The organism is Oikeobacillus pervagus (genome assembly GCF_030813365.1).
Lineage (GTDB): Bacteria > Bacillota > Bacilli > Bacillales > DSM-23947 > Oikeobacillus > Oikeobacillus pervagus.
Map to the genome: position 1 here is coordinate 1 of NZ_JAUSUC010000008.1, position 100,058 is coordinate 100,058.

The 100,058-nt window shown below is 37.6% G+C and carries 91 protein-coding genes, 1 other RNA gene, 8 pseudogenes and 2 other annotated features; of the genes and pseudogenes, 88 read left to right on the forward strand and 12 right to left on the reverse strand.

Going from position 1 to position 100,058, the window contains the following annotated elements; all coding sequences use genetic code 11:
* The first annotated feature begins 260 nt into the window (after positions 1-260).
* On the forward strand, positions 261-1,397 hold the full coding sequence (locus tag J2S13_RS04515; RefSeq protein WP_307256521.1) for a 3D domain-containing protein: 1,137 nt from the start codon (positions 261-263) through the stop codon (positions 1,395-1,397).
* A 108-nt stretch (positions 1,398-1,505) separates the two neighbouring features.
* Here the strand turns inward: J2S13_RS04515 and J2S13_RS04520 are convergent, their stop codons facing one another.
* From J2S13_RS04520 to J2S13_RS04530, 3 genes are read right to left on the reverse strand one after another with little or no spacing between them, the layout of a single operon-like run.
* Positions 1,506-3,617: a hypothetical protein gene (locus J2S13_RS04520; RefSeq protein WP_307256522.1), complete on the reverse strand. Its 2,112-nt coding sequence runs from the start codon at positions 3,615-3,617 to the stop codon at positions 1,506-1,508.
* Entirely contained in the window at positions 3,617-4,219 is a 603-nt protein-coding gene (locus J2S13_RS04525) for a PulJ/GspJ family protein (RefSeq protein ID WP_307256523.1), read from the reverse strand. The genes J2S13_RS04520 and J2S13_RS04525 overlap by 1 nt, the downstream gene beginning before the upstream one ends.
* The gene (locus J2S13_RS04530) at positions 4,161-4,676 is read right to left on the reverse strand and encodes a PilW family protein (protein ID WP_307256524.1); all 516 of its coding nucleotides are present in this window, start codon (positions 4,674-4,676) and stop codon (positions 4,161-4,163) included. The genes J2S13_RS04525 and J2S13_RS04530 overlap by 59 nt, the downstream gene beginning before the upstream one ends.
* A gap of 116 nt (positions 4,677-4,792) precedes the next feature.
* On the opposite strand from J2S13_RS04530, the gene J2S13_RS04535 reads away from it, so the two are divergent.
* The 34 genes and pseudogenes from J2S13_RS04535 (at position 4,793) to pheA (ending at position 35,654) form a co-directional block, all read left to right on the forward strand.
* Positions 4,793-6,388 carry a hypothetical protein gene (locus J2S13_RS04535; protein ID WP_307256525.1) on the forward strand — a complete coding sequence of 532 codons (1,596 nt, stop codon included), beginning with the start codon at positions 4,793-4,795 and terminating at the stop codon, positions 6,386-6,388.
* A gap of 92 nt (positions 6,389-6,480) precedes the next feature.
* The gene (locus J2S13_RS04540) at positions 6,481-7,185 is read left to right on the forward strand and encodes a PRC-barrel domain-containing protein (protein WP_307256526.1); all 705 of its coding nucleotides are present in this window, start codon (positions 6,481-6,483) and stop codon (positions 7,183-7,185) included.
* A 20-nt stretch (positions 7,186-7,205) separates the two neighbouring features.
* Positions 7,206-8,492, forward strand: a complete 1,287-nt coding sequence (locus J2S13_RS04545; RefSeq protein WP_307256527.1) for a G5 domain-containing protein — start codon at positions 7,206-7,208, stop codon at positions 8,490-8,492.
* Positions 8,493-8,620: 128 nt separating this feature from the next.
* Positions 8,621-10,279: a GspE/PulE family protein gene (locus J2S13_RS04550; RefSeq protein ID WP_307256528.1), complete on the forward strand. Its 1,659-nt coding sequence runs from the start codon at positions 8,621-8,623 to the stop codon at positions 10,277-10,279.
* 6 nt (positions 10,280-10,285) lie between these two features.
* Positions 10,286-11,341 carry a type IV pilus twitching motility protein PilT gene (locus J2S13_RS04555; RefSeq protein WP_307256529.1) on the forward strand — a complete coding sequence of 352 codons (1,056 nt, stop codon included), beginning with the start codon at positions 10,286-10,288 and terminating at the stop codon, positions 11,339-11,341.
* Positions 11,328-12,539, forward strand: coding sequence for a type II secretion system F family protein (locus J2S13_RS04560; RefSeq protein WP_307256530.1), 1,212 nt, complete (start codon positions 11,328-11,330; stop codon positions 12,537-12,539). The genes J2S13_RS04555 and J2S13_RS04560 overlap by 14 nt, the downstream gene beginning before the upstream one ends.
* 104 nt (positions 12,540-12,643) lie before the next feature.
* Complete coding sequence (locus J2S13_RS04565) at positions 12,644-13,090, forward strand: prepilin-type N-terminal cleavage/methylation domain-containing protein (protein ID WP_307256531.1); 447 nt, start codon at positions 12,644-12,646, stop codon at positions 13,088-13,090.
* Between the two features lie 8 nt (positions 13,091-13,098).
* Positions 13,099-13,845 carry a prepilin peptidase gene (locus J2S13_RS04570; protein ID WP_307256532.1) on the forward strand — a complete coding sequence of 249 codons (747 nt, stop codon included), beginning with the start codon at positions 13,099-13,101 and terminating at the stop codon, positions 13,843-13,845.
* 39 nt (positions 13,846-13,884) lie between these two features.
* Entirely contained in the window at positions 13,885-14,829 is a 945-nt protein-coding gene (gene pilM, locus J2S13_RS04575; RefSeq protein WP_307256533.1) for a type IV pilus biogenesis protein PilM, read from the forward strand.
* Between the two features lie 4 nt (positions 14,830-14,833).
* Positions 14,834-15,475 carry a PilN family protein gene (locus J2S13_RS04580; RefSeq protein ID WP_307256534.1) on the forward strand — a complete coding sequence of 214 codons (642 nt, stop codon included), beginning with the start codon at positions 14,834-14,836 and terminating at the stop codon, positions 15,473-15,475.
* Positions 15,472-16,155 carry a hypothetical protein gene (locus tag J2S13_RS04585; protein WP_307256535.1) on the forward strand — a complete coding sequence of 228 codons (684 nt, stop codon included), beginning with the start codon at positions 15,472-15,474 and terminating at the stop codon, positions 16,153-16,155. The genes J2S13_RS04580 and J2S13_RS04585 overlap by 4 nt, the downstream gene beginning before the upstream one ends.
* A gap of 26 nt (positions 16,156-16,181) precedes the next feature.
* Positions 16,182-16,370 (forward strand): hypothetical protein, encoded by a 189-nt coding sequence (locus tag J2S13_RS04590; RefSeq protein ID WP_307256536.1) that lies wholly within the window; start codon positions 16,182-16,184, stop codon positions 16,368-16,370.
* 171 nt (positions 16,371-16,541) lie between these two features.
* Complete coding sequence (locus J2S13_RS04595) at positions 16,542-17,540, forward strand: hypothetical protein (protein ID WP_307256537.1); 999 nt, start codon at positions 16,542-16,544, stop codon at positions 17,538-17,540.
* A 295-nt stretch (positions 17,541-17,835) separates the two neighbouring features.
* A complete protein-coding gene (locus J2S13_RS04600) occupies positions 17,836-18,423 on the forward strand; it encodes a Maf family protein (protein ID WP_307256538.1) in 588 nt (195 codons plus the stop codon).
* Between the two features lie 19 nt (positions 18,424-18,442).
* Positions 18,443-18,934 (forward strand): annotated as a pseudogene (radC, locus tag J2S13_RS04605) (RadC family protein); the annotation flags it as partial.
* Positions 18,935-19,597: 663 nt separating this feature from the next.
* Positions 19,598-20,118, forward strand: a pseudogene (locus J2S13_RS16870) (HNH endonuclease); the annotation flags it as partial.
* A 103-nt stretch (positions 20,119-20,221) separates the two neighbouring features.
* Positions 20,222-20,305 (forward strand): annotated as a pseudogene (locus tag J2S13_RS04615) (JAB domain-containing protein); the annotation flags it as partial.
* Between the two features lie 547 nt (positions 20,306-20,852).
* Positions 20,853-22,734, forward strand: a pseudogene (locus J2S13_RS04620) (reverse transcriptase/maturase family protein).
* A 79-nt stretch (positions 22,735-22,813) separates the two neighbouring features.
* Positions 22,814-22,954 (forward strand): annotated as a pseudogene (locus J2S13_RS04625) (JAB domain-containing protein); the annotation flags it as partial.
* A gap of 157 nt (positions 22,955-23,111) precedes the next feature.
* Positions 23,112-24,125 carry a rod shape-determining protein gene (locus tag J2S13_RS04630; RefSeq protein WP_307256539.1) on the forward strand — a complete coding sequence of 338 codons (1,014 nt, stop codon included), beginning with the start codon at positions 23,112-23,114 and terminating at the stop codon, positions 24,123-24,125.
* Between the two features lie 114 nt (positions 24,126-24,239).
* Entirely contained in the window at positions 24,240-25,139 is a 900-nt protein-coding gene (gene mreC / locus J2S13_RS04635) for a rod shape-determining protein MreC (RefSeq protein WP_307256540.1), read from the forward strand.
* Positions 25,136-25,654: a rod shape-determining protein MreD gene (gene mreD, locus J2S13_RS04640; RefSeq protein ID WP_307256541.1), complete on the forward strand. Its 519-nt coding sequence runs from the start codon at positions 25,136-25,138 to the stop codon at positions 25,652-25,654. The genes mreC and mreD overlap by 4 nt, the downstream gene beginning before the upstream one ends.
* A 90-nt stretch (positions 25,655-25,744) precedes the next feature.
* Entirely contained in the window at positions 25,745-26,431 is a 687-nt protein-coding gene (gene minC / locus J2S13_RS04645; RefSeq protein ID WP_307256542.1) for a septum site-determining protein MinC, read from the forward strand.
* Entirely contained in the window at positions 26,424-27,233 is an 810-nt protein-coding gene (gene minD, locus J2S13_RS04650; RefSeq protein ID WP_307256543.1) for a septum site-determining protein MinD, read from the forward strand. Before minC ends, minD begins: the two co-directional genes overlap by 8 nt.
* 167 nt (positions 27,234-27,400) lie before the next feature.
* Positions 27,401-28,174 carry a M23 family metallopeptidase gene (locus tag J2S13_RS04655; protein ID WP_307256544.1) on the forward strand — a complete coding sequence of 258 codons (774 nt, stop codon included), beginning with the start codon at positions 27,401-27,403 and terminating at the stop codon, positions 28,172-28,174.
* Positions 28,167-29,033, forward strand: a complete 867-nt coding sequence (locus J2S13_RS04660; RefSeq protein WP_307256545.1) for a M50 family metallopeptidase — start codon at positions 28,167-28,169, stop codon at positions 29,031-29,033. Before J2S13_RS04655 ends, J2S13_RS04660 begins: the two co-directional genes overlap by 8 nt.
* 172 nt (positions 29,034-29,205) lie before the next feature.
* Positions 29,206-30,663: an Rne/Rng family ribonuclease gene (locus J2S13_RS04665; protein ID WP_307256546.1), complete on the forward strand. Its 1,458-nt coding sequence runs from the start codon at positions 29,206-29,208 to the stop codon at positions 30,661-30,663.
* Positions 30,664-30,721: 58 nt separating this feature from the next.
* Positions 30,722-30,803 (forward strand) — a sequence feature (ribosomal protein L21 leader region).
* Positions 30,804-30,818: 15 nt separating this feature from the next.
* Positions 30,819-31,127 carry a 50S ribosomal protein L21 gene (rplU, locus tag J2S13_RS04670; protein WP_307256547.1) on the forward strand — a complete coding sequence of 103 codons (309 nt, stop codon included), beginning with the start codon at positions 30,819-30,821 and terminating at the stop codon, positions 31,125-31,127.
* A gap of 12 nt (positions 31,128-31,139) precedes the next feature.
* Complete coding sequence (locus tag J2S13_RS04675) at positions 31,140-31,472, forward strand: ribosomal-processing cysteine protease Prp (protein ID WP_307256548.1); 333 nt, start codon at positions 31,140-31,142, stop codon at positions 31,470-31,472.
* A gap of 12 nt (positions 31,473-31,484) precedes the next feature.
* Complete coding sequence (gene rpmA, locus J2S13_RS04680) at positions 31,485-31,775, forward strand: 50S ribosomal protein L27 (protein WP_307256549.1); 291 nt, start codon at positions 31,485-31,487, stop codon at positions 31,773-31,775.
* 510 nt (positions 31,776-32,285) lie between these two features.
* A complete protein-coding gene (locus tag J2S13_RS04685; protein WP_307256550.1) occupies positions 32,286-32,840 on the forward strand; it encodes a Spo0B C-terminal domain-containing protein in 555 nt (184 codons plus the stop codon).
* Between the two features lie 90 nt (positions 32,841-32,930).
* The gene (gene obgE, locus J2S13_RS04690; RefSeq protein ID WP_307256551.1) at positions 32,931-34,220 is read left to right on the forward strand and encodes a GTPase ObgE; all 1,290 of its coding nucleotides are present in this window, start codon (positions 32,931-32,933) and stop codon (positions 34,218-34,220) included.
* A gap of 53 nt (positions 34,221-34,273) precedes the next feature.
* Positions 34,274-34,744: a transcriptional regulator ThrR gene (gene thrR, locus J2S13_RS04695; protein WP_370873954.1), complete on the forward strand. Its 471-nt coding sequence runs from the start codon at positions 34,274-34,276 to the stop codon at positions 34,742-34,744.
* 61 nt (positions 34,745-34,805) lie between these two features.
* Positions 34,806-35,654, forward strand: coding sequence for a prephenate dehydratase (gene pheA / locus J2S13_RS04700; protein WP_307256553.1), 849 nt, complete (start codon positions 34,806-34,808; stop codon positions 35,652-35,654).
* A gap of 69 nt (positions 35,655-35,723) precedes the next feature.
* Here the strand turns inward: pheA and J2S13_RS04705 are convergent, their stop codons facing one another.
* A complete protein-coding gene (locus J2S13_RS04705; protein WP_307256554.1) occupies positions 35,724-36,269 on the reverse strand; it encodes a transcription repressor NadR in 546 nt (181 codons plus the stop codon).
* 57 nt (positions 36,270-36,326) lie between these two features.
* A complete protein-coding gene (locus tag J2S13_RS04710) occupies positions 36,327-37,442 on the reverse strand; it encodes an IscS subfamily cysteine desulfurase (RefSeq protein ID WP_307256555.1) in 1,116 nt (371 codons plus the stop codon).
* Positions 37,443-37,640: 198 nt separating this feature from the next.
* On the opposite strand from J2S13_RS04710, the gene nadB reads away from it, so the two are divergent.
* From nadB to yajC, 14 genes and pseudogenes are all read left to right on the forward strand, one after another.
* The gene (nadB, locus tag J2S13_RS04715) at positions 37,641-39,239 is read left to right on the forward strand and encodes an L-aspartate oxidase (protein ID WP_307256556.1); all 1,599 of its coding nucleotides are present in this window, start codon (positions 37,641-37,643) and stop codon (positions 39,237-39,239) included.
* Positions 39,208-40,059, forward strand: coding sequence for a carboxylating nicotinate-nucleotide diphosphorylase (gene nadC / locus J2S13_RS04720; RefSeq protein WP_307256557.1), 852 nt, complete (start codon positions 39,208-39,210; stop codon positions 40,057-40,059). The genes nadB and nadC overlap by 32 nt, the downstream gene beginning before the upstream one ends.
* Positions 40,060-40,061: 2 nt before the next feature.
* Positions 40,062-41,168 carry a quinolinate synthase NadA gene (gene nadA / locus J2S13_RS04725; protein ID WP_307256559.1) on the forward strand — a complete coding sequence of 369 codons (1,107 nt, stop codon included), beginning with the start codon at positions 40,062-40,064 and terminating at the stop codon, positions 41,166-41,168.
* Positions 41,169-41,820: 652 nt separating this feature from the next.
* Positions 41,821-41,968, forward strand: a pseudogene (gene safA / locus J2S13_RS16875) (SafA/ExsA family spore coat assembly protein); the annotation flags it as partial.
* A gap of 1,404 nt (positions 41,969-43,372) precedes the next feature.
* Positions 43,373-44,311: a phosphotransferase gene (locus J2S13_RS04735; protein ID WP_307256561.1), complete on the forward strand. Its 939-nt coding sequence runs from the start codon at positions 43,373-43,375 to the stop codon at positions 44,309-44,311.
* Between the two features lie 125 nt (positions 44,312-44,436).
* The gene (locus J2S13_RS04740; RefSeq protein ID WP_307256562.1) at positions 44,437-44,985 is read left to right on the forward strand and encodes a YhcN/YlaJ family sporulation lipoprotein; all 549 of its coding nucleotides are present in this window, start codon (positions 44,437-44,439) and stop codon (positions 44,983-44,985) included.
* 241 nt (positions 44,986-45,226) lie between these two features.
* Entirely contained in the window at positions 45,227-45,784 is a 558-nt protein-coding gene (locus J2S13_RS04745) for a BofC C-terminal domain-containing protein (protein ID WP_307256563.1), read from the forward strand.
* Between the two features lie 192 nt (positions 45,785-45,976).
* A complete protein-coding gene (locus tag J2S13_RS04750; protein WP_307256564.1) occupies positions 45,977-47,896 on the forward strand; it encodes a PTS fructose transporter subunit IIABC in 1,920 nt (639 codons plus the stop codon).
* 128 nt (positions 47,897-48,024) lie between these two features.
* Complete coding sequence (ruvA, locus tag J2S13_RS04755; RefSeq protein WP_307256565.1) at positions 48,025-48,636, forward strand: Holliday junction branch migration protein RuvA; 612 nt, start codon at positions 48,025-48,027, stop codon at positions 48,634-48,636.
* A gap of 58 nt (positions 48,637-48,694) precedes the next feature.
* Positions 48,695-49,696: a Holliday junction branch migration DNA helicase RuvB gene (gene ruvB / locus J2S13_RS04760; protein ID WP_307256566.1), complete on the forward strand. Its 1,002-nt coding sequence runs from the start codon at positions 48,695-48,697 to the stop codon at positions 49,694-49,696.
* Complete coding sequence (locus J2S13_RS04765; RefSeq protein ID WP_307256567.1) at positions 49,693-49,899, forward strand: DUF2905 domain-containing protein; 207 nt, start codon at positions 49,693-49,695, stop codon at positions 49,897-49,899. Before ruvB ends, J2S13_RS04765 begins: the two co-directional genes overlap by 4 nt.
* A gap of 16 nt (positions 49,900-49,915) precedes the next feature.
* On the forward strand, positions 49,916-50,944 hold the full coding sequence (gene queA, locus J2S13_RS04770) for a tRNA preQ1(34) S-adenosylmethionine ribosyltransferase-isomerase QueA (protein ID WP_307256568.1): 1,029 nt from the start codon (positions 49,916-49,918) through the stop codon (positions 50,942-50,944).
* Positions 50,945-50,995: 51 nt separating this feature from the next.
* On the forward strand, positions 50,996-52,135 hold the full coding sequence (tgt, locus tag J2S13_RS04775) for a tRNA guanosine(34) transglycosylase Tgt (protein WP_307256569.1): 1,140 nt from the start codon (positions 50,996-50,998) through the stop codon (positions 52,133-52,135).
* A 116-nt stretch (positions 52,136-52,251) separates the two neighbouring features.
* The gene (gene yajC / locus J2S13_RS04780) at positions 52,252-52,515 is read left to right on the forward strand and encodes a preprotein translocase subunit YajC (RefSeq protein WP_307256571.1); all 264 of its coding nucleotides are present in this window, start codon (positions 52,252-52,254) and stop codon (positions 52,513-52,515) included.
* 102 nt (positions 52,516-52,617) lie between these two features.
* Here yajC and J2S13_RS04785 read toward each other — a convergent pair whose 3' ends face one another.
* Positions 52,618-53,001, reverse strand: a complete 384-nt coding sequence (locus J2S13_RS04785; RefSeq protein ID WP_307256572.1) for a TIGR04086 family membrane protein — start codon at positions 52,999-53,001, stop codon at positions 52,618-52,620.
* 193 nt (positions 53,002-53,194) lie between these two features.
* Between J2S13_RS04785 and J2S13_RS04790 the strand changes: the two genes are divergently transcribed.
* Entirely contained in the window at positions 53,195-53,851 is a 657-nt protein-coding gene (locus J2S13_RS04790; RefSeq protein ID WP_307256613.1) for a DUF421 domain-containing protein, read from the forward strand.
* A gap of 44 nt (positions 53,852-53,895) precedes the next feature.
* On the opposite strand, the gene spoVB is transcribed toward J2S13_RS04790, so the two are convergent.
* On the reverse strand, positions 53,896-55,440 hold the full coding sequence (gene spoVB / locus J2S13_RS04795) for a stage V sporulation protein B (RefSeq protein ID WP_307256573.1): 1,545 nt from the start codon (positions 55,438-55,440) through the stop codon (positions 53,896-53,898).
* 104 nt (positions 55,441-55,544) lie between these two features.
* On the opposite strand from spoVB, the gene J2S13_RS04800 reads away from it, so the two are divergent.
* The 4 genes from J2S13_RS04800 to J2S13_RS04815 all read left to right on the forward strand — a co-directional run bounded on the left by J2S13_RS04800 (position 55,545) and on the right by J2S13_RS04815 (position 61,501).
* The gene (locus J2S13_RS04800) at positions 55,545-55,862 is read left to right on the forward strand and encodes a post-transcriptional regulator (protein WP_307256574.1); all 318 of its coding nucleotides are present in this window, start codon (positions 55,545-55,547) and stop codon (positions 55,860-55,862) included.
* A 193-nt stretch (positions 55,863-56,055) separates the two neighbouring features.
* Positions 56,056-58,320 carry a protein translocase subunit SecDF gene (secDF, locus tag J2S13_RS04805; RefSeq protein WP_307256575.1) on the forward strand — a complete coding sequence of 755 codons (2,265 nt, stop codon included), beginning with the start codon at positions 56,056-56,058 and terminating at the stop codon, positions 58,318-58,320.
* Between the two features lie 309 nt (positions 58,321-58,629).
* The gene (gene recJ, locus J2S13_RS04810; RefSeq protein ID WP_307256576.1) at positions 58,630-60,966 is read left to right on the forward strand and encodes a single-stranded-DNA-specific exonuclease RecJ; all 2,337 of its coding nucleotides are present in this window, start codon (positions 58,630-58,632) and stop codon (positions 60,964-60,966) included.
* A gap of 22 nt (positions 60,967-60,988) precedes the next feature.
* Complete coding sequence (locus J2S13_RS04815; protein ID WP_307256577.1) at positions 60,989-61,501, forward strand: adenine phosphoribosyltransferase; 513 nt, start codon at positions 60,989-60,991, stop codon at positions 61,499-61,501.
* Positions 61,502-61,942: 441 nt separating this feature from the next.
* On the opposite strand, the pseudogene J2S13_RS04820 reads toward J2S13_RS04815, so the two are convergent.
* Together J2S13_RS04820 and J2S13_RS04830 are read right to left on the reverse strand one after the other, a co-directional pair.
* A pseudogene (locus tag J2S13_RS04820) lies at positions 61,943-62,163 on the reverse strand (helix-turn-helix domain-containing protein).
* Between the two features lie 139 nt (positions 62,164-62,302).
* Positions 62,303-62,785 (reverse strand): DUF2975 domain-containing protein, encoded by a 483-nt coding sequence (locus J2S13_RS04830; protein WP_307256578.1) that lies wholly within the window; start codon positions 62,783-62,785, stop codon positions 62,303-62,305.
* A gap of 722 nt (positions 62,786-63,507) precedes the next feature.
* On the opposite strand from J2S13_RS04830, the gene J2S13_RS04835 reads away from it, so the two are divergent.
* Entirely contained in the window at positions 63,508-65,700 is a 2,193-nt protein-coding gene (locus J2S13_RS04835; RefSeq protein WP_307256579.1) for a RelA/SpoT family protein, read from the forward strand.
* A gap of 11 nt (positions 65,701-65,711) precedes the next feature.
* Positions 65,712-66,152, forward strand: a complete 441-nt coding sequence (gene dtd / locus J2S13_RS04840; RefSeq protein ID WP_307256580.1) for a D-aminoacyl-tRNA deacylase — start codon at positions 65,712-65,714, stop codon at positions 66,150-66,152.
* Positions 66,153-66,278: 126 nt separating this feature from the next.
* On the opposite strand, the gene J2S13_RS04845 is transcribed toward dtd, so the two are convergent.
* The gene (locus J2S13_RS04845; protein ID WP_307256581.1) at positions 66,279-67,673 is read right to left on the reverse strand and encodes an N-acetylmuramoyl-L-alanine amidase family protein; all 1,395 of its coding nucleotides are present in this window, start codon (positions 67,671-67,673) and stop codon (positions 66,279-66,281) included.
* A gap of 210 nt (positions 67,674-67,883) precedes the next feature.
* Between J2S13_RS04845 and J2S13_RS04850 the strand changes: the two genes are divergently transcribed.
* The 10 genes from J2S13_RS04850 (at position 67,884) to J2S13_RS04895 (ending at position 76,655) form a co-directional block, all read left to right on the forward strand.
* On the forward strand, positions 67,884-68,069 hold the full coding sequence (locus J2S13_RS04850; RefSeq protein WP_370873955.1) for an RNA polymerase subunit sigma-70: 186 nt from the start codon (positions 67,884-67,886) through the stop codon (positions 68,067-68,069).
* A 36-nt stretch (positions 68,070-68,105) separates the two neighbouring features.
* Positions 68,106-68,333, forward strand: a binding site (T-box leader).
* Positions 68,334-68,420: 87 nt separating this feature from the next.
* Positions 68,421-69,698, forward strand: coding sequence for a histidine--tRNA ligase (gene hisS / locus J2S13_RS04855; protein ID WP_307256582.1), 1,278 nt, complete (start codon positions 68,421-68,423; stop codon positions 69,696-69,698).
* Positions 69,698-71,473, forward strand: coding sequence for an aspartate--tRNA ligase (gene aspS, locus J2S13_RS04860; protein ID WP_307256583.1), 1,776 nt, complete (start codon positions 69,698-69,700; stop codon positions 71,471-71,473). Before hisS ends, aspS begins: the two co-directional genes overlap by 1 nt.
* Before the next feature lie 63 nt (positions 71,474-71,536).
* Positions 71,537-71,722, forward strand: a non-coding RNA gene (gene ssrS, locus J2S13_RS04865) — 6S RNA.
* Between the two features lie 205 nt (positions 71,723-71,927).
* The gene (locus J2S13_RS04870; protein ID WP_307256584.1) at positions 71,928-72,689 is read left to right on the forward strand and encodes a tRNA threonylcarbamoyladenosine dehydratase; all 762 of its coding nucleotides are present in this window, start codon (positions 71,928-71,930) and stop codon (positions 72,687-72,689) included.
* A gap of 237 nt (positions 72,690-72,926) precedes the next feature.
* Entirely contained in the window at positions 72,927-73,703 is a 777-nt protein-coding gene (locus J2S13_RS04875; protein WP_307256585.1) for a hypothetical protein, read from the forward strand.
* A 3-nt stretch (positions 73,704-73,706) separates the two neighbouring features.
* Positions 73,707-74,084 (forward strand): GntR family transcriptional regulator, encoded by a 378-nt coding sequence (locus tag J2S13_RS04880; protein ID WP_307256586.1) that lies wholly within the window; start codon positions 73,707-73,709, stop codon positions 74,082-74,084.
* Positions 74,081-74,773, forward strand: a complete 693-nt coding sequence (locus J2S13_RS04885; RefSeq protein WP_307256587.1) for an ABC transporter ATP-binding protein — start codon at positions 74,081-74,083, stop codon at positions 74,771-74,773. Before J2S13_RS04880 ends, J2S13_RS04885 begins: the two co-directional genes overlap by 4 nt.
* A gap of 12 nt (positions 74,774-74,785) precedes the next feature.
* A complete protein-coding gene (locus J2S13_RS04890; RefSeq protein WP_307256588.1) occupies positions 74,786-75,712 on the forward strand; it encodes an ABC transporter ATP-binding protein in 927 nt (308 codons plus the stop codon).
* Positions 75,705-76,655 carry an ABC transporter permease gene (locus J2S13_RS04895; RefSeq protein ID WP_307256589.1) on the forward strand — a complete coding sequence of 317 codons (951 nt, stop codon included), beginning with the start codon at positions 75,705-75,707 and terminating at the stop codon, positions 76,653-76,655. The genes J2S13_RS04890 and J2S13_RS04895 overlap by 8 nt, the downstream gene beginning before the upstream one ends.
* A 261-nt stretch (positions 76,656-76,916) precedes the next feature.
* Here the strand turns inward: J2S13_RS04895 and J2S13_RS04900 are convergent, their stop codons facing one another.
* The gene (locus J2S13_RS04900; protein ID WP_307256615.1) at positions 76,917-78,197 is read right to left on the reverse strand and encodes a replication-associated recombination protein A; all 1,281 of its coding nucleotides are present in this window, start codon (positions 78,195-78,197) and stop codon (positions 76,917-76,919) included.
* A 277-nt stretch (positions 78,198-78,474) separates the two neighbouring features.
* On the opposite strand from J2S13_RS04900, the gene J2S13_RS04905 reads away from it, so the two are divergent.
* The 22 genes and pseudogenes from J2S13_RS04905 to J2S13_RS05010 all read left to right on the forward strand — a co-directional run bounded on the left by J2S13_RS04905 (position 78,475) and on the right by J2S13_RS05010 (position 99,555).
* Complete coding sequence (locus J2S13_RS04905) at positions 78,475-79,143, forward strand: YczE/YyaS/YitT family protein (RefSeq protein WP_307256590.1); 669 nt, start codon at positions 78,475-78,477, stop codon at positions 79,141-79,143.
* The gene (gene cymR / locus J2S13_RS04910) at positions 79,140-79,559 is read left to right on the forward strand and encodes a cysteine metabolism transcriptional regulator CymR (protein WP_307256591.1); all 420 of its coding nucleotides are present in this window, start codon (positions 79,140-79,142) and stop codon (positions 79,557-79,559) included. The genes J2S13_RS04905 and cymR overlap by 4 nt, the downstream gene beginning before the upstream one ends.
* 98 nt (positions 79,560-79,657) lie before the next feature.
* Complete coding sequence (locus J2S13_RS04915) at positions 79,658-80,800, forward strand: cysteine desulfurase family protein (RefSeq protein ID WP_307256592.1); 1,143 nt, start codon at positions 79,658-79,660, stop codon at positions 80,798-80,800.
* 15 nt (positions 80,801-80,815) lie between these two features.
* On the forward strand, positions 80,816-81,934 hold the full coding sequence (gene mnmA, locus J2S13_RS04920) for a tRNA 2-thiouridine(34) synthase MnmA (RefSeq protein ID WP_307256593.1): 1,119 nt from the start codon (positions 80,816-80,818) through the stop codon (positions 81,932-81,934).
* 303 nt (positions 81,935-82,237) lie between these two features.
* On the forward strand, positions 82,238-82,909 hold the full coding sequence (locus J2S13_RS04925; RefSeq protein ID WP_307256594.1) for a tetratricopeptide repeat protein: 672 nt from the start codon (positions 82,238-82,240) through the stop codon (positions 82,907-82,909).
* A 25-nt stretch (positions 82,910-82,934) separates the two neighbouring features.
* The gene (recD2, locus tag J2S13_RS04930) at positions 82,935-85,328 is read left to right on the forward strand and encodes an SF1B family DNA helicase RecD2 (RefSeq protein WP_307256595.1); all 2,394 of its coding nucleotides are present in this window, start codon (positions 82,935-82,937) and stop codon (positions 85,326-85,328) included.
* Between the two features lie 39 nt (positions 85,329-85,367).
* Positions 85,368-85,880: a PRC-barrel domain-containing protein gene (locus tag J2S13_RS04935; RefSeq protein ID WP_307256596.1), complete on the forward strand. Its 513-nt coding sequence runs from the start codon at positions 85,368-85,370 to the stop codon at positions 85,878-85,880.
* A complete protein-coding gene (locus J2S13_RS04940; protein ID WP_307256597.1) occupies positions 85,855-86,043 on the forward strand; it encodes a YrzR-like zinc ribbon domain in 189 nt (62 codons plus the stop codon). The genes J2S13_RS04935 and J2S13_RS04940 overlap by 26 nt, the downstream gene beginning before the upstream one ends.
* Before the next feature lie 18 nt (positions 86,044-86,061).
* Positions 86,062-86,193 carry a YrzQ family protein gene (locus J2S13_RS04945; RefSeq protein ID WP_307256598.1) on the forward strand — a complete coding sequence of 44 codons (132 nt, stop codon included), beginning with the start codon at positions 86,062-86,064 and terminating at the stop codon, positions 86,191-86,193.
* Between the two features lie 152 nt (positions 86,194-86,345).
* Positions 86,346-87,422 (forward strand): AI-2E family transporter, encoded by a 1,077-nt coding sequence (locus tag J2S13_RS04950; RefSeq protein ID WP_307256599.1) that lies wholly within the window; start codon positions 86,346-86,348, stop codon positions 87,420-87,422.
* A 371-nt stretch (positions 87,423-87,793) separates the two neighbouring features.
* Positions 87,794-90,427 (forward strand): alanine--tRNA ligase, encoded by a 2,634-nt coding sequence (gene alaS / locus J2S13_RS04955; protein WP_307256600.1) that lies wholly within the window; start codon positions 87,794-87,796, stop codon positions 90,425-90,427.
* Positions 90,428-90,512: 85 nt separating this feature from the next.
* Entirely contained in the window at positions 90,513-90,788 is a 276-nt protein-coding gene (locus J2S13_RS04960) for an IreB family regulatory phosphoprotein (RefSeq protein ID WP_307256601.1), read from the forward strand.
* Entirely contained in the window at positions 90,785-91,201 is a 417-nt protein-coding gene (ruvX, locus tag J2S13_RS04965; protein ID WP_307256602.1) for a Holliday junction resolvase RuvX, read from the forward strand. Before J2S13_RS04960 ends, ruvX begins: the two co-directional genes overlap by 4 nt.
* Before the next feature lie 14 nt (positions 91,202-91,215).
* Positions 91,216-91,506 (forward strand): DUF1292 domain-containing protein, encoded by a 291-nt coding sequence (locus tag J2S13_RS04970; RefSeq protein WP_307256603.1) that lies wholly within the window; start codon positions 91,216-91,218, stop codon positions 91,504-91,506.
* A gap of 139 nt (positions 91,507-91,645) precedes the next feature.
* A complete protein-coding gene (gene mltG / locus J2S13_RS04975; RefSeq protein WP_307256604.1) occupies positions 91,646-92,755 on the forward strand; it encodes an endolytic transglycosylase MltG in 1,110 nt (369 codons plus the stop codon).
* A gap of 171 nt (positions 92,756-92,926) precedes the next feature.
* Positions 92,927-93,568: an O-methyltransferase gene (locus tag J2S13_RS04980; RefSeq protein ID WP_307256605.1), complete on the forward strand. Its 642-nt coding sequence runs from the start codon at positions 92,927-92,929 to the stop codon at positions 93,566-93,568.
* 1 nt (position 93,569) lies between these two features.
* On the forward strand, positions 93,570-94,499 hold the full coding sequence (locus J2S13_RS04985) for a peptidase U32 family protein (RefSeq protein WP_307256606.1): 930 nt from the start codon (positions 93,570-93,572) through the stop codon (positions 94,497-94,499).
* Positions 94,500-94,520: 21 nt separating this feature from the next.
* Complete coding sequence (locus J2S13_RS04990) at positions 94,521-95,795, forward strand: peptidase U32 family protein (protein WP_307256607.1); 1,275 nt, start codon at positions 94,521-94,523, stop codon at positions 95,793-95,795.
* Positions 95,796-95,893: 98 nt separating this feature from the next.
* Positions 95,894-96,007 (forward strand): annotated as a pseudogene (locus tag J2S13_RS16880) (uridine kinase); the annotation flags it as partial.
* A gap of 414 nt (positions 96,008-96,421) precedes the next feature.
* Positions 96,422-96,898 carry a transcription elongation factor GreA gene (gene greA, locus J2S13_RS05000; protein ID WP_307256608.1) on the forward strand — a complete coding sequence of 159 codons (477 nt, stop codon included), beginning with the start codon at positions 96,422-96,424 and terminating at the stop codon, positions 96,896-96,898.
* 175 nt (positions 96,899-97,073) lie between these two features.
* The gene (locus J2S13_RS05005) at positions 97,074-98,837 is read left to right on the forward strand and encodes a peptidoglycan D,D-transpeptidase FtsI family protein (protein ID WP_307256609.1); all 1,764 of its coding nucleotides are present in this window, start codon (positions 97,074-97,076) and stop codon (positions 98,835-98,837) included.
* A gap of 106 nt (positions 98,838-98,943) precedes the next feature.
* Positions 98,944-99,555 (forward strand): YrrS family protein, encoded by a 612-nt coding sequence (locus J2S13_RS05010; protein ID WP_307256610.1) that lies wholly within the window; start codon positions 98,944-98,946, stop codon positions 99,553-99,555.
* A 146-nt stretch (positions 99,556-99,701) separates the two neighbouring features.
* Here the strand turns inward: J2S13_RS05010 and J2S13_RS05015 are convergent, their stop codons facing one another.
* Positions 99,702-99,908, reverse strand: coding sequence for a DUF2536 family protein (locus tag J2S13_RS05015; protein ID WP_307256611.1), 207 nt, complete (start codon positions 99,906-99,908; stop codon positions 99,702-99,704).
* Positions 99,909-100,058: the final 150 nt, after the last annotated feature.

Genomic DNA, 100,058 nt, shown 5'->3' on the forward strand with positions numbered 1-100,058 from the left:
CTCAAATTATTGAACCGCCGTATACGGAACCGTACGTACGGTGGTGTGAGAGGGTCGAACGAATCAAAATTCCGATTCGTTCACTCTACTCGATTTACACCATGTTTATAAAAACAGCTAAAACTGGGCGAGTGTTTTTACAAGTGTTGCATGGAGGACACAGTTTTTCTTTATTTTGAAATAATATGTAATCGTATTGTAATCTTCGTAACTGTTTGAATATGGTATAACTGTTATTAACAGCAGAAAGGGGTTGTCCTATGCGATTCATTACACGAACCATTGCTTTTTTGATGGTCGGTATACTTCTATGTATACATGCAACAATTGAAGTTCGCGCAGAAACAAGTCAGGAAAGCTTACATAAAGTTCAAAAGGAATTATTACAAAATAAGGAAGATATTCAGCAAAAAGAGAAGGAGAAGACATCCTTAAATAAAGAAATTAAAACATTGCAACAAGAATGGAAGTCACTTCAAACTGAGATTTCAAACAATGAAAAAGAATTAAACAAAATTGAAAGTAAAATAAAGGAAACAAATAAAGAAATTGAAAAGAAAAAAGAGGAAATTGTTAAACTAGAAGATGAAGTTCTAGCTAGAGAATCGATCATTTCCAAACGGATGATTGCCTATCAGGAAAAAAGTCGTACTAATTTGATCATTGATACATTATTAAGTTCTGAGGGCATTGGAGATTTTTTTAACCGTGTAAATGCTGTCACACTTGTATTAGATGCCGATCAAGATATATTAACACAGCAACAACAAGATCTTGAGCAAATTGAAAAAGATAAACAGAAAATTGCCGAACAAGAAGCGATTTTGAAAGAAAATCAAGGAGCTTTAGCGGTCACACATGAAAAATTGGAAGGGATTTTAGAAAAACGTCAAGAAACGATCAAAAGTCTTCAATCAAAATACGCGTTGATTGAAAAAGATATTGACCAATCCAAAAAAAATGATGCCAATCTACAATCACAGATTAAACAAATGGAAAGTAAAATAAAAGAAGAACAAAAGGCGGCAAAAGAAAGAGCCGAAAGAATTGAATCTGAGACGGCAGTTGAAACAACTCCAAATGTAGTCAGTCAAAGTCAAGGTCCAGTAGAAGGAAAAGAATTATACGTGACGGCAACAGCCTATAGTCATGAAGAAAATGGTTCAGTCACAGCTTTAGGATATAATATTAAGAAAAACCCAAATATGAAATTAATCGCAGTCGACCCATCAGTCATTCCATTAGGGAAAAGAGTATGGGTGGAAGGGTATGGAGAGGCGATTGCAGGGGACACAGGTGGAGCAATCAAAGGCCATAAAATCGACGTTTTAATGCCAAACAAAAAAGCAGCAAATGCGTGGGGACGGAGAACGGTTAAAATTATAATATTAAATTAAAGGAAGGCTCCAAAGTGCTAAGCACGAATTGGAGCCTTTTTAACATTAAGAAAGAATAAACTGCAAAAATCCGTACGCCGATGGACGAGGCGCTTTCGCATTTGTTCATTATTCTATTGTTAAAACATCACTGTAGATCGTTAAATAATCTACTTTTGGTAAGGAATCGAAGTTTTGTAATAATATACTTTTGTTGTAATCGACAATAAATCTAGAATAATGATCTTCTTGGTCAATTTCCGTTGAGTTTGGTGTTGGAGATGCTTCGTCAATTTTATAGATTTCTCCTCGAATTACGTTAATTTCTAAATCTTTTTTAGCAAATAAACCACCATTAATAAAGAACAAAGAACCAACACCGTATAATTCAGCATTACTTTCTGTATAAAAGAAGGCTTTTAATGGTGTGATGGCTTCATTTTCATGTGGTATATAGTCCTGTGCGTCTTTGGTCTCTTTTGGATGATGAAAATTATTGAACTCATTTACCCGAGTAATTAAAAGCTTGTCCCTTGATAGGAGGATTAACTGTTTTTTTATTTGTCCTCTTGGTAGACCCTTAATATTTAAGTTAGAAACCGTTGCCTTTCCTTGTGTATAAATGACAGCATCGAATTCAATTGAATCATTTTCTTTTCGGTCGCCACCATCCCCTTCATCGTCTGAATCACCGCGTATGGTTAAGTCTTCTACAGATAATAAAGTTCCAGCAATTTGGGTATCATCATTATTATGGGAAATCAATTTCATTTCGCCTGTTGAATACATATCACCAGAAAAATTTAGAGATTGTGAGTTTTCTAGTATGATGGTACCCGAACTGACAAGATCAGTCTCAATCGTTAGATTCCCTTTATTATTGAACTCCAATTTCTCTCCAGAATATAGATTTGATAAAGATTGAATGTTCATCATTCCTATATTTTTAATGAATACTTTCCCTTTACTCGCAATCGATCCGTTTATTTTCATCGTTTTTTTATTCTCAATTCTAATTTCATCTTCAGAAAAAATAGCCTCCATCGATAAGGATCCTTCCTCTGTGTTGATCACCTTGATTGATTTTGCTTTTACTTTTCCTTGCACAGTAAATTGGCCGTGATTATTAATGATTTCCACTTTACCATCAACGATTAGATTGTCTACACTCATATTTTGGTTTGCCACAATGGTGAGGTCGCCACCTATTTCAACATTTTTGAAGTGTGAAGGTGAATTCGTATTTGTGATCGTTAAATCTCCCGTTTGTTTTATATGTGAACCATGTAATGAATGGACAATAGCCTTTCCTTTCTCATCGTAAGTCCAGTATTTCCCGTCCACAATTTTATCAGTAAGGAATTCTTCATGTTCTGGATATTCTATAGTCGGAAAATCTTCCATGGTAAATAAATTTACCTTGCCTTCGATTTTTTTCTTTTCCTCTTCAAACGCCTCATCGAAGTGAACTTCTTGATACTGACTGTCATTTTTTAAATATGGTATTCTTTGTTTATAAAAATGATCCGCTTTTAAAACATGATAGATTTTATCGGCTTTAAAATCGTTAGCATAAAGGTCCCCTATGACAGAGGGGTAGGGAGTTTTGATTGTGCTCGGATCATCTTCCGCATCGTTTGGTAAGAAATATTTGGCTTCTTCTTGAATATGTAGATTATTTGCGAATACGTTTCCAGCAATATTAGGTGAGCCGTTTAAAGAAAGAATCCCTTTTTCTGATCCTACTGCATACTTTAAAAAGCTTGGAAGAGGGGAGATAATCAATCGTTTTTTCGCAGTGCGGTCAATTTTACCTTTCCCTTCTTCAGTTTTGGTTGTGACGGAAATTTCAAATACACGTGTAAGTGTTTCCGATGGTTTTACTTCTTTATAATTAGTTGTTACATCTTTATATTCGATACGTTCAATTCCGTTTTCGGAGAGATATTCATTTTTGATAGAATCAAGAATCTCTCGAATTTTATTAGAAACAGTTGCTGTTCGTAAATTCTCAATTTCATAGTCTTCAACTCGAAGATGACGTGATAAGTCGGCTGTGATCTGGTCAAGTACTTTCACCGCTTCATATGTCGTATTGACTTCGGCTTCTCGAATCGAGGTACGTTTCGAGCCACCGATCGTAGCGGCAACGATAGCCATTCCGATCGTCATAAAGATTACAGAGATTAAGAGAACAAGTATTAAGGTATTCCCATTTTCAGTCATTATCCATTTTTTCATTAAAATCCGAACTCGCTTTCTAATGTTAATGATTGATCTGTTTTTCCAGGCTGGCTCATGTTGTTTGTTAACTTAATAATGCCACTTGAACATTTTTCATCCTTTTTGTTTTCATTTGGACAAAAAAATTCTAAAGTCGAACCTGTGAAATCAGACTCTGTTTCCAAAATTTGATCATTCATTTTATATGAGGTTTTTCCATTCTCTTCAATTATTTCAATTCGAGTTTCCTCAGCAGTTATTTCTTCTTTTTCTACCTCATAATATTTCAAGGAATCCTTTTCTACTGGAGCAAGTGTTGTCCTTTCGGATTGGATTATTTTTATGCAATTTTTCCCGCATTTTTCCACATAATTAAATGGTTCTGAATAAAATTCATTCATCACTAAAGTAACGACATAGTCTGCATCATCACGAAACTGAACTTCTGTTGATTGTTTTACATATATTTTTTGCCCCGTCACCAATACACCCCAAATAATCGGAGCTAGGATGGCGAATATCGTGATGGCTGCCAGTATTTCCACGAGTGTTAATCCATGTTTATCGTAGATCTTCGCTTTTAATCGTGCCATCAAGTGTAGTTGCTTTTTCATTTTCATTTTCATTTCCCTCCCATTCCACCTTCACTTGGATCGGCATATAATAATTTGGATCTTGATCCTGATTGAAATGCTTGTCGGGATGGGGGTAAATGGAAACTTTATATGAGACATTATTAATCCGAATATTTTCACATTTACCTAATGAATCTGATTCTAAAAGACTATACTTTTTATCACAAATAGCAAGTCGATAACTTTCATTATGACGATCGGCGCTGATATTTGATTGAAGGAAATAACCTCGTACTTTAATAAAATCTTGCTTTTCCATAAACATTAAGGCATTTCTCGCCACATTTATGGCCACCGTTTTATTTTCATTCATGACTTTGTATTTGCCTGAATGATAAAAGAAGTTCATGACGCTTAATAAAATCATCGATAAGATGGTGACCGAAAGCAATAATTCAATGAGTGTGAAACCTTTTTGGTTTTTTAGGACAATTTTTGACAATCGAATCCTTTTCCCTTCTTTTAAAATTCTTTGTTTTATTATACAATAGTTTATAGTTCTATTTTCATAAAAAATAGATAAAAAGGTTAAAATATCCTATTATTTGAGGCGTAGAAATGACAAAAATTATAACTTTACTATTATCAATATTCCTTATTATCCCGATATTGTATTTAATTCCTTTGAGCTTATCGGTAAAAGGGAGGATGGTTATTACAAGTGTGACGGTTTTTATCGTTTTGATGGGATTTTTTACCCAGCTGATTTTACCACTTTGGCAAGTGTTCATCATTTTAATTATTCTCCTCTGTTTGTCAGCTTATTTTCTTAATAAATATGGTGCAAAATGGTTATTTGAACAAACAAGCGATGAGGAAATAGTGGAGGAAATTGGAAATCCCGCCCACAATACAAAACCTGTTATGCCTAATGATCATAAGGAAGCCATAATTCCTCCAACAAAACATTCAAAGACTATGGATGGAATAGCAGCTGGGATACAGGAAGATGACCATGTGGAACAACAGGAAAAGCTTACTGACGAATTACATCCGATAGAAGAGTCTTCTAGAGTAGATTCAGAAAAGATAGATGAAGAGGAAGTAAATAGAGTAGAAGATTACATCGCCCCTTTGAAGGAACAAGTAGTAACAAAGGAAGAGGATCAGTTGTTAGAGGAATTTTTCGATCATGATGTTGGTGGAATAAATGAATGGGATATGCTTGAGAAATTAGATGAAAACATTCCGGTAGGATCAAGTGGTCATCAACAAAAAGCGGATGAAGATTCGTATAATATTGAAGAATTATTTTCGGAAGAGTTATTGTACATAAATGATGAGGGTGAACCATTAGATAAGTCCAAACATGAATCAAATGTAGTAGAGGAGGAAGAACCACTCATTCTTGATGGAGAAATTCATGTGCCAAGCGAATCTTCTACACTAGCGGAAATGACAGGAAATACAGAAGATTGCTACAACGAGAAGAATGAGAAAGAAACGAGTGATCCAATCGAACGAGTTGAGGATGAGGATCAGGATCAGGATGAAGTGGTTAAGTCCCTTAGTCCACTCCCACAAGATCAAGAGGGGTACGATATTGAAAGTGAAACTCAAAAAAAAGAAGTCAAAGACGAAGAAGAGGAAAATTACGAATATTTGGGACAGGATGAAACCATCCCAACGGAAATATATAAACTTGAACAGGCTCATCTAGAGAATATAGAAGACAATCTAGAGGAGAAAGATATTAGGGTTGAACCCGTTTTTTCACAAAATGAAATGAATGAACAGGGGGGAAGAGCTACGCAGCTTGAATTTATTGATGAGAAAATGGAAGAACAAATAGAGGACAAAGAAGTGGAAATAGTAGCAGACGTAGAGGAGAGAATGATAAAAGAAGAAAAGAAAGTGATCCATCATGAATTATTAACCTCGATGCTTTTGCAAATAGAAATGAAAAAACAATTACTTCCGCGATCGGATTATGAGGCGATGATCAAGTCCCACCTTCATACGAATTTACATGATCGAGATTATTTTATTTTTGCAAAAGTGTTACTCGCTTCCTATATGGAATCAGAAAATGAAGCTGAATTTCGCACTTTTACTCATGAGTTAGAAGAGAAATTTCGTACATATCCATTTATTATGAAAGAGATTGCGACCTTTAGGTTATTATTCATGAAAATAATGGATGATAAACAATAATTTTTGAATTTATCTAGTAAAGTATACTTATGATCAAAAAGGAAGAATGATATACTTTTGTCATGAATATAAAGACAGGTGAGGTATGAAAAATGAAAAAATCAGCGGAAATTAAAGGATTGCCCATTATAAGTATTATGGATGGAATTGAAATTGGGCGTGTAAAATCGTTAGTGATTAATCCGGACCAAGGAAGTGTCGACTTTTTCACAGTCGAGCATGAAGAATGGCAATATAGTGGAAAAGCGATCCCATTTCGGAAAGTAGTCGGAATTGGGGAATATGCCTTAACAGTAGAAAATGAGAATGCTGTAATTGATTTAAATGAAATTCCAATTGCAAATGATCTTTTTAATAAAAAAACAAAGATTGAAAATACAAGATTAATGACGAGAAAAGGGCAGTTAATCGGAGAGGCGAAAGAGTACTATATCGATGAGCAATCAGGGAAAATTGTTTCTATAGAAGTACAAATGAAAGAAGAGAAAGTATTATTGGAAACTGAATATGTTGTGACATACGGAAAGGATATTATCATCGTGGCGGAACAGGCGACGGAACATTTAGTAGGGACAAATATAACTGAAATGGAAAAGGATTTTAATAAGAGCCTTGAAGAAATTGAACGGAAACAAGATCAATTATTAGTGGGAAAAACGGTTGTAAAAGATATACAAGATCGTCATGGTGAAATCATTATCGCAAAAGATGCCGTTCTCACGGAAGAAAGTGTAAGAAAAGCAAGATTGGCGGGTCCGGAAATATTTATCGAATTATCCATGAATATTATTGAATAATCCATTTGGGGGCGTCTAAATTGAAGGATATACAGTTCATTAAAGTGTTTATAAGTATGGTCTTATTAACCACCTATTTCATAACCTTTTCACACTACGGCGCCTTCGCTTATGAAAAGGTATTTCTATCAAGTTCAACATTTGCAGAGGGGACGAAAATAGGTCCTGTTGATGTATCGGAAAAAACAAAACCGATGTCTTTGAAAATATTAAACAATCAAATTGATAAATGGAAGCAAGAAGCGAAGTTAAGCTTTCAATATGTTGAGAAACATGAAGAAATGGATGTGTCGATGATTGAAATAAGAAAGAAAGATTCCGTTGCAAAAGCGGTTTCAGGTGAAACCAATCCTTTAATGGCCGATGTTTCCGAAAAACAATTAAAGTCCATGATTGCTTTTTCTTTTCCACAACTAGACCTTAATACATTTGATTTACAAAGTTTGCAGAAGGATCTAGCAGATATTGGTTCTTATTTACAAAAAGGAGAAACCGTCATCGATTTAACTTTGTATTTAAAGGAGCAAAAGAAGCGGGATATTGTGGCAGAGAGATTATTTAAACATCAAGTAGGCCCAGACCTACAAGATTTTATCCATAAGCATTCGTCCATTAAAGTAACTGCAAATGCTGTTTTCTCCTTTAATGAATGGATCGAAAAAACAGGATTTCGCTCGTTGGAGGAGGATGATTTAAACCTATTATCCACTTCCTTGTTCCAGATCATTATGCAGTCAAATTTTTTAATTTTGGAAAAAAACCAGAGTGAGAGTTTACCAGGAAATATCGAGCTTGGAACAGAAGCAAAGGTCCAACCAGAGAAAAATCTGAATTTTTCCTTTATGAATCCAAATGATCAAGAATACATAATTGAAATGAAAATGGTGAATGGAAAATTATATATGGCATTAAAAGGGATCCCCTTTGCCTATCAATATAAAATGATACTGAAAAATAAAGAAACGATCGCACCAAAAGTTGTCGTAAGGTATTCACCATCCCTTCCGTTTAATGAGATGAAAGTGAAGACTTCTGGAAAAAAGGGGTTACTTATACAAGTGTATAGAGTGGCTTCTGAACTAAATGATAAATATAAGGAAGAAAAAATTTCTGAGGATTTTTATCCACCCGTTCACCGAGTAGAAATTCATAGCTCGTTAAAGCCACCTGAGCCAAAGCAAGTAGAGGAAGAGGACTCAAAAGAAAGTACACAACAACCCAAATCTGATCAGCTAAACAAGAATGAACCAAATGAAGGTCAAAAGGATAACGAAACTAAAGCAGAAAATAAACAGCAAGCATCTTAATGTGTATTAGAGTTCGTTTGAAGATGGAAAGAATTATGAACAAAGTGGAGGAAGAATGTAAAGACCAAGAACAAAAAATTCGTCTTGGCATCTTCCCCTCCTTATGTATAGAAAAAAGGTGATTTGATTTGCGAAAACCACGGAAACGACTTGGAGATTTACTCATTGAATCTGGACTTATTTCTGATGATCAGTTACAAAAGGCATTAGCGGAAAAAGGAGAAGACCAAAAGCTTGGGGATGCTCTTCTACAAAGGGGTTATATTACAGAACAACAACTGATAGAAGTATTAGAATTTCAGCTAGGGATTCCTCATATAAGTTTATACCGTTACCCATTTGATCCAACATTATTTCATCTTATCCCGAAAGAAGTGGCAAAGCGACATTTAATCATTCCTTTAAAAAAGGAAGAAAACCGCTTATTCGTGGCGATGTCCGACCCCATGGATTATTTTGCGATCGAAGATTTACGTCTATCTACTGGTTTTCAGATTGAGACAGCGATTGCGACAAAAGATGATATTGTCCGGTCTATTAATAAATATTATGAGATCGATGCGGGGTTAGAGGAGTTTTTTGTTGAGGCAAAATCTGATCAACCGAAAAATGAAGCGGTTGTAGATGATGATTCACCAATCGTGAAATTAGTGAATCAAATTTTAGCCAATGCCGTTGCTCAAAAGGCAAGTGATATTCATATCGATCCTCATGAAACAAAAGTATTGATTCGCATACGAGTAGATGGCCTCTTGCAAACGGAAAGACAGCTGCCAAAGTATATGCAAAATATGCTGATTGCTCGTGTGAAAATTTTAGCGAATTTAGATATTACTGAACATCGTGTACCTCAAGATGGGCGTTTTAAAGCAACAGTTGATTTACGCCCCATTGATTTACGTGTTTCATCATTGCCGACTGTATACGGGGAAAAGATTGTCATGCGTTTACTTGATATGAGCAGTTCTTTAAATGATCTTCAACAATTAGGTTTTAATCAAGTAAATTTAAAGCGGTTTGAAAGTATGATCAAGCGGCCAAACGGAATTGTCTTGATTACAGGGCCAACAGGATCAGGGAAATCTTCTACGTTATATGCAACACTAAACCGATTAAACCAAGAAGAAGTGAATATTATTACGGTGGAAGATCCGGTGGAATATCAAGTAGAAGGAGTCAATCAAATACAAGTTTATCCTAATGTTGGATTAACGTTCGCAGCAGGATTAAGATCAATTCTCCGTCAAGACCCGAATATTATTATGGTAGGGGAAATTCGCGATAAGGAGACGGTTGAAATTGCTGTCCGCGCATCTTTAACCGGGCATTTAGTGTTAAGTACAATCCATACGAATGATTCCTTAAGCACGATTACACGATTAATGGATATGGGAGTTGAGCCATTTTTAATCGCCTCCTCAATCAATGGAATTGTTGCCCAACGGCTCGTGCGTAAAGTTTGTCGTGATTGTGCCCATAGAGAATCAGCTTCGAAACGAGAAATTGAGATTTTTGCTAGACGAGGAATTAAGATTGATCATGTAGTTCGTGGAAAAGGCTGTTCCTCTTGCAATATGACAGGATATAAAGGGCGACTTGCCATCCATGAAGTACTAGATTTGAGCGATGAAATCAAAAACCTCATTTTAAATGATGAACCATTTTCAAGGTTAAGAGAAGAAGCCAGAAGACAAAAGACGATTTTTCTTTTAGATGACGGTTTATTAAAAGTGAAGCAAGGACTAACTACGACAGAAGAAGTACTTCGCGTAGCGTTAATGGAGTAGGTAAAAATGAGAGAAAAGATAGATCATATATTATGTACTGCCTTTGAATTAAAGGCATCTGATATTCATTTAACCGTCGGGTCACCACCTATTTTTCGTATCCATGGAGATTTAAAGCGATATGGAAAAGAAATATTATGTCCAGATGATACGGAAGCGATGGCGAAAACAATTGTTCCAAAACATTCCTGGAATACGTTTAAAGACCAGGGAGAGCTCGACTTTTCTTATGGGATTGCAGGTGTATCGCGTTTTCGTGTGAACGCTTTTCATCAGAGGTCATGTATTTCTTTGGCGATCCGCGTCATCCCAACGAAAATTCCCACTATTGAGGAGTTATCATTGCCACCCATTTTGAAGCAAATAGCTAATAAGCCACATGGACTTGTGATTGTAACAGGACCAACAGGAAGTGGGAAATCAACAACACTTGCGAGCATGATCGATTACTTAAATCAAAATATCCCGAAGCATGTGATTACACTTGAAGACCCGATTGAATATTTACATAAACATGGGACATGTATTATCGATCAGCGGGAAATTGGATATGATACGAAGAATTTTGCGAGAGGGTTGCGAAGTGCTTTAAGGCAAGACCCTGATGTCATTCTCGTTGGGGAGATGCGTGATTTAGAAACCATTCAAACGGCGATCACAGCAGCAGAAACCGGACATTTAGTGTTAGCTACATTACACACTTCAAGTGCTCCTGCAACAATTGAACGAATCATCGATGTATTTCCAGCTGAACAGCAGCCACAAATCCGTACCCAATTGGCGACTGTCCTTGCTGCGGTCATTTCTCAGCGATTATTCCCAACAACCGATAAAAAAGGGAGAAGAGCTGCGATTGAAATTTTGCTTCATTCACCCGCCGTTGCAAATTTAATTCGCTCTGATAAAGTTCATCAAATCGTGAATATTATGCAAACATCGAAGCAACAAGGAATGCAGCTTATGGCAGATCATGTACGTGATTTATATGAAAAAGGTGTAGTCGTAAAAGAAACGATCGTACCATATCTCCGAGAAAGGGAGATGCTAAATGGCTCGGTTTAAATATACTGGACGGGATCGCAAAGGAAAAAAAACAGGAATAGTCACCGCTGATTCCCGAAAAGAGGCGATCCAAAAACTACAAAAAACGGGAGTTCGTGTCATTGATGTTCAACAGCTTCCTGAAACATTGTTTACAAAAGATATTATGATCGGCAACCCTGTGAAATTAGCGCATCTCGTTATTTTTTTACGGCAATTTTCTACGCTCATTCAAGCAGGTGTAACGATTATCGATGCCACCGTGATTCTATCCGAACAAACGGAAAGTAAAGCTTTACGTAAGGCACTTGTAAATATTCAACAAGAATTAAGAGATGGGATTCACCTTTCTGATGCCTGTGAAAAGCAAAAGAAAGTATTTGAACCGCTTTTTATTAATATGTTAAGGGCAGGGGAAGCGACAGGAAATTTAGATGAAACATTAGATGAGATGGCGACCCATTATGAAAAACAGCATCGTACAAAGCAAAAAGTGAAAGCTGCGATGTCATACCCTGCGGTCGTTGGGGTGATTGCGATCGGGGTCGTCATCTTTCTCCTCGTTTCCGTCGTTCCTACTTTTGTTGATATGTTTAACGATTTCGGCGGAGAATTGCCGGCAATCACAAAATTTGTCATTGGAGCTAGTAACTGGATGCAACAATATTGGTATTTTGTCATTGGGCTCATTCTCCTCTTTTTTGGTGGAATCTGGGCGCTCAAACAACGGAAAGAAACGAAATATTATGTAGATTTGGTTGTATTAAGAACTCCAATATTTGGAAAAATAGCTCAAAAGGCTGTGCTGGCGAGAATGACGCGGACCCTTAGTTCCTTGTTTTCTAACTCTGTCCCGATTTTACAAGCGATGACCATCGTTGAGAATGTCGTAGAAAATGAAATTATCGCCCGAGTCATTCATAAGTCAAAAGATTCATTAGAAAGTGGTGGCTCCTTAACAGAGCCGATGAAAAAACATTGGGCCTTTCCACCTTTAGTTTCTCATATGATCGCTATAGGAGAGGAAACAGGCTCTCTCGATACGATGCTTTCGAAAGTGGCCGATTTTTATGAAAGTGAAGTAGAGGCCTCAACAGATCAGCTTAAATCATTAATCGAGCCATTAATGATCGTGTTACTAGCAGGACTCGTCGGGACAATCGTTACATCTATCCTTGTACCTATGTTCGAAATCTTTAATACAGTCCAAACCTCCTGAAAAAATTGTAAAAAATGTAGAAATTTTGGTTGATTTTTTGGATGTAAAATATTAACATAGCATTATAGTTATTTTATACTAATACTTTTTTAGGGGGAAAAGGCGTGCTACAAAAAATGAAAACAAGATTAAAAGAGCAGAAAGGGTTAACATTAATCGAGCTATTAGCCGTAATTGTGATTTTGGCAATTATTGCAGCGATTGCGATCCCGGCGATAGGGAAGCTAATTGATAACACTAAAAAGGACGCTATAATTTCCAATGCACAACAAATGGAAAGTGCAGCAAAAACGTATATTAGTGCTGAGAGAAACTTTAAAATTCCTGGGGATATAACGTTAGATGAATTAATTAATAAAGGTTATTTAGATGAATTTGATGACCCAGATACAAAGCAGGCTTATACAAATGAACAGAAGCAAAACTCAAAAGTCGTAGTTTCAAAGAACACAACAACTAATAACACTGAGTATAAAGTAGTTTTAAAAGGTGAGCGTGGTATCGATACAGCTACAAAAGCATCTGCAATTACCAGAGGAGAAATTAAATAAAATTATTTATGAAAACCCTAATCTTCCTATACGCTCTCCTCTTCGGCTCATTCTTTAATGTCGTGGGCCTGCGGGTTCCGTTAAAACAGTCGATTGTAAAGCCAAGGAGTGCCTGTCCCCATTGTGGGCATCAGTTGACAGGGTGGGAGTTGATCCCTGTCTTATCGTACTTAATACAAGGGGGGAAATGCCGTGTATGTCGTGCACGGGTTTCCCCAATTTATCCTTTAACAGAGCTGGGAACGGCACTGTTATTTTTATATGCGTATCAAACTTTCGGCTTCACATTTGAATTTGTCATCGCTATTACGTTCCTTTCAATGATGATCATCATTACGGTATCTGATCTTGCTTATATGATCATTCCTGATAAAGTGCTATTATTTTTTAGCCTTGTCTTTATTGCGGAACGTTTGTATGTACCTTTAAACCCATGGTGGGACTCGATTGTCGGGGCTCTTGTTGGGTTTCTGCTATTATTGGCGATTGCCATCGTCAGTCGCGGCGGAATGGGCGGAGGAGACATTAAATTATTTGCTGTCATTGGCTTTGTCATGGGATGGAAAAACGTATTGCTCACATTTTTCTTAGCTTGTGCAATTGGAGCTGTCATCGGGTTGATCTTAATGGCTTTTGGAATTGTGAAAAAAGGAAAACCAATTCCTTTTGGTCCTTTTATTACGTTGGCGGCGATCATCGTCTATTTGTATGGTGATCCTATTTTTTCTTGGTATTTTACATTTTTTGATCGATGAGAAATGGAATTGACATCTAGTTAAAAAGGGGAAGATAGAATGGCTTTTCGACTATTTTCTAAAGTAAATAAAACAGCCAATCTTATTTTTACTGATTATGCCATTCGTTTCGTTGAAATGAAGCAAACAAGTCCTATGATCGTTCAACAATATGAGGAAAGGATTCTTCCATCTGGCTTGATCGAAAAAGGGTCCATTATCGATTATGAAGGCTTACTTGAAATCGTAGAAAATTGTGTGACGGATTGGAAGATTAAAAACCGGCCTGTACGCTTTAATGTACAGGACGACTATATTACCGTCCGAACGGAAACTCTTACAGAAGATTTAGAGGATGATGAGATCGAAAGCTACTTATTTTTACAAATTGGGAAGACGATTCATCTTCCATTCGAGGATCCTGTGTTTGATTCGGTCGTTGTCGGTGAGAAAGATGGAAAAAAAGAAGTACTATTAATCGCAGCTCCAGAAGAAGAAGTTCGGCAATATCAAAATTTACTAGAAGATGCCAAACTAAAACCTATTGCAGCTGATATCGATGCCCTTTGTTTGTATCGCTTATTTACCTTAAAAAATTTAACAAATCCAAAAGAGCATGAAATGGTATTACATATAAAGAAACGGACTTTAACGGCATCGATTTACAATGATCATCAACTAGCATTTATGAAACCTATTTTTTTCGGTGAGAAAGAAACAGTAGATGGTCAAATTTCAGAAGGAGCGTTTCTAGAAGATGCCCTAAATGAATGTCAAAATGTCGTCAATTTCTATGAAAATTCATTGCACAAAGGCCAAGTGCATATTGAGAAAATCTTTATTAGTGGAGAACATGAAAGACGAACCTTTATAGAAGACTATATCGAAAAATCGTTTGAGATGAAAATCATCAAGCAGGATGAAATGGTCGTAAAGGATAAAGACGGACGGGCGGTACCGGAAATCTATCATCCAGCAGTTGGATTGGGATTGAAAGAGGTGTAACGCGGTGTTAGTTGATATTAATCTATTACCGGAAAAAGAAACGAGAAGTAAAAGCGTTCTATATATTCTTTTGGTCCTCATTTTACTCGCGATCATCCTTGTGGTTACGAACTTTATTTTAATCCAAACAAAAAAAAGTGATTTAGCACTGCTTGAGTCTAAAATCAAAACGGCGGAACAACTACGAACGGCATTGGAGTCAAGCGTCGAAAATGATGAAAGTGAAAATAGTGTGGAGAAACTGAATGAAGCAGTTGAGTGGGCTGAATCAAAAAGAATTCGAACAGTTCCTGTATTACAACATTTAATTGAATTATTACCAAAACGGGGTTTTTTTCGGTCATTTTCTTACACATCGACAGAGAATTTAAAGCTTGAGGTACAATTTGATGTCAATAGAGAAGCGGCGTTTTATTTGATTGAACTTCAATCTTCCAAATGGATTCAATCTGTTCGACTTTTGTCTGTTTCAACAGATGAACTTGTGAAAGAAGGAGAAAAGTCAAACGATGATATGAAAATAAAGAAAGATTTGCCGAGATATATTGCCGAATATGAAATTTCATTAAAGGATACCAACATTAAAAAAGACGAAATGAAGACAGTCGATACAGTCGATAAAGAGCGAGGAGAAGATCAGCCATGAGTTTTTTTCAAGAGAAACGGAATATATGGATTCTCTCCTTAGCGATTCTTTTACTAATTGGAATCATAATGATTACATATATATTTTATTATCGCCCTGTTACCGAAGATATAAATAGAAAAGAAAAGCAATTGCAGTCTGAGGAGAAATTAATTGAAGTGTTGGAAAAGAACGATCGTTCGTCCACAACTCAAAATCGAGTGGTGACAAGCAATTTACAACAAAAAATACCAGTGAAGCCGATGACCGATAAGCTGTTATTAGATTTGGAAAAAGTTGAATTGATGTCCCATTGTTTGATTGAATCGATGGATTTTAAAGATGATGAAACGTCTGATGAAACGGGAATAGACGGAGCAGAGGAAAAAGGGAAGTCCCGGCCGGCTGAGATTAAAGAACTGACAGCGGAGTTAACCGTTATTTCTCCCGGATATTTTGAAATGCAGGAATTTTTATCTGGATTGGAACAACAAATCCGTACAATAAAAATTGAGGAAATCATTTTTGATGTCCCAGATGAAGCGACGAAACTAAAAGGAGAAGGAAAAGAGTTCACTTTCAATGTGACGATTCAGACGTACTATATGCCAAACCTAGTTGATTTATTAAAAGATTTGCCGAAAATCGATACACCTGGTCCAGCTAATAAGAAATCCCCCTTCGTGATTGTTGGGGATTAAATGAATAGGGAAGGCATCGTCTATGAATGAAAAAGGCTTTACTCATCCCTCCATCAGAGGCAACTTACGCAGTCACTGATCAAAAGGGAAAAATTACCGCGATCTGTTTAAAAGGAATGACAAAAAAACTTTGCTCCTATCAGAAAGGAAATGCCACCATCGAAGGGCCTGTTCCCATTCGGAAATTAATAAAAGAAAATATTACGGACAATTAAAAAATTTGACGAAAACCTTTCAGAACGAGACGACAAAAGTCTTGTTCTTTTTTATTTTCACTATGCTAGTATTAGCGAATGGAATAGAAGGTTAATTGGAATCGGGGAATACATGGCTAAGGACTTTCTAGCTTCCTTTTAAATATGAATATGGAAGAAGGGAGATATATTATGGACAAGCAGACGAAAAAATCAACGGTCAAAATTAAAATCGATGGGAAGGAACAAAAATTTGAAGATGATCTGCTTGTACATCATTGGAGTGGACAAGAAATGGCAGCTGCCGCAGAGAAAGATCAAAAGGAAGAAGATGACTTTGATTGGGTATTGCCTGATGAAGAAGCAGTCACTAAAAAAGAGGAGTTTCAACCGATGTATTATGTTCCAAAGCCAAAGCGAAAGAAACTCATGCTTCCAGGGAATTCTGGTAAAAGTATCGCTTCGATCATGTTTTCAATTGTAAGTGCGATGGTGATTGGAATCTCATTAGGATATGGAATCATTCATTTTATGCAGAAGGAAGATACCCCTAATTCCCAACCTACAAATCAAATGCTTCAAGAAAATGAGGGGAAGGATAGTAAAGCGGCTACTTCACCTCCAGAACAAAAGAAAGGGAGAGAGATTACCTTACCAGAATTGTCTACAAATATCGTTCAAGGTGGAGTATTTGGCGAGGAGGATGCTGCTAAAAAAGTGAAACAGTCGATTGCGGCGAAAGAGGTACCAGTTGAAATCGTCAATCAGGACGGAAATCAATTATTAGTTTTAGGGACAAGCAATGAATTGGGTACGGCTAAACTTTTAGGGGAAAAATTGAAAAAGAAAGATATGGATGTCTATGCAAAAAGCCTATCCATTTCTGGAACCGCATCCGAATTTTCGAAAAAAGATGAAGCCTTATTAACAGAAATGCTCGCATTATTTGATCAATCCTCAAAAGAAAGTATGGATATTCTTTTAAACAAAGAGGTAGACGATTCTACTATCGCTTCACTGCGAAAGAAAATCGAAAAACAAAAGACTAACAATGAGAAAATGATCCAATTACAAACCGCCCTATTACAAGCAACAAAGGAAATCGAGTCATTCCAACAGACGAAAGATATCAAAAATGGCGAAAAGGCACAGGGATATTTATTAAAATTCATGAAAATCTATTCAAAATAAAAGGTGAACCTGTATCGAGTGAGATGCAGGTTTTTTGTTGGTTTTGGAGTAGCGCAAATATTTAAGGGAAATAATCAAATCCTTTCGGTAAATGGTCAAACCTGAAAAAGAGGCCCTAGACATAGGAAAGTTTCCCCAGCCAATCGGTCAGATTTTCATCCTATTCTAAAGTTCAAGAATCATTCGTTCAAAAACCAAAGCATTTTCTGTAGAACATTGTAACTTAGTAACAAATTTGGTAAGATGATGATGGTGTATCTCCCTATTCAGATGAAGGAAAGGTGAATGATTGATTTTGGCAAACATCATATTATCCTCTACCTCCCCGAGAAGAAAACAACTCCTTGAACAAATAAATCTCCCTTTTACCATTCAAACAACCCAAGTGAATGAATCTTATCCGAAACATTTATCACCTAAAGAAGTGGTGATGTATTTAGCGAATAAGAAGGCAGAAGCGATTTCAAGTAAACAAGAAGATGCTTTTGTCATCGGTGCAGATACGATTGTCGTTTTCGAGAATGAAATTTTAGGTAAGCCTGAATCAAGTGAAGAAGCAAGGCAAGTTTTAAAGAAATTATCAGGGAATACCCATTCTGTCTATACGGGTGTGTCTATCCATTACAAACGAGAAAAAGAGATCTTTTATGAAAAAACTTTAGTTACTTTTTGGGAGTTAACGAATGAGGAAATCGAAGGCTATCTACATAGCGGTGAGCCTTTTGATAAAGCTGGTTCTTATGGAATTCAAGGAATAGGGGCCGCATTTGTAAGAAAAATTGACGGTGATTATTTTTCTGTCGTTGGCTTACCAGTAGCAAAAGTATATCGACAATTAAGAAGGATGGGCTATGTAGGGCCTCCGTTTTCCTTCTCGTCCTAAAAAAGAAGGGAGAGAAGAAATGACTAAGGAATCGTTTATGATTCGGGATGTCCCTCAAAAGGACCGACCCCGTGAACGAATGACCCAACACGGACCAGAAAGTTTGTCCAATCACGAGTTATTAGCGATTATTATACAAACAGGAACGAAAAATGAATCGGTCCTCCAATTAGCCAATCGCCTCTTAAATCACTTCGATGGGCTAAGGTTGTTGCAGACCGCCTCTTTTGAAGAGATGACCTCTATTAAAGGAATTGGAAAAGCAAAGGCCGTGCAAATTATGGCGGCAGTTGAATTAGGAAGGCGCATCAGCAACTTAAAATATGATGATCGTTATGTCATCCGCTCCCCAGAAGATGGCGCGAATTATATTATGAATGATATGCGCTTCTTATCTCAGGAACACTTCGTATGTCTTTACCTCAATACCAAAAATCAAGTTATCCACAAACAAACCATTTTTATCGGCAGTCTAAACGCATCCATCGTGCATCCACGTGAGGTTGTGCGCCCATAAGGGGATTTAGAAAATCTGTTCTAGCAAAGCAGTAGGGAATATCGCAATCTTTACCCTATCATCAGCCAACTTATCCGTAAGGGAAACCGAGCGGGGAGTGTAGCATGTTGGAAAAGCCATAAGTTGTCTAGTTACCAAGGCACGACTGCATGGCGAGATGAAAATTCATAGACAAGGATGAAAGCTGAATTGCTTGAATGATAGCTCAAGGTGGATTACGGGAACCTTCAGCGGGAGGTAACGATATACGCTGTGCGAAATGTGCATGTTTCTTAAAACACTTCGAGGAACATGAAGCGATACCATTTCGACCAACTTCTATATGGAAGAAACGAGTGAAAGTCACATCCGAAACTATGAAGTGCTATGTTTCTAAATGTCTAAATGGGGATTGCCTAAGTCAGAACGCTGTCAACACAGCTATGCATAATACCAAATAAGGTGATAAATTTCAAGCTGAAAAGCAAGAAAGATGATGCTGAATATCTGATATGGCAACGGAGCTCTCGTAGTAGTCCGAGATAGGGAAAGCCTATTACATGGCGAAGGGGAGCAGTTTATCTCGTTTAATACAAAATTGGAAGGAGCGTGAGGCTCTGAGAAATCCAAAAGTAGTATTAAGCAATCTAACTACCAAAGCAAAAGTCGAAGCATAATGATGACCTAGAAATTCTTCGAGCATACAATGCGGAAATTGAAGGATTATATAATTATTATCGACTAGCAAGCAATGTACATGTTCTTCAAACATTCCGACAAACCATGATATACAGCATGATTATTATGCCAAATATAAAAGCACCGTTAGTAAAATTATTACAAAATACGGGATAAACAGGGAAATTGGTATATGATATATAACGAAGGACGTTCCTAAAATTTCCTTTTTTACGGAACAACGAATGGAAAAAACTCGGAAATCCAAAAACAGTCAGTCGATATAATTGAAAATACGTTACTTTACGGTGGCAGAACAAGTCTCATCGAGCGCCTTTTTAGCCCAAAAGTGTGAGTGGTGTGGTGCAGAAAATGTTCCATTGGAAATGCATCATGTTAATAAATTCAAGAACTTGAAAGGTAAGAAACGATGGGAGCAAATTATGATTGCGAGAAATCGCAAGTCGATTGCCATGTGTGTGAAATGCGATTATGACTTACGCAATGGAAAGTTAGATTGATAAATGGAAAGCCGTATACTCTGAGAGGGGTACGTACGGTTTGGAGGGGAGTTCTTGGAAACCTACTTAGGCAACTAAGCAAGGCGCTGAGTACTTACCCTACTTCAAAGAAGCTTTCCGCCGCTCTGCCGCCTCCATTATATGTGCACATAATCACCCATCTGGTGTGCGCCTGCAAGGTGCGTAATTTTAGTGTTTCTTTAGAAACTAGAACTCCTTACAATGTTCTATGGTCAGCATCTTACCTTGAGGGGAAACCTATAGAGGGAACAGAGCATGATGTGAAAAGGAGAAAAGACGACAAAGCTATCTAATGTCGAGTCAGTTCTTCAGACCAAGTGATGTATGGTAAAAGCTAAACTGCTTGAATCCTAGACGAATGAGCGATGGGTGCGCCATTGTCTACGGTAGCTTATAGGCAATGAGGACAAAATGGGAGACATATCGCCAGAATGTCTACGGGTATCTCCAGAGCCCATACCATAGTAAGGTTTGTCCTTCAATCCTCAACTAGAGGAAACCGTCGAAAGGGATACCTAACCATCACGTATCTAAAATTATGTCATAATGCAGGGATTACCTAAGTGCAAGTGCCTATTGGCTATTAGACATAAGTCTATGAAATTGGATATGGTAACGGAGTCTCCATAGTACCCAACGTTTGCTTGTAATGAGCTTAGCAGGGGGAAGGGAGACAGGTTGATGTTAACGTTAACTAGAGAGGAGTCATGAATATGACAACAAATCCATTTCGACAGTTAGACGTTATAAGGAATGCTTCTCAAAAAGGAAACATCATTACGGATTGTTATCGTCTCATGTATAACAAAGAGTTGTGGATTAAAGCATATGCAAAACTATATCCAAATGCAGGAGATTTAAAAAAGGGTACAACTGATGAAACAAAAGATGGTTTCAGTTTACAGAAAATAGATGACATCATCGAGCAATTAAAAGCTGGAACATTTCGCTTTGCACCTGTAAAAAGGGTTTATATCCCAAAATCTAATGGGAAAAAGAGACCTTTAGGAGTTCCTAACTTTAAAGATAAGATGGTACAGGAAGTTATGAGAATGATACTGGAGAATGTATATGAACCAGTATTCTCAGACAATTCCCATGGATTTAGGGAGGGCAGAAGTTGTCATACAGCACTTTCCCAAATCAAAAATACTTGGAAAGGTCTGACATGGTGTATTGTAGGAGATATTAGGGGTTTCTTCGATCATATTGACCATACTGTACTAATCAAACTTATCTCTATGAAAATCAATGACCGTCGTTTCCTGCTTCTTATTCATAATGCGCTTACTAGTGGTGTCATGGAAAATTGGACATATCAGAAAACATACAGCGGTACGCCACAAGGAGGTATTATCTCACCTATCTTAGCTAATATCTACCTCCATGAGTTTGACTTGTTCATGGAAAAACAAATAGAGGAATTTGATATAGGAAAGGTTAGGGCGAGCAATGTCAGCTACAAAAAAATCCGTGGGAAAATTTATACTTTATCTCGGAAAATCAAGAGACTTGATGAGAAAAACGGGCATACAAAATGGGAAAGACGAGAGGATATAGTTCTTACTATCCAAGAACTCAAAAGAAAACAAATAGAACCCCCATCAGTTGACCCAATGGATAATTATGATCAAAGAATGAAATATGTCCGTTATGCCGATGATTTTGTAATCGGAATTGCTGGTTCTAAGGAAAGCGCATTATATATAAAGGAAATGATTAAAACTTTTCTTGAAAAGGAGCTCCACCTTGACCTAAGTGAAGAAAAAACGCTCATCACTCATTTGGAACATCCTATACCCTTTCTTGGATATGAGTTTCGAAGATGGGATGAGATAAAGGTCAAAAGAGTCAGGTATCAAAACCAAAAGCATTCATTGAAAAAGCGAACACGATCAGGTGCAATAAAGTTAGAAATCCCTGAAAAGAAAATCAAAGAATTTGCAATGAAAAATGGATATGGAAATTTAGTCACCTTTAAAATAATACACAGAGCAAAATTAATTCACAATTCGGAGCTAGAAATATTGTATATCTATAACGCTGAGCTAATAGGAATTGCAAACTACTACAAGTTGGCGAATAACTATCATCATCTAGACAAGTTATTCTATCTAGCAGAAAGTAGTTTTATCAAAACCATTGCTAATAAACGAAGAAGTACTTCTATGAAGGTTGCATCTAGCATGAGAACTTACAAACAAGGTGTTCTGTGTTTAGCTAGGAAGGACAGACAAGGTAACGAAAGACTTCATCAATTTGTCAAACTAAAGGACTTACCTAAGCATAAAGGTGCAATTAAAGCAGATTCACCTGAAATAGATAGATTAACAAACACCATGAAATACTCAAGTAGAACAGAATTTGAACAGCGTTTATTAGCAAACAAATGCGAAGCGTGTGGTACAACAGAAGGTCAGATGGAGGTTCATCATGTCCGTAAGTTAAAGACTTGAAGAAAAAGAAACACTTAACATTTTGGACAAGAAAATGATAGAACGCAATAGAAAAACCATTGTCCTATGTTACAAATGCCATCATGACCACCATGAGAAGCAAATTCTGATTAGTCAACTGGCGAGCCGTATACGCTGAAAGGTGTACGTACGGTTCTGAGGGGGGAATTGTGAAACCTGATTTGGAGACAGAGTAAGGCGCATGGTTCCTACCCTACGACCCCGGTCCAAGCAGAGAGGACATTGAGGTGACAAAACGCTTAGTGGAGTGCGGCAAGATTATTGGAATTGATATTTTAGATCACTTGATCATCGGGGATAACAAATACGTAAGTTTAAAAGAAAAAGGCTACTTATAATGCTAGGATTTTCTTTTTTATTACGTTATAATATAATTTATGATTTTTACTAACTAATGTTTTTTTTGCCAATATGAAATCGACACTTAATAACGTGAAATGAGCAATACAATAATTGATGAAATTACGTAATTTGTATCAGAAAGGGAGATACACCATGTTTGGAATTGGGACTAAAGATCTTGGAATTGACTTGGGGACAGCAAACACACTTGTGTATGCAAAGGGGAAAGGTGTTGTATTGCGTGAACCTTCAGTTGTCGCATTACAAACCGATACGAAACAAATTGTCGCGGTAGGAAATGACGCCAGAAATATGATTGGTCGTACACCAGGGAATATTGTCGCGACTCGTCCGATGAAGGATGGAGTTATTGCTGATTATGAAACGACTGCAACGATGATGAAATATTATATTAAGCAAGCCACGAAGTCAAAAGGATTATTTGCGCGCAAGCCTTATGTAATGGTTTGTGTTCCTTCGGGGATCACAGCTGTTGAGGAACGTGCAGTAAAGGATGCAACTCGTCAAGCAGGTGCTAGGGATGCCTTTACAATTGAAGAACCATTTGCAGCGGCTATTGGGGCCAATCTACCAGTTTGGGAACCGACTGGAAGCATGGTCGTCGATATCGGTGGAGGAACAACAGAGGTGGCGATTATATCCCTTGGAGGAATTGTGACAAGTCAATCTTTACGTATTGCCGGGGATGAGTTGGATGATGCCATTGTTGCTTATATTCGTAAGCAATATAATCTCTTGATTGGGGACCGCACTTCAGAGGCAATCAAAATGGAAATTGGATCTGCAAGTGAGCCGGAAGAGAAAGAATCAATGGACATTCGTGGACGAGATCTTTTAACGGGACTACCTAAAACAATTGAAATTACAGCTGAGGAAATAAGTAAAGCACTGAAAGACACCGTATTTGCGATTGTGGATACAGTGAAAAGTACACTAGAAAAGACACCACCGGAACTAGCAGCTGATATTATGGATCGTGGGATCATTTTGACTGGCGGGGGCGCTCTTTTAAGAAATATTGACAAAGTGATCAGTGATGAAACGAATATGCCAGTAATTATTGCGGAAGATCCGCTTGATTGTGTTGCAATCGGAACAGGAAAAGCATTAGATCATATCCATTTATTTAAGAATAAAGTGAAATAACCATCAGTAGGAGCCTCCTCGCTGGTGGTTCCTTTCATGGGGGTTCGACAAATAGACGATTATGCAAACGGATCTTTTAAAAAAACAAAAGTTTGAATGATAGAGGTGGACGTGATGCCACAATTTTTTATGAATAAACGATTGATTATTATGCTCGTCAGCATTATTGTTGTTGTGGCATTGATTGGTTTTTCCATTCGTGATCGAGAAAACATATCTTGGCCAGAGCAATTTGTAAAAGATATCGTCGGTTTGGGGCAAGTGGCCGTTTCTACGCCTGCAAATGCTGTCTCTAACTTTTTTAAAGACTTAAAAAATTTGCAAAATACATATAAAGAGAATGAAAAATTAAAAGAACATTTAAATAGAATGACTCAAGTTGAAAGTGATGTAAACCGTTTAGAAAAAGATAATAAGGAATTGCGGGCATTATTAGACAAGAAGGAAAGCTTAGCTGATTATAACCCAGAGCAGGCCACTGTCATCAGTCGAAATCCTGATCGTTGGTTTGACGTCTTTACGATTAATAAAGGGAGATCTAATGGAATCCAACCGGACATGGCTGTAATGACGTCAAAAGGTTTAATTGGGAAAGTGAAAAATGTGTCTAAATTTACAGCAACCGTGGAAATGTTAAGTGCAAATGACCCGAAAAATAGGGTTTCTGCGATTATTCAAGATAAGAAAAAAAATCTGTACGGACTCATCGAAGGTTATGATAAAGAAAATGGTTATTTATTAATGAAAGTGAAACCTACCGAAGGGAAAATGAAAAAAGGAAAAAGCGTAACGACATCTGGTTTAGGCGGAGTGTTTCCTGATGGATTGGCTATTGGGAAAGTCGTTAAGTTAGAGCCTGATCATTTCGGCCTTACTCAAATAGCCTATATTAAACCGTCCGCTGATTTTTATGACTTTGAGCATGTAGTTGTGGCTAAAAGAGGGATGCCTGTCGTAAAAGATACGGAAGAAAAAGAAAGACAGCAAGTCGTAGTGGAGGAGGAAGGCTTGTGAAAAAAATCCTTCTTCCCTTACTGATGGCAGCTTGTTTTTTTAGTGAAACCGTCTTTATGGAATGGTTCCCGGGGAATTCCTTTGATGGCAAATGGATATTCTCACCTCGCTTTTTCCTAATTGCCCTTTTGATATTAACCATCTTTTTTAAACGATCAACTGCAATGAAGTATGGATTTATTTTTGGTTTTTTATATGATCTTTATTACACAGAAATCCTTGGTGTATATATGCTTTTCTTCCCATTCCTTGTATATATTACGTCGAAGTTAATGAAAATGTTGCATAACAATTTATGGGTGGTTGCGCTTGTTGTCTTATTTGACTTGGCTTTATTAGAAGTAGTGATTTACGAGTTAAATGTGATTGTTCAAAGAACTTCGATGTCATTTACTCATTTTTTGAGTCATCGTTTATGGCCGACTCTTGTATTAAATTGGCTTTTTTATATTCTTTTTTCATTTGCATTAAAATGGAGTTTTGAAAAATTAAGAAAACATTTGTTGGATGAATAATCATTTTTAGAAATGAATTCTTTCAGCACGTTAAGAGGAAAATGGACGATGTTTGTCGAATTAATGTGCGACAGAGGTGAACTACACGCCATGAAAAAAAGGCAAAATGTTATAATAAAAGGGACGAAAGACGGATTAACCTTGCATTTAAATGATAAATGTTCCTATGATGAGCTATTAGAGGAGTTAGAGCAAAAAATGGACGGGCAACAGGAGGAAAATGAAACACCTTTAATAACAGTAAAAATTCAAGCAGGAAATCGCTATTTGACTGCTAAGCAGAAGGAAGAAATGAAAGAAATTATTCGAAAAAAGAAGCATTTTGTTGTAAAAGAAGTTTCTACGAATGTTGTGACGATCGAAGAGGCAACACGCTGGAAAGAAGAATCCGATATGACAAAGGTTGCAGGGATGATCCGATCAGGTCAAGTTCTTGAAGTTCCTGGGGATATATTAATTATCGGGGATGTAAACCCAGGAGGAACGGTTAAGGCTGGGGGCAATATTTTTATTCTTGGTTCATTGAAAGGAATCGTACACGCTGGAGTTCAGGGAAATGAGAAAGCAGTTGTTGTAGCATCACGAATGACCCCTTCACAGCTGCGTATTAGTGAGTATTCTACAATTGCTCCGCATCATAATGAAGAGAAGGAATCACATGAGATGGAATGTGCATACATAGATGAAAAAAAGCAAATTATTGTAGACCGTTTACAAACTTTAAGACAAATTAGACCTAATATTACGAGTTTTAAAGGGGGAAGCTACAGTGGGTGAAGCGATTGTTATTACATCAGGTAAAGGTGGAGTAGGAAAAACAACGACCTCTGCTAATTTAGGTACAGCACTTGCTCTCCAAGAAAAGAAAGTGTGTTTAGTAGATACGGATATTGGACTTCGAAATTTAGATGTGATTATGGGATTAGAAAATCGCATTATTTGTAATTTAGTAGATGTTGTGGAAGAACGCTGTAAGCTCCATCAAGCATTGGTTAAGGATAAGCGATTTGAGGATCGATTATATTTACTTCCTGCGGCACAAACGAGTGATAAAAATGTGGTCTCACCAGAACAAATGAAGAAATTAATAGATGAATTGAAACAGGAATTCGATTACATATTGATCGATTGTCCAGCAGGAATTGAGCAGGGATTTAAGAATGCTGTTGCAGGTGCTGACCAAGCTGTTGTTGTCACAACTCCGGAAAAAGCTGCAGTACGCGATGCAGACCGAATCATTGGATTGTTAGAGAAGGATGGCAGAATCGCTAGACCTAAATTAGTCATTAACCGTATTCGACCTAAGATGATGGAGAATGGGGAAATGCTAGATGTAGATGAAATCACTACCCATTTATCGATTGATTTACTTGGTATAGTAATAGATGATGAGAATGTAATAAAATCCTCTAATGAAGGGGAGCCCATTGCACATGATCCGAATAATAAAGCATCAATTGCTTACCGAAATATTGCTCGAAGAATTTTAGGAGAGTCTATTCCTCTTCAACCATTAACAGAAGAAAAAGAAGGGGTATTTGCACGGATCAAGAAATTTTTTGGAGCAAGATCTAAATAATTGAACTGCCACAATTGTAGGCAGTTTTTTCTATTCCACTTTACGGGAAATCCCCCCTACTGAATGAAGTTTTACTTTATTTGTACTTCCCATCTTATAGGCTTGTCATATATTGTGAAGACAAGTCATAAGATGTTCCCAAAAGGATAAAAAGGGAATGGTGAGGTATGAGAAATCGCGCAGATGAAATTCGTAGACGGATAGCCAAGCGGAACAAGTTAAAACAAAGGAAACAGGAGCGACCATTTAGCCAGTACGATGCCCTTTGGGTAGAAGAAGAGAATCCATATGAAGACCGTACATTTTCATATGAAGAAGGATCAGATGAACACCACCCATTATTCAAAAAAGAATGGATCATGATGAAAATATTAGGGGCAGCCTTACTCGTATTATCTACAGCTATCATTATGCAAAACCCATCACCTATTTTTGATGATGGAAAAAAGCTTGTAGAGCATTCGATGAAAAAGGAATTTCAATTTGCCGCGATTGGGGATTGGTATGAACAACAATTTGGAAAGCCATTAGCCTTTTTGCCGACGAAAAATGAAGGAAAACATGTTGCCGATCAAGAAAATCAGGCATACGCATTACCGGCATCTGGACGAATTGTGGAGAAATTTGAGGCAGATGGGAAAGGGGTCATGATTGAAATCGGGAAGGACGAAAAGGTAGAGGCGATGAACTCAGGACTTGTGATTTTCGCTGGCAAAAAGAAAGACCTTGGAAATACGGTTATTATTCAGCACCCGGATAAAACAGAAACATGGTATGGGCATTTACAATCGATAGCGGTTCATCAATATGATCGTGTAGAAGCGGGGAAAACAGTTGGATCAGTGAAGGAACGCGAGGAAGGGCAAACTGGTGAATTTTATTTTGCAATGAAAAAGGGGGATGATTTCATCGATCCCATACAGGTGATTACATTTGAGTAAATTCCTGCTTCTATTATCCAAAGTGCATATTCACCCCCTTCTTTGGATTGTAATGGCAATCGCCATCTTTACTGGTTATTTCACAGAATTATGGATGGTGCTTTTCATTGTGGTCATTCACGAATTAGGCCATTCTTTTGCTGCTCAGTATTTCTCTTGGAGGGTTCGAAAAATTTCTTTTCTGCCATTTGGCGGTGTTGCAGAGATGGATGAACACGGGAATCGCCCATTGAAGGAAGAATTTATCGTCATTTTAGCTGGTCCACTTCAGCATGTCTGGATGGCGATCGCTGCCCTTCTTCTTGAACGATTTGGATTTTTTCCGGGAATTCAATATGATGTTTTTTTGCAATATAATTGGATGATATTATTGTTTAATCTTCTTCCCATCTGGCCATTAGATGGGGGGAAACTATTGATGCTTGTTCTCTGTAGAAATCATACATTTTTACATGCGTTGAAATGGTCGATTTTATCTTCATTGATTCTGTTATCTTCGATTAGTTTGCTGACGATTCTTATTTCGCCAACTCATCTTCATCTATGGTTTGTCATGCTCTATTTATATGTGTCTCTATGGAAAGAATGGAAACAGCGTCATTTTGTGTTTATGAGATTTTTATTGGAACGTTATTACGGAAAAAAATCAGCCGTGGTTCAACTGGTCCCTTTACATGTATCGGTTGACTCTACATTACCTGTCATTTTAGAGCAATTTCAAAGGGGAGTGAAGCATCCGATCATCGTATTTCAAAATGGGGAGGAAAAAGGACAGCTTGATGAAAATGAAGTATTACATGCCTTTTTTACTGAAAAACAAACAACGGCGAAAATTAATGATTTGCTGTACTTATATTAGGATCTTTTTGATAAGGATGTCGATTAAATGTCCCGTACATTTAAGACATCCTCTTTGTGTTTTCGATTGTGCCTTTTGATTCAGAATGATTAAATAGTAGTAATGCGTTTTGTAGAGTTCTAAAAATAACAAAGTATGCGAAATTGTTAAATAGAAAGAGAAGTGGCTTTAAATGAATCAGCTTGTGATTAGTACAAAGGGTCGTGAAAAGCGGCTTGCTGTTTATAAAAACCAAGAATTAGAACAGCTTCACGTATTCCAACCTGGGCAATCATCACTTGTTGGGAATATTTATTATGGAATTGTGACGAAAGTGGAGGCAGGTATGAATGCTTGCTTTGTTCAGATTGGCACAGAAAAAAATGGTTATTTACACCGAGATCAATTTCCAAATCACCAACATCAGCCGATCCAAAAGCTTGTGCATCAAGGACAAAAAATCATTGTACAAGTTAAAAAAGATGGAACGGGTTCCAAAGGTCCAAGATTAACGGCCATTATTGAATGGTCTGGAGAGTTACTCATCTATATGCCTAAAGGAAGATATGTCGCTACCTCCAAAAAAGTCTCAAACCAAGAGAAAAGAGAAAAATGGAAACGATGGGGAGAAAAGAATAAACGTGAGGAAGAAGGCGTTTTGTTGAGAACGGCTGCATTTTCCAAAACGAAAGAAATGATTTTAAATGAGTGGAATGCCTTAAGAAATAAACAAGAACAGCTAGAAAAACAGACACAGCATGTAAAGGCCCCAAAGCTTCTTTATGAAAAGAATGATTTTTTTGAGGAAATCATCTTGCAATTACATCATTTAGAATCAGGGGTGTTGGTAACCGATGATCGCACACTTGTCCAAAAATTATCTGAGGAGGAAAAAGTAGATTTTTCCCTATGGACTATAGACTACCATTATTCTTCCAGCGACCTTTCTTTCGATCATCAATTAGATATTGAAATTGAAAAAGCGCTGAAGACAATTGTATGGCTTCCGAGCGGTGGGTTTATCGTCATCGAACCGACAGAAGCGATGACGGTGATTGATGTGAATACTGGAAAGTTTACGGGGAAAACTCTTCAGGAGGAAACGATTGTTCAAACGAACTTGCAAGCAGCGAAAGAATTGACTCGACAAATGCAATTACGTGACCTGTCTGGAATGATTATCGTAGATTTTATTGATATGAAAAACGAAGAACACCGGAAAAAAGTGAAGCAAGTGGTGGAGCAACAAATAAAGAAGGATGTAAAACATGCCAAAGTACATGAAATGACTTCACTGGGACTCTTACAAATTACTCGAAAGAAAACGAAAAAGTCATTAACTGAAACGATTACATCTCCATGTCCTGCTTGTTTAGGGAAAGGACGCGTAAAAAGTGCGGAAACGATTGCTTTTCAGTTAGAACGGAAAATTTTGGAGTTTGCGCTTGATGACCATGAAGCCATTTTACTTGAAATGACCGAGGATGTTCATGATATTTTTGTGGGGGAACAATCCCGTGATCTTTCTCATTTGGAAACGCTTATAAAGAAAACATTATTTTATCGTACGAGTCAATCTGCTATTCCTTATGGCGAAATTCTTCGTTTTGGTACGAAAAATGAATTAAAGGAGATTGGAAAACGTCTGTGAAAGTAGTTGACAGTCTCAGCCTGAAAATGATAATATTTTAATGTTATTGTTTGTAGCACCCGTGCTACAACCGCTCATGAAGGGTTTACAAGATTTTGCCTTGTGCAAAACACCTGAAAATGGCGAGTCTGAGTTATTAAGGAGGTGCAGAAGGAATGTACGCAATTATTGAAACTGGCGGTAAACAAGTAAAAGTTGAAGAAGGTCAAACAATCTACATCGAAAAGGTAAATGCTGCAGAAGGTGATACTGTAACATTTGACCAAGTATTATTTGTAGGTGGCGACAATGTTCAAGTAGGAAGCCCAATCGTAGAAGGCGCTACTGTAACAGCAAAAGTTGAAAAACAAGGTCGCGCAAAAAAATTGGTTGTATTCAAATACAAACCTAAAAAGAACTATCGACGTAAACAAGGTCATCGTCAACCATATACGAAAGTTGTTATTGAAAAAATCAACGCGTAAGGCGATGAATGTATGATTAAAGTTCTGATACAAAAAGATTCTTCTGGCAAAATTCGTTCATTTACAATGGATGGACATGCCAATTTTTCAAAGCATGGAAAAGACATCGTTTGTGCAGGAGCATCTGCCGTATCATTTGGGACATTGAATGCCATCATGTCCATTACAAAGGTGGAGCCAATCATTGAGCAAGGTGATGATGGTGGTTATATCAAATGTGTATTTCCAAATGATCTTCCTGAAAGTGTAGAGGAACAAGTTCAACTGCTTCTTGAAGGAATGATTGTCTCATTGCAAACGATTGAACGTGATTACGGAAAATATATAAAAATTACCTTTCAATAGGAGGTGGAATGAATGTTAAGATTAGATCTTCAATTCTTCGCTTCTAAAAAGGGTGTTGGTTCAACAAAAAACGGACGTGACTCAATCGCGAAACGCCTTGGTGCTAAACGTGCAGATGGTCAATTCGTTACAGGCGGATCCATTCTTTACCGTCAACGTGGAACTAAGATTTATCCAGGAGAAAATGTTGGCCGCGGTGGAGATGACACTCTTTTTGCTAAAACTGACGGAATCGTTCGTTTTGAACGCATGGGTCGTGACAAAAAGAAAGTTAGCGTATATCCTGTAGCACAAGAAGCTTAATGGATTCAGAGAAAAGCCCTAACCAAATGGATGGTTAGGGCTTTTCAATATTCTTTAAGAATGGTACCGAAAGACTTTTCAGACCATCGGAGACCATAAGCGCGAAAATCACAGGGATACGAAAAATGAGCAAAATCTCTAAATGGCTTCTTGCTTATGGATGTATAAGCTGACAATCGGGGAAATCTATCATAATATGCGTGCTCATTTAGATGATTTTCTGTTATACTACATAATAAGTCATTTACATAATAGTAACGGTTCTTTTTTTCGAGAGGCTGTATTAAAGCCAATATCGATTTAATGTTGATTGGAGCTGAAGGCACGAAGACTCCTGCGGGACGATGGGGCAGGGGAGACCCAAGCAGCGCTAAAGCACTGGGGAGGCTCGCAGTACTGCCTATGGAGACGAGCCTGAAGTGAAAATGAACAGATCCTTTCAAGAAAATTCATCATATAGGAAGATTGGACGACGGGAAAATTAAAATGTAGAGATACGGGAGTGCCAAAATGAAAAATGATTGGACGATCATACAATTGATGCAGCAAACGCGCCATGACTGGATGAATAAAATCCAGCTTATTAAAGGAAATATTGACTTGAACCGGATAGACCGTGTAAAAGATATTATTGATGATATTATTCTAGAAGCACGGCAAGAGTCTAAATTAACGAATTTAAAAATGCCACGCTTTGCACAATTGTTATTAACTTATAATTGGACAAACTCTTTCCTTCGGTTAGAATATGAGATTATTGATGAAGATTTGGAATTGCATGTTGATGATGAGCAATTAACCGATTGGTGTGAAGCTTTCTTATACAAACTAGAAATTAGTTTACAGCCATATGGGGAGAATCACCTTTATATTTCACTTGAAAAATCATTAAACGATCATGTTCGTTTCTTTTTTGATTTTGGTGGAATAATAAAGGATAAGGATGCTATGATTGAATGGCTACAATTAGCAGAGAAAGAACAGATGGTTCATAAAATAAATATTTTACATCTTTCTGAGAGGGAATTTTCCTTTGAATTGCTTTTACATAATGCCAAAAAATAGTTTGGAAATAGATCTACATGACCAAGAGTAAGAATAGACCCAAAATTGTTTTTTAAAACTTTTGTGCATTTCATTATCAGGAGGTTCTATATGTTTGTTGATCAAGTGAAAATTTATATAAAGGGCGGTGACGGCGGAAATGGGATGGTGGCATTCCGTCGTGAGAAATATGTGCCAAAAGGCGGCCCAGCTGGAGGCGATGGTGGAAAAGGTGCCGATGTGATTTTTGAAGTAGACGAAGGACTAAGAACTTTAATGGATTTTCGTTATCAGCGGCACTTCAAGGCCCCTCGCGGTGAACATGGGATGAGTAAAAATCAGCATGGGAAAAATGCTGCGGATATGATTGTAAAAGTCCCACCAGGCACTGTCGTGAGAGATGAAGATACTGGTGAATTAATTGCCGACTTAACGTCTCATGGTCAAATGGCCGTTGTTGCCAAAGGAGGACGAGGTGGACGTGGAAATTCACGATTTGCCACTCCTGCCAATCCGGCCCCAGAGCTATGTGAAAACGGTGAACCAGGACAGGAACGTTATGTCATTTTAGAGTTGAAACTTTTGGCTGATGTTGGGTTAGTTGGTTTTCCAAGTGTTGGAAAATCGACGTTATTATCTGTCGTTTCCTCTGCCAAACCGAAGATTGCAGAATATCATTTTACAACGATTGTTCCAAACTTAGGAATGGTTGAAACAGAGGATGGACGAAGCTTCGTTATGGCCGATCTGCCCGGATTAATTGAGGGGGCCCATGCAGGAGTTGGATTAGGTCATCAATTTTTACGCCATATTGAAAGAACAAGAGTCATCGTTCATGTTATAGATATGTCCGGGATGGAAGGGCGCGACCCTTATGAGGATTATGTGACAATCAATAATGAATTAAAGGAATATAATTTGCGTTTAACAGAAAGACCGCAATTAATCGTGGCTAATAAAATGGACATTCCAGGGGCAGAAGAAAACTTAAAGGATTTTAAAGAAAAGCTGCCTGAAGACGTTAGAATCTTCCCGATTTCCGCTATTACGAAGAAAGGTCTAAGAGAATTGTTGTTTGCCATCGCCGATCAATTGGAAAAAACAGCAGAATTCCCTCTTAGTGAATCGGAGGAAGAACAAGTCACTGAACGAGTCCTCTATAAACATGAAGAGTCTACTCAAGAATTTATCATTACAAGAGAATCAGATGGTACATTCGTTGTAAGTGGTGAGAAGATTGAGCGATTGTTTAAGATGACAGATTTCACCCGTGATGAAACAGTAAAAAGATTTGCACGCCAGTTGCGTTCTATGGGAGTAGATGAGGCACTAAGACAGCGGGGAGCCCGTAACGGAGATACCGTGAAATTATTAGAATATGAATTTGAATTTGTGGACTAAGCAAAGAAACAGAAAAACATATTCTTTGCTGATAAAAGTTTCACTCGTGTGAAATGGAGGAACTGCAAGTGGGGAATAAAGAACTCGATCAAAAGTTTTATCTTGTGAGGGAAGATGTGTTACCCGAAGCAATGAAAAAGACTTTAGAAGCAAAGGAGCTAATCGAACGAGGGAAAGCTCAATCTGTTTTTGAAGCGGTACAAAAAGTTGATTTAAGCAGAAGTGCCTTTTATAAATATCGAGATACTGTTTTTCCTTTTCATACCATCGTGAAAGAAAAAATTATTTCATTGTTTTTTTATTTAGAGGATCGATCTGGTACATTATCAGAATTATTAGCGCTTGTTGCTCAATACCACTGTAATATTTTGACGATTCATCAAACGATTCCGCTTCAGGGACGGGCAAATGTGACTCTTTCCCTAAACGTAACCGATATGAGTATTGATTTAGAGGAATTATTGTCAAGATTAAGACGCTTAGAATTTGTAGATAAAGTCGATGTACTAGGTTCCGGTGCATAACACCGGGCCTCGCTTTTAGACTTGAATTTTCGTAATATTCCAAATGAGGAGAGGAATCAAATTGACTATAGCTTTCTTGGGACCTGCGGCTACCTTCACTGATTTAGCTGTAAGAAAAGCATTTCCAACAGAAGATAGAACACCTTGCTTAACGATTCCTAGATGTATGGATTTAGTAGTAGCTGGGGAAGTAGATTTAGCGGTCGTTCCTTTAGAAAATGCCCTAGAGGGGACCGTGAATTTAACGATTGATTATTTATATCATGAGGCAAATCTAACGATCATTGGGGAAATAATCGCTCCGATTCAGCAGCATTTAATGGTACATCCAGACCATGCCAAGCGTTGGAAAGAGGTAGAAAAGATTTTGTCACACCCTCATGCGATTGCCCAATGTCATAAATTTTTACATAATCAATTTCCACACACACGGTGTGAACAATCAACATCTACGGCAGCGGCAGCCCAATTCATAAGTGAGCATCCCGAATATCGATATGCTGCAATTGGAAATGCTCTATCTGCTGAAAGTTATCAATTGGTCATTGCGAAGGAAAACATCCATGATTATACTTTCAACCATACTCGTTTTATCATTTTATCGAAGGGAGAAAATCGCCAAATCGATTTGCCCTTGAAAAAAACTCAAGATAAAACAACGATTATGGTCACATTACCTACGGATAATCCTGGGGCTCTTCATCAAGTTTTATCTGCCTTTGCATGGAGACATATTAACTTAAGTAAAATTGAATCTAGACCATTGAAAACAGGCTTAGGAAATTATTTCTTTATTATTGATATAGGTCAAAAAATGGATGAGGTCCTTTTGCCTAGTGCCTTCAAAGAAATGGAAGCACTTGGTTGCAAAGTGACAGTGATTGGAAGCTATTCATCTTATCTAATTTAAAAATAGCAATATACAATAAAAAAGCTGATCAGAAAGAACAGCTTTTTTATTGTTAGAATTGATGTTTGATCATTCAAACTCTTCAAATAAATAACCATTTTCATGCAAGGCATGCACAGCCTCGTCTAATGTAACGCGATCTTTTGCACATAAAGTGTGTAGGTGTACGCCATTTGTCAGTTGGGATAAAAAGGACGCTTTTGTTTCGCGTACTTTTTGCATAAATTGATCTACTTCTTTTCGATTGGATACCATGATAGATGCAGTTAAGTCTCCGTAAATTGGATGTTCAACCCGGACATCCTTCACCATTACTCCTTGATCAACGAGTAGATTTAACTCATTTTCTGTTTCTTCAGGCGAGTGTATACAAGCGACTGTCCGTTCAATAATCGTTTCTTGTGGAGAAGAGGATAAATAAAAATACCCCTGACTCGTAGCGATGATCGGTTCATTTCGCGCTTTTAATAATGTGATATCGTTCACAATTACTTGTCGACTAACATTCGTTTTTTTAGAAAATTCACTTCCCGTAATGGGATGGTGACTTTTTTTTAATAGTTTTAGGATAAAGTCTCTTCTTTCTTCCCCTAATACTTTTTTCCCTGGAGCCATATGGATCCCTCCATTTTACTTATCATTATTCTAACATATCCCCAGTGAATTCAAAAGTTAAGACTGCCCAATTTCTTTAATGAGCTGCCCAAGAGTGAGGATCTCTTCCTTCGTTGTCATTTTTCCAAAAGAAATGCGGAAAAATCGTTTGGCCACTTCGATAGGGTATCCCATCGCTTGGATGGCTTTCGTCTCCCCTTCATGTTTAGCTTGGCAAGCACTTCCTGTCGAAATGGCAAATCCGTGTCGATTGCATTCTAACATCACCAATTGGCCTTCCATTTGGTTCAAAGCTACTCCCACAATAGTTGGCAATTGACTTCTGTCGTCTCCTTCAAAAAAACTCGCTTCATTCCCAATAGCAGTTTTCAATAATGTCCGAAGCTCCCACTCCATTTCTAAATGGTTATCGGTCTTTGCCATCTGTTCAGCTGCACTGATGAAAGAGGCAATTCCAGGAACATTCAACGTTCCACCACGGAAACCATCTTCATGAGTAAGAAGTGGAAAAACAGCCTCCCACTTACAAGCTGGGTCGATATAAACCGCTCCCACTCCTTTTGGTCCATATATTTTATGCGAAGAAATCGTTAAGCTGTCAACGTATGGTGTGATTGTCTTTAAATCCAATTTTCCAAAAGATTGTACACAATCAGTATGAAAAAGAATCCCTTTATTTTCGGTCATTTTCGCAATGTCTTGAATGGGCTGAATCGTCCCAATTTCGGAATTCACATGTTGAATTGTGATGAGAATGGTATCTTTGCGAATACTTGATTCTAACTGTTGAAGATCAATTTGGCCATTCTTGAGAAAAGGAATTTTCGTTATTTCAAACCCTTCTTTTTCTAAAAAGGCGAGGGCAGAGTGAACAGACGTATGTTCCGCCATAGAGCTGATAATATGCATTCCCCGTTGTTTTGCCCCTCTTGCCATAGAAATGATGGAAAGTACATTTCCTTCTGTGCCTCCAGAAGTAAAATAAATTCCTTTTGCGTCGACTCCTAATATTTCCCCTAATGTTTCTTTGCATTGTTCTACTACGAAAAGGGCATTTGTTCCACAATCATGTAAACTAGAACTATTTCCAAAAAAGTGCAAAGATGCTTCCTTATAAACACGCAATGCTTCTTCATCGATCGGTGTTGTCGCAGCATAATCGAAATACTTCATTTTGATCACTCCTATAGGTGGAAGTCTGTAATGTTATTCAAATAGTGAAGGAGATCTTCTGACTTTTTCTAGAAGGCATGAGCATAGTTTCCCATTTAGACTATTATAAAAAGCTGATTCATAAAAAAATGCTTGTATTCAGTTTAAATTTATGTAAATATATGTGTCAAGACACCTGTTAACTCAGGAGGGAGAAAAATGTGTAAAACTATAACAAATGTCATCATTATTGGCAGTGGAATTTCTGCGTTACAACTTTCTAAGTATATTAGTGAGCCATTGAATGTGATTATTATCACAAAGTTAGCTACAACGGTTAGTAATTCATATAAAGCACAAGGTGGAATTGCATCTGTTCTTTCTGAAAAAGACCAATTTACCTTTCATATTCAAGATACTTTAACTGCAGGAAGATTTCATCAATCCGAAGAGGCGGTGAATCGTTTAGTTCAGGAAGGCTCAGCGATTGTAAAAGGTTTAGTTCAGGAAGGTTTACCAGTCGATCGAGATTCAGACGGTCATATTGATTTAGGTTTAGAAGGGGCCCATAGTCAGAAGCGAATTGTTCATTGTGGTGGAGACGCAACTGGAAAGCATGTGGTGGACTATTTATTAGAGACCATCCATGATCGTGTGACCATTATGGAACATGAATTTGCTTATGAACTTTTATTAACAGAGGATCGCTCACAAGTCATTGGCGTCAAAACGAAAAACGAACAAGGGGAAATAAAAGAATATTTCGCCCAACATATTGTGCTCGCATCCGGCGGAATGGGAGGATTATATCCATATACTTCGAATCAATCGGTAATATTCGGAGACGGTATTGCAATGGCCTACCGTGCGGGGGCTGAATTGACAGATTTAGAATTTATTCAATTCCATCCAACATTGCTGTACGTCAATGGGGAGACAAAGGGCCTTGTTTCCGAAGCTGTCCGGGGTGAAGGTGGAATTCTAGTCGACGAGGATGGAAAAAGGATCATGGAGAATGTGCATCCATTGAAGGATTTAGCGCCAAGACATGTGACGGCTTTTGAAATTTATAAAACGCGAAATCAAGGAAAAAATGTATTTTTAAATATAACAGACATTGACCATTTTTCAAGTAAATTTCCGACGATCACGAAGCTGTGTGAGGAAAATGGGATTTCCATTGAAAAAGGACTGATCCCTGTAACCCCTGGAAGCCATTTTTTAATGGGGGGGATATTGATTGATGCCTTTGGTAGAACCTCTTTAAAAGGGCTTTACGCTATTGGCGAAACAGCGTGTAGTGGTGTTCACGGGGCCAATCGATTAGCGAGTAATTCTTTATTAGAAGGACTTGTATTTGGAAAAAGAACAGCCGAGTTTATCAATCATGCTCCTATTGAAACATTTCCTGAATCGACTGTTTTCTCTTATCAATCTGCCATTCATCAAGATGAGGTTGAAGATCTATCTAAAACAGAATTACAACAATCGATGATGGAACATCTTTTTGTTGTCCGTGATGAACAGTCAATACAAGAGCAGATTGATTGGCTGCGTTCACATCATGTTGAGTCATTTTTTCAAAGATCATTGGAACAGCTTTCGATAGATAAAATCCAATTAGTATTTATGTATATGAATAGTTATTTAGTTTCGACATCTGCCCTTCTTCGGAAAGAAAGTCGTGGAGCCCATATTCGGGCAGATTTTCCGAAAGAGGAGTTGTTTTGGAAAGATCAACAAATTATTCATACAGTGAATCAAGTAGAAGTTAGGAGTTGTTTTTATGAACATGATCAAGTTAGAACTTATGCTTAAAGACTTTTTTATGGAAGATATTGGTGATGGTGATCTCAGTGGTGAATCCATTTTTTCCAATGATGAACGCGGAAGCTTTTCACTCATTGCAAAAGAATCGGGGATATTCTGCGGAAAGTCCATCATTGAAACTGGCTTTAAACTTATGGATTCGACTTGTGAGACGAAAGTGTTCCTTCGAGATGGCGAGTTCGTCGACAAAAGTCAGGTGATTGCCGAAATTCACGGTACGATGGAGGGGTTATTGAAGGCTGAAAGAGTCGTCTTGAACTTGATCCAAAGAATGTCTGGGATCTCAACGCTAACGAATAAAGCGGTCCAATTAACAGAAGGAACAAAGGCAAAAGTATGTGATACAAGAAAAACGACTCCTGGCATTCGAATGCTTGAGAAATATGCTGTACGTTGTGGTGGAGGCTTTAATCACCGCATGGGACTTTACGACGCCGTCATGCTCAAAGATAATCATATTGCATTTGCGGGAGGGATTACAAATGCGGTCCAAAAAGTACGGCAATCGGTAGGACATACGGTTAAAATTGAAGTGGAAATTGAATCAAAGGAACAGATGCTTGAAGCGATTGAAGCTGGAGCCGACATTATTATGTTTGATAATCGGGAACCAAGTGAAATTCAAAGTTGGATTTCCCACGTTCCGTCTCATATCGTGACAGAAGCATCAGGTGGTATTTCATTCGAAAATTTACGAAGCTATGCTGAATCGGGTGTGGAATGGATTTCACTTGGATATTTAACACATTCCTATAAAGCTTTAGATATTAGTGCAAAAGTACTGAATAATGGAAGTAAGGGGGAGTAATCATGAGTATTTTACAAAAATTACAGCAACCAACCATGACCATTCCGGAAAAATATCGATCATTATCAAAAGAAGAGATGGAACAACGCGTAAGGAAAATTAAAGCAGATTTAGGTACTAAGTTGTTTATCCCTGGACATCATTATCAAAAAGATGAAGTAATTCAATTCGCCGATGCAGTGGGGGATTCCCTACAGCTTGCGCAAATTTCAGCTAAAAATAAAGCGGCGGAATACATTGTTTTCTGCGGTGTGCATTTTATGGCGGAAACGGCAGATATTTTAACAACAGATGAGCAAACCGTTATTTTGCCTGATATGCGTGCTGGCTGTTCGATGGCGGATATGGCAGATATTCATCAAACAGAAAGAGCTTGGGGGAAGCTTCAACAACTGTTCGGTAATACGATCATTCCGCTTACGTATGTCAATTCAACAGCCTCCATTAAAGCGTTCGTGGGCCGTCATGGGGGTGCGACTGTTACCTCTTCAAATGCTCATAAGATGGTGGAGTGGGGATTTACACAAAAGGAGCGAATTTTATTTTTACCTGATCAGCATTTAGGAAGAAATACTGCTTGTGATTTAGGAGTAGGGTTGGACGAAATGGCCGTTTGGGATCCACATAAGGATGAGCTGATTTTTGATGGTTCAATTGAAAAGATCAAAGTTATCTTATGGAAAGGACATTGTTCCGTCCATGAAAATTTCACAGTTGAGAACATTAAAGAAGTGCGCGAACAATATCCAGAGATGAAAATTATTGTTCATCCAGAATGTCGAAGAGAGGTAGTCGAGTTATCGGATGATAATGGATCAACGAAATACATTATAGAAGCAATTCAAAAGGCTGAACCAGGAACTTCTTGGGCCATCGGTACGGAAATGAATTTAGTGAAGAGAATTATTCATGATCATCCAGATAAAAAAATCATTTCATTAAATCAAAACATGTGTCCATGTTTAACAATGAATCGAATTGACCTTCCTCATTTACTTTGGTCACTTGAAAATATTGTAGAGGGGAAAGAAAACAATATCATCAAAGTCGATGCTGAAACATCTAAATATTCCATTTTGGCATTAGAACGTATGCTTGAGCGTGCCTAAATAGGGAAAAGTTTTTTTATCTCAGTCAAAGACTACGAAATTCGTACGCCGATGAACAGGCGCATCTGCATTTGGAGGCGACTAGCTCCAGCGCCTATCGGCAAGCGAATTTCTGCGTCTTTTCCCTACGATAAGTCAACATCGGCTCGTGAAGAACCTCGCCGTGTTTCCTTTATCTCAGTTAAAGACTACAAAATCCGTACGCCGATGAACAGGTGCATCTGCATTTGATGCCGTCTAGCTCCAGCGCCTATCGGCAAGCGAATTTCTGCGTCTTTTTCCTCCGATAAGTCAACATCGGCTCGTGAAGAATCTCGCCGTGTTTCCTTTATCTCAGTCAAAGACTACAAAATCCGTACGCCGATGAACAGGCGCATCTGCATTTGATGCCGTCTAGCTCCAGCGCCTATCGGCAAGCGGATTTCTGCGTCTTTTCCCTACGATAAGTCAACATCGGCTCGTGGGAGTGCCTCGCCGTGTTTCCTTTATCTCAGTCAAAGACTACAAAATCCGTACGCCGATAAACAAGGCGCTTTCGCATTTGGTGTAGGCATATTTTTTGAGTAAATATCATAAGTTTTGGTGTAGAATGTTAGCATTTTGGTCGATTTAACATACAATATATGGACTTATGCCTGAGGAGGGGTAAAAATTGAAGATCCATATCGTACAAAAAGGAGATACACTTTGGAAAATCGCAAAAAAATATGGCGTTAATTTTGAAGAGTTGAAAAAGATGAATGCTCAACTCTCCAATCCGGATCTTATCATGCCCGGTATGAAAATAAAAGTTCCAACAACCGGGGGAACGGTCAAAAAAGAGATAGGGAAAACTCAGCCAACACCGAAAAAAGAGCAGCCAAAGTATATACCGAAAAAAGAAATGCCAAAAAAGGAAATGAAGAAAGAAAAGCCAAAACAGCCTCCAAAGCAACAAATGCCGAAAAAAGAAATGCCTAAGAAAGAAATGCCTAAGAAAGAAATGCCAAAGCCACCAATCCAACCACCAATCCAACCACCAATCCAACCACCAATCCAACCACCAATCCAACCACAACCGCCAGTGCAGCCACCCGTTATGCCACAGCCCATCATACCAGATATCGATATTATCCAAAATTTCGAGCTAACGATGGACCAAATCCAGCAATTTCAACAAATCCAACCAACACCACCAGCTCAACCAACTAAACCTATCCATCCAGTTCAACCACCAGCTCCACCTGTCATGCCACATATACCAGTAAAGCCAATGCCTGAAATGGAGGAACCATGTGAATCAATTCCAGAGTTTGAATCACCAATGATGGAAGCTCCATCATTTGCATTACCACAAGGAGGGGACTGTTTACCTATGAATCATTTTATGCATTGTAATCCATGTGTACCTTGTTTGCCGTGTGGACCTGTACACCATCATCATCATCCATGGATGGCGCAAATGCCGATGCCGATGTACCACACAATGCCAATGCAACAACCAATGCAACAACCAATGCAACAACCAATGCAACAACCAATGTACCAACCAATGCCAATGCAGCAACAACCGATGATGGGGCCAACCATGTTACCAGGGGTCCCACAATATGATGATATGGGCCAATTGGATGAATCTCCTTCCTTCTTTATGCCAAATCAATCTAATGTAATGGGGGCTTATCAACAACAGCCACAAGCATATCCAATGGTAAATCCTGCTGCACAACAACAAGCCGCCTCACCGATGACATATCCTGGATACAGTCAAGGGGCTCCGTTTGCACAACCGTCTACCAATTGTGTTCCCGTATCTCCTATTATGCCAGGTTCGGGATACTTTAGAGAAGAGGATCCCTATCCAGGAATCAATGCAAATGATGAATACGGAGCATCGGCTGAATCCTTTAGAGACGAAGAAAGAGATTTAAATGATTGTGGTTGTGGAGAATCCCCTACTTATGAAACGGGAGCTCAACACCCTTATCAAGGGATGGGAACTGTAGGAGGAATGCATCCGAGTATGGTTCAACAACCAATGCAGCAAATGCCTTACTTTCCAGCTCAACCAGCACCATATTATCCATCATATGATGCACGAATGAATCCATTTGCCATGGGAGGAACCCCTTATTATCCGCCAGTCTATGGCCACCCTTATAGCAACACGGATATAGAAGAAGATGAAAGTGCCGATTTTTAAACCACATTTTTTAGGAGACGACATGATCCATCGTCTCCTTTTACTTGCACAAAAAGAGTTAGACGAACCCGTACTTGGGATCAGCAAGGTGAAAAATGGGAAATGGATTTTGACGCTTCCTTCGGGGAAATGGTTTTTAAAACAATTTATTCATAGAAAAAAATTACTAAATCAATTAAAAATTGTCTCTCTTTTAAAAGAACATGGATTTCATGAAACGATTGCATTCCACCCGTTACATGAGGAAAAATATATTGAATTAGATGGAAAAGTTTTTGGAATAATGGAATATATTCAACCATCAAGTACACCCTTTTCGTATCGCTCATGGAATGAAAGACAGTTAGCACTCCAAGTTTTAAATCGGTTTCATCTTAAGACCTCCATTTTTTTTAAACAATTGGAAAAAACGTTACCAAAATTCGACCAAATTAAAAAGTGGGATCAGCGATTACAACAATTTTTAAAAAACCTTCAATATATTGAACCACTAGTCCCATTTGATTACTTTTTTCCATTTATCAACTGCAGTAAGAAGGCTTTGGAAGAAATAAAAAAGGAACATTCATGGAATCGGCATCTTTGTATTATTCACGGTGATGTCGCCAATCATAATTTCATACTGGATCAAAATGGGAAGCTATTGATCTTTGATTTTGATTTAATAGCGATTGCGGATAAAAAATATGATGATCTACAATTTGCCAATCGGATTTTACCCTATATTGATTGGAAATTAGAAAAGCTCTGGGAACATGATCATTTTCATCCATATCGGCAGGATCGATCCTTTTATCTTCATTTACTTTTTCAGACCGATCTTTTTAGGGAATGGAACCGTTATATTCAGAGCAATACAATCGAACAAAAACAAATATGGGACGTACTCTCGTATTTAACCATCGACCAATTTAATAAAAGAAAAAAGTTTATAAATAGCATCGAAACATTTTTAACCTAATGAAGATTGTTTTTCTATCCAATGAAAGGGATTTCCTCCATTCATTCGTTGTATGTAAATATTTAGCTTACGTAAACTAAGATTGGGCAAATTGCTCAAGAAGTGAATGTTTGGAGGGAACCTTATTGAAAAAAAGATATGGATATATGCTTTTATCTCCTCTTTTGGCTATTAGTTTAACGGCTTGTGCCACTGGGGAACAGGGGGCAGATGGTGACCAAAGAACGATGTATGAACAAGTAAGATATGAAAATGATCGATTAATGGATCGGGATACAACGAATGAGAATTTACAAGTAAGGGATGAAGATGGAAACCCGCCGAATCCCACGGTCCCATTAGCAGAAGATGACCGGATTTTACTGAAGGACAATGAATTTGAGTTTGAAGATGCTGACCGAAATTACCATGGGCAGATCGAACAAGAAAGAGACCGTATAAATCGTACATCCTACCAATCTAATCGTGACCAATCATCTGCAGAACGAGTGAAAGATGTGACAGAAGCTATAAATAATGTAAAAAAGGTTCATTCTGTACAATATGGAAAAAAAGTGATTATTAAGTTTTTTGTTGAAGATGAAAGAAAAATAAACGAGACGAAGAGAAAGATTGTACAAGAGGTAAAACCATATGTCAAAAATAGACCCGTTCAGCTTCAGGTCGTAAAATAAAAAGAGGGCACCATCTGAATTTTTGGATGGTGCTTTATCTAACTTTAACGAGCAGTAAAACCTCTACCTCAAAATGATTGGGAAATAAAGAAGATAGGTGGAGGATGACTGTTCGATAAGTTCAACTAATATTCAGTGAGGGATGAAGTTTCACTTTATCATATGTAAAAAATGGGTTATTTTTTCCTAACTTTGACCAAACTATCATTAGGATTTATTTTATTTAGAGGTGGTCAAAGAGATGACTATGAAGATGCGCTTGTTTTTTATGGCAATGTTAGTTGTAGGTGCACTTTTTTTTCTTTTTCATCAAGATTCTGATCGCAAGCAAAAGGTGGATGAACAAGCAATTCAAACTGCTACCCAAAAGTATGAAAAACGATCAGCTCAAGCAGAGGTGATTACCGTAAAATTGCAAAGGGAATATATTGATGGGGAAGTGAGTGAAGAAGTAAAGAAACAGACAATTCATTCTCTTGAGGAATTTTGGACTCAATATGAACAATGGGATGTTGTAGATATTGGAAAAGATTATGTGATCTTCCGTCAAAAAATGGATGATATATCGCCACTCTTAAAATCAAATGGTTATTTTGGGGTGACAGAAGACGGAGTTTTATCGATTTTTAATGGGACGCCTGATCAATCAAAGATCATTCATACATTCTTTCAAATAGATGTTAGAAAATTAGAAAGTAAAATTCACCATGAATTAAAAAAAGGGATCCCAATCGAATCTAAGAAAAACTATGATCAAGTGTTAGAGTCGTTTAAACCATATTCCATTACAAAACAATAGAGAAACAGGGACATTTCTTGAGTTAGGAACTAAGTGTTTTAGGTCTAGCATTTCGAGATGGTCCCTGTTTTTTGTTGTGGTATTTATTCAAAAGAAACAATTCTTTAAACTAAGAGAAGATAATTGGAAAGGGGAGGGTAATTCGTTAAAATAAGGTATTAGCTACTTGAGGATATGAGGGGGAAAAGATGATTGAACACAAGAGACTTAATGAAAAGCGATTTGATCATCATCAATTTAAACGCACGTACGAAAGAAGAGGTGATAGAGGATCTCGTTCAGAGATTATTTGATTCTGGTTATATTTCCGATCGTCAGTCATTTAAGGAAGCGATATTAGCCCGGGAAAATCAGTGTTCAACAGGTATTGGGAAGGGAGTAGCTATTCCTCATGCTAAAACAAGCTCACTCCATGAACCTGTCATTGTATTTGGCCGGTCGGTTCAAGGAATAGATTACGATGCATTGGACGGTCAACCTACCCATCTATTCTTTATGATTGCGGCACCAGAAGGAGTGAAAAATCAACATTTAGAGGTCATTTCCTCATTAACTTCTTATTTAAGAGATAGCTCCTTTCGCGAATCATTAAAGAAGGCAAAAACCGTTGAAGATATTCTAGAAACAATTGAGAAAAAAGACAAGGGAAAAATGAAAGACATACAAGAGGCTCGTTCTCCTAATTCTAAAAAGATCGTCGCGGTTACGGCATGTCCAACAGGAATTGCGCATACATACATGGCAGCAGATGCTTTAGTAGAAAAGGCGAAAGAAATGGGAATCACAGTAAAAGTGGAAACACAAGGTTCTGTTGGAATCAAAAATCTCTTAACTGCTCATGAAATTAAAGAAGCAACAGCGGTGATTGTTGCGGCAGATATTCAAGTAGAAATGGAACGTTTTCAAGGGAAACATGTGATACAAGCCCCGGTTTCAGAAGGGATCCGACGCCCAGAAGCCTTGATCCAAAAAGCATTGAATCAAGAGGGGCCTATTTATCAGGAAAAGGTTTTAGATAAAGATTCAACAAACCCCATTGATAAACGTGAAAATAATCATATGAACCCGCTAAAAAGAGGAATCAAAAATGGATATCAACATATCATGAACGGGATGTCGAATATGCTTCCTTTTGTCGTTAGTGGCGGGATTTTGATGGCTATATCCACAACGATTGTCACGAATGCTGGTGGACTAGATCATCCTTTTCTTCAGTCACTCATCAAAGCGTTTATATACATTGGAGATGGTCATGCATTACTTTTTATCCTCCCAGTTTTAGCTGGATTTATTGCAGTCAGTATTGCAGATCGTCCTGGATTTGCACCGGGGATGGTAGGTGGCTTGATAGCAGCGAATGGGGAGACAGGATTTTTAGGTGGGATCATTGCTGGATTTTTAGCGGGATTTATCATACGGGCCTTAAGAAAAGTATTTCTTCATGTTCCCACAGCTTTAAATGGACTGAAACCTGTCCTGCTTTATCCACTATTTGGAGTATTAATAACGGGCATGATGATGGTGTATGTCGTCATCGATCCTCTAAGGGGCCTCCATCATCTGATCCTACAGTTTTTTAGCGAAATGGGAACAGTTAACCTTGTATTATTAGGATGTGTTCTTGGAGGAATGATGGCGATTGATATGGGCGGTCCCATTAATAAAATAGCTTTTACGTTCGGAATAGCGATGTTAGACAGCGATGCTTTTACCCCACAGGCAGCTGTGATGGCTGGAGGGATGGTGCCGCCACTAGGGATTGCATTAGCCACGACATTATTCAAAAAAAAATTTACACAACAGGAGCGGGAAGCTGGGAGAGCAAATTATATGATGGGTTTATCTTTTATAACTGAGGGAGCCATTCCATTTGCAATGAAAGACCCGAAACGAATTATTCCCTCAATTGTGATCGGATCATCTCTTGCAGGTGCACTGTCATGTGTTTTTCGTATCGGGTTACAAACGCCGCATGGGGGCATTTTTGTTTTTCCGTTCGTGTATGGAAATCCGTTTCTTTATTTATTAGCTGTATCCGTGGGAGTGTTTTCGACTGCCTTAATGGTTGGATTTTTAAAAGAAGATGTGAATTCTATACAGGAAAAAGTGTAACTAGCCCCCTAATGGAATGAAAATACCACCATTCGATTATAGAACAAACGTTTCTTTGTTTTTTGTATTAGTCGAGTAAAAAATGTTATGATACAATGGAGGATAGCGCTTAAAGGGAGAGGAAATTATTGTTTGAATATATAAAAGGAACAGTTGAATTTACTGGACCTGAGTATGTCGTTCTAGATCATCAGGGAATAGGGTATCAAATCTTAACGCCAAACCCATTTGCTTTTTCTAAAGATGATCAAAAAGAAAGAAAAATGTATATTTATCAACATGTACGTGAAGATGTATTGGCTTTATACGGATTTGCTACTATAGAAGAAAAACGATTATTTGAGAAATTATTAAGTGTATCTGGTATCGGACCAAAAGGGGCATTAGCCATTCTTGCCAGCGGAGAGCCTGAACAAGTCATCCATGCAATTGAACAAGAGGACGAATCTTTTCTAATGAAGTTTCCCGGCGTTGGAAAAAAAACGGCACGACAAATGATTCTTGATTTGAAAGGGAAGCTTCAAGATATTGTCCCCGATTATTTTCCTGATTTATTTCAGACGGGTAAAATAGAAAAAGTCGCCAATCGATCGAAAGAATTGGACGAAGCTTTACTTGCACTTGAGGCACTTGGCTATTCTACTCGTGAAATCAAAAAAATTACTCCTAAGCTAGAAAAGGAATCCTTGTCAACAGATGAGTACATTCGGAAAGGGCTACAATTCCTGCTGAAAATATAATGAACATGATCGAAATTCATGAATGAAGCTGAATCCTGGTTATGAGGAGGGGCGATTGATGGAAGAGCGTATTATTTCTAGTGAGGCAGATCTTCATGAGTTGAGCGAAGAACCATCATTACGGCCGGAATGGTTAAAACAATATATTGGTCAAGATAAGGTGAAGCGTAATTTAGAGATCTTTATCCAAGCGGCAAGGATGAGAGAAGAATCGCTTGACCATTGTTTACTATATGGTCCCCCAGGTTTAGGGAAAACGACCTTAGCAGCTGTGATCGCGAATGAAATGGATGTACAGTTGCGCACGACATCCGGTCCTGCGATTGAAAGACCAGGTGATTTGGCAGCCATTTTAACCGCACTTCAGCCCGGAGATGTCTTATTTATTGATGAAATTCACCGATTACCTCGCTCGATTGAAGAAATATTGTATCCGGCTATGGAAGATTTTTGTTTAGATATCGTCATCGGAAAAGGTCCAAGCGCTAGAAGTGTTCGCTTGGATTTGCCACCTTTTACTTTGGTTGGAGCTACAACAAGATCTGGAAGTTTGTCTGCTCCGCTGCGTGACCGATTTGGTGTTTTATGCCGATTAGAATATTATAATGAAGAGCAATTAACCGATATTGTTGTTCGTACAGCTGATATCTTTCAAGTAGAAATTGATGAGAAAGGTGCTCATGAAATTGCAAGAAGATCAAGAGGAACACCGAGAATTGCCAATCGATTACTGAGAAGAGTAAGAGATTTTGCACAAGTCCGTGGGAATGGTAAAATTACATTTGATTTGGCTACACAAGCTCTTCAATTACTTCAGGTCGACGGAAGAGGATTAGATCATATCGACCATAAATTGTTAACCACCATTATGGAGAAATTCCAAGGAGGTCCTGTTGGAGTGGACACTCTTGCAGCAAGTATTGGGGAAGAACCGGAAACAATTGAAGATGTATATGAACCATACTTATTACAAATTGGTTTTTTGCAACGAACACCAAGAGGAAGAATGATCACAAATGAAGTGTATCATCACTTTAAGATGGAGGTTCCATCGGAATGAGCGGAATTGGAAAAACACTCATGTTGGTTGGTGCCCTCATATTTATGATTGGTTTTCTCATGCAATTTATTAAAATTGGAAAATTACCTGGTGACATCCTCATTAAAAAAGGGAATGCCACCTTTTATTTCCCAGTGGTCACTTCCATTTTACTCAGCATTCTTCTATCAGCTATTTTTTATTGTTTAAGTCGATTTAAATAGATAAGGGTGAACAGCTTTGAAAGTAGAAGACTTTGATTTTTATTTACCAGAAGAACTTATTGCGCAAACTCCACTGGAACAACGCTCAGAAAGTCGTTTAATGGTGTTAGACAAAGAAACGGGTGAAATGACACATGAAGTGTTTAAGAACATCATTTCGTACCTCCAACCTGGTGATTGTCTCGTATTAAATGATACAAAAGTATTACCAGCCCGCTTGTATGGAATTAAGGAAGAGACAGGGGCAAAATTAGAAGTGTTGCTTCTAAAGCAAATGGAAGGGGACCGTTGGGAAACACTTGTTAAACCAGCCAAAAGATTAAAATTGGGCAGCGAGGTTTCATTCGGCGATGGCAAATTAATAGCAAAATGTGTAGAGGAATTAGATCATGGGGGAAGAGTGTTAGAGTTTTTCTATGAGGGAATTTTTTATGAGGTATTAGATGAATTAGGTGAAATGCCATTGCCCCCTTATATTAAAGAACAATTAGAAGATCAAGACCGATACCAAACCGTCTATGCGAAGGAGCGGGGATCAGCCGCAGCACCTACAGCAGGCTTACATTTCACTAAATCATTATTGGAAGAAATAAAGGAAATGGGTGTGCATGTTGCGTTTATTACATTACATGTTGGGTTAGGGACATTTCGCCCTGTTTCAGTTGATAACATTGAAGAACATGATATGCATTCTGAATTTTACCAAGTGTCCGATGAAACCGCTCAGTTGATTGGACGTGTAAAAGAACAAGGTGGAAGAATTATTTCAGTTGGAACCACTTCAACTAGAACACTGGAAACAGTTGCAAGAAATCATCATGGAAAGATTCAATCTGAAAGTGGTTGGACAGATATTTTCATTTATCCAGGATTTAAGTTTCAAGCGATTGATGGAATGATTACCAATTTCCATTTACCGAAATCGACCTTAATTATGCTTGTTAGTGCATTGGCAGGAAAAGAACCTATTTTGCATGCATATGAAACAGCAGTGAAGGAACATTATCGTTTCTTTAGTTTCGGTGATGCAATGTTGATTAAATAATTATTTTAAAAAGAAATAGTGGAAGTTACATAGTGGGAAGGGGCATAAGGATTGACAGCTATAAGGTATGAATTAATCAAAACATGTAAGCAGACGGGGGCACGTTTAGGACGGGTACACACTCCTCATGGCAGCTTTGAAACTCCTATGTTTATGCCAGTGGGGACATTAGCAACAGTGAAAACGATGTCACCTGAGGATTTAAAGGAAATGGGTGCGAAGATTATCTTAAGTAATACCTATCATCTCTGGTTACGCCCAGGTGAAGACATTATTAAAGAAGCAGGTGGGCTTCATCGTTTTATGAATTGGGATGGGGCGATTTTAACAGACTCTGGTGGATTTCAAGTATTTAGCTTAAGTGAATTCCGACGGATCGAAGAGGAAGGTGTACATTTCCGTAATCATTTAAATGGTGATAAGCTCTTTTTATCACCAGAGAAGGCGATGGACATCCAAAATGCACTTGGGTCTGATATTATGATGGCATTTGACGAATGCCCCCCATATCCTGCTACTTTTGAATATATGAAGAAGTCAGTAGAAAGAACATCTAGATGGGCTGAACGCTGTTTGGAAGCTCATCAACGCCCAGAGGATCAAGGATTATTCGGAATTGTACAAGGTGGGGAATTTGAGGAATTAAGACGTCAAAGTGCGGCAGATCTCACTTCATTAGATTTCCCAGGATATGCGATTGGCGGTTTATCTGTTGGTGAACCTAAAGACATTATGAATCGTATGCTTGAATATACAACGCCGTTGCTCCCGGCTAATAAACCACGCTATTTAATGGGGGTTGGTTCGCCGGACTCTTTAATTGACGGGTCCATACGCGGAGTAGACATGTTTGACTGTGTATTACCGACACGTATTGCCCGCAATGGGACATTAATGACGAGTCAGGGGCGCTTAGTAGTCAAAAATGCCAAATATGCCCGTGATTTTGGACCACTTGATGAACATTGTGATTGTTATACTTGTCGCAACTATTCAAGAGCTTATATTCGCCATCTTATTCATACAAATGAAACCTTTGGAATTAGGCTTACAACTTACCATAATTTATATTTTCTGCTAAAATTAATGGAGCAAGTGAGACAAGCTATTCGGGAAGATCGACTTGGTGATTTTAGGGAAGAATTTTTTGAGCGTTACGGTTTTAAAGGTCCTAACGCGAAAAATTTCTGATTTTCTTCTAGGATTCGTTTAGCTAAGTTACTTGTAAAACACTAATATAAGCTAATTTTTTACTCTAAGAGAGGCATTTCATTTATTCATATTCTGCAAAAGAAAGGGGTGAAATTATGGAACAATTAGCTACGTTAGCTCCATTACTCATTATGTTCGTCTTATTCTACTTCTTGCTAATTCGTCCGCAGCAAAAGCGTCAAAAACAAGTGATGAAAATGCAGAACGAGTTGAAAAAAGGAGATAAGATTGTCACAATCGGAGGATTACACGGAACCGTAGATGCGATTGATGAAGGAAAAATCGTCATTCTATGTGGCGATGGCAGTCGTTTAACTTACGACCGTACAGCCGTTCGTGAAGTCCAATCGAATATTTAACCGTATATTAAGAAGGGGTCCTGATTCTGTAACCACTACAACCTAAATATCTATATGATGACGGCAGTAGTCAATGACTTTCAGGCCCCCTAATTTTTTCTTTTAGCTCTCTCTCGGTTTCCCCCCAGAAAGATTAACCCCTAATACTCCACCCATCATGGCGGTTAGAATATAACAGACGTGGTAAATAATTTGCTCCCCATTGAAAACAGTGTCATGGCCTAAATATTGAAATAAAAATACAATAACGGTATAGAACCCCCCTGTTATACCTCCGATTAACCAACCTTTTTGTTTCCCTTTTCCACCTGAAATAAATCCCCCCATAAACAAAGTGAAAAATGAAAGGATTGTCACAAGTAATTGAATCGATGTTTCTTGTAATGAAGTAAATTTTAGGATCATGGAAAAAATCAAACTCAACACAATGATCACCATAAAGATTGCTAGGAGACCATATAGAATTGCCTGGCTGAAACTTTTCATCTTTTCTCTCTCCTTTCCTTAGGACAAAGTGAACTTAGTACAAGCATATTCCTCTTTTCAAATAATAGAATGAAATTTTCTGAAAAAACCTCTTCCTAAAACCAATCCTTCCCTCATTTTTCCAATAAACGCCTTTCATGTTTATTGAGGGCCATACACATACTAAATTTGATGAGTATTTGATAACGGGGGTATAAGTTTGGATTACTTCATAATCATAGCGAGGACAATTATTTTATATTTATTAATTTTGATTATCTTTCGTCTAATGGGAAAAAGAGAAATTGGTGAATTAAGTATTTTAGATTTGGTCGTATTTGTAATGATGGGGGAATTAGCTGTCATCGGGATTGAAAAACATGACGATCCTCTCATGCACTCGATTGTTCCAATGTTGATTTTACTTACGATTCAAATTCTCTTTGCTTTGTTTTCATTAAAAAGTAAAAAGTTTCGTGATATTATTGATGGTCACCCCGTTATTATTATTGATAAAGGGAAAATTGACGAAAATGCGATGAGAAAGCAGCGCTATAATTTTGACGATTTACTGCTTCAGTTAAGAGAAAAAGACATAAGGAATATTGCAGATGTAGAGTTTGCAATATTAGAGCCTTCTGGAAATCTGTCTGTCATGAAAAAGGAAAACAAACGGAAAGACGGTTCTTTTACATTGCCCCTAATTATCGATGGTGAAATTCAGGAAGATCACATGAATAAATTGAACTTAAATGAGTTTTGGTTAAAAAAAGAGCTAAGACAACGCGGGTTTAAAAGCATAAAGGAAATATCTTTTTGCAGCTTTCAAGATGGACAATTTTTTATCGATTTAAAGGATCCCAAAGAATGAATAGTGGGGGGCACCCCCCAACTAATGGGAATTCCTCTTTTTTTTCAGAAAAATTTCTTGATAAACGGAATTTTGGCAAGATCTTTTTTAGTTAAAAGTCCAAATAAAAATGAACCTGCAAGATAAAGGAAAGAAGTGATGAAGATCCCGATTAAAAGCTGAACAATGATCATCTGGTCTTTAAGAAAATGATGAATCCCGTAATGGCTAATGAACATCGTGATGACTACAATTAATAAGAACTTCAAATAATCCCTAATATAAATGGTAATCGCAATTTTTTTCATCACAGTTGCTAAATGGAGTAGAGTGACTAATAATATTCCTGCTACGATCCCCAGTGCCGCTCCATAAATTCCAAACGTAGGAAGAGATGCTAAAAAGAAAATTAACACAATTTTTACAATTGCCCCAATTAAACTGTTAATCAAGGCGGCATTGGCTAAATCAAGCGCTTGTAATACGGCCTGAAGCGGCCCTTGATAATAGTAAAATAAAAAAAAGGGTGCCATTAGCTGAATGAATGGGGCTCCTTTCGTAGAACCATACATGACTTGCATTAATGGCTCCGCATATAAATATAAAACAATTACAGCAAGCCCCCCAGAAACTAAGCAAAATCGCAATGCTTCTTGTACACGATGTTCTACGAGACGGAAATTTTTGCTTGAATTTGCTTCACTGATGGCTGGTACAAGTGAAGTCGATAAGGATATCGTAATAAAGGAAGGTAGAAATAAAACCGGTAAAGCATATCCCGTCAGCATTCCGTACTGCTTCGTTGCCATTGTAGCAGCTACTCCCGCAATGGCTAAACTATGGGCGACGACAATAGGTTCGAAAAACCAAGAAAGGGAACCAATCATCCGACTTCCTGTTGTGGGAAGGGCGATTCTCATCAAATCATTTAATGTTTCTTTACCGGAATGAATCGCCTTAAAAAAGTTGCGACGCACCCGAAATTTCTTTTTTATTTTAAACATCGTAAATAAGTAGATTAATGCAATGACTTCTCCAATAATGGTGGCGACCATTGCAGCTGCAGCCGCGTATTCTACCCCGTAAGGCAAAAAGGTTTTCGTTAAGACGGCGATAAAGGTAATTCTGACAACCTGTTCTAAAATTTGTGAAATCGCAGCAGGCTTCATGTTTTGTTTCCCTTGAAAATATCCACGAATGACAGAAGATATGGCAATGATCGGAATAACTGGAGTGATTGCCACTAGCGGATAGTATGTACGAGGGTCGGTGAATAACGTTTTGGCTAAATAAGGAGCAAGAATGAATAGTGTAGGGGTGAGAATGACTGATAAGGACAATGTCGTGGTAAGTGATACGGCGAGAATTTTTTTGATTTTTTTTGTATCCCCTCGAGCCTCCGCTTCTGCCACATTTTTAGAAATAGCTACAGGCAAACCCAACTGTGTCATCGTAAGGACGAGGATGAACGTTGGAAATGCCATCATATAAAGCCCCACCCCTTCTTCTCCAATGAAACGAGCAATTACAATTCTATTTACAAATCCCAATATTTTCGTAATAAAGGTTGCCACCATCAAAATCATCGTTCCCTTTAGAAACTTAGACATGTTTTTTCCCTGCCTTCTCAAAAATGGTAAATTCATTTACAATGATTTATATGCATGATCATGGACAAAGCATGACAAGTTGTTCATAAAAAGGGGATGAATAGATGAAAAAGGAAGGGCATCCTTATGATCGTTTTTTCTATAAACTAAAACCGGCACTATATAGTAAAGCTGAGGAATTGGAACTGTTAGGCTATGATCAAATTGAAGTGGATTCACTTTGGGAATACTTAACGAAGAAGAAATGGAAAAAATATGAGAGCGATGTGCGTGTCTATCAATTGGTCAGCGATATCCTCTCCATTAAACCAGGTGATTATATGAACTACAAAACAATCGAAGCTTTTCGTTCACCCAATTGGTTTACCGAAATAAATGAAGAGGAATTGCAGCAACTCCTTCAACCGAATAAGCAAGATTGATAATATTCAATCGCTATCGTAATGGGTATAAATTGACAGCCCTTATATTCTGCTTCATAATAGTAACGTTGATGATTAAGGTAGATGTCTACTTAAATTAGACTACTTATTACTACGGTTGAAGGGGGACTCCCCATACAAATAGAAGTTACACTGTGAATAAGGCAGTGCATATAAAGGAGGATCTTACATAATGGTAAAGCGGAGCCGGATCGTTGCCTTTTTCCTAATCGTTTTATTAATTGGGAGTGCAATCGGGGTAACGACGAAAGATATTGTAAATAACATTAAACTCGGGCTCGACCTTCAAGGTGGTTTTGAAGTTCTATACGAGGTGAAACCAGCGAAAGAAGGTCAGAAAATCACCGATAAAGTAGTGGCAAGTACAGCAAATGCACTTGAAGAACGGATCAATGTGTTGGGTGTTAGTGAACCGAGCATCCAAATTGAAGAAGGACACCGTATTCGTGTTCAGCTTGCGGGGGTAGAGGATCAAAATGAAGCAAGAAAGATCTTATCGACACAAGCAAATTTATCATTCCGTGATGTGGATGATAACTTAATGTTAGACGGGTCGGATCTTGTGCAAGGTGCAGCAAAGCAATCTTTTACACAAGAGGGAAGTCCGAACGTTGCCTTGAAATTAAAAGATCGCAAAAAGTTTGAAAAAGTAACAGAAAAAATTGTCAGTATGGCACCGAACAATCAACTTGTCATTTGGCTTGATTTTGAAGAGGGAAAAGATTCCTTTAAAAAGGAAGTGGCCAAGGAAAATCCCAAATTTTTATCCTCTCCTAACGTAAATGAAGTATTTACGACAGATGAAGTAACAATTGAAGGGGATTTTACAGTAGAAGAAGCGAGTAATTTAGCTGGATTGCTCAATGCAGGATCTCTTCCAGTTAAATTAAAAGAAATTTATTCTACTTCTGTAGGAGCTCAGTTCGGGGAACAAGCATTAGATAAAACAGTTCTATCTGGAATCATCGGGATCGCTCTTATTTTCTTGTTTATGCTTTTTTATTACCGTTTACCAGGTTTTATCGCAACGATTACATTATCGATCTATATTTATTTAATTCTTTTAGTATTTGATTGGATGAACGGGGTGCTTACACTTCCAGGTATTGCGGCCTTAATCCTTGGAGTCGGGATGGCCGTTGATGCAAATATTATTACGTATGAACGGATAAAAGAAGAGATAAGAGTCGGTAGGACGATTAAATCGGCTTTTCAGGCTGGGAATAAGAACTCATTTTTAACGATATTAGATGCAAACATCACCACGATTTTAGCTGGTGCTGTACTATTCTATTTTGGGACAAGCTCTGTAAGAGGGTTTGCGACGATGTTAATTATTAGTATTTTGGTCAGCTTTTTAACAGCCGTATGGGGATCTAGACTTTTCCTAGGACTCTTTGTGAAAAGTGGTTTACTTAGAAATAAACCAGGTTGGTTTGGCGTTAAGAAAAGCGATATCCATGACATCAAAGAAAACGTGGATACTTTAGATTTAACAACAAGATTTGATAAATTTGATTTTGTTAAACACCATCGGAAATTTTTTGCTTTTTCCATCATCGCAATTGTAGCGGGAATGATTGTGTTAGGTATTTTCCGATTAAACCTAGGGATTGATTTCTCAAGTGGTACTCGGATGGAAATTCTTGCCGAACAACAGCTATCAAAAGAAGCGATTTCAACTGAGTTAGAGAAAGTGAACTTGTCGACAGATGATATTATTATTTCGGGTGAAAAGAAAAATATCGGAACAGCCCGGTTTAAAGATGTATTATCGAAAAACGAGATCGCTCATTTAAAAAATCATTTTAAAGAACAATTTGGAAATGAGCCAAATGTCAGCACCGTTTCTCCGATTATTGGTAAAGAACTTGCGAAGAATGCGATGAAAGCTTTAGCCATTGCAGCTGTGGGAATTATTATTTATGTAGCGATTCGCTTTGAGTTTTACATGGGGGCCAGTGCGGTTATCGCCTTAATTCATGATGCCTTCTTTATCATTGCCATCTTTAGCTTAACTCGTCTAGAGGTGGATATTACCTTTATTGCAGCCATCTTAACGATTATCGGTTACTCTATTAATGATACGATCGTTACATTTGACCGTATTCGCGAAAACTTAGAGAAAAAACGGCGGATCAAAACATATGAAGAGCTCGCTGATATCGTGAATAAAAGTTTACGTCAAACATTAACCCGTTCGATTAATACCGTATTAACTGTGATTGTGACGGTCATTGCCTTGCTCATCTTCGGAAGTGAGTCAATCCGTAACTTCTCGATCGCCTTATTAATCGGATTAATTTCAGGTACGTATTCGTCCCTGTTCATCGCAGCTCAATTATGGCTAGTGTGGAAAGGTAAAGAACTAAAACGCAAAGGCTCGATTAAAACATATAAAGAGAAAAAGACTTGGTCAGACGAACCACAAGTTTAAGAGTTACAGTTTTGCTGTAGCTCTTTTTTTCTTTTAAAAACAAAAGCAAAATTAAGTTGTTTCGGAATAAAGATGTGCCACAAGAAGTAACGCAAAAAACAGCGGGAAATCATCAAATAAAACGGGAAATGTTCAAATAACCGAAGAAGACGCGCAAAAGATCGGATAAGTAGCGCAAATCCTCATGGGAAATGATCAAAAGTGAACGGGAAATAGTCAAATCCATCCATTGAAATGGTGATTATAACCGCTTTCATTGAAACGGAGAATGCTCTTTTGTATAATAGGGAAGGTTAAGGGGTGGTACGTATGTTAAAGTCAAAGACCCGTTGGATTGTTCGTGAGACAAAGCACGAAATGGCAAAACAATTATCCGGTGACTTAAAAATAAGTCCATTATTAGCTTCGTTATTAATAAACCGTGGAATGAGTGATACAGAATCTGCACGGTATTTTTTATTCGAAAAAGGAGAAAGTTTCCATGATCCTTTTTTATTAAAAGGGATGGATGTAGCCGTAGAACGAATTAAAAGAGCTATTGAAAATAATGAACAGATTCTAATATTTGGAGATTACGATGCGGATGGGGTTAGTAGTACATCCGTTATGATGACAGTGTTGACGGAACTAGGAGCAAATGTTGAGTTCTATATTCCGAATCGATTTACTGAAGGATATGGTCCAAATGAAGGGGCTTTTCGCTGGGCTCATAGTATTGGGGTCGATTTAATTATTACTGTCGATACTGGGATTGCAGCGATTGGCGAGGCCGGTTTGGCTAAAGAGCTTGGGATTGATTTGATCATTACCGATCACCATGAACCAGGTCCAGAACTCCCAGAAGCGTTAGCGATTATTCATCCGAAGCATCCAGAGGGGGATTATCCATTTCCATATTTAGCTGGGGTAGGTGTTGCGTTCAAAGTAGCCCATGCCTTATATGGGAAAGTCCCATATCATTTACTTGATCTTGTGGCTATTGGGACGATTGCGGATTTGGTACCACTTATTGGTGAAAATCGTTCGATTGCGAAAGCAGGATTAAAGAAACTTCAACAAACAAGTCGCCCAGGAATTCGAGCAATGTGCAAAGTTGCGGATACAAAGATGGAGACAATAAATGAAGAGACCATTGGATTTATGTTAGCTCCGCGACTTAATGCTGTTGGCCGCCTAGACAGCGCTGACCCTGCAGTGGAGTTATTGCTAACACAGGATGAAGAGTCCGCCAAGTATCTTGCGAATGAAATTGATCAAATCAATAAGGAAAGACAAGCCATTGTTCAGAAAATAACCGAGGAAGCGATTGAAATGGTTGAATCGCAATTTCCTCTAGAAGAGAACTCGGTACTCGTAATTGGAAAAGAAGGCTGGAATTCAGGAGTCATAGGGATTGTAGCGTCCCGACTAGTGGAGAAATATTATCGTCCAACGATTGTCTTAAGCTATGATGTAGAAGCCGGTCTTGCCAAAGGATCAGCGCGCAGTATTGCTGGATTTGATTTATTTAAAAATCTCTCCTCTTGCCGCGAGTTGTTACCTCATTTTGGTGGCCACCCGATGGCTGCAGGAATGACGTTGAACATACATGATGTAGAAGAACTTCGTGAAAGATTAAATAGACTGGCAAGTGAACAACTTTCAGATGAGGATTTCATTCCGTTAACAGAGCTTGATGCATCGATTGAACTGGAAGATGTACAATTATCTACAATTGAGGAGCTTCAATTATTAGCTCCGTTTGGGATGAAAAATCCAAAACCAAAAATATTATTAGAAAAAGTCTCACTAGTGAGTATGAGAAAAATCGGTACGAATCAAACCCATTTAAAATTACAAATTGAACGCAATGGTTCTTCCCTAGATGGAATTGGATTTGGAATGGGAGAGTATGCTGATCAAATCGCTCCTAATACAACATTGTCGTGTATAGGTGAGCTTTCTATTAATGAATGGAATAACATTTGTAAACCGCAAATTTTTTTACAAGATATTAAGGTGGATCATTGGCAATTATTCGATATGAGAGGAAATAAGCCAATCCAAAAATGGATCCATCACCTTCCAAGTAAGCGACTTTTCATTGTTTTTAATGAAGAAACGATGAATGCACTCGCAGTTTCATCTATACAGGAAGAATGTGTTTATGTAAATAGTTTAGAGAAGGCTAAACAACTTCCTGTTCAGGATAATAATCTTATCTTCCTTGATCTTCCCTCATCAAAGGAATGGTTGGAAGCGGTGATCAGCAAAGATTTACCTGAACGAATTTATGCGTACTTTTACCAAAATAACTTACAGTTCTTCCACACAATTCCAACGAGAAATCATTTCAAATGGTACTATGCTTTCTTAATGAAAAGAAAATCATTTGATTTAAAACGATATGGAAGTGAATTGGCAAAATACAAAGGCTGGACAAGCGATACAGTTTCCTTTATGTCAAAAGTGTTTTTTGAACTAGATTTTGTTACAATAGAGAATGGTTTTATTCGTTTAAACCAAGTAAAGCAAAAAAGAGATTTGAGTGAATCTTTCACTTATCAGCAAAAACAACAACAATTTGAATTAGAGAATGAACTGCTCTATTCCCCTTATCATGAACTAAAAAACTGGTTTGATCATCGAATGGGAGTTGGGCTTTAGGTTCTTGAGGAGGAAGTAAGACATGGATTTAAAAGAATATATTACGATTGTTCCAGATTGGCCTAAACCAGGAGTTGAATTTAAAGACATTACGACCTTAATGGATAATGGTGAAGCATTCAAATATGCTACGGACAAAATAGTAGAGTATGCGAAGGAAAAAGAAATCGATCTTATTGTGGGTCCAGAAGCACGTGGTTTTATTATCGGCTGTCCTGTTGCTTATGCACTCGGACTTGGCTTTGCCCCTGTTAGAAAAGAAGGGAAGTTGCCTCGTGAAACGGTGAAGGTCGATTACGGTTTAGAATATGGAAAAGATGTTTTAACGATTCATAAAGATGCGGTAAAACCTGGACAAAAAGTTCTCATTATTGATGATTTATTAGCAACTGGTGGAACAATTGAAGCAACCATTAAACTTGTTGAATCACTTGGCGGGGTTGTGGCAGGAATCGCCTTCTTAATCGAGCTTACTTATTTAGAAGGTCGCAAAAAATTAAACAAATACGATATTAATGCATTAATCCATTATTAAGAGAAGGATTTCTCATAATGGGTTCCCTTTTGGGGATAAAAGTTAAAAAACACTGAATTCAGCAATGAAATATCAATAAAAATAACAAAAATGAATAATGAATCAACAGACATTTTAGCAATATAATTAATGACAAAAGGAGCTTGGATAAAAATCTAACGGGTTTCCTTTTGAGGTGCAAACATTGCAAATCACATTATATTTTTTTCCCTAATATCAATGCAATTCTCAGAGTGAATAACATTAATAAGCGCAAAGAAGGGGCTGTCTCAAAAGTCCATTTTAGTATGAATTTTGCCCAAATTAAAAACCCGAGAATGTTGATATGACAGCATTCTTGGGTTTTGCATTTTACCGATTTAGGCTTAGAAAACTACTTTTCGGACAGCCCCTTAAATTCTCTATCGACTTTCGCTCGTTAAATAAATTTGTTATTTGCTTTTATTGTATGTTCTCGTCACTTTTGTACTCCAAAATATCACCTGGCTGACAATCCAAAGTCTTACATATCGCTTCTAATGTTGAAAAACAAACCTTTTTTGCTTTCCTATTTTTTCCGGAAAGGAAAGATTCGCCATAGGAATTCAAACCTTCTTCGAAAGCTCCGTTATGCTCATTTTTCGTTTTTTTAACGTCACATCAATAGTAATAATAATTGTCATTTCCTCCACCTCAGACCGTCAAATCATTTTCTGATTTTATGTTAATCGTTTCTTGCAAAACCCTTTGGAGAACAATAGGACTAACTGCGATATGTGGTTGCTCTCTTCATAAAAAACACCTCTCGTATATTTCAAAAAGTTAATTGCTTTTTGGCTGTGAATCCAAGACATTTTTTATAGGTTTTTGAAGTACGTCCACAATCGATGCGACAATACTTGTTACCAAGATGCCCATTAGACATAGAGATATTGGACCTGTTGCATCATCATCTGTGAATTGAGCAAGCACCCTTAAATAAACGATTGCTAAAAAAATGAAGAAAATGACAGTAAAAGTGCATTTTTTTATTACCTCCAAAGATTGAAGACATAACTCAGAGAAAGCATTTTTCTTTTCGACATAGGTTAAAAGTTTCAATACTTGATACAACGCCACAGAAAACGTAATACATATTCCATATGCACATACCAAAAGTGGATATAGCGAATAATCACCCGGACGCTCTATCGCATCTCTTCTGGCTGCTTCAGGCAACAAAACTATACACACGGCAAGCACAGCAATTCCAATCAGAAAAATTATTACCTTTAAGAAAGTGCTAGAACCTACTTTAACTTTCATAAAAAACACCTCACTTATTTAATGACAATACGACTTTAACATACGATATATCGTTTTACAATAAATTAATATTGTTTTTTATTATATTATTGTTGTTATTAAAATATCCTTTTGATTTTGACAAAAATAAAAAGCATTTCTCATTACAAAGAAATGCTCTTACATTGAAATGTCAAATTTACATCTTGTTCCCAAATAGTTTCTTCTGTGAATTTCAACTACTTTGGGTTTTCTTGGATTTAAAAAACGTTATTGTTTCGCTTTTTTAATCCCCATTCTTTAAACTTTTTTTCTTCACGAATGCAGTTTAAATAACATTCCACAACTTCATTCTCGGTGTAATCTGTGTATTCTGGGGAGGGTTTGACTTAAATCAATGGTCTTTTGCGAAACTTCCCAAATGGCTTTATATCAATAAAAACCCCTACACACAATTTGCGAATAGGTGTGCGATGCTATATGTGATTTGCTTATTTTGTCCCCCCTAATGAGAACTCGTTTAGATTTCTCATCTGTGCTCTTTTTTTATCAAAAATAATTGTGAGTATTGTCGAGATTTGATGGTTCTTGTTATCTTCATAAAGATTTTTCGCAAGATGACTTTACATCCAACGTTTTTTTTCTGATAATAGAGGTTATAACTAATTAATTTTGACAAAATGATAAACGGAACGATGAGGTAGAGAAAAAATATTTCTATAAATGTAAAGGTGATTAAACGTATGGCGAAAGATCAAGTGTTAACCGCCGAACAAGTGATAGATCGTACAAAAAAATATTTAAATGATGAGCATGTCGAGCTAGTTCATAAGGCATATGAATTTGCGAAGGAAGCTCATAAAGAACAATACCGCAAATCGGGTGAACCGTATATTATTCATCCTATTCAAGTGGCGGGGATATTAGCAGATTTAGAAATGGATCCGGCGACATTAGCAGCCGGTTTTTTACATGATGTAGTCGAAGATACCGAAGTTACTTTAGAAGATTTAGAACATACTTTTAATGCTGAAATCGCAATGCTTGTAGATGGAGTAACAAAACTCGGGAAAATTAAATATAAATCAAAAGAAGAACAGCAAGCTGAAAATCATCGAAAAATGTTTGTTGCCATGGCACAAGATATTCGAGTGATCTTAATTAAATTGGCTGACCGACTTCATAATATGAGAACATTGAAACATTTGCCAATGGAAAAGCAAAGAAGAATTTCCAACGAAACATTAGAGATCTTTGCCCCACTTGCACATCGATTAGGGATTTCCAAAATTAAATGGGAGCTTGAGGATACAGCGCTTCGCTATTTAAATCCACAGCAATATTATCGAATCGTCAATTTAATGAAACGAAAACGTGCTGAAAGAGAACAATATTTGGATGCAGTTATTGAGGATGTAAAACATCGGTTAAAAGACGTCTCGATTAAAGCAGAATTATATGGCCGTCCAAAACATATTTACAGTATTTATCGTAAAATGGTTCTCCAAAAGAAACAATTTAATGAGATCTATGATTTACTGGCTGTTCGAATTATTGTGAATAGTATTAAAGATTGTTACGCCGTATTGGGAATCATCCATACATGCTGGAAGCCGATGCCTGGACGCTTCAAAGATTATATTGCTATGCCAAAACCAAATATGTATCAATCCCTTCATACGACAGTCATTGGTCCAAAAGGGGATCCACTAGAGGTTCAAATTCGTACGATCGATATGCATCGAATTGCTGAGTATGGGGTGGCGGCACACTGGGCCTATAAAGAAGGAAAAACGATTGATGAAAATGCATCATTTGAAAAGAAACTTTCATGGTTTAGAGAAATACTAGAATTCCAAAATGAAGCAGCAGATGCTGAAGAATTTATGGAATCTTTAAAAATTGATCTATTTTCAGATATGGTATTCGTCTTTACTCCAAAAGGAGATGTACTTGAGTTACCATCTGGGTCTGTCCCAATAGATTTTGCTTATCGTATACACTCAGAAATCGGAAATAAAACAATCGGGGCTAAAATTAATGGAAAGATGGTCACTCTTGATTATAAGCTGAAGACGGGTGACATTATTGAAATTTTGACTTCAAAGCATTCCTATGGACCGAGTCAGGATTGGATCAAACTTGCCCAAACTTCTCAAGCCAAAAATAAAATTCGTCAATTTTTCAAAAAGCAAAGACGTGAGGAAAATGTTGAAAAGGGACGAGAGCTTGTTGAAAAAGAAATTAGAAATATGAGCTTTGATTTAAAAGAAGTCATAACACCTGAAAATGTCAAAAGAGTTGCGGAAAAATTCAATTTTTCTAATGAAGAAGACATGTATGCGGCGGTTGGATATAATGGGATTACCGCTTTGCAAATTACAAATCGATTAACGGAAAAGCTTCGAAAGAAAAGAGACCAAGAAGAGACCATTAAAGAAACACTTAAAGAATCAAAACCTACCTTTACCCCAGTGAGAAAACAAAATACTGGCGTGAAAGTAGAAGGAATTGACAACCTACTTATTCGACTTTCTAAATGTTGTAACCCAGTTCCTGGGGATGAAATTGTGGGGTATATTACAAAAGGACGGGGAGTATCTGTTCATCGGGCAGATTGTCCGAATGTGCATTCAGATCAGTGTCATGATCGATTAATTGCGGTTGAATGGGAGAGTAAAGCTGCCGATCAAAAAGAATATATTGTGGAAATTGAAATTTCTGGATATGATCGTCAAGGTTTATTAAATGAAGTACTTCAAGTTGTAAGTGAAACGAAAACAAATATTAATGCTGTTTCAGGTCGATCAGATCGAAATAAAATGGCCAAGATTAATATTTCAATTTTTATCCATAATATTAGCCATCTGCATAAAGTAGTGGAAAAAGTAAAGCAAATTCCAGATATTTATTCTGTTCGAAGAATTTTAAATTAAGGGTGTTGTAAATGAAAGTTGTATTGCAAAGAAGTAAAGAAGCCTGTGTTAAGGTTCAAGATGAAGTCATTGGACAAATACCATTTGGCTTTGTCCTTTTAGTAGGAATTACACATGATGACAGTGAAAAAGAAGCCTCTTATTTAGCAGAAAAAATTATAAACTTACGAATATTTGAAGATGAGGAAGGGAGAATGAACAAATCGCTTTTAGATGTTGGTGGACACATTCTCTCGATCTCTCAATTCACATTATATGGAGATTGCCGTAAAGGACGTAGACCCAACTTTATGGAAGCGGCCAAACCAGAGCATGCGGAAAAAATATATGATTATTTTAATGAGCTTCTTAAGGAAAAAGGTGTACATGTTGAGACGGGTTCTTTCGGAGCTATGATGGATGTAAAACTTATCAATGACGGACCTGTGACTCTTATCCTTGAGAGTAAATAGAGATCCTTTCATAGAATGAGGCTGTTCCGAATAAATGTTAATTCTAGTGTGATAACATTTTTCGGGAACAGCTCTTCTTATTATTCCGCTATAACAAACAGAAAAAATCCATTGAATATTTTTAGCTTATTTAGAAAAATAAGAACGTAAGCCATTATATATTCCATTCGTAGTGACTTCCTGATATGGATTTGTAATAATCTTCTGTTCCTCTTTTTTATTACTTAAAAATCCCAATTCTAATAAAATGGAAGGTTGTGGGTTTTGTCTTAAGACATGATAATTTCCAAAATGAACCCCTCGATCGGATAGGGAAATCGATTGCTTCAACCCTTTATGGATCTGTTTGGCTAGCTCTCGATCATCATTATGATAATAATAGGTAGTAAAGCCGTTGATTGTTGGATCTTTTATACTATCATAATGAATACTAATAAATGCATCGGCATCATAAATTTTCGCAATCGCCACTCGAAGTGGTAATGATACATTTGAATCATGATCTCTCGTTAAAATGACATTAGCCCCCGCTTTTTGTAACTTTTGATATAATTGTTCAGCTGTTCTTAAAGTTAGGAATTTTTCGAATGTTCCTTTCACTCCTGTTGTGCCTCGATCCTCGCCGCCATGTCCTGGATCAAGGATAATGGTTTTTCCTTTCAGCCCTCCTTTTCGAGCCTGTTTTTTCTTTTGGACCGTTTTGTACGAAACGACCCAACTCGCTATATACCCCTCCTGTTGGTAGGGAAGAGAAATTTTAAACCAGTCGCCTTCTTTGGAAAGAACGGTATACCGATCTCCTTGTTGGACAAAAGCGAGGATGGAAGATTTCGTTGTGGCCTTTTCTCGAATTTTGGTGCCATTGTATAAAATTACGACTTCCTCTTGAGGGGTAGATGAATCTTTCCTGTTATTTTCAAATTTAACGAATGATTGATGAATCCACCCAGATTCTTGCTCTGTTTTAATCCGAACCCATTCATTGTATAGCCCTAATATTTGAACTTCATCACCAATTTTTAATTGGTTCTTGATATTAGAAGATAGGCTGGGCTCTTCCCGTACATTTAGTTGATCGCCGATAATCACACCTATTTTGCTCGGTGGTTTTTGTAATTTGATTTCTTTAGGGGATGATTTTTTTTCGATATTTACATAGTCCTGGTGAATCCATCCTGACCCATACGGAGTTTCTACTTTCAACCACTCCCTTTTTTGCCCTAATATGTTCACTTCGATACCTTTAGGTAAAGTTTCTAGTACACCATCGGTTTCACTTGGACCATTCCTGAGTCGTAACCCATCTACCGTGATCCTTCCTTTCTTTTCGTTTGGATTCCTTTCCTCTACTAACCAGCCTGCTATCCACCCCTTTTTTCCACTAGGGTGTTCGATTTGATACCATTTATTTTCCATTTGAGTTGAGGAAAATAGCTCTCCCTTTTGAACTTTCCCAATGATCGGGAAGGATAAACCAGGACCTTCTCGAACATTAGACTTAGACGTTGTGACAATCAACATGTTTGATTTTGCTCTAACGACATTCCCCTTCATTAGTAAAGGGACAAGAAAAAAAGCAATAACCACCAAGATGAGAAATCGTTTAATGATAATTCAACCCCCTCCAAATTTTTCTCTTTTTTACTCCATTCGTTTCAAAAAGTAAAAAATCCTTTCTTTGTGTAAGTTTTTTTCTAAATTGGAAAAGATACATAAGAGAAGAAAGGTGGGATGACGAAAGTGCGCGCAAATGAAAAAAGTTTGATGAGTTCAAATGGTGAGAACCAAATATTTGGGGTTGATTTTCATCATTTTATCCAGAAGGAGCAAGAGTCCAATTCAATCGAATTAGCTTCAGAATTTGGATTATCGTTAAGAGAGGTACAATTGTTAAAAAAGAAACTTGAACGTTCGTGAAATATTTCATATACTATAGATTATAGCTTATTGAATTCAAAACCGTTGAGGGAGAAAAGTAGTTAAGAACGGATGCATAGAGAGGAAATGTCTTGGGGCTGAAAACATTTCTCATCGCTGCTTAATGAAAGAACACTCCTTAGGTTTCTTGCTGAAAGATGTGTCTATTTAGTAGGTGAGAACGTTACAGGCGTTAACTGAACGAGTGGAAGTTATCAAACTTCAACTAGGGTGGTACCACGGGATTCAACTCCCGTCCCTTGATATTTTCAGGGGACGGGAGTTTTTTATTTTGTATCGGGTACATTCCTTTTCATTTGAATGATTTTTACTGAAGAAGGAGGCAAAATCATGGCTGTGAAAATTCCTCGCGGTACACAAGATATATTACCGGGTGAGGTAGAAAAATGGCAATACATAGAACGGATAGCGGAAGAGATATGTGATAAATTCCAATACAAGGGGATCCGCACCCCCATTTTTGAACATACCGAATTGTTTGAAAGAGGGGTTGGGGATACAACCGACATCGTCCAAAAAGAAATGTACACCTTTACGGACAAAGGAGATCGCAGTTTAACATTACGTCCTGAGGGGACTGCAGCAGTTGTTCGGTCCTTTGTAGAGAATAAAATGTATGGCGACCCGAATCAGCCAGTGAAACTTTTTTATTCAGGACCTATGTTCCGTTATGAAAGACCTCAATCAGGCCGTTATCGCCAATTTGTTCAATTTGGCGTTGAAGCGATCGGCAGTGAAGATCCGGCCATAGATGCAGAGGTTATTTCATTAGTGATGTCCATTTATCGAAAAGTAGGATTGAAAAACATCCAATTAGTCATCAATTCACTTGGGGATCAGGAAAGCCGCATCGCTCACCGAGAAGCGTTAATCCAACATTTCCAACCTAGAATTGATGAATTTTGTTCGGACTGCCAAAATCGTTTGGAAAAGAATCCACTTCGTATTTTAGATTGTAAAAAAGATCGTGATCATGAATTAATGAATTCTGCTCCATCGATTTTACAATATTTAAATGAATCTTCTCGCCAGTACTTTGAAAAGGTCAAACATTATCTACAACTTTTAAATATTGAGTTTGTGGTGGATCCAACACTTGTTAGAGGTCTTGATTATTACAACCATACTGCATTTGAAATCATGAGTAATGCCGAAGGGTTTGGGGCGATAACGACCTTATGTGGTGGCGGTCGTTATCACGGTTTAGTGAAACAAATGGGCGGTCCGGAAATTCCGGGAATTGGATTTGCCTTTAGTATTGAACGCTTGCTTTCAGCTTTAGAAGCTGAAGGGGTTGAATTACCCATCAGTAAAGGAATAGATTGTTATATCGTATCTTTAGGAGATAAAGCCGCAGATTATACGGTGAAATTACTCCAAGATTTAAGAGAAGCTGGTTTCAGTGCGGAACGTGATTATCAACAACGTAAAATGAAGGCCCAAATGAAAGCAGCGGATCGCTTACAAGCCCGTTTTGTGGCGATATTAGGGGAAGATGAGCTAAACTCTCAAATCATCAATCTTAAAAATATGGAAAGTGGAGAACAGAAAGAGCTTTCTCTTAATCAATTTATAGAAGAATTTTGTCAGATCGTGGAGGGAAAATAATGTTTGGTAGATCGTATTATTGTGGAGAAATAACAGAAAATCAAATTGGAGAAGTTGTCATACTTAAGGGATGGGTGCAAAGAAGAAGAGACCTTGGTGGGTTAATTTTTATTGATTTACGTGATCGCTCAGGAATTGTCCAAGTCGTGTTTAGCCCAGAATCATCTAAAGAGGCTTTAGAAATCGCAGATAAGGTCAGAAATGAGTATGTATTAGATATTAAAGGGAAAGTCGTAAAGCGGGATGAAAGCACAGTAAACGAAAATATTGCAACAGGGAAAATTGAAGTACAGGCACAAGAATTGACGATTATTAACGAAGCGAAAACACCACCATTTGTCATTGAAGACCAAACAGAGGTCTCTGAAGATATTCGTTTAAAATATCGTTATATGGATTTAAGAAGACCTGTTATGTTTGAAACATTTAAAATGCGTCACAATGTTACAAAGTCTATTCGTCAATACTTAGATGAAGAAGGCTTTATTGATGTGGAAACGCCTATTTTAACGAAAAGTACGCCTGAAGGAGCGCGAGATTATTTAGTTCCAAGTCGTGTCCATGAAGGGGAATTTTATGCTTTACCACAATCTCCACAACTTTTTAAGCAATTATTAATGGTTTCAGGATTTGACCGTTATTATCAAATTGCCCGTTGCTTCCGTGATGAGGATTTGCGTGCAGACCGTCAACCAGAATTTACGCAAGTTGATATTGAGACAAGCTTCATGAGCCAAGAAGATATTATGAATATGGCAGAAAAAATGCTTAAACGCGTAATGAAAGAAGTAAAAGGACTCGATATTCAAGATTCTTTCCCAAGAATGTCGTATAATGAGGCAATGGCACGATTCGGCTCAGATAAACCAGATACACGCTTTGCCATGGAACTAGTAGATGTTTCTGAAGTGGTGAAAGATTCAGGTTTTAAAGTGTTTGCGAGTGCTGTTGCGACAGGTGGACAAGTTAAGCTTATTAATGCAAAGCAAGCTTCAGAAAAATACTCACGTAAAGATATTGACGGTTTAACAGAGTTTGTCGCAAGGTATGGTGCGAAAGGATTAGCTTGGTTTAAGGTAGAAGCAGATGGATTGAAAGGTCCGATTTCTAAATTCTTTAATGAAGAGGAACAAGCGCAAATTACACATGCGGCTGAAGCAACTGAAGGGGATTTATTATTATTTGTTGCCGATCAAAAATCCGTCGTTGCGGATGCATTAGGGGCTCTTCGCCTGAAATTAGGAAAAGAATTAGGCCTAATTGATGAAAGCCTATTTAATTTCTTATGGGTAACAGATTGGCCACTTCTTGAATATGACGAAAATGAAAGACGTTACCATGCAGCACATCATCCATTTACAATGCCTGTGAGAGAAGATCTTGATCTCTTTGAGGAAGAGCCAGGAAAAGTAAGAGCTCAGGCTTATGATATTGTACTAAATGGATATGAACTAGGTGGAGGTTCACTTCGTATTTTTGAACGAGATATCCAAGAAAAAATGTTCAAAGCTCTTGGATTTACAGGAGAAGAAGCGAAAGAACAGTTTGGCTTTTTACTGGAGGCATTTGAATATGGAACACCACCACATGGGGGAATTGCTCTTGGTTTAGATCGTATGGTGATGCTGTTAGCAGGTCGTTCAAATTTACGGGATACGATCGCATTCCCGAAAACAGCAAGTGCAAGTTGCTTATTAACTGATGCACCAGGGGAAGTAAGTTTTGATCAATTAAGAGAATTAAGTTTGTCACTTCATGTTAAAAAATTTGACTAAAATTCCTTCTTGAAATTCGTTGAAAACATTATTTCTCTGTGATAAAATAATCTCAAGAAAAGACGAGTCCTGATGTGTACGTTCTTTTACTATCTGTTTTGACCTAACATTTCTTAATCCGGGAGTTCGGAGTTTTTAAGTAGCGTAAATGCCTTATACGAGGACTTACTAAACTTAGAATAGAACACCCACCTGCAGGGAGCAGGTTCAAAACATTTAGATCCATGTGACGGCACGATTGGGACCCGTCGCTTTTTTTTGCCTTTTTTACCACTGTTATGTGAATCAGTGGTTTATTTATTAAATACGAAAAGTAGTAGACAGTAGCTTTTGTTTTTGAAAGAAGAACATCATAAAAACAAGAATTTTTTATTGAAACCGTCATTCTTTTTACGTTATGATTAATCCTATCGGAAATAATACCTTTACTAGACTAGACATGGAGTGATGATCAATGCTTCACCAATTTTCTCGAAATGAGTTAGCGATAGGAAAAGAAGGATTAAATATATTAAAGAATAGTACAGTAGCCATTCTTGGGGTAGGAGGAGTCGGTTCTTTCTCCGTTGAATCATTAGCCCGTTCAGGTGTAGGTCGATTAATCCTTGTTGATAAAGATACAGTGGATATCACGAATATCAATCGTCAGTTGCCTGCTCTATTATCCACAATCGGGCAACCAAAAGTAGAGATCATGAAAGAAAGAATTAAAGATATCAACCCAGAATGTGAAGTAATCGCATTGAAAATGTTCTATACAGAAGAAACCTATGAGCAGTTTTTTAGCTATGGCCTTGACTTTGTGATTGATGCTTCTGATACCATAGCTTATAAAATTCATTTGATGAAAGAATGTTTGCGACGAAATATTCCGATTATCTCAAGCATGGGGGCAGCGAACAAAACAGATCCTACTCGATTCAAAATTGCTGATATTTCAAAAACACATACAGATCCAATTGCAAAGGTCATCAGAACGCGACTTCGGAAAGAGGGAATTCGGAAGGGAATACCTGTTGTGTTCTCCGATGAAAGCCCCATCGTTATTCGTGAAGATGTGAGGAAGGTAGTAGGAAACGAAGAGGCGGATATTCGAAAAGCCAAAATGCCACCATCCTCTAATGCTTTCGTTCCGTCTGTATGTGGATTAATTATGGGAAGCTATGTGGCCAATCAATTGTTAAAAGATATTTCGATCCAACGGGTAAATAGCTGATGAAAAAAAGGAAGTCCTAGAAGCACAAATTGATGCTTAAGGACTTCCTTCTTTTTTCCATCTTTAAAACATTAATTGAATGAAGTTTCACTATAAGGGCTTTGTGAACTAATGGAAAAGCCTTTTTGTAAAAAAATGAAAAAATAGTATTGACTTATCCATTTGTCACAGTGTACTATGAGTATAGCACAGTTAGTGTATTAGATAAATAGTACAGTAATACGTGGAGGGATTGGAATGGGAAAATTCCAGGGGTTAGTAAGAAAGGATTTTTTGCTTTTACGTGGGGCATTTTTTACATGGATGATTATACTATTCATCCTATTCATGATGGGCGTTGCTTTAGCTAATTATAATGATTCAATGCCTTTACTCCTTGGTGTGATCGCTTTCATCTATTTCACCCATGTCGTATTGCTCCCAGGGTTTTTATATATATTGCTCCGGGAAGAAGAAAAAAGCCAATATTGGCTTCACAGTACATCCAGTAGTATCACCTTATTATTGTCTAAGTTATTAGTGTCTCTTATCTATTTTCTCGTTTCCTTATTCATAATTGATGTAATTGCACTAGTGCATATGAAATTTTTTTCAATTCAATATTTGGATATACCAGGAAATGTAATTCCTTATCGTGAAGGATTTTTCTTGAATGGAACTCTCATATTCGCTGGAATCTATTTTTCTTGTTGGTGCCTCTTTTTATGGACGGTATACCATTCGTTAACCCAATTTCCTTGGATGAAGAAAATGCGATGGTTCATCATCCTCAGTGGATATATTCTATTTCAATATGTTGTGGAAAAAATCAATCAACTCGATGTAGTTCAAAATCTACTTCACTATTGGGTAATAGATGTCAAAATGGATTACAATATTGGATTTACTAGGGGAACGAATTACTTAGAAGGACGATTAGAAATTCCGATGATTGACCTTTTTATCTCAATTGGATTTATCGTGCTACTCTTTTATCTCGCTAGCAAGCTCTTAGATCGTAAAGTTGAGGTGTAAATGATGACAGAAGAATTCAAAGCATCAAAACCCATTTATATCCAAATTGCGGATCGCATTATGTATCAGTTTGTTCGCGGAGAGCTTTCTGTTGGAGAAAAATTACCATCTGTGAGGGAGATGGCGATTCAATCGGGAGTGAATCCGAATACGATTCAAAGAACGTATAGGGAGTTGGAGCAAATGGGGATTGTTGAGTCAAGACGCGGTCAAGGGACATTTTTAACAGAAGATAGTGAAATGAAATTGATCATACGAAAACAACTCCAAAAGGAAATGATCGAGTCTTTTGTTAGGAATATGAGAGAAGTTGGTGTCAATAGTGATGAAATGATCGAGGAGTTAACCGTGTTTTTGCAAGAAGGTGGGGATAGAAAATGATACATCTAAAAAATATCGTGAAGAAATATGGCTCACACCGGGCTGTGGATGGAATTACAGCCACCTTTTACAAGGGAAGGATTTATGGATTATTAGGTCCGAATGGGAGTGGCAAATCCACCACTTTAAAGATGATTGCAGGATTGATTCATCCAACAAGTGGTCAAATTTCCGTGAATAACAAAGAAGTCACAAGAAAAATCGCTTCAGATATTGCCTATTTAGCAGATGGAGAAATGCTCTATAAAAACTTTACAATCAAACAAATGATTGAGTTTTTTACCTCACGATTTTCTGATTTTCAAACAGAGAAAGCGAAAGAATTATTAAGTTTTATGAAATTACAACCGAACCAAAAAATAAAATCACTTTCGAAAGGACAACGTGGACGATTAAAGCTCGTTCTTACTTTGTCAAGAAAAGTTCCGATCGTGTTATTAGATGAGCCATTCTCAGGTCTTGATCCAATGGTTCGAGAATCGATTGTCAAAGGGCTTGTATCCTTCGTTGATTTCGGTGAACAAACGGTGATCATTGCGACACATGAAGTTGATGAAATTGAACCTATTCTTGAGGAAGCTTTTATTATAAATAACGGTCAAATTCTCAATCATTGTGATGTGGAAGTCTTAAGAGAAGAACAAGGTTTATCGGTCTTGCAGTGGTTGAAAAGTCAATCTTATCAATAGGAGTGAAATGAAATGGAAACATGTGTACAGATTAAGAATATTTCGAAAGTTATTAAGGGGAAAAAAATTATTGATTCCCTTACATTTGATATTCAGAAGGGAGAAGTATTTGGCTTTTTAGGGCCGAATGGTGCAGGGAAAACAACGACTATACGAATGATTGTTGGACTTATGGGGATGACTGAGGGAGATATTACGATTTGTGGGTATAGTATTCGGAAAGATTTCGAAAAAGCCGTTCGTCAAATTGGGGCTATTGTAGAGAACCCGGAAATGTATAAATTTTTATCTGGTTATGAGAATTTGAAACAGTTTGCTCGAATGAATGGAAATATTTCTAAGAAAAAAATAGATGAAGTGGTGAAATTAGTTGGGCTGACTGAACGTATTCATGATAAAGTCAAGACCTATTCACTTGGAATGAGACAGAGATTAGGATTAGCACAATCCCTTTTGCATGATCCCCAAGTACTCATTTTGGATGAGCCGACGAATGGATTAGATCCAGCAGGAATTCGCGAAATTAGGGATCATATTCGAATGCTTGCAGAAAAAAAAGGCATGGCTGTCATTGTGTCCAGTCACCTACTATCAGAAATGGAAATGATGTGTGACAGAATCGGAATCATTCAAAACGGGAAATTAATCGATGTACAAATGGTGAATGAATTTGTGAACGGGAATGAGGAAACTTATTCTTTTGAGGTAGATGACATTCATGTAGCGGCAAAAGCGTTAAAACAATCGTTTTCCCAATTTCATGAGAAAATCGTCGATCAGCATCTCGTTGTGGAATGCTCGAAGCAATATATACCAGACATTCTATCACTATTCATTCAAGAAGGGGTTCGAGTTTATGAAGTAAAATCAGTAACTAAATCTTTAGAAGATAGATTCCTAGAAATAACGGATAAGGAGAGAGGGTTAGTCCATGTTTAAATTAATAATCAATGAATGGATCAAGATCTTTAAACGACCAGGTACCTATGTGATGATTGGGTTACTTGTCTTAATGGTTGGTGGTTTAGCTAGTTTATCGAAGTATAATGAGGTGAAAAATACTGGAGATGATCAAGGCGATTGGAAAAAGGAACTAACTCAGGAAAATGTGAACCATAAAAAGCAATTAGAGAATGGCGACATAAGTAAATCTTATAAGCAGTATTTAGAGAAGGAAGTAGCGATTAATGAATACCGGATCGAGCATAATCTTACACCATATTCAAAAGAATCAGTTTGGTCTTTCACAATGAATGCTTCTGATTTAATTCAAATTGTTGGGTTGTTTGTCATCGTGATCGCTGCAGGAATTGTCGCAAGTGAATTTACGTGGGGAACAGTGAAATTACTCCTGATTCGTCCGATTAGCCGTTCTAAAATCTTAATCTCGAAATATATTACGGTTATGCTTTTTGGTGTCACGATGCTAGCTTTAATGTTCAGTTTATCGTTTATTTTAGGGGCGATTTTATTTGGAACTGGCGGAGAAAATACGTATTTAGCTTATATTGATGGGGAAGTTGTAGAACAAAGTATGTTTTTACATTTAATCAAATTCTATTTATTGAATTCGATCGGTATTTTTATGCTGTCAACCCTAGCCTTTTTAATTTCTTCTGTCTTCCGAAATAGTTCCTTGGCAATTGGGATTTCTCTTTTCTTGTTGTTTACTGGGGGAACGGTCACGTATTTAATTTCAACTAAATTTGATTGGGCGAAATACATTTTATTTGCGAATACAGATTTAATGCAATATGAAAATGGCACAGTATTAATTGAAGGAATGACACCAGCCTTTTCTGTTACGATGTTGATTATTTATTTTGTTCTATTTCAATTCATTACCTTCTTTTTCTTTAATAAGCGTGATGTCGCGGCATAAAGTGAAACTCCATTCAGTGGGGGCTTCATACCGACTGAATGCTAGTTGAACTTGCCACGCTAAAGAACCAATCTCTATGGTTCGACTGGAAAGTCACATCCTTTCCGCTGTTTGACCCATAGGAGCAGTTATTCTTCACTAGCATCTTTGATTTTTCACCATTTTGAGGTGGATGTTTTTCACCCATTCAGCTAGGATCATTTTTTAGGGTCTGTCTCCCGTAAAGAGGTTAATTCCTTTTGAGACAGACCCTTTCATTTTTTATAAATCTTTTGCCTGCTTTTGGATATTTTCATATACAGTTGAAAGGGCTGTTTCAAATTTCCCTGTTTTTTTCGGATGATAGTAAGTAGCATGCTTGATTCGATCTGGAAGATATTGTTGTTTTACCCAACCTGAATCATAATGATGGGGGTATTTGTACTCGATTCCTCTTCCCATTTCCTTTGCTCCCTTATAATGTGAATCCTTTAAATGTTTTGGAACTTCCCCCGTTTTTCCAATGCGAAGGTCCGCGATAGCAGCATCAATTGCTTTATAAGCTGAATTTGATTTTGGAGACAAGCATAATTCAATCACAACAGCCGCAAGTGGGATCCGTGCTTCAGGGAAGCCAATCTTTTCTGCCGTTTGAATAGCGGCAAGCGCTCTCGGCCCAGCTTGAGGACTAGCTAATCCGATGTCCTCATATGCGATCACAAGGAGTCGGCGTGTGATACTTGGCAAGTCTTCCGCTTCAATGAGTCTCGCTAAATAATGAAGGGCGGCATTCACATCGCTCCCTCTAATGGACTTTTGAAAGGCGCTTAGTACGTCATAATGCCCATCTCCATCTTTATCAATGAAAAAGCTTTTCTTCTGTAAGCATTCCTCTGCCACTTCCATAGAAATACAGATGACGCCTTCATCATTAGGCTTAGTTGATAGGACAGCTAATTCTAGAGCATTTAAGGAACTGCGAACATCCCCGAAACTCGCTTCAGCAAAATGGTGGAGTGCATCCTCATTAATTTGCACATCATATTCCCCTAACCCGTTTTCGTCATCATACAGTGCCCTTTGTAAAGTGAACGTAATTTCCTCCGCTGAAAGGGGATATAATTCAAAAATTTGACAACGACTACGAATGGCGGGATTGATCGCATGGTAAGGATTACTCGTTGTGGCCCCAATGAGAGTGATCATGCCATTTTCCAAAAAAGGCAGTAAGTAATCTTGTTTTCCTTTGTCGAGACGGTGGACTTCATCAAGAAGTAGAATTACTTTTCCTGACATCTTTGCCTCTTCAGCGATGATTGCCATATCCTTTTTATTGCTTGTTACAGCATTAAGAGTACGAAAGGCATATTTCGTACTCCCAGCAATCGCACTAGCAATAGAAGTTTTCCCAATCCCAGGTGGCCCGTATAAAATCATAGAGGATAGCTGTTTCGTTTCTACCATTCTCCGAATTATTTTTCCTTCGCCGACGAGATGTTGTTGTCCAACGATTTCATCAATTGTTTTTGGTCGCATTCTAAAAGCTAATGGCTTCATTTTTATTTTCCTTCCTCTTTATTACTCTCTTATTTTTAATTTATCATACAGGGGAGGAAGGTCAAAGAAAAGAGTCTAGAGGGTCGTAGACGGGACAAAATCAATTTCCTCCAATTACGAATATGGAAAGTTCCCTTGTAAATTGCTATAATGACAAAAGCAATCATTATTGTTAAAACTTGATGAATTGAAGTTGTTTTCTCTTCACTTTAGGAAAATAGGATTTCTACTATCCCGACTTTTGCGATCAGTACGCTAAAGAAAACGCATAAGGAGATGGGTCATGAACAAAAGAAAAGGGAATGTATTGGCAAGGCTCATCATTTTCATGCTAGGTTTATTAATCATGTCACTCGGCATCGTCATGCTTATACGTGCCGATTTAGGCGCGATGCCATGGGATGTATTGCATGTTGGGTTATTTCAACAAATTGGTTTAACAGTAGGAACGTGGTCCATTATTGTTGGATTTTGTGTTCTTATATCCGCTTCGATTCTCATGCAAGAATGGCCTAAGTTCGGTGCTTACTTAAATATGGTATTAGTCGGTATGTTTATTGATATGTATTTAAGTTTCTCATTTTTAGCAACACCAGAAAGTTTATTTTTAAAGTGTATCATGTTCGTATTTGGTATAATCATTACGGGTTATGGTATGGGACTATATATTTCTGCCCAAATGGGAGCAGGACCTCGGGATAGCTTTATGTTGGCTGTTATCCAAAAAACAGGTTGGAAAATTGCCCATGTTCGTCGTGGAATGGAAGTGGTTGTTTTGTTTGTCGGATGGCAACTTGGAGGACCTGTTCACATAGGTACAATTATGATTACTTTTTTTATGGGGACGGTTTCAGGCTTATCGATTCCCCAATGTCAAATGTTAACCGATACCATTTTAAAAAAATTCGAACGATCTAAACAAGGAATAAATAATAGAGGTGTAAATTTATGAAAATATCAACTAAGGGACGTTATGGATTAACAATCATGATTGAATTGGCGAAGAGGCACGGGGAAGGCCCAACCTCCCTAAGAATGATTGCTCAGTCGCATGATTTATCAGAACATTATTTAGAACAGTTAATTGCTCCTTTACGAAATGCGGGTCTTGTGAAGAGTATCCGTGGAGCTTACGGGGGATATATATTAGGGAATGATCCAACAAAGATCACTGCAGGCGATATTATTCGTGTGCTAGAAGGTCCGATTAGCCCTGTTGAGGGGATTGAAGATGAAGAGCCAGCAAAACGAGAATTATGGATTCGAATTCGCGATGCTGTAAAAGATGTATTAGATAATACAACATTAGAGGATATGGCAAGTTACACAGATGATGGAGAATCTGATGCCTATATGTTCTATATTTAATATTTATTACGAATAAAATTAGGCTTTTTTCGAGAATCTTCCAAGGTCTCTAAACCAACATTTTTTGAGAAAGAGCGAATATCTAAGGAGGAAATTGGATGCAACGCATTTACCTTGATCACGCAGCGACTACTCCTGTACATCCAGAAGTAGTAGAGGTAATGAGAGATGTTTTAATAAATCATTACGGGAACCCCTCTAGCATTCATTCGTTTGGGAGAGAATCGAGACATATTCTCGACCAAGCTAGAACGACCATTGCTGCTAGTGTAGGTGCCAAATTCCATGAAATCATTTTTACGAGTGGTGGAACAGAAGCGGATAATTTAGCTATTATTGGAGCTGCCCGTGCGTTGAAAGCAAATGGTAAACATATTATTACCTCCTCTATTGAACATCATGCTGTATTGCATACATGTGAATTCCTTGAAAAAGAAGGATTTGACATTACCTATTTACCCGTCAATGAAGAAGGGGTTATTTCTGTAGATGATGTGAAAAGTGCATTGAGGGAGGACACCATTTTAGTATCGATTATGTATGGGAATAATGAGGTGGGGAGTTTGCAACCCATTGCTGAAATTGGACAATTATTACAACATCACTCAGCATTATTCCATACGGATGCTGTTCAAGCTTACGGAGTAGAAAAAATCGACATTCGAAAACTTCACGTGGATTTTCTTTCTGTTTCTGCCCATAAAATAAATGGTCCAAAGGGAATTGGCTTCTTGTTTGTGAAAGAAGGGGCCAAATTTGAAAAAAGATTCTTTGGTGGAGAACAGGAAAGAAAAAGAAGAGCAGGAACCGAGAATATCGCTTCGATAGCGGCGTTTGCTAAAGCTGTAGAAATAGCACAACAAACAATAGATGAAAGAAATAAAAAGTATGCAGAATACAAACAAGGCCTCATGCAAGTATTAAAATCAAAAGGGGTTGAATTTCACATCAATGGTTCTGCTAAAAACTCTTTACCACATGTTTTAAATTTAAGTTTTCCCGGAACAGATGTAGAAGCAATGTTAGTGAATTTAGACCTAGCTGGCATCGCCGTTTCAAGTGGTTCAGCATGTACAGCAGGATCTATTGAGCCATCCCACGTATTGGTGGCCATGTTTGGAAAAGAGTCTGAACGTTTACAGAATTCGATTCGTTTTAGTTTTGGAATGACGAATCATGAAGACGAAATCGTAAAAGTAGGAGAAACGATTTCCTCTATTATCAATCGTTTAAGGTATTAGAAAGAGGATGATCCTATGAAAGAAAAGTCACCAAAGGATACACGCGTCGTTGTAGGGATGTCAGGTGGCGTGGATTCTTCTGTCGCCGCTTTACTTTTAAAAGAGCAAGGATATGATGTCATCGGCGTTTTTATGAAGAACTGGGATGATACAGATGAATCTGGAGTATGCACTGCCACTGAGGATTATGATGATGTGATCCGTGTTTGTAACCAAATCGGCATCCCCTATTATGCTGTAAACTTTGAAAAACAATATTGGGATAAAGTGTTTACTTATTTTCTTGATGAATATAAAAAAGGTCGGACACCAAACCCAGATGTAATGTGCAATAAAGAAATTAAATTTAAAGCGTTTTTAGACCATGCGATGAACTTAGGCGCAGATTTCCTTGCGACAGGTCATTATGCCCGAGTAGAAAGAAAAGATGACGAAGTAAAAATGCTTCGTGGCCTTGATGACAATAAGGATCAAACTTATTTTCTCAATCAGTTATCACAAAAGCAACTAGAAAAAGTGATGTTTCCAATAGGAGATATGGAAAAAAGACGAGTCCGGGAAATAGCCAGTGAAGTTGGCCTTGCTACTGCAACGAAAAAAGATAGTACAGGGATTTGTTTTATTGGGGAGAGAAACTTTAAAGAATTCTTGAGTCACTACTTACCAGCGCAAAAAGGAAAAATGGAAACGATGGATGGGGAAGTCAAGGGAATTCATGATGGCTTAATGTATTACACAATTGGTCAACGCCATGGACTTGGTATTGGTGGCTCCGGCGACCCATGGTTTGTCATCGGTAAAGACTTAGAGCGTAATGTACTATTTGTAGGTCAAGGGTTTCACCATGAAGCTCTTTATTCTGATTCCATCATAGCGACGAATATTAGCTGGGTTTCAGAAAAGCAAAAACCATCTGAATTTACGTGCACAGCGAAATTTCGTTATCGTCAACAAGACCATCATGTAACGGTTCAACTTTTGGAAAATCAGACAGCAAAAGTCGTGTTCCATGAACCAGTTCGAGCTGTAACACCAGGACAAGCCGTTGTTTTTTATAACGGGGAAGAGTGCTTAGGTGGAGGAACAATTGATCAAGTATTTAAAAATGGTGAAAAGCTTACTTATGTAGGCTAATGGTCAAGACGTTTACTTTCGGTTGTTTACAAAAACTTCTTATGAAGAACATTCGTAAGGAGTTTTTCTGCTTTTTTATGGTTTTTGTGCAAAAATGTGTGGGAAATATTCAAAAACCAAAAGAACAAGCGCAAATCCTCTCAGAAGTATAGCAAAAAATCTAGGGAAATAATAAAATCCATGGGGGAAGTATGCAAAAGTAAAAACAAGAGGACCCCAATTAAGTAGTGGATAAGTAAACCTACTACTATTGGCTTATTTTGTGCCTATGATATAATTTTACAATAAATAAGAGGTGTTTTTATGGATAAAAATTTACGTGGTATTAAGTTTTTAAAAGAAGGAAAAATGGAAGAGGCTTTAAAACTTTTTACAGAGCAAATTGACGAGCAGCCTGATGATCCTGCGGCTTATATTAACTTTGGGAATGTCTTGACCGCGGTTGGAGAACTAGAAAGGGCGGTGAAGTTTTTCGAAAAGGCGATTGAAATCGATCCAGAAGCTGTTTCTGCTTATTATTCTTTAGGGACTTTTTACTATGAGCAAGAACAATTTGAAAAGGCTCGTTCATATTTTGAAAAGTCGATTCAAAAAGGATTACAGGAAAGTGATGCATTCTTTATGCTTGGGATGTGTTTCGTTCAGTTAGAACAAAATACGTTAGCTTTGCCTTATCTCCAGAGAGCGGTTGAGCTAAATGGCGATGATATAGAAGCACGATTTCAATATGGTTTGTCATTAGCGAATGCACAAATTTTGGAGGAGGCCATCAAACAATTCAAGCAAGTCATTCAATTGGATGATCAGCATGCAGACGCTTATTATAATTTGGGTGTAGCTTATGCGGGTCATTTGGAAGATTGTGATCAGGCAAAAGTCTGTTTCCAAAAGGCTTTACATATTCAAAAGGATCATTTGCTAGCTGGATATGGACTGAAAATGATAGAAAAAATGACGGAAAACGCTGAATCGTGAACCGCGTTGTAAGGGGGTTCGCTCTTTGGAAAAACAAAATGTGCTTCCTTTATCAGAAGGAGAAAAAAAGTACGTAAAAGGTCGACATATTGTCACGATTTTTCGCAATGAGCAAAATTTTTATACCGTTTTACGGGTGCGAATACAAGATACAAATGAAGCCTATGATGAAAAAGAGGCAGTGATTACCGGATATTTTCCCCAGCTGTACGAACAGGAAACGTATATTTTTTATGGGGAATTTCAAGAACATCCGAAATTTGGAATCCAATATCATGCGGATCATTATCAAAAGGAAATTCCGCAAACGAAACAAGGAGTCGTGAATTATTTATCTAGTGAACTTTTTAAAGGGATTGGAAAAAAAACGGCTGAAAACATTGTGGAGACCATTGGTGAAAAAGCGATTTCAAAAATACTTGAGAACCCGTCCGTACTAGATGAAGTGCCTCGATTGCCAGCTGAGAAAGCTAGACAATTATATGAAACACTCATGGAACACCAAGGGCTTGAGCAGGTGATGATTGCACTTAATCATTATGGTTTTGGCCCTCAGCTTTCCATGAAAATTTATCAAGCGTATCAGGATCAAGCTATTGAGATTATTCAAAAAAATCCGTACAGGCTTATCGAGGATGTAGAGGGAATCGGCTTTTCCCGTGCGGATGAACTTGGGGATTTAATGGGAATTAGCGGTGCCCATCCAGACCGCATAAAGGCAGGCTGTCTTTATACATTAGAGCAAGAGTGTCTACAAGAAGGCCATGTTTTTCTAGATGCAGAAGATTTATTGAAAAGTGTTCAAATCCTTTTGGAAAAAAATAAAAAAGGAAAAATTGAATTTACGTCTATTTCGAATGAAATGATCAAGCTTGAAGAAGAAGGAAAGGTCGTCATCGAGGAAAAGCGGGTCTATATGCCCTCTCTTTATTTCTCCGAAAAAGGAATGGTGTCAAATATTCAAGACATTTTAGCGCAAAAAGAATATACAGACCAATTTCCGGAATCTGAGTTTTTATTAGCATTGGGAAGTTTAGAAGAACGTTTGAATGTTCAATATGCCCCATCTCAAAAAAAGGCTATTCAAACCGCTTTAATGTCCCCGATGCTTATTTTAACAGGCGGACCGGGAACAGGAAAAACAACTGTTATCAAAGGAATTGTCGAACTTTACGCTGAACTACATGGTTGTTCATTATCACCGGATGATTATAAAAAAGATGAATCATTTCCAGTTTTGTTAGCTGCTCCAACGGGGAGAGCAGCGAAAAGAATGGCTGAATCAACCCAACTTCCAGCTGTGACGATTCATCGCCTACTGGGATTAAATGGCCAAGAAAATATGGAAGAAGAACAGGAAAGCAGAACCATTGAGGGAAAACTGCTCATTATAGATGAAATGTCCATGGTTGATACATGGCTTGCCCATCAATTGTTTAAAGCTTTGCCTGAGCATATTCAAGTCGTTCTTGTTGGGGATGAAGACCAACTACCATCTGTAGGTCCTGGGCAAGTATTGAAGGATTTACTTCGTTCAAATGTGATTCCAACCGTTCGATTAACCGATATTTATCGACAAGAAGAAGGGTCTTCGATTATTGATTTAGCACATGATATAAAGAAAGGATACCTTCCCAAAAATTTTACCGTTCAACAGAAAGACAGGTCTTTTATTTCCTGTCATGTCAGCCAGATTGCTCATGTGGTTGAACAAGTAGTCAAGAATGCCAATCGAAAAGGTTTTTCTGCAAAAGATATACAAGTATTAGCACCTATGTATAGAGGTCCGGCGGGTATTAATAAATTAAATGAGATTTTACAAGAAATTTTAAATCCAAATCCAGATGGGACCCGAAAACAACTTTCCTTTGGGGATGTCCATTATCGAATTGGGGATAAAGTTTTGCAGCTAGTGAATCAACCCGAACAGAATGTATTTAATGGGGATATTGGAGAAATCGTATCCGTTTTTTATGCAAAGGAAAATACAGATAAACAAGACTTACTGATCGTTTCATATGAGGGAAATGAAGTAACCTATACTCGCCAAGATTTAAGTCAAATCACCCATGCATATTGTTGTTCGATTCATAAATCCCAAGGAAGTGAATTTCCCATTGTAATTCTTCCGGTTGTGAAGAATTATTATCGGATGCTAAGGCGAAACTTACTTTATACGGCTATTACAAGAAGCAAAAAGTTTTTAATTTTATTAGGAGAAGTGGAAGCATTCCGTATGGGGATCGAACGAAACGATGATTTGGTAAGAAGAACCACTTTATACGAAAAGTTAGTTGAAATCAATTCAACCGAAAACCCAATAAATAAAGAAACTCTCCCACTTTCAGAAGAAAAACTCATGAAGATCGACCCGATGATTGGGATGGAAAACGTTACACCTTATGATTTCGTAGAATAATTCACATACTATCATTGTTCGGGAAGGTGGGGAGGTCTTTTGCGAACTTTGACTTCACTTAAGGATCAACCGGTTTATGACCTTTATTCAGGAAATGTTCTTGGTCATATTTGTGATCTTTGTATCTCTGTCCAGGGGATTGTTCAATCGATCCTTTTTAAAAAACGATCCTTTCTTTCTAAAAAATGTTTGTTGCCCATTGAGGCAATCTTAAGTTTTGGAAAAGATGGTGTTATGAGTAAGAAAGAAGCGATAATAGAAGCGAAAGCTCCCGAATCAGATTTTACCTTTTTTCAAAAACCCTCTTTATTTGGAAAATTAACGCTAAATGAAGAAGGGGAAGTGCTAGGAAGACTTGAGGATGTATATTTTTTGGATCATTTGGGCACAATCGTAGCATACAAAGTGACGGATGGTTTCTTTTCAGATTTAACAGAGGGGAAAAAAATTTTCCACTCAGTTTGTCCTCCAACTATTGGAGAAGATGCCATTATTGTTGCGTTAGATCGGATACGAGGTGGCCAGAATGTTCAAATGTCCAAATTGCAGTAGTAAAGATTTAGGGAAAATCGGGATTAACCAATATTATTGTTGGAGTTGCTTTATCGAGCTTTCAGTTTCTAAGGGAATGATTTACACCCATCAAGTAGAGGAAGATGGGACATTAAGTTCGCTAGATGATTTATTTGGTGATGAGGAACGTCAACTAAGTTAAGGAAGAGGTGTTTTTTCTATGAATAAAACCATATCTTCACTAATTGGCATTGGAGCAGGGATTGCTGCAGTGACCATGATGAACCGTTCAAATAAAATCAATAAGCGCCAAATGAGAAGATGGACAAAACAAATTCAAAAAATGTTCTAATTTATAAAGGAGATGCCGATAATGGTCGCATCTCCTTTATTTTTTAGAGAGGGGAAGTGGAAGATTAGAACCGAACTTCTTGGAAAAACGTATAAAACTCCAGATCACTACCAAAATAAACTATAAGCTACTTGAAAGTTGGGGTTGAAACGATGAAATCTCCCTTTCCATTAAAATGGGTCTATATATTTGGATTATTGCTTATTATTTGTATCTTTTTATATTTTGTTTATTTACTTAAACCGATTTGGGTCCCCATATTAAAAGTGATCATGGTAGGTCTTATGCCTTTTATTATTGGGGGATTTATTACTTATTTGCTTCACCCTTTTGTGGAAAAATTGTATCGAGCTGGGTTGCAGCGGGGATTGGCAATTTTTCTTATTTATTTGTTTTTCTTCGGTGGAACGGGTGTGGCAATTTATAAAGGGATTCCTTTAATTATTCAACAATTACGCGAACTTTCTGAAAGTGCTCCACAATTAGCAGAACAATATCAACATTGGATCTTCCACTTACAAAAAGAAACATCATCATGGCCGGATGGTTTAAAAGATCAAATTGAAAAACGCATTGTGGCGTTTGAACATTGGCTAACAGAACTTATCTCTATTTTTGTAAATGGATTAATGAAAATGGTGAATGTATTATTTTTACTTGCAGTGATTCCGTTTATATCTTTTTATTTATTAAAAGATATGGATGAAGTAAAGAAAACAGTCTGGTATTTGACCCCAAAAAGCTGGAGACGGAAGGGGTTACGTTTTTTGAAAGATTTAGATGTATCCCTTGGAGGGTATATTCGTGGTCAAATATTAGTGTCTTGTTTTATTGGCGTCCTCTCCACCTTATTATTTTGGTTTGTTGATATGAAATATCCAGTTTTACTGGGAATCATTCAAGCCATTATGAACATCATTCCTTACTTCGGGCCAATTATTGGTGCCATTCCAACGATTATTATTGCGGCTACTATTTCTGGGAAAATGGTTTTGTATGTGGCCATTATTATCCTTATCCTTCAATTTGTTGAAGGGAATATTTTATCCCCATACATCGTGGGGAAAAGTCTCCATATGCATCCTTTATTTATTATGGGAGCATTAATTATTGGTGGAGAAATCGGCGGTGTGATCGGGTTAATTATCGCGGTTCCGGTATTAGCTGTCATGAAAGTAGCGTTACTTCATGTTCGTACACATTATATGAAAACCCCTAAGCTTCATTGACAAAATGCCCAGAAGTTTCTATAATTCCACTATAATACGTAAAGTGGATTCGTTTGGCGTAAGAGCTATACATAATGGGAAGAAATCGTTGAAGGATCGAGTATGTTATAGACCATCTATTATTCATTCAACATGAATCAGAGAGGAATTTCCAAAGGCTGAGAGAAATTCTAGATGAAGGATAACAGAAAAGCTAATCTGGAGTGCAGCTAATACCTGTCGTTATACCGCGTTAAGGTTCTGAAGAGATGGATGATTGAATGTCTAATTGTCCATAATCAGGGTGGTACCGCGAAGAGCTCTTCGTCCCTGTTCCCAGGGATGAGAGCTTTTTTATTTTACTTTACATAATATTCAAGGAGGAACAGCTAATGAAGAAGCTAAAGGGATCACAAATTCGGCAAATGTTTTTAGATTTTTTCCAAGAGAAGGGACATCAGGTGGAGCCTAGTGCCTCACTTATTCCACATGAAGACCCTTCTTTATTATGGATAAATAGTGGAGTAGCAACCTTAAAGAAATACTTTGATGGCCGTGTTATTCCAGATAACCCAAGAATCACCAATGCGCAAAAATCCATTCGTACAAATGATATTGAAAATGTAGGAAAAACCGCACGTCATCATACATTTTTTGAAATGTTGGGAAACTTCTCCATAGGGGATTATTTCAAAGAGGAAGCCATTGAATGGGCTTGGGAGTTTTTAACGGATAAGAAATGGATAGGCTTTGATCCTGATAAGCTTTCAGTGACCATTCATCCGGAAGATGTTGAAGCCTATCAAATTTGGAAAGAGAAAGTTCAAATTCCTGAAGAAAGAATTATTCGCCTGGAAGGAAACTATTGGGATATTGGAGAAGGACCAAGTGGGCCTAATACGGAAATTTTCTATGACCGTGGACCTGAATATGGAAATGATGTGAATGATCCAGAATTATATCCTGGTGGGGAAAATGAAAGATATTTAGAAATTTGGAATTTAGTTTTCTCACAATTTAACCATAATCCAGACGGTACTTATACACCTCTTCCAAAGAAAAATATTGATACAGGAATGGGACTGGAAAGAATGGTATCTGTTGTTCAAGAAGTACCAACGAACTTCGATACAGATTTATTCATGCCGATTATTCGTGCAACAGAAGAAATTTCGGGAGTTACATATCGGGAAAATAAAGAATCAGATATCGCATTTAAAGTCATAGCCGATCATATTCGGACTGTCGCCTTTGCGGTAGGGGATGGGGCTCTTCCATCTAATGAAGGTCGCGGGTATGTACTTAGACGTTTATTAAGACGAGCCGTTCGCTATGCCAAACAAATTAATATCCATAAGCCATTTATGTACAAATTAGTACCAGTTGTAGGCGAAGTGATGGTTGATTATTATCCAACTGTGAAAGAAAAATCTGATTTTATTCAAAAAGTAATCAAAAATGAAGAAGAACGTTTCCATGAAACTTTACATGAAGGTCTTGCCATTTTATCATCTGTAATGAAGAAGGCAAAAGCTGAAGGGAATAATATGATTTCGGGTGAGGATGTATTTAAATTATATGATACATACGGATTTCCCATTGAGCTAACAGAAGAATATGCCAAGGAAGAAAGCATGAAAGTGGATCATGAAGGATTTGACCGTGAAATGCAAAATCAACGAGATCGCGCTCGTGCTGCACGTCAAGATGTCGATTCAATGCAGGTGCAAAATTCCGTGTTATCAGGAATCAAAGTTGAGAGTCAATTTATTGGTTATGAAAAATTATCGACAGAAGCAGTAGTAGAATCGATTCTCGTCAATGGTCAAATTGTCAAGGAAGCACATGAAGGGGACGAAATACAGTTTATCCTTGACCAAACTCCTTTCTACGCAGAAAGTGGTGGACAAATTGCAGATAAGGGGACATTGGTCGCAGATGGTGTTCTTGTTGAAGTAAAAGATGTGCAAAAAGCACCGAATGGGCAACATTTACAAAGTGCTATCATCCAAACAGGTACATTAAAAGAAAAACAAGCCGTTACGGCAACAGTTGATGAAGCGGCTCGAGCAAAAGTGGTCAAAAATCACACGGCAACACATCTGCTCCATCAAGCATTAAAAGATGTACTTGGGCAACATGTAAATCAAGCTGGATCATTAGTGGAACCTGATCGCTTACGTTTTGATTTTTCCCATTTCGGTCAAATTCAGTCGGAAGAGCTCGAACAAATTGAATCAATCGTCAATAAGAAAATTTGGGATAGTCTTCCTGTGCGAACTGATCTTAAAAATCTCGAAGAAGCAAAGGCAATGGGGGCTATGGCATTATTCGGTGAGAAGTATGGAGAGGTTGTCCGAGTTGTATCGGTCGGTGATTATAGTCTGGAACTTTGTGGGGGATGTCATGTTCCAAACTCAGCTGTCATTGGATTGTTTAAAATCATTTCCGAAAGTGGAATCGGCGCTGGAACTCGACGGATCGAAGCGGTTACTGGAGAAGCTGCCTATCATTTATTAAATTCACAAGTATCTTTATTAAAAGAAGCAGCTTCGAAATTAAAAACAAATCCAAAAGATATTGTCTCAAAAGTAGATTCCTTGCATTCTGAACTAAAAGAATTACAACGGGAAAATGAATCACTTTCTGTAAAATTGTCAAATATAGAAGCGGGAAGTCTTTTAGATCAAGTAAGAGAAATTAATGGGATAAACGTGCTTTCTGTTAAAGTTCAAGCAAGTGATATGAACAATTTACGAAACATGGCGGATGAATTAAAACAGAAGATAGAATCAGGGATTATTGTTCTTGCAACTACTCAACAAGAGAAAGTGAATCTTATTGCTGTTGTAACAAAAGATTTAGTGGACAAGGGATATCATGCTGGAAAGATTGTCAAGGAGGTTGCTTCCATTTGTGGTGGAGGCGGCGGTGGTCGCCCGGATATGGCGCAAGCTGGAGGGAAAAATCCATCAAAAGTGGATGAAGCGATTAAATTTGTATTTGAATTAGTGAAAAATTTTTGATTCTAAAAGTAAATGATGTACAATGGTTAATATAGAAACGTAGCAGGTGTATTTTCCAAAAAAAGCCTAAAGTGAGGTGCTTAAATTGAGCTCAATGGATCAAACTATGCGGTTTAACTTTTCAGAAGAGCCGTTTGAACAAGACGTTAAAGAAGTTCTCTTCCAAGTATATGGGGCTCTTCAAGAAAAAGGCTATAATCCGATTAATCAGATTGTCGGATATTTATTATCAGGAGACCCTGCTTATATTCCACGACATAAAGATGCAAGAAATATCATTCGCAAGTTAGAGCGCGATGAAATTATTGAAGAACTTGTCAAAACTTATTTAATGCAACAGCGAGAGGATAAAACAAAATGAGAACAATGGGCTTAGACGTAGGCTCGAAAACGGTTGGTGTCGCTGTCAGTGACGAACTAGGCTGGACAGCTCAAGGAATAGAGACAATCAAGATCAATGAAGAAAAAAATGTCTTTGGCTTTGATCGAATAAAAGAGCTTGTCAATGAATATGAAATCGAGAAATTTGTAGTAGGTTTTCCTAAAAATATGAATAATACGGTTGGTCCAAGAGGAGAAGCCTCACAAGCATACGCTAAAAAGCTAGAAGAATTATTCCACTTGCCAGTTCATTTATGGGACGAGCGATTAAGTACAATGGCGGCAGAAAGAGTATTACTTGAAGCCGATGTTAGTCGTAAAAAAAGAAAAAAAGTAATTGACAAAATGGCGGCCGTGATGATTTTACAAGGTTATTTGGACAGCCAAAAATAATGAGGTGAAAAGCAATGGAACATGGTGAAAAAAATATTACAGTAATTGATGAGGATGGAAACGAACAACTGTGTGAAATATTATTCACATTTGATTCAGAAGAGTTTAAAAAATCTTATGTGTTATACTATGCTGTTGGTGCAGAAGAAGATGAAAATGACGAAATTGAAATTCATGCCTCAGCATTTATTCCAGGGGAAGAAGGACAAGAAGGGGAACTTCAACCAATTGAAACGGATGAAGAATGGGATGTAATTGAGGAAACGCTGAATACCTTTTTAGATAAAGAGGAAAACGAAGCATAATGATTGTAGGCTTACGTGCATTATAAATTTCAATTGACCGATCCTAATTATGGGGTCGGTCTATTTTCATTTGGAGAAAATATAGTATAATGATGAAGATACTGAAAACATCCCGTTTTTCGTCGAAAGGGGAAAGGTAATGTCGAATAGCATTCATTTTAATGGAAGAAAAAGAACATTGAAAGCCATTTTAATCTTACTGGTAGCTTTTTCAATCGTCATAGGAGGTGGTGCTTTTGCACTATATTCCTATATGGAAAAATCATTAGAACCAGTAGATCCTCATAACCATCAACCACGAATCATTACAATTAAACCTGGTTCAAGTGTTACTCAAATTGCTGAACAACTGAAGAAGAATGATCTTATAAAAAGTCCAACATTATTTAAATATTATGTGAAATATAAGAATCATACTGGTTTACAAGCCGGAACTTATGAATTTACACCAGCAATGGAGATTGAGGATATTATTAAAGGGCTAAAATCAGGAAATACATTGGAAAACGCAGCGATTACGTTAGTGATTCCTGAAGGATCACAGTTAAAAGAGATTGTAGCAATTATTGGTGAGAATTCTGACCATAAAGAAGAAATTGTGTGGAAGAAATTAAATGACAGGTCTTATATTGAAAAGCTGATTCAAAAATATCCAGACCTTTTAACAAAGGATTTATTAAATCAAAATATTAAATATCCACTTGAGGGTTATTTATATCCAGCAACCTATGCATTTCATGATCCAAAAATTAAATTAGAAGTGATCATTGAGCGTATGATTAAAAAAACAGAAAAAGTTCTTTCACAATATAAAGGGGCTATGGCCGCTAAAAACTTATCTACTCATCAATTATTAACGATGGCATCCTTAATAGAGGAAGAAGCAACCGAAAAAGCAGACCGCAAGAAAATTTCGAGTGTTTTCTATAACCGCCTAGACAAGAATATGCCCTTACAAACCGATCCAACTGTCCTATATGCATTAGGAAGTCATAAAAAGCGTGTGATTTACGATGATTTAAAGGTTAAATCCCCTTATAATACGTATAATGTAAAAGGTTTGCCACCAGGCCCGATTGCAAACAGTGGAGTTTCCTCCATCGAAGCAGCAATAAATCCTGAACAAACAGATTTTCTGTACTTTTTAGCTTCACCTGCAGGCGATGTTTATTATTCCAAAACATTAAAAGAGCATAACCAGTTTAAAGAAAAATATATTACAAATTACTACGAAGGGAAAAAGCAGTAAAGGGGGAAAGTTCGCTTTTCTCCTTTTTTGTGATACAATATAAAAAGCATTTTTGCAAGAAACTTAAACATTTTTCAAGTAGAAAGCTTATTTCGAGCTTTCTTCTTTTTCTTGTAACCAAGTAAACCTTACATGATTGGGATTCACTATATTTAGAAATGGGGATGCAAGATGAACGATGAGCTCCATCATTATATTGACTCGTTATTACCTGGGCGGGATTCGTTCATAACGGACATGGAAAAGTTCGCGAAGGATAACGGGGTTCCGATTATGGAAACGGTCGGAATAGAAGCATTGCTACAATTTTTGCGTATTCAACAACCAAACAATATTCTCGAAATTGGAACGGCCATCGGCTATTCGAGTTTAAGGATGGCAAAGGCGCTTCCAAAGGCAAATATAGTAACGATTGAAAGAGATGAAATTCGTTATACACAAGCGATTCAATATATTGAACAAGCCGGCTACTCAGATCGTATTCAACTCATATTTGGAGATGCACTAGAAACCGTTCATCAAGTTGGGCAATTAGGACCATTTGATGCGATTTTTATTGATGCGGCTAAAGGGCAATATACGAAATTCTTTGAACTTTATACTGATTTTTTGCGACCAAATGGCGTGGTATATACAGATAATGTTTTATTCAAAGGGTTAGTGACGAAAGAGTTGATTGAGAAAAAAAGGATTCGATCATTAGTCCGAAAGATTCAAACGTATAATGAATGGTTAATGAATCATTCAACTTTTCATACAACCATCCTTCCAGTTGGGGATGGATTAGCTGTAAGTATAAAACGAGGTGAGTAGAATGACCAAACCAGAATTATTAGTAACTCCTCTAAATGTTGACCATATCATCCCTTTATGTGAGGCCGGTGCAGACGCTTTTGTGATTGGAGAACAAAAATTTGGCCTGCGATTAGCAGGGGAATTTTCTAGAGAAGATGTAAAAAAATCTATTGAGCTTGCACATTCACAGGGAAAGAAAGTGTATGTTGCCATGAATGCCATCATTCATAATGAAAAAGTGGAGGCGCTTGGTGATTATATTCAGTTCCTACAGGGAGTTGGCTGTGATGCGATTATTTTCGGAGATCCTGCTGTCCTAATGGCACGAAGAGAAGTCGCACCAGAAATGCCACTTCATTGGAATACAGAAACAACCGTGACAAACTGGTATACATGTAATTATTGGGGGAAGAAAGGGGCAAAACGAGCGGTTGTTGCTCGTGAAGTCAATATGGACTCCATTATTGAAATGAAGGAAAACGCAGAGGTTGAGATTGAGGTTCAGGTACATGGAATGACTTGCATGTTCCAATCCAAACGCTCTCTAATTGGAAACTATTTTGAATATCAAGGGAAAACAATGGCCGTTGAAAAGAAAAAATTTGAAAAAGGGATGTTTCTTCACGATAAAGAAAGAGAAAATAAATATCCGATCTTTGAAGACGAAAATGGAACACATATTATGAGTCCTAATGATATTTGCATTATTGATGAGCTTCAAGAAATGACCGAAGCAGGTATTGATAGCTTCAAAATTGATGGGGTTTTGCAATCTCCTGAGTACATTATAGAAGTAACAAAATTATATCGAAAGGCGATTGATGTATGTTCTGAAAATCCCGATCAATATGATGAAATAAAGGATGGGCTTTTAGAAAAAATAGAGGAAATACAACCGAAAAACCGCCCGTTGGATACCGGCTTTTTCTTTAAAGAAACAGTATATTAAGAAACAGAGGGAGGGACTTATATGTCAACCGTTAAAGAAGATCACATATCAAAAATCATCGATGGAAAACGTGTAATTATCAAAAAACCAGAACTTCTTGCACCTGCCGGGAATCTTGAAAAATTAAAAATCGCCATCCATTATGGAGCCGATGCTGTGTTCATCGGAGGTCAAGAATATGGATTACGTTCAAATGCTGACAACTTTACTTTTGAAGAAATGAAAGAGGGAGTAGAGTTTGCCAAAAAATATGGAGCAAAAGTATATGTCACAACGAATATTTTTGCCCATAATGAGAATATTGATGGATTAGATGATTATTTACGGGGTCTTCAAAAGGCTGGAGTAACAGGGGTTATTGTAGCGGATCCTTTAATTATAGAAACATGCCGTCGTGTTGCACCTAATATTGAAGTCCATTTAAGTACACAACAATCATTATCTAACTGGAAAGCTGTACAATATTGGAAAGAAGAAGGGCTAGAACGTGTTGTCCTTGCACGCGAAACGAGTGCTCGTGAGATAAAAGAAATGAAGGAAAAGGTCGATATTGAAATTGAAACATTTATACACGGAGCAATGTGCATTGCTTATTCAGGACGCTGTGTACTAAGCAACCATATGACTGCCCGGGATTCGAATCGTGGGGGTTGTTGCCAATCTTGTCGTTGGGATTATGATCTCTATCAATTAAATGGGGAGCAAGAAAAACCGTTATTTGAAGAAAAAGATGCACCATTTGCCATGAGCCCAAAAGACTTGAATTTAATAGAATCGATTCCTAAAATGATTGAACTGGGGATCGATAGTTTAAAAATCGAAGGTCGGATGAAGTCTATTCATTATATCGCGACGGTTGTAACGGTATATCGGAAGGTCATTGATGCATATTGTGCAGATCCAGAGAATTTCCAAATCAAACAAGAATGGTTGCGCGAACTAGATAAATGTGCAAACCGCGACACAGCGCCTGCTTTTTTTGAAGGAGTTCCGGGTTATCAAGAGCAAATGTTTGGCATACATGGGAAGAAAACAACGTATGATTTTGCAGGGCTTGTTTTAGACTATAATCCTAAGACAAAAATGGTCACATTACAACAGCGGAACCACTTCCGCCCAGGGGATGAAGTGGAATTTTTCGGACCGGAAATCAATAATTTCACACAAGTTGTTGAGAAAATTTGGGATGAAGAAGGTCAGGAAATAGATGCTGCTCGTCATCCATTACAAATCGTCCAATTTAAAGTCGAACAACCAGTTTACCCGCATAATATGATGCGAAAAGAGCTCCAATAAACAACATGAAACAAAAGCCCGTCCTTTACTTCGAGATTGATAAGAAAGAGGACGTACGATTGAATCCTAGTTCGCCCTTTGAATAATTAATGGATTGACCGACGAAACGATATGCTGACATTATAATTCATAAGGGTGAACAAAATGCCGCTCTAATTGACTTAATGGTAATGAAAATACAAACAAATCTTGAACAAAAGTCATTTTTGTAATACGATATCATAGAAAATAATAGAAAATAATAATTAGTTACTAAGTTAAATCAATAGCTGGTGATGAGATAAATAGGGAATCCTATATTGGCAGCAGCATCAGTCTAGTGAATTCATAACTAATTAAACATGAATGGAAAATGCGCGCCCTCATAGAAGGACGCGCTCTCATGTATTATTAATAGCCTTTTGATACAAAAGGTTATTCTAACGCTGCTTTTTTCAATTTTGTTGTGTTGGATAGAGAAAAACTCGTTGTTCTCTAATAAGACGTTATATGTGGAAGCAAAAGGAGATATCCTTGCATAAGCAAAGAGAGAGTCTTAGGGGACATCCCCGAAGTAGAAACATTTAATGTTCTTAAAAACAACAAAAACTTGGAAAAGAGCTATACTTAAGAAGGAGTGAAGGGAATTGGCTACAGAAAAAGTATATCCTATGACTCAAGCAGGTAAGGAAAAATTAGAACAAGAACTAGAATATTTAAAAACGGTAAGACGTAAAGAAGTAGTGGAAAGAATTAAAATCGCCCGTAGTTTCGGAGATCTTTCGGAAAACTCAGAGTATGATTCCGCCAAAGAAGAGCAAGCCTTCGTTGAGGGACGTATTAGCACGATTGAAACAATGATTCGCAATGCGGAAATTATAGAAGAAGATGAGCAAAACTCAGATACCGTTACTTTAGGAAAAACCGTTACATTTATAGAACTTCCAGATGGCGATGAAGAAAGCTATACTATTGTGGGAAGTGCCGAAGCCGATCCGTTTGAAGGAAAAATCTCCAATGATTCACCTATTGCGAAAAGCCTACTTGGTAGAAAAATCGGAGACAAAGTAACTGTACAAACTCCTGGTGGCGAATTGAATGTGAAAATTACAGAAATAAAATAATGGAAAGAACAAATGCATAAGTGCCTTGCCGTGGACAACATTTTTTAAAAGATTATCCACAGTCTTAAAAGTTTCCTAAACAAAAAGCGTAAAGACAATCTTTACGCTTTTTTATTAGTAGTTTGAAGGCTATTTTTTGAATAATTCGTCAACAATGGTTGACGAGGTGTTTTTCATGAAAACGAAACGATATTTATTCTTAAGCATTATCATGTTTAGTTCTATGATGTTATTAATGGGTAGACTTATGCAAATTCAACTTTTGCAAGCAGAAGATTTTTCAAGACACGGGGTGAATTTATTAGAGGAAAGCGTACATCAACGCATACAGCAACTAGTCATTGACGAGGGTAGAGGGCAGTTTTTAGACCGTCACGGCGACCCCGTTACTTATAAGGAAATCCCTGTCATGGTCCTATTTCCTTTTTTAGAAAACCGTCTGGATCTATTCAAACAACTAGAGGAAATCATTGATGTTCCAAGTTGGAAAATAAAATTAGCTGTTGAGCGTGAAAAAAACCCTTTTATTTTTACATTAAAAGAAGGGGAAGGCCCATTCCAACTAACAGAGCGTGAAATGGACAAAATCAACAAGCTAAAAGTTCCTGGGTTAATCGCTGTAAAAAAGGTGTATAATGAGCAAAATCATTCAGCTGAGCATTTAATTGGCATTGTTAAAGAAAATAAAGAGGTATTTGAAAAACGCTATCAACATGTTCCAGTTCATGGGAAACCTAAGCTAGGAATTAGTGGACTTCAAAAACAATTTGATGAACTATTACTCTCGGAAGGGGAAGAGAAATTAGTTTATCATGTTGACGGTATTGGAGGCCCACTATTTGGAATAGATGTAAAATATACTTCACCAGCGAATCCTTATTACCCTATTCAAGTAAAGACTTCCATCGACCTAGAAATCCAAACGAAAATAGAAAAATTAATGGAAAATTATCCGATAAAAAAAGGCGGTATTGCGCTATTAGATATTGAAACAAATGACATTACAGCGCTCGTCTCAAAGCCAGAAATTAATCAAAAAAATCCATATGGAAATGATGGAATGAAAAATTATCTTTTTACCCCTCTTATTCCTGGATCCGTGTTTAAAACTGTCATTGCTGCAGGTGCTCTTGAACAAGGAATTGTGTCAAAAGAGGACAAATTCGCCTGTAGTCAAAATATATATGGAAAAAAAGATAAAAAGCAACTGGGTGATTTAGACTTTCAAGAAAGTTTCGCTCAAAGTTGTAACCGCACATTTGCTGATCTTGCCAGAGAACTCCAAGAAATGGATGAAAATATGATCGAAACCTATGCAGATAAACTTTCACTTACAGGAGGAGTTAGTTGGAAAGGTGACTTTTTTCACTTCGAGGACTTCCAGCAATTTCGTGAGGGAAAAGCGAATATCTTTGGGGAGGAAAAGGATCGAAAAGATCGAAATTATATTGCCCAAACAGGAATTGGACAGCATGAAGTAAGAGTAACCCCAATCGCAGTCGCCAATATGATGGCAACGATTGCCCGAGGTGGGGAAAAGCAAGCAGTACGTGCTGTACAAGCTATTGAATATAAAAATGGGAATTCCATCGCAAAATTTAACAAAAAGAAATTATCTGGAGAAACGATTTCACCGATTACCGCGGCCAAACTTCAAAAGTTATTACGTTCGGTTGTCCTTAACGAAAAGGGAACAGCAAGATATCTACAATCCGCTCCTTTATCGATTGCGGGAAAAACAGGAACAGCTCAAACGGGGCGATATGAAAATGAAAAACCATTATATAATAAATGGTTTGCGGGTTATTTTCCATTTGAAAATCCGAAATATGCTTTAGTAGCGGTTCATGCAGATGCTTTAGAAAATGAAGCGGGAGTACTCCCCCTTTATAAAGATATTGTCTCAATGCTTTACGAAAAAGAGCGACAAGATTCCTAAAAAAGTCTCTTTTCAACTTGCAGATGTATATGGTAAATTACTTCATGTTCGAATGAAGTCATGATAGAATAATGAGTGAAAGCAAGAGAGGAGCGACCATTCATATATGTCTGATCAAAAGCAATCTCGGTCTGAAAAAAGATCAAAAAGAAGAAAAACCAATCGTATTTTAAATACAGCAATTGTCGTTGTCATCGTGTTAATTGTCATCGTCGCCTATTCGATATTTTCTGGTGGAAATGATGAAGAGGAAGCGAAAGAGACGAACACCACACAGCAAACAGAATCACCAAAGGACAAATCGCCAAACAAAAAGCAAGCAGATAGTAAAGATCATCATGATGAAGATCAAGATGATAAAAAGAAAAAAGAAGTGATTGAGGAAGAGGGAGACGAACCGAACGTTGATAAAAACATTAAAGATCCTTCTTGGGAGCCTATTGGAACGGAACAGACAGGGACGCATAGCTCCTCATTTGATATGGGAAGTGTTGATTGGAATGAAAAGGTTCAAGCTTTATCCTATGCGACGGGGATAAGTGAAGATAATATGATCGTTTGGTTTATAAAAGGCGCAGGCCCTGATAAAGCAATAGGAACTGTCTCTCCAAAAGATAGTCAAAATGATGCTTATCGAGTCCATATTAAATGGGTAGACGGTGAAGGGTGGAAGCCAACGAAGGTTCAAAAACTAATTGAAAATGATAAAGGCATGTAGAGACGATTAGCTCGTCTCTATTTTTCTTTTGACTGTTTGCGAAAGTACATGATTGTATTAGAAAGAATGGATGCTTATACTGGTCTTTCTTTTTTTAGCAAAGGGGCTGAACATAGGACTAGAACGAAACGATGATTTCCTCATGGCTAGAACTTTCTTTTAAAATGTACGACGGCAGAATAATGTTTCTTTCCATCCGGATCGAATTGAAGCTGGTGTGAAACAGAGTGGACGGAAAGCAGGATCGCCCGGTTTTGCTCAATCTTTTCGTTCACTTTTTTTTCAAGATTATTTAAATCATCTGCTTCAACCCATTCTATTTTGTCTTCTATTAGATCAAGTTCAATGTGCATATATTGTTCACCTTTCTTTACATTATGATTGTTTACATAGAATAAGTGTAGACGATTTTAAGTGCGCCCTGCATGGGCGGATACTTGGTGGTGAAAGTCCACTACAGGCTTGGCAGTAGGAACTGTTAGCGAAAGACAAGGTGGCTATCG

What these genes read in the sequence shown, in the direction of transcription:
- J2S13_RS04515 (WP_307256521.1), top strand. Translation starts at nt 261, where the DNA reads ATGCGATTCATTACACGAACCATTGCTTTTTTGATGGTCGGTATACTT.
- J2S13_RS04520 (WP_307256522.1), bottom strand. Translation starts at nt 3,617, where the DNA reads ATGAAAAAATGGATAATGACTGAAAATGGGAATACCTTAATACTTGTT.
- J2S13_RS04525 (WP_307256523.1), bottom strand. Translation starts at nt 4,219, where the DNA reads ATGAAAATGAAAAAGCAACTACACTTGATGGCACGATTAAAAGCGAAG.
- J2S13_RS04535 (WP_307256525.1), top strand. Translation starts at nt 4,793, where the DNA reads ATGACAAAAATTATAACTTTACTATTATCAATATTCCTTATTATCCCG.
- J2S13_RS04540 (WP_307256526.1), top strand. Translation starts at nt 6,481, where the DNA reads ATGAAAAAATCAGCGGAAATTAAAGGATTGCCCATTATAAGTATTATG.
- J2S13_RS04555 (WP_307256529.1), top strand. Translation starts at nt 10,286, where the DNA reads ATGAGAGAAAAGATAGATCATATATTATGTACTGCCTTTGAATTAAAG.
- J2S13_RS04560 (WP_307256530.1), top strand. Translation starts at nt 11,328, where the DNA reads ATGGCTCGGTTTAAATATACTGGACGGGATCGCAAAGGAAAAAAAACA.
- J2S13_RS04570 (WP_307256532.1), top strand. Translation starts at nt 13,099, where the DNA reads ATGAAAACCCTAATCTTCCTATACGCTCTCCTCTTCGGCTCATTCTTT.
- pilM (WP_307256533.1), top strand. Translation starts at nt 13,885, where the DNA reads ATGGCTTTTCGACTATTTTCTAAAGTAAATAAAACAGCCAATCTTATT.
- J2S13_RS04585 (WP_307256535.1), top strand. Translation starts at nt 15,472, where the DNA reads ATGAGTTTTTTTCAAGAGAAACGGAATATATGGATTCTCTCCTTAGCG.
- J2S13_RS04590 (WP_307256536.1), top strand. Translation starts at nt 16,182, where the DNA reads ATGAAAAAGGCTTTACTCATCCCTCCATCAGAGGCAACTTACGCAGTC.
- J2S13_RS04595 (WP_307256537.1), top strand. Translation starts at nt 16,542, where the DNA reads ATGGACAAGCAGACGAAAAAATCAACGGTCAAAATTAAAATCGATGGG.
- J2S13_RS04630 (WP_307256539.1), top strand. Translation starts at nt 23,112, where the DNA reads ATGTTTGGAATTGGGACTAAAGATCTTGGAATTGACTTGGGGACAGCA.
- mreC (WP_307256540.1), top strand. Translation starts at nt 24,240, where the DNA reads ATGCCACAATTTTTTATGAATAAACGATTGATTATTATGCTCGTCAGC.
- minC (WP_307256542.1), top strand. Translation starts at nt 25,745, where the DNA reads ATGAAAAAAAGGCAAAATGTTATAATAAAAGGGACGAAAGACGGATTA.
- J2S13_RS04655 (WP_307256544.1), top strand. Translation starts at nt 27,401, where the DNA reads ATGAGAAATCGCGCAGATGAAATTCGTAGACGGATAGCCAAGCGGAAC.
- J2S13_RS04665 (WP_307256546.1), top strand. Translation starts at nt 29,206, where the DNA reads ATGAATCAGCTTGTGATTAGTACAAAGGGTCGTGAAAAGCGGCTTGCT.
- rplU (WP_307256547.1), top strand. Translation starts at nt 30,819, where the DNA reads ATGTACGCAATTATTGAAACTGGCGGTAAACAAGTAAAAGTTGAAGAA.
- J2S13_RS04675 (WP_307256548.1), top strand. Translation starts at nt 31,140, where the DNA reads ATGATTAAAGTTCTGATACAAAAAGATTCTTCTGGCAAAATTCGTTCA.
- rpmA (WP_307256549.1), top strand. Translation starts at nt 31,485, where the DNA reads ATGTTAAGATTAGATCTTCAATTCTTCGCTTCTAAAAAGGGTGTTGGT.
- J2S13_RS04685 (WP_307256550.1), top strand. Translation starts at nt 32,286, where the DNA reads ATGAAAAATGATTGGACGATCATACAATTGATGCAGCAAACGCGCCAT.
- obgE (WP_307256551.1), top strand. Translation starts at nt 32,931, where the DNA reads ATGTTTGTTGATCAAGTGAAAATTTATATAAAGGGCGGTGACGGCGGA.
- thrR (WP_370873954.1), top strand. Translation starts at nt 34,274, where the DNA reads ATGGAGGAACTGCAAGTGGGGAATAAAGAACTCGATCAAAAGTTTTAT.
- J2S13_RS04705 (WP_307256554.1), bottom strand. Translation starts at nt 36,269, where the DNA reads ATGGCTCCAGGGAAAAAAGTATTAGGGGAAGAAAGAAGAGACTTTATC.
- J2S13_RS04710 (WP_307256555.1), bottom strand. Translation starts at nt 37,442, where the DNA reads ATGAAGTATTTCGATTATGCTGCGACAACACCGATCGATGAAGAAGCA.
- nadB (WP_307256556.1), top strand. Translation starts at nt 37,641, where the DNA reads ATGTGTAAAACTATAACAAATGTCATCATTATTGGCAGTGGAATTTCT.
- nadC (WP_307256557.1), top strand. Translation starts at nt 39,208, where the DNA reads ATGAACATGATCAAGTTAGAACTTATGCTTAAAGACTTTTTTATGGAA.
- nadA (WP_307256559.1), top strand. Translation starts at nt 40,062, where the DNA reads ATGAGTATTTTACAAAAATTACAGCAACCAACCATGACCATTCCGGAA.
- J2S13_RS04735 (WP_307256561.1), top strand. Translation starts at nt 43,373, where the DNA reads ATGATCCATCGTCTCCTTTTACTTGCACAAAAAGAGTTAGACGAACCC.
- J2S13_RS04745 (WP_307256563.1), top strand. Translation starts at nt 45,227, where the DNA reads ATGACTATGAAGATGCGCTTGTTTTTTATGGCAATGTTAGTTGTAGGT.
- ruvB (WP_307256566.1), top strand. Translation starts at nt 48,695, where the DNA reads ATGGAAGAGCGTATTATTTCTAGTGAGGCAGATCTTCATGAGTTGAGC.
- J2S13_RS04765 (WP_307256567.1), top strand. Translation starts at nt 49,693, where the DNA reads ATGAGCGGAATTGGAAAAACACTCATGTTGGTTGGTGCCCTCATATTT.
- yajC (WP_307256571.1), top strand. Translation starts at nt 52,252, where the DNA reads ATGGAACAATTAGCTACGTTAGCTCCATTACTCATTATGTTCGTCTTA.
- J2S13_RS04785 (WP_307256572.1), bottom strand. Translation starts at nt 53,001, where the DNA reads ATGAAAAGTTTCAGCCAGGCAATTCTATATGGTCTCCTAGCAATCTTT.
- spoVB (WP_307256573.1), bottom strand. Translation starts at nt 55,440, where the DNA reads ATGTCTAAGTTTCTAAAGGGAACGATGATTTTGATGGTGGCAACCTTT.
- J2S13_RS04800 (WP_307256574.1), top strand. Translation starts at nt 55,545, where the DNA reads ATGAAAAAGGAAGGGCATCCTTATGATCGTTTTTTCTATAAACTAAAA.
- secDF (WP_307256575.1), top strand. Translation starts at nt 56,056, where the DNA reads ATGGTAAAGCGGAGCCGGATCGTTGCCTTTTTCCTAATCGTTTTATTA.
- recJ (WP_307256576.1), top strand. Translation starts at nt 58,630, where the DNA reads ATGTTAAAGTCAAAGACCCGTTGGATTGTTCGTGAGACAAAGCACGAA.
- J2S13_RS04815 (WP_307256577.1), top strand. Translation starts at nt 60,989, where the DNA reads ATGGATTTAAAAGAATATATTACGATTGTTCCAGATTGGCCTAAACCA.
- J2S13_RS04830 (WP_307256578.1), bottom strand. Translation starts at nt 62,785, where the DNA reads ATGAAAGTTAAAGTAGGTTCTAGCACTTTCTTAAAGGTAATAATTTTT.
- J2S13_RS04835 (WP_307256579.1), top strand. Translation starts at nt 63,508, where the DNA reads ATGGCGAAAGATCAAGTGTTAACCGCCGAACAAGTGATAGATCGTACA.
- dtd (WP_307256580.1), top strand. Translation starts at nt 65,712, where the DNA reads ATGAAAGTTGTATTGCAAAGAAGTAAAGAAGCCTGTGTTAAGGTTCAA.
- J2S13_RS04845 (WP_307256581.1), bottom strand. Translation starts at nt 67,673, where the DNA reads ATGTTGATTGTCACAACGTCTAAGTCTAATGTTCGAGAAGGTCCTGGT.
- J2S13_RS04850 (WP_370873955.1), top strand. Translation starts at nt 67,884, where the DNA reads ATGACGAAAGTGCGCGCAAATGAAAAAAGTTTGATGAGTTCAAATGGT.
- hisS (WP_307256582.1), top strand. Translation starts at nt 68,421, where the DNA reads ATGGCTGTGAAAATTCCTCGCGGTACACAAGATATATTACCGGGTGAG.
- aspS (WP_307256583.1), top strand. Translation starts at nt 69,698, where the DNA reads ATGTTTGGTAGATCGTATTATTGTGGAGAAATAACAGAAAATCAAATT.
- J2S13_RS04870 (WP_307256584.1), top strand. Translation starts at nt 71,928, where the DNA reads ATGCTTCACCAATTTTCTCGAAATGAGTTAGCGATAGGAAAAGAAGGA.
- J2S13_RS04875 (WP_307256585.1), top strand. Translation starts at nt 72,927, where the DNA reads ATGGGAAAATTCCAGGGGTTAGTAAGAAAGGATTTTTTGCTTTTACGT.
- J2S13_RS04880 (WP_307256586.1), top strand. Translation starts at nt 73,707, where the DNA reads ATGACAGAAGAATTCAAAGCATCAAAACCCATTTATATCCAAATTGCG.
- J2S13_RS04885 (WP_307256587.1), top strand. Translation starts at nt 74,081, where the DNA reads ATGATACATCTAAAAAATATCGTGAAGAAATATGGCTCACACCGGGCT.
- J2S13_RS04890 (WP_307256588.1), top strand. Translation starts at nt 74,786, where the DNA reads ATGGAAACATGTGTACAGATTAAGAATATTTCGAAAGTTATTAAGGGG.
- J2S13_RS04895 (WP_307256589.1), top strand. Translation starts at nt 75,705, where the DNA reads ATGTTTAAATTAATAATCAATGAATGGATCAAGATCTTTAAACGACCA.
- J2S13_RS04905 (WP_307256590.1), top strand. Translation starts at nt 78,475, where the DNA reads ATGAACAAAAGAAAAGGGAATGTATTGGCAAGGCTCATCATTTTCATG.
- cymR (WP_307256591.1), top strand. Translation starts at nt 79,140, where the DNA reads ATGAAAATATCAACTAAGGGACGTTATGGATTAACAATCATGATTGAA.
- J2S13_RS04915 (WP_307256592.1), top strand. Translation starts at nt 79,658, where the DNA reads ATGCAACGCATTTACCTTGATCACGCAGCGACTACTCCTGTACATCCA.
- mnmA (WP_307256593.1), top strand. Translation starts at nt 80,816, where the DNA reads ATGAAAGAAAAGTCACCAAAGGATACACGCGTCGTTGTAGGGATGTCA.
- J2S13_RS04925 (WP_307256594.1), top strand. Translation starts at nt 82,238, where the DNA reads ATGGATAAAAATTTACGTGGTATTAAGTTTTTAAAAGAAGGAAAAATG.
- J2S13_RS04940 (WP_307256597.1), top strand. Translation starts at nt 85,855, where the DNA reads ATGTTCAAATGTCCAAATTGCAGTAGTAAAGATTTAGGGAAAATCGGG.
- J2S13_RS04945 (WP_307256598.1), top strand. Translation starts at nt 86,062, where the DNA reads ATGAATAAAACCATATCTTCACTAATTGGCATTGGAGCAGGGATTGCT.
- J2S13_RS04950 (WP_307256599.1), top strand. Translation starts at nt 86,346, where the DNA reads ATGAAATCTCCCTTTCCATTAAAATGGGTCTATATATTTGGATTATTG.
- alaS (WP_307256600.1), top strand. Translation starts at nt 87,794, where the DNA reads ATGAAGAAGCTAAAGGGATCACAAATTCGGCAAATGTTTTTAGATTTT.
- ruvX (WP_307256602.1), top strand. Translation starts at nt 90,785, where the DNA reads ATGAGAACAATGGGCTTAGACGTAGGCTCGAAAACGGTTGGTGTCGCT.
- J2S13_RS04970 (WP_307256603.1), top strand. Translation starts at nt 91,216, where the DNA reads ATGGAACATGGTGAAAAAAATATTACAGTAATTGATGAGGATGGAAAC.
- mltG (WP_307256604.1), top strand. Translation starts at nt 91,646, where the DNA reads ATGTCGAATAGCATTCATTTTAATGGAAGAAAAAGAACATTGAAAGCC.
- J2S13_RS04980 (WP_307256605.1), top strand. Translation starts at nt 92,927, where the DNA reads ATGAACGATGAGCTCCATCATTATATTGACTCGTTATTACCTGGGCGG.
- J2S13_RS04985 (WP_307256606.1), top strand. Translation starts at nt 93,570, where the DNA reads ATGACCAAACCAGAATTATTAGTAACTCCTCTAAATGTTGACCATATC.
- J2S13_RS04990 (WP_307256607.1), top strand. Translation starts at nt 94,521, where the DNA reads ATGTCAACCGTTAAAGAAGATCACATATCAAAAATCATCGATGGAAAA.
- J2S13_RS05005 (WP_307256609.1), top strand. Translation starts at nt 97,074, where the DNA reads ATGAAAACGAAACGATATTTATTCTTAAGCATTATCATGTTTAGTTCT.
- J2S13_RS05010 (WP_307256610.1), top strand. Translation starts at nt 98,944, where the DNA reads ATGTCTGATCAAAAGCAATCTCGGTCTGAAAAAAGATCAAAAAGAAGA.
- J2S13_RS05015 (WP_307256611.1), bottom strand. Translation starts at nt 99,908, where the DNA reads ATGCACATTGAACTTGATCTAATAGAAGACAAAATAGAATGGGTTGAA.